Source organism: Caballeronia sp. LZ033, from assembly GCF_031451265.1.
Taxonomy (GTDB): Bacteria; Pseudomonadota; Gammaproteobacteria; order Burkholderiales; family Burkholderiaceae; genus Caballeronia.
Genome location: NZ_JARUXQ010000001.1, coordinates 2744539 through 2845576 on the forward strand (window position 1 = coordinate 2744539; position 101038 = coordinate 2845576).

83 protein-coding genes, 1 tRNA gene and 2 pseudogenes are annotated in these 101038 nt (G+C 64.7%); 30 read left to right on the top strand and 56 right to left on the bottom strand.

Annotated elements, in window-relative coordinates:
- Both QCE62_RS12825 and QCE62_RS12830 read right to left on the bottom strand, forming a co-directional pair.
- The coding region (locus tag QCE62_RS12825; RefSeq protein ID WP_309918440.1) for an ESPR-type extended signal peptide-containing protein at positions 1-3525 on the bottom strand (3525 nt) is incomplete at its 3' end.
- A gap of 434 nt (positions 3526-3959) precedes the next feature.
- Positions 3960-6254 carry an NADP-dependent malic enzyme gene (locus QCE62_RS12830; protein ID WP_309918442.1) on the bottom strand — a complete coding sequence of 765 codons (2295 nt, stop codon included), beginning with the start codon at positions 6252-6254 and terminating at the stop codon, positions 3960-3962.
- A 253-nt stretch (positions 6255-6507) separates the two neighbouring features.
- Between QCE62_RS12830 and thiL the strand changes: the two genes are divergently transcribed.
- Genes thiL through QCE62_RS12850 form a run of 4 tightly spaced genes read left to right on the top strand, consistent with a single transcriptional unit; the run spans position 6508 to position 11904 of the window.
- A complete protein-coding gene (gene thiL / locus QCE62_RS12835) occupies positions 6508-7518 on the top strand; it encodes a thiamine-phosphate kinase (RefSeq protein ID WP_309918444.1) in 1011 nt (336 codons plus the stop codon).
- Positions 7508-8029 (top strand): phosphatidylglycerophosphatase A, encoded by a 522-nt coding sequence (locus tag QCE62_RS12840; protein ID WP_309918447.1) that lies wholly within the window; start codon positions 7508-7510, stop codon positions 8027-8029. Before thiL ends, QCE62_RS12840 begins: the two co-directional genes overlap by 11 nt.
- 28 nt (positions 8030-8057) lie before the next feature.
- Entirely contained in the window at positions 8058-8558 is a 501-nt protein-coding gene (locus tag QCE62_RS12845) for a CinA family protein (RefSeq protein ID WP_309918449.1), read from the top strand.
- Between the two features lie 16 nt (positions 8559-8574).
- Positions 8575-11904 carry a DEAD/DEAH box helicase gene (locus QCE62_RS12850; RefSeq protein ID WP_309918452.1) on the top strand — a complete coding sequence of 1110 codons (3330 nt, stop codon included), beginning with the start codon at positions 8575-8577 and terminating at the stop codon, positions 11902-11904.
- A gap of 9 nt (positions 11905-11913) precedes the next feature.
- On the opposite strand, the gene pyrF is transcribed toward QCE62_RS12850, so the two are convergent.
- The 16 genes from pyrF to mpl form a co-directional block, all read right to left on the bottom strand.
- Positions 11914-12726 carry an orotidine-5'-phosphate decarboxylase gene (gene pyrF / locus QCE62_RS12855; RefSeq protein WP_309918455.1) on the bottom strand — a complete coding sequence of 271 codons (813 nt, stop codon included), beginning with the start codon at positions 12724-12726 and terminating at the stop codon, positions 11914-11916.
- A gap of 78 nt (positions 12727-12804) precedes the next feature.
- On the bottom strand, positions 12805-13929 hold the full coding sequence (locus QCE62_RS12860; RefSeq protein WP_309918458.1) for an aldose 1-epimerase: 1125 nt from the start codon (positions 13927-13929) through the stop codon (positions 12805-12807).
- Between the two features lie 88 nt (positions 13930-14017).
- The gene (locus QCE62_RS12865) at positions 14018-14896 is read right to left on the bottom strand and encodes an SMP-30/gluconolactonase/LRE family protein (RefSeq protein WP_309918462.1); all 879 of its coding nucleotides are present in this window, start codon (positions 14894-14896) and stop codon (positions 14018-14020) included.
- Positions 14896-15684, bottom strand: coding sequence for an SDR family oxidoreductase (locus QCE62_RS12870; RefSeq protein ID WP_309918465.1), 789 nt, complete (start codon positions 15682-15684; stop codon positions 14896-14898). Before QCE62_RS12870 ends, QCE62_RS12865 begins: the two co-directional genes overlap by 1 nt.
- A gap of 1035 nt (positions 15685-16719) precedes the next feature.
- The gene (araH, locus tag QCE62_RS12875) at positions 16720-17736 is read right to left on the bottom strand and encodes an L-arabinose ABC transporter permease AraH (protein WP_309918468.1); all 1017 of its coding nucleotides are present in this window, start codon (positions 17734-17736) and stop codon (positions 16720-16722) included.
- A gap of 43 nt (positions 17737-17779) precedes the next feature.
- Positions 17780-19294 (bottom strand): L-arabinose ABC transporter ATP-binding protein AraG, encoded by a 1515-nt coding sequence (gene araG, locus QCE62_RS12880; protein ID WP_309918471.1) that lies wholly within the window; start codon positions 19292-19294, stop codon positions 17780-17782.
- Between the two features lie 60 nt (positions 19295-19354).
- On the bottom strand, positions 19355-20362 hold the full coding sequence (locus QCE62_RS12885) for an arabinose ABC transporter substrate-binding protein (RefSeq protein WP_309809827.1): 1008 nt from the start codon (positions 20360-20362) through the stop codon (positions 19355-19357).
- A gap of 141 nt (positions 20363-20503) precedes the next feature.
- Entirely contained in the window at positions 20504-21283 is a 780-nt protein-coding gene (locus tag QCE62_RS12890; RefSeq protein WP_309918474.1) for an SDR family oxidoreductase, read from the bottom strand.
- Complete coding sequence (locus tag QCE62_RS12895; protein WP_309918478.1) at positions 21280-21969, bottom strand: 2-dehydro-3-deoxy-6-phosphogalactonate aldolase; 690 nt, start codon at positions 21967-21969, stop codon at positions 21280-21282. The genes QCE62_RS12890 and QCE62_RS12895 overlap by 4 nt, the downstream gene beginning before the upstream one ends.
- Positions 21970-21985: 16 nt before the next feature.
- Entirely contained in the window at positions 21986-22963 is a 978-nt protein-coding gene (locus QCE62_RS12900; RefSeq protein ID WP_309918481.1) for a 2-dehydro-3-deoxygalactonokinase, read from the bottom strand.
- On the bottom strand, positions 22960-23904 hold the full coding sequence (locus QCE62_RS12905; RefSeq protein WP_309918484.1) for an IclR family transcriptional regulator: 945 nt from the start codon (positions 23902-23904) through the stop codon (positions 22960-22962). Before QCE62_RS12905 ends, QCE62_RS12900 begins: the two co-directional genes overlap by 4 nt.
- Before the next feature lie 407 nt (positions 23905-24311).
- Entirely contained in the window at positions 24312-25073 is a 762-nt protein-coding gene (gene mtgA, locus QCE62_RS12910) for a monofunctional biosynthetic peptidoglycan transglycosylase (protein WP_309918487.1), read from the bottom strand.
- A complete protein-coding gene (gene aroE, locus QCE62_RS12915) occupies positions 25073-25915 on the bottom strand; it encodes a shikimate dehydrogenase (protein ID WP_309918490.1) in 843 nt (280 codons plus the stop codon). Before aroE ends, mtgA begins: the two co-directional genes overlap by 1 nt.
- Positions 25912-27972, bottom strand: coding sequence for an RNB domain-containing ribonuclease (locus QCE62_RS12920; protein WP_309918493.1), 2061 nt, complete (start codon positions 27970-27972; stop codon positions 25912-25914). The genes aroE and QCE62_RS12920 overlap by 4 nt, the downstream gene beginning before the upstream one ends.
- A gap of 89 nt (positions 27973-28061) precedes the next feature.
- Positions 28062-28661 carry a YqiA/YcfP family alpha/beta fold hydrolase gene (locus QCE62_RS12925; RefSeq protein ID WP_309918496.1) on the bottom strand — a complete coding sequence of 200 codons (600 nt, stop codon included), beginning with the start codon at positions 28659-28661 and terminating at the stop codon, positions 28062-28064.
- Positions 28658-30052, bottom strand: coding sequence for a UDP-N-acetylmuramate:L-alanyl-gamma-D-glutamyl-meso-diaminopimelate ligase (mpl, locus tag QCE62_RS12930; protein WP_309918498.1), 1395 nt, complete (start codon positions 30050-30052; stop codon positions 28658-28660). The genes QCE62_RS12925 and mpl overlap by 4 nt, the downstream gene beginning before the upstream one ends.
- 188 nt (positions 30053-30240) lie before the next feature.
- Between mpl and QCE62_RS12935 the strand changes: the two genes are divergently transcribed.
- The 9 genes from QCE62_RS12935 to QCE62_RS12975 all read left to right on the top strand — a co-directional run bounded on the left by QCE62_RS12935 (position 30241) and on the right by QCE62_RS12975 (position 38413).
- On the top strand, positions 30241-30888 hold the full coding sequence (locus tag QCE62_RS12935) for a UDP-N-acetylmuramate--alanine ligase (protein WP_309918501.1): 648 nt from the start codon (positions 30241-30243) through the stop codon (positions 30886-30888).
- Between the two features lie 17 nt (positions 30889-30905).
- Entirely contained in the window at positions 30906-31460 is a 555-nt protein-coding gene (locus tag QCE62_RS12940; protein WP_309918502.1) for a TlpA disulfide reductase family protein, read from the top strand.
- Between the two features lie 393 nt (positions 31461-31853).
- The gene (gene accB / locus QCE62_RS12945; RefSeq protein WP_309918504.1) at positions 31854-32327 is read left to right on the top strand and encodes an acetyl-CoA carboxylase biotin carboxyl carrier protein; all 474 of its coding nucleotides are present in this window, start codon (positions 31854-31856) and stop codon (positions 32325-32327) included.
- Positions 32328-32551: 224 nt separating this feature from the next.
- Positions 32552-33919 (top strand): acetyl-CoA carboxylase biotin carboxylase subunit, encoded by a 1368-nt coding sequence (accC, locus tag QCE62_RS12950; RefSeq protein WP_309918506.1) that lies wholly within the window; start codon positions 32552-32554, stop codon positions 33917-33919.
- 34 nt (positions 33920-33953) lie between these two features.
- Complete coding sequence (gene prmA, locus QCE62_RS12955; protein WP_309918509.1) at positions 33954-34856, top strand: 50S ribosomal protein L11 methyltransferase; 903 nt, start codon at positions 33954-33956, stop codon at positions 34854-34856.
- 50 nt (positions 34857-34906) lie between these two features.
- Positions 34907-36235: a DUF3426 domain-containing protein gene (locus tag QCE62_RS12960; protein ID WP_309918512.1), complete on the top strand. Its 1329-nt coding sequence runs from the start codon at positions 34907-34909 to the stop codon at positions 36233-36235.
- A 118-nt stretch (positions 36236-36353) separates the two neighbouring features.
- Positions 36354-36854 carry a thiol peroxidase gene (gene tpx, locus QCE62_RS12965; RefSeq protein WP_309809870.1) on the top strand — a complete coding sequence of 167 codons (501 nt, stop codon included), beginning with the start codon at positions 36354-36356 and terminating at the stop codon, positions 36852-36854.
- Between the two features lie 122 nt (positions 36855-36976).
- Positions 36977-37915, top strand: a complete 939-nt coding sequence (locus QCE62_RS12970) for a carbohydrate kinase family protein (protein ID WP_309918514.1) — start codon at positions 36977-36979, stop codon at positions 37913-37915.
- An 18-nt stretch (positions 37916-37933) separates the two neighbouring features.
- The gene (locus QCE62_RS12975) at positions 37934-38413 is read left to right on the top strand and encodes a hypothetical protein (RefSeq protein ID WP_309809876.1); all 480 of its coding nucleotides are present in this window, start codon (positions 37934-37936) and stop codon (positions 38411-38413) included.
- A 244-nt stretch (positions 38414-38657) separates the two neighbouring features.
- Here the strand turns inward: QCE62_RS12975 and QCE62_RS12980 are convergent, their stop codons facing one another.
- The 4 genes and pseudogenes from QCE62_RS12980 to QCE62_RS12995 all read right to left on the bottom strand — a co-directional run bounded on the left by QCE62_RS12980 (position 38658) and on the right by QCE62_RS12995 (position 42028).
- Positions 38658-39332 carry a histone H1-like DNA-binding protein gene (locus QCE62_RS12980; RefSeq protein ID WP_309918516.1) on the bottom strand — a complete coding sequence of 225 codons (675 nt, stop codon included), beginning with the start codon at positions 39330-39332 and terminating at the stop codon, positions 38658-38660.
- 30 nt (positions 39333-39362) lie between these two features.
- Positions 39363-39696: pseudogene (locus tag QCE62_RS12985) on the bottom strand (hypothetical protein).
- Between the two features lie 104 nt (positions 39697-39800).
- Entirely contained in the window at positions 39801-41054 is a 1254-nt protein-coding gene (locus tag QCE62_RS12990) for a ribonucleotide-diphosphate reductase subunit beta (RefSeq protein ID WP_309809883.1), read from the bottom strand.
- A gap of 755 nt (positions 41055-41809) precedes the next feature.
- Positions 41810-42028, bottom strand: coding sequence for a DUF3820 family protein (locus QCE62_RS12995; RefSeq protein WP_309811677.1), 219 nt, complete (start codon positions 42026-42028; stop codon positions 41810-41812).
- A gap of 122 nt (positions 42029-42150) precedes the next feature.
- Between QCE62_RS12995 and QCE62_RS13000 the strand changes: the two genes are divergently transcribed.
- On the top strand, positions 42151-43548 hold the full coding sequence (locus QCE62_RS13000) for an MFS transporter (protein ID WP_309918519.1): 1398 nt from the start codon (positions 42151-42153) through the stop codon (positions 43546-43548).
- Between the two features lie 278 nt (positions 43549-43826).
- Here the strand turns inward: QCE62_RS13000 and QCE62_RS13005 are convergent, their stop codons facing one another.
- The 4 genes from QCE62_RS13005 to QCE62_RS13020 form a co-directional block, all read right to left on the bottom strand.
- Positions 43827-46862 carry a ribonucleoside-diphosphate reductase subunit alpha gene (locus tag QCE62_RS13005; protein WP_309918522.1) on the bottom strand — a complete coding sequence of 1012 codons (3036 nt, stop codon included), beginning with the start codon at positions 46860-46862 and terminating at the stop codon, positions 43827-43829.
- A gap of 581 nt (positions 46863-47443) precedes the next feature.
- Positions 47444-48046: a 1,6-anhydro-N-acetylmuramyl-L-alanine amidase AmpD gene (gene ampD / locus QCE62_RS13010; RefSeq protein WP_309918525.1), complete on the bottom strand. Its 603-nt coding sequence runs from the start codon at positions 48044-48046 to the stop codon at positions 47444-47446.
- A complete protein-coding gene (locus QCE62_RS13015; RefSeq protein ID WP_309918528.1) occupies positions 48043-48384 on the bottom strand; it encodes a PP0621 family protein in 342 nt (113 codons plus the stop codon). Before QCE62_RS13015 ends, ampD begins: the two co-directional genes overlap by 4 nt.
- A 29-nt stretch (positions 48385-48413) precedes the next feature.
- On the bottom strand, positions 48414-49358 hold the full coding sequence (locus tag QCE62_RS13020; protein ID WP_309918530.1) for a cytochrome c biogenesis protein CcsA: 945 nt from the start codon (positions 49356-49358) through the stop codon (positions 48414-48416).
- Positions 49359-49479: 121 nt separating this feature from the next.
- Between QCE62_RS13020 and ffh the strand changes: the two genes are divergently transcribed.
- Together ffh and QCE62_RS13030 are read left to right on the top strand one after the other, a co-directional pair.
- A complete protein-coding gene (ffh, locus tag QCE62_RS13025) occupies positions 49480-50847 on the top strand; it encodes a signal recognition particle protein (protein WP_309918533.1) in 1368 nt (455 codons plus the stop codon).
- Positions 50848-50992: 145 nt separating this feature from the next.
- Positions 50993-51544, top strand: a complete 552-nt coding sequence (locus tag QCE62_RS13030; RefSeq protein ID WP_309809915.1) for a hypoxanthine-guanine phosphoribosyltransferase — start codon at positions 50993-50995, stop codon at positions 51542-51544.
- Between the two features lie 43 nt (positions 51545-51587).
- Here the strand turns inward: QCE62_RS13030 and QCE62_RS13035 are convergent, their stop codons facing one another.
- The gene (locus tag QCE62_RS13035; protein ID WP_309833395.1) at positions 51588-52187 is read right to left on the bottom strand and encodes a MarC family protein; all 600 of its coding nucleotides are present in this window, start codon (positions 52185-52187) and stop codon (positions 51588-51590) included.
- Positions 52187-53923, bottom strand: a complete 1737-nt coding sequence (locus QCE62_RS13040; RefSeq protein WP_309918536.1) for a proline--tRNA ligase — start codon at positions 53921-53923, stop codon at positions 52187-52189. Before QCE62_RS13040 ends, QCE62_RS13035 begins: the two co-directional genes overlap by 1 nt.
- A 297-nt stretch (positions 53924-54220) precedes the next feature.
- Between QCE62_RS13040 and QCE62_RS13045 the strand changes: the two are divergent.
- Together QCE62_RS13045 and QCE62_RS13050 are read left to right on the top strand one after the other, a co-directional pair.
- Positions 54221-54873 (top strand): annotated as a pseudogene (locus QCE62_RS13045) (RNA pyrophosphohydrolase).
- A 159-nt stretch (positions 54874-55032) separates the two neighbouring features.
- Positions 55033-55602, top strand: coding sequence for a CNP1-like family protein (locus QCE62_RS13050; RefSeq protein WP_309918538.1), 570 nt, complete (start codon positions 55033-55035; stop codon positions 55600-55602).
- 83 nt (positions 55603-55685) lie between these two features.
- Here QCE62_RS13050 and proB read toward each other — a convergent pair whose 3' ends face one another.
- The 4 genes from proB to rplU all read right to left on the bottom strand — a co-directional run bounded on the left by proB (position 55686) and on the right by rplU (position 58741).
- Complete coding sequence (gene proB / locus QCE62_RS13055) at positions 55686-56804, bottom strand: glutamate 5-kinase (protein ID WP_309918539.1); 1119 nt, start codon at positions 56802-56804, stop codon at positions 55686-55688.
- Between the two features lie 57 nt (positions 56805-56861).
- Complete coding sequence (gene cgtA, locus QCE62_RS13060) at positions 56862-57950, bottom strand: Obg family GTPase CgtA (protein WP_309918542.1); 1089 nt, start codon at positions 57948-57950, stop codon at positions 56862-56864.
- 193 nt (positions 57951-58143) lie between these two features.
- Entirely contained in the window at positions 58144-58404 is a 261-nt protein-coding gene (gene rpmA, locus QCE62_RS13065) for a 50S ribosomal protein L27 (RefSeq protein WP_014192314.1), read from the bottom strand.
- 25 nt (positions 58405-58429) lie between these two features.
- On the bottom strand, positions 58430-58741 hold the full coding sequence (rplU, locus tag QCE62_RS13070; RefSeq protein ID WP_008342953.1) for a 50S ribosomal protein L21: 312 nt from the start codon (positions 58739-58741) through the stop codon (positions 58430-58432).
- A gap of 292 nt (positions 58742-59033) precedes the next feature.
- On the opposite strand from rplU, the gene QCE62_RS13075 reads away from it, so the two are divergent.
- From QCE62_RS13075 to yacG, 9 genes are all read left to right on the top strand, one after another.
- Positions 59034-60026 carry a polyprenyl synthetase family protein gene (locus tag QCE62_RS13075; protein WP_309918544.1) on the top strand — a complete coding sequence of 331 codons (993 nt, stop codon included), beginning with the start codon at positions 59034-59036 and terminating at the stop codon, positions 60024-60026.
- A gap of 67 nt (positions 60027-60093) precedes the next feature.
- Positions 60094-60170: transfer RNA gene (locus tag QCE62_RS13080), tRNA-Pro, on the top strand.
- 157 nt (positions 60171-60327) lie between these two features.
- Positions 60328-61617 carry an HlyC/CorC family transporter gene (locus QCE62_RS13085; protein ID WP_309918546.1) on the top strand — a complete coding sequence of 430 codons (1290 nt, stop codon included), beginning with the start codon at positions 60328-60330 and terminating at the stop codon, positions 61615-61617.
- A 73-nt stretch (positions 61618-61690) separates the two neighbouring features.
- Positions 61691-62887 carry a GspE/PulE family protein gene (locus QCE62_RS13090; RefSeq protein WP_309918549.1) on the top strand — a complete coding sequence of 399 codons (1197 nt, stop codon included), beginning with the start codon at positions 61691-61693 and terminating at the stop codon, positions 62885-62887.
- Entirely contained in the window at positions 62884-64101 is a 1218-nt protein-coding gene (locus tag QCE62_RS13095; protein ID WP_309918551.1) for a type II secretion system F family protein, read from the top strand. Before QCE62_RS13090 ends, QCE62_RS13095 begins: the two co-directional genes overlap by 4 nt.
- Before the next feature lie 31 nt (positions 64102-64132).
- Positions 64133-65056 (top strand): A24 family peptidase, encoded by a 924-nt coding sequence (locus QCE62_RS13100; protein WP_309918554.1) that lies wholly within the window; start codon positions 64133-64135, stop codon positions 65054-65056.
- A gap of 31 nt (positions 65057-65087) precedes the next feature.
- Complete coding sequence (gene coaE, locus QCE62_RS13105; RefSeq protein ID WP_309918557.1) at positions 65088-65699, top strand: dephospho-CoA kinase; 612 nt, start codon at positions 65088-65090, stop codon at positions 65697-65699.
- Positions 65700-65851: 152 nt separating this feature from the next.
- A complete protein-coding gene (zapD, locus tag QCE62_RS13110; RefSeq protein ID WP_309809957.1) occupies positions 65852-66607 on the top strand; it encodes a cell division protein ZapD in 756 nt (251 codons plus the stop codon).
- Positions 66608-66671: 64 nt separating this feature from the next.
- On the top strand, positions 66672-66863 hold the full coding sequence (gene yacG / locus QCE62_RS13115; RefSeq protein WP_309918562.1) for a DNA gyrase inhibitor YacG: 192 nt from the start codon (positions 66672-66674) through the stop codon (positions 66861-66863).
- A gap of 25 nt (positions 66864-66888) precedes the next feature.
- Here yacG and QCE62_RS13120 read toward each other — a convergent pair whose 3' ends face one another.
- The 4 genes from QCE62_RS13120 to secA all read right to left on the bottom strand — a co-directional run bounded on the left by QCE62_RS13120 (position 66889) and on the right by secA (position 72424).
- Complete coding sequence (locus QCE62_RS13120) at positions 66889-67320, bottom strand: NUDIX domain-containing protein (RefSeq protein ID WP_309918565.1); 432 nt, start codon at positions 67318-67320, stop codon at positions 66889-66891.
- Positions 67317-68180, bottom strand: coding sequence for an ATP-binding protein (locus QCE62_RS13125; RefSeq protein WP_309918567.1), 864 nt, complete (start codon positions 68178-68180; stop codon positions 67317-67319). The genes QCE62_RS13120 and QCE62_RS13125 overlap by 4 nt, the downstream gene beginning before the upstream one ends.
- A gap of 26 nt (positions 68181-68206) precedes the next feature.
- Positions 68207-69448, bottom strand: coding sequence for a bifunctional glutamate N-acetyltransferase/amino-acid acetyltransferase ArgJ (gene argJ / locus QCE62_RS13130; RefSeq protein ID WP_309918570.1), 1242 nt, complete (start codon positions 69446-69448; stop codon positions 68207-68209).
- A gap of 156 nt (positions 69449-69604) precedes the next feature.
- On the bottom strand, positions 69605-72424 hold the full coding sequence (gene secA / locus QCE62_RS13135) for a preprotein translocase subunit SecA (RefSeq protein WP_309809975.1): 2820 nt from the start codon (positions 72422-72424) through the stop codon (positions 69605-69607).
- A gap of 297 nt (positions 72425-72721) precedes the next feature.
- Here secA and QCE62_RS13140 point away from each other — a divergent pair, with 297 nt between their 5' ends.
- Positions 72722-73213: a DUF721 domain-containing protein gene (locus tag QCE62_RS13140; protein ID WP_309918573.1), complete on the top strand. Its 492-nt coding sequence runs from the start codon at positions 72722-72724 to the stop codon at positions 73211-73213.
- A gap of 53 nt (positions 73214-73266) precedes the next feature.
- On the opposite strand, the gene lpxC is transcribed toward QCE62_RS13140, so the two are convergent.
- The 18 genes from lpxC to coq7 all read right to left on the bottom strand — a co-directional run bounded on the left by lpxC (position 73267) and on the right by coq7 (position 93840).
- Positions 73267-74184, bottom strand: a complete 918-nt coding sequence (gene lpxC, locus QCE62_RS13145) for a UDP-3-O-acyl-N-acetylglucosamine deacetylase (RefSeq protein ID WP_309918576.1) — start codon at positions 74182-74184, stop codon at positions 73267-73269.
- 263 nt (positions 74185-74447) lie between these two features.
- Positions 74448-74951, bottom strand: coding sequence for a peroxiredoxin (locus tag QCE62_RS13150; RefSeq protein WP_309918579.1), 504 nt, complete (start codon positions 74949-74951; stop codon positions 74448-74450).
- Positions 74952-75241: 290 nt separating this feature from the next.
- The gene (ftsZ, locus tag QCE62_RS13155) at positions 75242-76450 is read right to left on the bottom strand and encodes a cell division protein FtsZ (protein WP_309809990.1); all 1209 of its coding nucleotides are present in this window, start codon (positions 76448-76450) and stop codon (positions 75242-75244) included.
- A 109-nt stretch (positions 76451-76559) separates the two neighbouring features.
- A complete protein-coding gene (ftsA, locus tag QCE62_RS13160) occupies positions 76560-77792 on the bottom strand; it encodes a cell division protein FtsA (RefSeq protein WP_309809993.1) in 1233 nt (410 codons plus the stop codon).
- 26 nt (positions 77793-77818) lie between these two features.
- A complete protein-coding gene (locus QCE62_RS13165) occupies positions 77819-78571 on the bottom strand; it encodes a cell division protein FtsQ/DivIB (protein WP_309809994.1) in 753 nt (250 codons plus the stop codon).
- A gap of 50 nt (positions 78572-78621) precedes the next feature.
- The gene (locus QCE62_RS13170; RefSeq protein ID WP_309918582.1) at positions 78622-79563 is read right to left on the bottom strand and encodes a D-alanine--D-alanine ligase; all 942 of its coding nucleotides are present in this window, start codon (positions 79561-79563) and stop codon (positions 78622-78624) included.
- A 25-nt stretch (positions 79564-79588) separates the two neighbouring features.
- Positions 79589-80998 carry a UDP-N-acetylmuramate--L-alanine ligase gene (gene murC, locus QCE62_RS13175; RefSeq protein ID WP_309918585.1) on the bottom strand — a complete coding sequence of 470 codons (1410 nt, stop codon included), beginning with the start codon at positions 80996-80998 and terminating at the stop codon, positions 79589-79591.
- Complete coding sequence (gene murG, locus QCE62_RS13180; RefSeq protein WP_309918587.1) at positions 80999-82117, bottom strand: undecaprenyldiphospho-muramoylpentapeptide beta-N-acetylglucosaminyltransferase; 1119 nt, start codon at positions 82115-82117, stop codon at positions 80999-81001.
- Complete coding sequence (gene ftsW, locus QCE62_RS13185) at positions 82114-83409, bottom strand: putative lipid II flippase FtsW (protein WP_309918590.1); 1296 nt, start codon at positions 83407-83409, stop codon at positions 82114-82116. The genes murG and ftsW overlap by 4 nt, the downstream gene beginning before the upstream one ends.
- Positions 83406-84917: a UDP-N-acetylmuramoyl-L-alanine--D-glutamate ligase gene (gene murD, locus QCE62_RS13190; protein ID WP_309918593.1), complete on the bottom strand. Its 1512-nt coding sequence runs from the start codon at positions 84915-84917 to the stop codon at positions 83406-83408. The genes ftsW and murD overlap by 4 nt, the downstream gene beginning before the upstream one ends.
- A 71-nt stretch (positions 84918-84988) precedes the next feature.
- Positions 84989-86158 (bottom strand): phospho-N-acetylmuramoyl-pentapeptide-transferase, encoded by a 1170-nt coding sequence (mraY, locus tag QCE62_RS13195; RefSeq protein ID WP_309810012.1) that lies wholly within the window; start codon positions 86156-86158, stop codon positions 84989-84991.
- 17 nt (positions 86159-86175) lie between these two features.
- On the bottom strand, positions 86176-87606 hold the full coding sequence (gene murF / locus QCE62_RS13200; RefSeq protein WP_309918595.1) for a UDP-N-acetylmuramoyl-tripeptide--D-alanyl-D-alanine ligase: 1431 nt from the start codon (positions 87604-87606) through the stop codon (positions 86176-86178).
- The gene (locus QCE62_RS13205) at positions 87603-89147 is read right to left on the bottom strand and encodes a UDP-N-acetylmuramoyl-L-alanyl-D-glutamate--2,6-diaminopimelate ligase (RefSeq protein WP_309918597.1); all 1545 of its coding nucleotides are present in this window, start codon (positions 89145-89147) and stop codon (positions 87603-87605) included. The genes murF and QCE62_RS13205 overlap by 4 nt, the downstream gene beginning before the upstream one ends.
- Entirely contained in the window at positions 89144-91000 is a 1857-nt protein-coding gene (locus tag QCE62_RS13210; protein ID WP_309918600.1) for a penicillin-binding protein 2, read from the bottom strand. Before QCE62_RS13210 ends, QCE62_RS13205 begins: the two co-directional genes overlap by 4 nt.
- On the bottom strand, positions 90997-91341 hold the full coding sequence (ftsL, locus tag QCE62_RS13215) for a cell division protein FtsL (protein ID WP_309810025.1): 345 nt from the start codon (positions 91339-91341) through the stop codon (positions 90997-90999). Before ftsL ends, QCE62_RS13210 begins: the two co-directional genes overlap by 4 nt.
- Complete coding sequence (gene rsmH, locus QCE62_RS13220; RefSeq protein ID WP_309918603.1) at positions 91338-92279, bottom strand: 16S rRNA (cytosine(1402)-N(4))-methyltransferase RsmH; 942 nt, start codon at positions 92277-92279, stop codon at positions 91338-91340. Before rsmH ends, ftsL begins: the two co-directional genes overlap by 4 nt.
- A 28-nt stretch (positions 92280-92307) precedes the next feature.
- Entirely contained in the window at positions 92308-92736 is a 429-nt protein-coding gene (gene mraZ / locus QCE62_RS13225; protein WP_309810034.1) for a division/cell wall cluster transcriptional repressor MraZ, read from the bottom strand.
- A 450-nt stretch (positions 92737-93186) separates the two neighbouring features.
- Positions 93187-93840 carry a 2-polyprenyl-3-methyl-6-methoxy-1,4-benzoquinone monooxygenase gene (coq7, locus tag QCE62_RS13230; protein ID WP_309811680.1) on the bottom strand — a complete coding sequence of 218 codons (654 nt, stop codon included), beginning with the start codon at positions 93838-93840 and terminating at the stop codon, positions 93187-93189.
- 492 nt (positions 93841-94332) lie between these two features.
- On the opposite strand from coq7, the gene QCE62_RS13235 reads away from it, so the two are divergent.
- Complete coding sequence (locus QCE62_RS13235; RefSeq protein ID WP_309918606.1) at positions 94333-95496, top strand: porin; 1164 nt, start codon at positions 94333-94335, stop codon at positions 95494-95496.
- Positions 95497-95651: 155 nt separating this feature from the next.
- On the opposite strand, the gene QCE62_RS13240 is transcribed toward QCE62_RS13235, so the two are convergent.
- The gene (locus QCE62_RS13240) at positions 95652-97325 is read right to left on the bottom strand and encodes a long-chain fatty acid--CoA ligase (protein ID WP_309918609.1); all 1674 of its coding nucleotides are present in this window, start codon (positions 97323-97325) and stop codon (positions 95652-95654) included.
- A 125-nt stretch (positions 97326-97450) separates the two neighbouring features.
- The gene (locus QCE62_RS13245) at positions 97451-99532 is read right to left on the bottom strand and encodes a molybdopterin oxidoreductase family protein (protein ID WP_309918611.1); all 2082 of its coding nucleotides are present in this window, start codon (positions 99530-99532) and stop codon (positions 97451-97453) included.
- A 164-nt stretch (positions 99533-99696) separates the two neighbouring features.
- Here QCE62_RS13245 and QCE62_RS13250 point away from each other — a divergent pair, with 164 nt between their 5' ends.
- Positions 99697-100887, top strand: a complete 1191-nt coding sequence (locus QCE62_RS13250; protein WP_309918614.1) for a M20 aminoacylase family protein — start codon at positions 99697-99699, stop codon at positions 100885-100887.
- Positions 100888-101038: the final 151 nt, after the last annotated feature.

Genomic DNA, 101038 nt, shown 5'->3' on the forward strand with positions numbered 1-101038 from the left:
CCCGATGGCGACCGAGTCGAGACCGAGGGCTGTCGAATCCTCTCCGCTGCTGTTCGCGTGGAAGTACTTCGTGCCCGTGGCGACGATCGTGTTGATCGAATTGACCGCATTGTTGATGTCAGCGGCGTTCTGGTTGATTGCCTGATCGGCCGCGAAGAGTTGCGAGCCGTTGACGGCATCGGTCGAGCTGGCGGACAGGCGGCCCGCGGCGACATTCGTCACCGTGCGTTCCGCGCCCGACGAACCCACGGATAGCGTGCTCCCCGCGTTGCTGCCCGCGAACACGTAGTCCTTGCCGCCGAGCGTCGCGCCGGCGGTGTTCACCACGTTCGCCGTCGTCGAGTTGGCGCCGAGCGCGATGTCGTTCGCGTTGCTTGCCTTGGCGCCCGACCCCAGCGCGACCGACTTCGCACCGGCCGCGTTGCTGTTGCCGCCGAGCGCCGTCGCGCCGCTGGTCGCCAAGGCGCCATAGCCCATTGCCACCGCGAACTGTCCGGTGGTGCCTCCGCCCGTCGCACTGGCATAGCCGCCCACGGCGGTATCGCCGATATTTCCGGACCTGGAGTGGTTGCCGAGCGCCGACGAGAAGCTGCCATTGGCGCTTGCATTCACGCCGACCGCCGTGGCGCCGTCGCCGCCGCTTCCGGTCGCCTGCGCCATGCCGCCAATCGCCAGATCGCCATTGACCGACGTGGTGGCCTGGTATCCGATCGCCACGTTATTACCGCCCAGGGCCGTGGCGCTGGATCCGATCGCGATGGCTTCAAAACCCGAGGCCGTCGAATCCGCTCCCGTGCTGTTCGCGTGGAAGTACTTCGTGCCCGTGGCGACGATCGTGTTGATCGAATTGACTGCGTTGCTGATGTCGGCGGTGTTCTGGTCGATGGCCTGATCCGCCGCGTAGAGTTGCGAGCCGTTGACGGCATCGGTCGAGTTCGACGATACGCGGCCTGCCGCGACGTTCGTCACCGTGCGCTCCGAGCCTGCAGAGCCTACGGATACCGTGCTCCCCGCGTTACTGCCGGCAAACGTGTAGGCCTTGCCGCCGATCGTCGCACCAGTGGTGTTTGTGACTGCGCCCGTGGTGGAGAAGGATCCGAGCGCCACCGAGTTGTTCGTTGACGCGGTGGCTCCGTAGCCAAGCGCCTCCGAAAAGCTTCCAGACGAATTCGCATGTTCTCCGATTGCCACGCCGCCATTGTCAGCGGACACTCGCGAATCGACACCGATTGCCACGCCATTCATCCCGCTCGCCGTGGCCACCGCGCCGATCACGGTGTTGTTGCCATACGCAGCGCTGTTTGCATTGGCCGACATACCGATGGCAATGCTGCGGCCGGTTTGAAAGTCGCCGGCGGACGTTGCAGTCAGCGCCTGCGCGCCCGCGCCGATGGCGATGTTGCTGGGACCGGACGCCCCTCCCGCGCTCGCGCCATTGCCCATCGCTATTGCGTCCTTCGCGTCCGACGATGCGCCCTGCCCGACGGCGATGGCATTCGAGCCTGACGCCACCGAATCCGCGCCCGTGCTGTTCGCGTGGAAGTACATCGAACCCGTGCTCTTGACGTTGTTGATCGCGGTGAATGCGTTGGCGATATCCGTCGTGTTCTGGTTCACGGCCTGATCGGTGGCGAAGATCTGGGAGCCATTCACGGCATCCGTCGAAGTCGCCGACAACTGGCCGGCCGCGACGTTTGTCACCGTGCGCTCGCCGCCCGCCGAACCCACGGATACCGTGCTTCCTGCGTTGCTGCCGGCGAATGTATAGGCTTTGCCGCCGATCGTTGCACCCGTGGTGTTCACCACGGCCGCCGTGGTGGAGTTGGCACCCAATGCGACGCTATTCGTCTCGCTTGCTTTGGCACCGTAGCCCACTGCGGTTGCGCTGCTTGCGCTTGCCGTCGAACGTCCCCCGACCGATGACGCAGCGGTGGCCGAAGAGAGGGTGTTCGCCCCGAGCGCGAGTGCGTTATCGGCCGACGAAGTGGAGTCATAACCCAATACGATTGCTGCATTGACGTTGGCCAGTGCATTCACGCCCAGCGCCATCGTGCCCATCGCAGTGGCTTGCGCATTTCTCCCGATCGCCATGGCGGGATAACCGTACGCGCCACTCGTGGTCGCGTTCAAGCCGATCGCAATGTCCCCGGCGTATCCCGCTGTCGCCGCCTGCCCGATGGCAATCGCATTCGCACCCGCAGCCGTCGAATCCGCGCCTGTGCTGTTGGCATGGAAGTACATCGTGCCCGTGCTCTTGACGTTGTTGATCGCGGTGAATGCGTTGGCGATGTCCGTCGTGTTCTGGTTCACCGCCTGATCGGTGGCGAAGACCTGGGAGCCGTTCACGGCATCCGTCGAAGTCGCCGACAACTGGCCGGCCGCGACGTTTGTCACCGTGCGCTCGCCGCCCGCCGAACCCACGGATACCGTGCTTCCTGCGTTGCTGCCGGCGAATGTATAGGCCTTGCCGCCGATGGTCGCGCCGGTGGAGTTGACGACCGCAGCCGTCGATGAGTTCGCGCCCAGTGCTACGTCGTTCGCATTTCTGGCGTTTGCTCCGAAGCCCAAGGCCGTACCATTGGCTCCCGAAGCGGTGGTCCACGATCCGACTGCCACGCCATCGTTCGCCGACGTCAGAGCCTCGACACCAACAGCGGTCGAGTTAAAGCCGCCGGCGGTCGCTGTGGCGCCGATGGCCGTGTTGTTTCCCCACGAACTGCTTCCCGTGGCGTTCGCCTGATAGCCGATGGCCGTGCTTCGTCCGGTACCGTTGTTGTTGCCGCCGTTGCTTGCCGTTTGCGCCTGCGCTCCACCGCCGATGGCGATGTTGCCCCAGCCGGACGAGCCGCCTGCAACCGCGCCATTACCCATCGCGATGCCGTTCGAAGAGGATGCCGTCGCCGCCTGCCCGATCGCAATTGCATCTGAACCCGATGCCACCGAATCCGCGCCCGTGCTGTTGGCATGGAAATACGTGGTCCCGGCCGACTTCAGGTTATTGATCGACTGGTTCGTCGCGAACAGCTGCGAGCCATTCACCGCGTCCTGACTCGACGTCGTGACGTCGCCCGCTGCCAGGCCCTTGATCTTGTGCGCCGTGCCCGTGCCGCCCAGCACGTTGTTCGCGCCGTTCATGTAAAGGTCGCTCCACGAGTACACGCCGTTCTGGCCATACATCGTCACATAACCCTGCATCACACCGGTGATGAACGCGGGTTCGCTGGTGGTAAAGCCCGCGCCGTTATTGGTGAACAGCCCCCAGCCATTCTGCACACCGCCGGAACTCGGAATCGCGCAAACACCGCTGTTGATGCCGGTGTCCGTGCCGTTCTCGCAAATCTCGATGCCCGCCGCGCCAACAGTTGCCTCCGCCGGCAGACTGCCGCCGCCCAGCGCCATCGCCAGCGAACTCACCGCTGCCGAGATCGCCTTCTGACTGCGCCTGGTTTTTCCCTTGGTGGTTTCGGGAGCCGCCACCCAGTTCCCGGTAGCCTCCGACCAAACAGTGCGGTGCGCCTTATTCATTTTCTGATCCTTATTAATTTGCCCATGGACACGACACGGAGAAAGCGACATGAATCACATCGCCCGGACGACGAAGGACCTTTGCTTCGTTTGATTCCGCTCGCGTGCGGGAACTCGTGTCAGCCGGATCGCATTCCGTCTGGAGTTCGTGCTGGAACATTAAGGTTCAGGACTAATCCCTGAAATGGCACGACTCTTAAAACCTCGGCGTGCCTCGGAGGCGTCTCATGGTGTACCGGGAATGCGCTCAATCCCGCGAAGGCGCTTCGGCGGGACTGTCAAGGACTGTACTGAAAAACTGCGCAGAGATGGGACAAGGAATCGAACAGACGCCGCAGCGCTCAGAAACCCCGCAGCTAAAAAAAAACGCGGCGGAAAAATCCGCCGCGCTCTACACCGCCATCTTGCGCCCGAAGCGCTCAGCTCGGCTTACCTCACCGCGCCGCCGACGCATCCGCCACCAGCAGCGCCGTCATGTTGACGATCCGCCGCACCGTCGCCGACGATGTCAGCACATGCACCGGCTGGGCCGCGCCGAGCAGGATCGGCCCGATCGCGATGCCGCTGCCCGCCGCCGTCTTCAGCAGATTGTAGGAGATGTTCGCGGCATCGATGTTCGGCAGCACCAGCAAGTTGGCATCGCCTTCGAGCGTCGATTCCGGCAGCACTTCCTTGCGCAGACGCGCATCCAGCGCGACGTCGCCATGCATTTCGCCGTCCACTTCCAGATCCGGCGCGCGTTCCTTCAGCAGGGCCAGCACGTCGCGCATCTTCTGCGCGGTCGGCGCGTTGCTCGTGCCGAAGTTCGAGTGCGACAGCAGCGCGATCTTCGGCACGATGCCGAAGCGCCGCACTTCTTCCGCCGCCATGATCGTGATTTCAGCGAGCTGCTCCGGCGTCGGGTCCACATTGACGTGGGTATCCACCAGGAAAATCTGCCGGCCCGGCAGCACCAGCGCATTCATCGCCGCATAGACGTTCGCGCCTTCCTTGCGGCCGATCACCTGATCGATGAAGTGCAGATGCCGGTGCGTCGTGCTCACCGTGCCGCAGATCATGCCGTCGGCTTCGCCTTTCTTGACGAGCATCGAACCGATCAGCGTCGTGCGCCGGCGCATTTCCAGTTTGGCCATCTGCTCGCTGATGCCCTTGCGCGCCATCATCTTCGCGTAGGTCTGCCAGAAGTCGCGATAGCGCTCGTCGTGATCCGTATCGACCACCGTGAAATCCACGCCCGGTGTCAGGCGCAGGCCGAACTTCTGGATGCGCTGCTCGATCACCGCCGGCCGGCCGATCAGAATCGGCTTGGCGATCTTCTCGTCCACCGCGATCTGCACCGCGCGCAGCACGCGCTCTTCCTCGCCCTCGGCGAATACGATGCGCTTCTTCTCCGGCTCCACGCTGCGCGCCAGCTGGAACACCGGCTTCATGGTCGTACCGCTGTGATACACGAACTGCTGCAAGTGCTGTTCGTAGGCGTCCATGTCCTCGATCGGACGCGTCGCCACGCCGCATTCCATCGCGGCCTTCGCCACCGCCGGCGCGATCTTCACGATCAGGCGCGGGTCGAACGGCTTCGGAATCAGATACTCCGGACCGAACGACAGATCCTGGATGCCGTAAGCGGTCGCGACGATATCGCTCTGCTCCTGACGCGCCAGTTCCGCGATCGCGTTCACCGCTGCGACTTCCATCTCCTTCGTGATGACGGTCGCGCCGACATCCAGCGCGCCGCGGAAGATGAACGGGAAGCACAGCACGTTGTTGACCTGGTTCGGGTAATCGGTGCGGCCCGTGGCCAGTACCGCGTCCGGACGCACTTCGAGCGCGAGTTCCGGCAGGATCTCGGGCGTCGGGTTGGCGAGCGCGAGAATCAGCGGCTTTGCGGCCATCCCCTTGACCATGTCCTGCTTGAGCACGCCGCCTGCCGAAAGGCCGAGGAACACGTCGGCGCCTTCCATCACTTCGGCCAGCGTGCGCGCGCTGGTTTCGCGGGCAAACAGTTCCTTGTCCGGGTCCATCAGTTCCGTGCGGCCCTTGTAGACCACGCCGGCCAGGTCCGTCACGAAAATGTTCTCGCGCTTCATGCCGAGATCGACGAGCAGGTTCAGGCAGGCCAGCGCCGCCGCGCCCGCGCCGGACGCCACCAGCTTCACTTCGCCGATGTCCTTGCCGACCACTTTCAGGCCGTTGGTGATCGCCGCCGCGACGACGATGGCCGTGCCGTGCTGGTCGTCGTGGAAGACCGGGATCTTCATGCGCTTGCGGCACTCGCGCTCGACGATGAAGCAGTCCGGCGCCTTGATGTCTTCGAGATTGATGCCGCCGAAGGTCGGCTCGAGCGCGGCGATCACGTCAACGAGCTTGTGCGGATCGCTTTCGTTCAGCTCGATATCGAACACGTCGATGCCGGCGAACTTCTTGAACAGCACGGCCTTGCCTTCCATCACCGGCTTGGACGCGAGCGGTCCGATGTTGCCGAGGCCGAGCACGGCCGTGCCGTTCGACACGACGCCGACGAGGTTGCTGCGCGCGGTGAAGCGCGCGGCGTTCAGCGGATCCTCGACGATGGCCTCACACGCGAACGCGACGCCCGGCGAGTACGCGAGCGCGAGGTCGCGCTGGTTGATCATCTGCTTGGTCGGGGCGATGGCGATCTTCCCCGGGACGGGAAATTCGTGATAGTCGAGCGCTGCTTCGCGCAACTTGGTATTGGCGGGAGTCGTCATAAGGCGGGCCAGTGGTGCGGGATTTAGAATGGAAGTTCGAACGCATTGTAGCGCCAATCAGCGGGCGTTTCGGGCAGCGGCCCGTGCATTTCGGCTACAACTGCCATGACCGGAAAAGGTCTGATCGCCCGGCCAGGCAAGGCTCGCCGCCTGTCGTTCGATTTTTTTGAGATGTGCCGCGGGTGCCCGAGGGCGACGGCGGGCGCGCCTCGTTCCGTTCTTGCAGCGCACAAAAAACCCTTCACGGCAGACCATGCTTTCCGAGTTTTCACTGATCGACCGATACTTTGCCCGCCGCGCGACGGCGCCCGCACCGCGTCATGACGATGCCGCCGCGACGCCGCTCGGCATCGGCGACGACTGTGCGCTGATCGCGCCGCCCGCCGGCAGCCAGCTGGCCATTTCGACGGACATGCTGGTGGAAGGCCGCCATTTCTTCGCCGATGTCGATCCGGCCGCGCTCGGGCACAAGGCGCTCGCCGTGAACCTCTCCGACCTGGCCGCGATGGGCGCGCAGCCGCATGCGTTCACGCTGGCGCTGGCCTTGCCGCGCGCCGACGAAGCGTGGCTCGCCGCGTTCAGCGACGGGCTGTTCGCGCTGGCGTCACGGCACGGTTGCGCGCTGGTCGGCGGCGACACCACGAGCGGGCCGCTCAATCTCTGCATCACCGTATTCGGCGACGTGCCGCACGGCATGGCCCTGCGCCGCGATGCCGCACGTCCCGGCGATGACATCTGGGTGTCGGGCACGCTCGGCGACGGGCGCGCCGGTCTCGGCCTGCTGCGCGGCGAGTGGCAGGCGCCCGATGCCGCCGCGGCCGCTGACTGGCGCCGCGCGCTGGAGCGGCCCGAGCCGCGCATCGCGCTGGGGCTGGCGCTGCGCGGCGTGGCGCATGCGGCGCTCGACATCTCCGACGGTCTCGCCGGCGACCTGATGCACATCCTGAGACGCTCGCGGGTGCGCGCCGTCGTCGATGCCGATGCCGTGCCGTGCTCCGACGCGCTGCGTACGATGCCCGATGCCGTGCGCCGCCAGTGCGCGCTCGCCGGCGGCGACGATTATGAACTCTGCTTCACCGCGCCGCAGTCGGCGCGCGACACGCTCGCCGCGATCGCGCAGCGCGTGCAGGTGCCGCTGACGCGCATCGGTACAATCGAATCTCCGGATGAATCCGGGGATGCGCCCGCCCTCGCCTGGCGCGATGCCTCCGGCGCCCCGCTCTCCCTGACGTTGCAAGGCTTCGATCATTTCCATGCAGACTGACCCGACCCTCGCGGGCGAAACCGCGGCGCCGCGCCGCGCAAGCGCGCGCTTCATGCTCACGCATCCGCTGCACATCCTGTCGCTTGGCTTCGGCAGCGGGCTGTCGCCGGTCGCGCCCGGCACCGTCGGCACGCTGTTCGCGTGGCTGTCGTTCGTCGTGCTCAATCCGTACCTGACGGTGGCGGAATGGGGCGCGCTGATCGTCGTGGGCTTTATCGCCGGATGCGGGTTCACCGGCTTTACTGCTATCAAAATGGGCATCGCGGATCCGTCGCCGGTCGTGTGGGACGAGATCGTCGCGTTCTGGCTCGTGCTGCTGCTCGTCACGCCCGCCACCTTCACCGGGCAGATGTGGGCGTTCGTCGTGTTCCGCTTTTTCGACATGGTGAAGCCGCCGCCCATCCGCTATTTCGATCGCCATCTGAAAGGCGGATTCGGCATCATGTTCGATGACCTCGTCGCGGCGTTCTTCACGCTGCTCGTGATCGCGCTGTGGCGCATGACCGTCTGACTTCCACCTTCACCTTCGGATCTCTGCCATGCCAACCGACACCGTCGTACACCAACTTGCGATCCGCGTCGGCAACGCCCTGCGCGACGAGCGGCTGATGCTCGCCACCGCCGAATCCTGCACCGGCGGCATGGTCGCGGCCGCGATCACGGACATCTCGGGCAGCAGCGCATGGTTCGAGCGCGGTTTCGTCACCTATTCGAATCTGGCGAAGACGGAAATGATCGGCGTGCCCGCTGCGCTGATCGAGCAGCACGGCGCGGTGAGCGAGCCGGTCGCGAAGGCCATGGCCGAAGGCGCGCTGCGCAACAGCCGCGCGCAGGTTTCGGTGTCGATCACGGGGGTGGCGGGCCCGGCGGGCGGCAGCGAGGCGAAGCCGGTGGGCACGGTGTGCTTCGGCTGGAGCAACCGGCTGCACACGACGGTCGAAACGGTGTTGTTCAAGGGCGACCGCGATCAGGTGCGCACCCAGGCGGCGGCGCACGCGCTGCGTACGCTGCTGGAGTTCATCGATCAGCGCGAGCGTTGAGACACACGTTCATCGTATGAGCAAAGCACGCAGCGACGCGCCCCGTCCCGTCCGTTTCACGCGCGACCAGGTGGCCCGCTGGATGGGCCCGAAGACATTCGACAAGGCGCTCGGCTACGTCCGCGCCGTCGCCGACATCAGTTGGGAGGGAAACATTCTGCGCGCGCAGGTCAAGGGCACGCAGGCGCGGCCCTACGCAGTCGAAATCTCGCTTCACGAGGAGCGTCCGCACGGCTATTGCTCGTGTCCCGTCGGCCATGAATGCAAGCATGTCGCGGCGACGCTCCTCGCCTGCCTGGAGCGTGAGGACGAAGCCGCGCGGAACGGCGTGAGCGTTGAAGTCGGGCAATGGCTCACGCGCTTTCGCGCGAGCGTTCAGGCGGTCCAACTGGCGCAGGCGAAAGCGTCGAAACCCGCGACGGGTGCGAAACACCAGATTCTCTATGTGCTCACGCTGCCGTTTTCCACCGCGGCAAGCCTCGAACTGACCCTGCTGAAAGCGCGACTCGGCGTCGACGGCGACATTCGCGCAGTCGAACCGTGGTACCCGAACTACGCCGCGTGGAACAGCCCGCCCCGCTTCGTGACCCCTGAAGACGACGCCATCGCTCGCACGCTGCGGTCGGAGCGTCAAGCGGCGAACCATGGTTACGCGTTGTGGGCTGCGCGCGGAGCGAAGATCTGGCACATGATGCTGACGACCGGCCGCCTCTACTTCGAAGCGAATCCCGGCGCCATGCGACTGCTCGAGCCGCTGCGAGAGGGCGCGAGCCGCCGCGCGAACATCGAATGGAATCCGCACGGCGACGACATGATCCTCGCGTCGCTCGAAACCGAGCCCGAATCCAACGTCGTGCTGCCGACCGAGCCGGCCTGGTACATCGACCTCGTCACGAGCGAAACCGGCGTCATCGACGCGCCGATGCCCGACGCGCTGCTCGCCGATTACTTGTCCATGCCCGCGCTGACCCCGCGGGAAGCGAACCTGGTACGCGCTGCGCTCGCCGAATGCGCGCCTGAACTGCCCGCCCCGCCAGAGGACGGCGACATGGGTATGCGCACAATCGAGGCCGAGCCGGTTCCGGTGCTGACGCTCGACACGCTTCTGCTCGATGCGCCCGGCAGGCTCGACATGCCTCCGACCGAACTCGACCTCGCGCGCCTCGAATTCGACTACGACGGCGTCAAGATCGCGGCGAACAGTCCGCACATGCTCGTGCGGCTCGCGGGCGGTGAACTGGCTCGCGTCGCGCGCCGGCGCGTTGCGGAAAACAGCTGCGCCCAACGCCTGCTCGACAGCGGTCTGAAGCCGGTCTCCGGTGCGCCCGTCAGCCACGATGATTCACCCTGTGCGGGCGCCTTCTTCATGCCGGACCGGGACGCGTGGCCGGGCTTCGTCGAACAGGACGTGCCCGCGCTGCATGCAGCGGGCTGGCGCGTGGTGATCGCGCCCAATTCGCGCTTCGACCGTGTCGAGATCGACGAAATCGATGCCACCGCGCGCGCCTCCGAAGACGGCTGGTTCGATCTCGAACTTGGCATCATGGTGGAGGCGGAGCGCGTGCGTCTCGAACCGCTGCTCGCCGAACTCTTCGCACGCGACCGTCGCTGGCTCAACGGCTCGATCGACATGATCGACGACCGCCATGCCATCGAATTCCGCACGCAGACGGGCCGTCGTTTCGAGTTGCGCGCAGCCCGAATCAAGCCGCTCGTGCATGACCTGCTCGACCTGTTCGACCGCACCGGGCCCGGCGCTGCGGCGCCCCTGCGGCTGTCGGCGCTGGAGGCCGGCCGCCTTTCCGGAACGAACCTCGCCGGAACGAATGACAAACAGCGCTGGCAGTTCGATGGCGACGCGTTGCTCGTCAAGCTGGCGCAACGGCTGGGCAGCGCCGCCAGACCGCGACGCATCGAGGCCCCGCGCGGCCTGCACACCACGCTGCGCGACTACCAGCGCGATGGACTCGACTGGATGCAGTTTCTGCGCGAGCACGACCTCGCCGGCGTGCTCGCCGACGACATGGGCCTGGGCAAGACCGTTCAGACGCTCGCGCACATACTCGTCGAGAAGGAAGCGGGCCGGCTCGCGCAGCCGGCACTGATCGTGGTGCCGACGACGCTTGTCAGCAACTGGATCGAAGAAGCGCGGCGTTTCGCGCCCGCGCTGAAAGTGCTGGATCTGCATGGGCCGCGACGCCATGAGCGTTTTGCGGAAATCGCCGCACACGATTTCGTCGTGACGACGTATCCGCTCGTCTGGCGCGATCAAGACACATTGGCGCAGCACGACTTTCATCTGCTGATCCTCGACGAAGCCCAGCAGGTCAAGAACGCGTCGAGCAAGGCGGCGGGCGCGCTGCGCACCTTGCGCTCGCGGCATCGGCTGTGCGTCACCGGCACGCCGCTCGAGAATCATCTGGGCGAACTCTGGTCGCAATTCGATTTTCTCTTGCCCGGGTTTCTCGGCACGCAGAAGGAGTTCTCCTCCCGCTGGCGCAGGCCGATCGAAAAGCTGAACGACACCACGCGCCGCGCTCTGCTTGCCCGCCGGATCCGACCGTTCATGCTTCGTCGCCGCAAGGACGAAGTCGCGACCGAACTGCCGTCCAAGTCGACGATCGTGCGCCGCGTCGAACTGGAAGGGCCGCAACGCGACCTCTACGAAACCGTGCGCGCCGCGATGCAGAAGAAAGTGCGCGACGCCGTTGCAAAACAGGGCGTCGCGCGCAGCCATATCCTGATGCTCGACGCGTTGCTCAAGCTGCGGCAGGTTTGCTGCGACCCGTCGCTCGTCAAAATGCCCGGCGCGAAGAAGGGACAAGGTTCGGCGAAGCTCGCCCTGCTGCTGGAGATGCTGCCGGAACTCATTGAAGAGGGACGGCGCGTGCTGGTGTTCTCGCAGTTCACGGGAATGCTCGCGATCATCGCGCATGCGCTCGATCAGGCGGGCCTCGCCTACGTGACGCTGACAGGCGAGAGCGTCGACCGGAAGACGCCGGTGCGGCGTTTCCAGGCGGGCGAGGTACCGATCTTCCTGATCAGCCTGAAGGCGGGCGGCGTGGGGCTGAATCTGACGGCGGCGGACACCGTCATTCATTACGATCCGTGGTGGAATCCGGCCGCCGAGAATCAGGCGACGGATCGCGCGCACCGCATCGGACAGGACAAGCCGGTGTTCGTGTACAAGCTCGTCGCGGCCGGAAGCATCGAAGAAAGGATTTTGGCGATGCAGGAGAGCAAGGCGGCGCTTGCGGCGGGAATCCTGTCGGCGAACACGAGCCTGACGCAGATGTTTTCCGCCGAGGATCTCGAAGCGCTGTTCGAACCTATCCCCGGCGAATGAGGCGTCGCGTTACCGATACTGATTGATGCTGTCGCGCGTCTTCTTCGCCGCATCGGCTGCGGCCTGCGCGTAGTCATCGCCCTTGCCGGCATAGATGATCGCGCGCGACGAGTTGATCAGCATGCCCGCGCCGTTCGCGGTGCGGCCGGCGCGCACGGTTGCCTCGACATCGCCGCCTTGCGCGCCGATGCCCGGAATCAGCAGCGGCATGTCCCCGACGATGCCCCGCACCGTTTCGATTTCCTTCGGGAAGGTCGCGCCGACCACGAGCCCGAGCTGCCCGCTCGCGTTCCACTTCTCCGCCGCGAGCCGGGCGACGACCTGATACAGCGGCTGGCCGCCGGTGGTGAGGAATTGCAGGTCGGAGCCGCCCGGATTCGACGTGCGGCACAGCACGATCACGCCCCGGCCCTCGTGTTCGAGATACGGCTGAATGGAATCGAAACCCATGTACGGATTGACCGTCACGGCATCGGCGCGATAGCGCTCGAAGGCTTCCTTCGCGTATTGCTCCGCGGTGCTGCCGATATCGCCGCGCTTTGCATCGAGAATCACGGGAATGCCGGGATGGCGCTCATGAATGTGCGCAATCAGCGCTTCGAGCTGGTCTTCGGCGCGATGCGCGGCGAAGTAGGCGATCTGCGGCTTGAACGACGACGCATAAGGCGCGGTGGCATCGGCGATGGACTTGCAGAACTCGAAGATCGCGTCGGAGCGGTCGTTGAGCGCGCCGGGAAACTTCGTGGGCTCGGGATCGAGGCCGACGCACAGCAGCGATTGAGTCCGCGACCACGCGGTCTGGAGGGTCTGGAGAAAGGACATGGCGGGGATTTCGTTGAACGTCGATGCGCCGCATTTTAACGTGCGGCGCAGCGCTTCCCCTTCCGCTTCATGACACGTTCAACGCGCGGCGGCCGTGCGCGTGCGTGCCTTGGCTCCGGCCCGGGTCTTCGGACGGCCGCGGCGCGTGGCCTCGCCGGTCCGTTCGACGGTGAAGCGGAAGGTCCGCGTCAGCCGTTCGCCCGGTTCGAGCGCGGTCATGCCGTGCGCTTCGGCGCCGCCGGGCAGGTTCACTGCGTTGATCGGGTGATCGACCGGTTCGAAGCAGAAGAAATCCTCGCCGGGCGGCGCATAGAGCACGTAGTAATCGGTGTCGGCGGCGATGGTCAGCGACAGCCGCCGCTTCGGCCACAGCACGCTGGTGCGCCCGCTCCAGCCGGTGAAGGCGTTGTTCACCATGGCGGTGGGCATCGGATAGGCGACGCCGAATTGCCACGCGGGCGGCGCCGGCACGTGCCGCACGGGAAGCCAGTCGTCGCCGCACAGCCACAGGCCGCCCGCCGCCGCCGAGAGTTCGGTGTCGGCCTCGCGCATCAGGAACGGATGCAGGCCGAGCCCGAAGGGCAAGACGGCGTCGCCGGCGTTCTCGATCTCGAGCGTGACGAGGAGGCTCGCTTCTTCCAGCGCAACCATCTGCGCCGCGCGAAAGGCGTACGGCTTGCCGTCGCTGCGATCGAGCGTCAGCCGCACGCGTCCGCCGTCCTCGCCGTCCGCGCGTCCCTCATTTTCCACGTCCCACGCGCCGAGCCAGCCGTCGCCGTGCAGCGGCAGCGGTTCGCCGGCACGGTTGCAGGGCACGTCGATGGCGCGGCCCGAGAACTGGAAGCGCCCGTTGCCGATGCGGTTCGAATACGGCAGGAGCGGATAGCACGCGAGCTGATTGGGATCGGTGTCGGGTCCAGGCTCGATGCATGGCCGGAAGATCGGCACGAGCGCGCCTTCGTCGCGCCAGTCGAAGCGCGTGATGCCGCCGCCCAGCGCGGGTGCGAGTTCGAGCCGGAGATGCGCATTGGAGAGCGTGATGCAGCCTTCGGTGCGCGTGCCGCCCATGGCGATGACGGCCGTGGCCGGACCCGGCCGCACTGGCGGCTCGGTGGCGGCGGCCAGACGCGAGCGGCGCGCCTGGGCTTGCAGCTGGGACGTCGATGCAGGATTCGGTCTGGGTTCTGTGCGGGCAACAGTCATGACGCGTGCTCCATCGAGAGGCGAAAAACCCGGCGCGGCCGGGACGGGTCGGGCGGCGCGTCATCGCGCGCCGCCTCGAATGCTGTTGTCAGGCGCGGCCCGCGAATGCCGTTTCCGGGAGGCCGCGCACGCCGGGCGTCGCGACGAACACGCCGCCTGCGTGGGCATCGCGACGCAGTGCGTCGTCATCGAGCCCGATGCGTGCGCTCGTCACGAACAGTGTGGCGAAATCCGGGCCGCCGAACGCGGTGCAGCTCGGCTGCGTGGTGGGCACGTCGATGCGTGCCGTCTCGCGGCCGTCGGGTCCGTAGCGGACGACGCGCGCGCCGCCCCATTGTGCGTTCCAGAGGCCGCCGTCGGCGTCGACGATGGAACCGTCCGGCACGCCGGTCATGTCGGTCAGTTCGACGAACACGCGGTCGCCGGTGAAGTCAGGATAGTGGCACGCGCGGATCTGGCGCGTCGGTGAATCGCAGTAGTACATGGTCTTGCCGTCGGGCGCGAAGCCGATGCTGTTCGAGATCGCGCACGCGCCGAGCGGCAGTCGCTCCAGCGCAAGATCCGGGTTGAGCCGATAGAACCCGCCCACGGCTTGCGCGTCTTCGACGTCGTGCTTGGTGCCGAACACGAAGCGTCCGTCGCGGTCGCAGCGGCCGTCATTGAGACGGGTGGGCAGACCGGCTTCGACTTCCATGATGGTGTCGATGCGGCCGGTTGCGATCTCGTAGAACGCGAGCCGCGACGCGAGGCCGAGCAGCAGAAAGCGTGTGTCGGCGCAGGGCGTGAAGCACGCGAGCCGCTCGGGCATGTCGAACGACTCGCTCGAACCGTCGAGCGGATTGCAGCGCCATAGCCGGGCGCCTTCGATGTCGGTCCACCAGAGGCGGTGGCTGGCCGCGCACCAGGTTGCGCCTTCGCCGAGGGCGCATTGGCTGTCGATCAGGAGCCGGGCATGGGAGGTGTCCATCAGGCCCAGCCTCCGTCCACGATGATGTCCTGTGCGGTGATCATGGCGCTGTCGTCGGAGGCGAGGAAGAGCGCGGCGCGCGCGAGGTGTTCCGGCAGCAGTTCCCCGCCGATGCATTGGCCTTGCTTGATGGCTTCGCGGCCGGCGTCGTCGAGCCAGAGGCGCTTTTGTTTTTCGGTCATGACCCAGCCTGGCACGAGCGTATTGACGCGGATGCCGAACTTGCCGAGATCGCGGGCGAGGCCGCGTGTCATGCCTTGTACCGCCGACTTGGCGGTGGTGTAGACGGGGAAGTTGCCTTGCTTGAGCATCCAGCTGATGGAGCCCAGGTTGATGATGGAGCCGCCGCCGAGTTGCTTCATGTCGTCGATGACCGCCTGTGCGGCGAAGAACTGATGACGGATGTTGACGGCGATGCCTGCGTCGTAGGATTCGGGGGTGACGTCCTCGATGGCGTGACGTTTGTCGTTGGCGGCGTTGTTGACGAGCACGCCGATGGGGCCGAGGGTGCTGCGGACATCGGCAATGCCTTTGCGCAAGGCGTCAATATCGGTGAGGTCGACGTTCAGGAACGTCGGGCGGGTTTGGTGTTGCTGCAGTGCCGCGCCGAGGCGGTCGGCGAGTGCTTCTCCCGCTTCTGTGTTGATGTCGAAGAAGGCGACTTTCGCGCCTTGGGCGAAGAAGTGTTCGACGAAACCCTCGCCGATGCCGGTCGCGCCGCCGGTGATCAGGATTGTTTTGCCTGACAGGCTGGGGTAGGTGGCAAGTTTGGGTTCGGGTTGGGGCATGGTTTTGAGGTCAGTGGATGGGTTGGTTTGCCCCTCGCCGGGGCGGGGGTCTTCGCTTGCGGCCCTTCGCGTGGTCTGTTTCTCTCGCCTGCGCTTCTATGGACTTCCCGGTTTCGCGTCGGTTTATCAGCACTGCCCCTCCCCAGGGCGAGGTTCTGCGCTTGGCCCTTCGCGTGGTCTGTTTCTCTCGCCTGCGCTCCTATGGACTTCCCGCTTTCGCGTCGGTCTATTAGCACTGCCCCTCCCCGGGGCGAGGTTCTGCGCTTGGCCCTTCGCGTGGTCTGTTTCTCTCGCCTGCGCTTCTATGGACTTCCCGCTTTCGCGTCGGTCTATTAGCACTGCCCCTCCCCGGGGCGGGGGTAACTTTCTTTGCTGCTGCAAAGAAAGTCACCAAAGAAAGCAGCTTTTTTCTCGCCCAGCGTCATTTAGCGGCACGACACAGAACCATGTTTCTGGCACTGCAGTAGAGAGTGCCCTCATAGGCCACACCGGGCGCGGATCGCGGACCCACTATGCAACCGCGCCCTCAATCAAACTGGTACAGCCCCTCAAAGCTCCGGCGCTGCGCTACGCGCCGCCGACCGGTCAATCAGGGATGCCAGTGCACTCTTGCTAACGCGTCCATCTCATTGCTCCTGCGTCCCCTGCCACCCGCCGGTTTCCCTTGCATACCTTACGGCAGCGCGTAGCGCTGGGCCGGAATTTTCAGGTGCTGCACCAGTTCGTTAAACGGCAGTTTGTCCCAGTGGGTCCGCGATCCACGCCCGGTGTGGCCTGTGAGGGCACTCTCTAGTGCCGGCCAGTGAGGCATTTCTGTGTCGTGCTGCTGGTGGACCTTGGGCGGTAAGAAAGCTGCTTTCTTTGGTGACTTTCTTTGCAGCGGCAAAGAAAGTTACCCCCGCCCCGGGGAGGGGCAGTGCCAATAGACCGACGCGAACACAGGTATTCCATAGAAGCGCGAGCAGAGAACCAAGCGCAAGCAGAGAACCAAGCGCAAGCAGAGAACCAAGCGCAAGCAGAAGCAGAAGCAAAACATCAATCCCGCGAACCGCGATTCTTCAACTGATCGAGCAAGACTGCAGCAAGCAAAATCGCCCCTCTCACAAGATACTGATAAAACGCATCGATATTGAGAAGATTCATCACATTCTCAACCGTGCCCATAATGAGCACGCCAATCACCACGCCAGAGATCGTCGCCCGTCCGCCGAGCAGCGACACACCCCCCAACACACAAGCCGAGATCACATTGAGCTCGAATCCTTGAGCAGCATTCGGCTGCCCCGACGTAATCCGCGATGCAAGAATCACCCCCGCCAGCGCCGTCACCGCGCCTTGAATCAAAAAGATCCAAACCCGCGTCCGCTCGACATTAATCCCCGCAAGCCGCGATGCCTCCGGATTACCGCCAATCGCCAGCGTGTTACGCCCATACACAGTCTGGTTGAGCAATACGCCAAAAACGATGAAACACGCAAGCGTGACCCAGATCGGCAGGGAAATCCCGAACATCGCAAGCCCGCCAAGCGCAATGAATGTATCCGACGACACACCCACCGCCTGCCCGTGCGACACGATAAAACCCAGTCCACGCACGATCTCCATCGTGGCCAGCGTCGTAATCAGCGCGTTGATCCGCAAGTACGCAATCACCGCCCCATTGACGAAGCCGATCACCGCACCCGCCGCCACCGCCGCAACAATCGCAATGGCCGTGTTATCCGTCGCGTTCAACACCATCGCGCACAACACACCCGCAAACGCGATCGTCGAACCCACCGAAAGGTCAAAGTCCCGCGACGCAAGACAGAACATCATCGTGCACGCGACCATGCCGATCTGCGAAATCGACAGCGCCAGACCCAGCATGTTCTCGATCGAAAAGAAGTGATCGACCGTCAGCGACATCGTCACGAACATCACGACGAAGATCACGATCAAACTGTATTCCGTAATCTGCTGCCACCACTTCTGCTTGTCACTCTTCTGCGGGATCAGCGTGCTCGCCACCGTCTCGGCCGCCTGCCCCACGATGTTTTCTCTGGCTTCCATGTTTGACTCCTCTCTTGTCCTGTTCCGTCGCCGTCCGCCCGGCTCACGCCGCCTGCGCGACGCTGTCCGACTGCGGCAGCGCCAGACTCAGCACCGCCTGTTCATTCGCCTTCTCACGCGGCAGTTCGCCCGCAATGCGCCCCTGCCGCATCACCACGATGCGATCCGACACACCCAGCACCTCCGGCAACTCCGACGAAATCATCACGATCGCGCAGCCACGCTCCGCAAGCTGATAGATGACGTTGTAGATCTCATGCTTCGCGCCGACATCGATGCCGCGCGTCGGCTCATCGAGAATCACCACCTTGAGATCCGGCTCCGCCAGCCAGCGCGACAGAATCGCCTTCTGCTGGTTGCCGCCCGACAAAAAGCGGATGCGCTGCCGGCGGCTCGGCGTCTTGATCTTCAGCAAGTCGATAAACCGGTCCGCCGTCTGCGCTTCCTTCTTCCGGTCGAGAAACAAACCGCCGCGCAGATAATGCCGCCGGCACGAAATGTTGATGTTCTCGGCAACCGTCGCCATCGCGACAATGCCCTCCTCCTTGCGGTCCTCCGGACACAGCACGATGCCGTGACGAATCGCCTCGCCGGTGCTGCGCACCTTGATCGGCTGGCCGTCGAGCGCAATCGCGCCGTCCTTCTTCTTGTCCGCGCCGTAGACGAGATGCATCAGTTCGCTCCGGCCCGCACCCACCAGCCCGAAGAACCCGACAATCTCGCCACGCTTCACCTCGAAGCTCGCCGGCGCGCTCAAGGCAGCGCCCTGCACGTTCTTCACCGAGAAACGCACGTCGCCGAGCGGCCGCGCGCGGTAGTTGTAGATATCGCTGATCTCGCGGCCGACCATCTCCTGCACCAGCGTGTCGCGCGGCACGTCGGCGAGCGACAGATGCGAGGCGATCTTGCGGCCATCGCGGAAAATGGTGCACGCGTTGCACAGCTCGTAGATCTCGTCCATGCGGTGCGAGATGTAGATCAGCGCACGGTTGTCGGCCTGGAGATCGCGCACCAGCTTGAACAGCACCTCGGTCTCGCGATGCGAAAGCGAGCTGGTCGGCTCATCCAGCGCAATCACGCGCGCATTGCGCAGCAGCGCCTTGCAGATCTCCACCATCTGCCGCTGCGCGATGGAAAGCTTGCGCAGCTTCGCGTTCGGATCGAGATCGACGCCCATCGCCGCGAGCCGTTCGGCCACGTGCTTCCGCGCCGCGCGCTTGTTGACCCAGCCGAGCCGGTTCGGCAGCGCGCCGAGCAGCAGGTTCTCGGACACCGTCAGGTCCGGCACGTACTGCAATTCCTGGTGAATCACCGCGATGCCCGAGGCGATCGACGCCGCCGCGCTAGCGAAATGCACTTCCTTTTCATCGATGAGCACGCGCCCCGAATCGGGCTGGTACTCGCCGCCGAGAATCTTGAGCAAGGTCGATTTGCCCGCGCCGTTCTCGCCCATCAAACCGTGAACTTCGCCGGCGTTGACGTCGAACGACACGCCGTCGAGCGCGCGCACACCTGGAAACACCTTGCCGATATTGTCAAACCGCAGCGTCGCTGACACATCGCCTCCTGATTTCATCGGCGGGCCACGCATGCGCGGCCCGCTTGCTGCACGAAAGTCTTAGTTCGATGCCAGACCCATTTGCTGACGCACCGACGCAACGTTGTCACGCGTCGCCAGCATGCCGGTCGTGAGCGTCAGCGGCGGCGGCGCCTTGCCGTCCTTGATCCATGCGTACATCAGTTCGGAGGTCTCTTCGCCGTGACGCTTCGGGCTGATGATGACGGTGCCGAAGAAGCCGGTCGGGTTCGGCTTCTTGAACTCGTTCAACGCCGAGTCCGAACCGCCAATGCCGATGCCGATCATGTTGTCCGCCTTGAAGCCCCGGCCTTCCGCCGCGCGCACCGCGCCCAGCACGCCTTCGTCGTTCAGCGCATAGGCCACCCAGTGCTTGAACTGCGGGTTCTTCGTCAGCGCGATGTTGGCCGCGTTGAAGGCGTTCTCGGTGTCGGTCTTCGCCTGCGGCGCCATCACGATGTTCGCCTTCGGGAAGCCGGCGGCGACCAGCGCGTCGGTGGCGCCGGAGGTGCGGTCATGCGCGGTCGGCAGCTGTTCGTAAGTCACGTCGATCGCGCCGACATCCTTCATGTCCCAGCCGCGCTTCTTGATCTCGGCGGCGATGCCGTCGCCCACCTGCTTGCCGATGTTGTAAGCCGAAATGCCCATGTGTGGCACGGATTCAATCGGCTTGCCCGAGCCGTCGACGAGACGGTCGTCCACGGTCATCATCTTGAGCTTGTCGGCCTTCGCCTTTGCGACGATGCCCGGCCCGAGCTTCACATCGGGCGTGCAGATGATGAAGCCCTGCGCCTTCTGCGCAGCGAGGTTGTCGATGGCGCTCATCACCTTCTCACCCGACGGCGCGCCGATCTTCACGAGCGTGAAGCCCTTCTCCTTCGCGGCCATTTCGGCGAACTTCCACTCGTCCTGGAACCACGGCTCTTCCGGCTGCTTCACGAGGAAGCCGATCTTGACGTCGTCGGCGGCCTGCGCAACCGGCGCCGCGATCATGGAGGCGCTTGTGGCCGTGGCGGCAGCGATCAGCGTGAGGAACAGTCTGCGTTTCATCTTGTGTCTCCTGACTTTTTCCGTTATTTCAAAGATGCCCGCGTGCGGGCGCTACGAAGCTACGAAGGTGTGCGGCCGCTTTTTTCATGTGTGATGTCGCACAGCGGCCAGTGCGTCATTCGTCCGGATCTGTCTTCTGCATCAGTCGTGATACAGCGCGCTGCGCCCGCCATCCACCGTGATGCAACTCGCGTTGATGAACGGCGCCTCGTCGGACGCCAGGAACACCGCCGTCATCGCCACTTCGCGCGGCTGGCCGATGCGCTTCATCGGCTGCAGGTCGAGCGTCGCCTGGCGCGCGGCCCGCGGATCGTCCTGCGCATCCCACCAGTCCAGCGTCAGCTGCGTCTCGATGTAACCCGGCGCAATCGCATTCACGCGCACGTTGTTCGGCGCGTACTCGATGCCGAGCGCACGCGTCAGGCCGATCACGCCGTGCTTCGCCACCGGATACGGAAAGCAGCCCGGAATGATCTTGAAACTGTGCGTCGACGCAATGTTCACGATGCTCCCGCGCCCGCGTTCCACCATGCCCGGCAGCACCGCGCGGCAGCCGTTCCACACGCCGTCGAGATCGACGGCGAAGCAGCGGCGCCAGTCGTCGTCGGTCATGGTGAGCGGATCGCAGAACACGTTGATGCCCGCGTTGTTCACCAGCACGTCGAGCGGGCCGAGCCGCGCTTGCGCCTGCTCAACCGTGTCCTGCACCGACGCGCTCTGCGTCACGTCCGTGCGCAGCGCGATCACGCGCGCATGGTTCGTTTCCGCCGCAATGCGTTCGGCTGTGGCCTGCGCGGTGTCGATGTCGAGTTCCGCCAGCACCACCGCGGCGCCCTCGCGCGCGAAGGCCAGCGCGATCGCCGCGCCGATGCCGCGTCCCGCGCCGGTGACCATCGCCACCTTGCCGGCGAGGCGGCTCATTTCTTTTCGCCTCCATGTTCACGTCGCGCCAGCGCCAGCCCGTCGATGAAGGCCTTCGCGTGATGCGCGGTCACTTCGGCGCTCTGGCCCGGCTTGTACAGCGCCGAGCCCAGACCGAAACCGTTCGCGCCGGCCGTCAGGAACGGCCCCATGTTGTCCGGCGCAATGCCGCCAACCGGCACCAGCGGCACCTCTTTCGAAATCACCGCGCGCCAGGCCTTCGTCACGGTCGGATCGAGCTGCTCGGCGGGAAACATCTTCAGCACGTCCGCGCCCGCTTTCAGCGCGAGAAACGCTTCGTTCGGCGTCGCGACGCCCGGCGCGCACGCCATGCCCTGCGCCTTCGCGGCACGGATCACGTCGGCGTCGCTGTGCGGCATCACGATCAGCTCGCCGCCCGCCCCTTTCACGTTGTCGACGTAGCTCGGATGCAGCACGGTGCCCGCGCCGACAATCGCGTCGTCCGGCAGCGCCTGGCGGATGGCCGCGATGCTGTCGAACGGCTGCGGCGAATTGAGCGGCACCTCGATGATGCGAAAGCCCGCCGCATAAAGGGCGCGGCCGTGATCGGCGGCTTCGGCCGGCGTGATGCCGCGCAGGATCGCGATCAGCGGACAGGCGGCGAACGCCTTGGCCAGGCCGCCGTGCATGCCGTACGGCGCGGGCAGATTGATGGGAGGCTGCATGTCTCGTGACTCCATCTCAGGCCGCGCGCGACGGCGCGGACACCAGCCCGGCCTGCGCGGCAATTCGGTAAAGGCCGTGCTCGGTGGCGTGCGCGACCGTTCGTGCCTCGTGGCAACCGTAGCGCGCCAGTGCGGCGCGATACCGGTCGCACAGCGCGTCGTTGCCGATCAGGCGCAATGTCTTTCCCGCCAGCGCGCCCTGTTCGCGCACGAGCACTTCGTTGAGGCCGCGCAGCTCGTGTCCGATCAGCAAGCCCGACAGATAGTCCGACTGCTGTTCCGCCGTCAACTGGCCGGTGAGGCCGAGCGTGCGCGTGCTGAAGATCGTCGCGAGCACGCCCGGATGACCGGCGTCGCGCGCCGTATCGACGCCGCGCAGGAACGCCGCTTCGTCGTGCGTCGCGCTCGGATGCATGGTGCGGCCGAGGATCGTGTGGTCGCGCAGTGCGCCGAAGGTCTCGCCGGTCATGAAGGTATAGAAACGCTCGATGCGGTCCTGCCCGACGAACGCCCATTTGGCGTGCGTGCCCGGCAGGCCGATCAGCGCGCCGCCGGCGGCGCCCAGCGACGGTTCGCTCGCCAGCGCGCCGAAGATCTGGGTTTCCTCGCCGCGCATCACGTTGGGCAGCGTGCCGCGTTCGAGCACGCCGGGCACGACATGCAGCGCGACGCCGCGCGCCGTCTGCACCGTCACGATGCCGCCGACGAGCGCATCCGCGCCGGCCGGTGTTTCGACGTAAGGCGCCTCGACCCAGCCTTGCGCGCTGCCGACCATGCCCGCCGCGATCACCGGCAGCTTCGGATGCGCATCGAGCCACGCGCCGCAGGTGTCCTCGAAGGCCTGATCGAAGCCGCCTTCGGGCAGTTTCATGATGCCCGCCGACGAGGCGCGCGTGTCGAGCGCGCCGGCATCGCCGCCGAGCAGATAAGCGCGCAGCGAGGTCGTGCCCCAGTCGAGCGCGATGAGTGCGGGTCCGGACGCGGTTGCGCTCATCGCTTGATCCTGCGCGACGGCTGCGGCGCGCGCCAGCCGAGTTCCTCGGAGATCGCGCGCGCCTCGCGCTGCACGACCGGAATCAGTTCTTCCATGCGTTCGTGCGGCATGTACGGAATCGTGCTCGCCACCGACAGGGCCGCGACAATCGACCCGGACGCGTCCCGCACCGGCGCCGCGACGCAGCGGATCGACGCTTCGTTCTCTTCGAGATCGAAGGTGAAGCCGCCTTGCGCATAGCGCGTCATGCGTTGCAGGAAGGTGTCGAAGTCGGGGCGGTTGTCGGGCTTGAAGCTGGTTTTCGCCAGCACGCGATGCGACGCGTCGAGCAGCCGCTTCCAGGCGTTCGCCTCGAGGTCGAGCATCATCGCCTTGCCGATCCCCGTCGATGCCAGCGGCATGCGGTGCCCGACGCGCGAACGCATTTCCAGCCCGCGCGTGCCCGGAATCTTGTCGATGTAGAGGACGTCGTCGCCGTCGCGCACGCCGAGGTGAATGGTGTCGTGCGTATGGTCGGCGAGCGCCTGGAGATGCGGACGCGCGACCGCGGTCAGCGGCATCTGTTCCAGCGCGATCGTGCCCAGTTCGATCAGCTTCGGCCCGAGCAGATAGCCGCCCTGCACCTGGCGCAGATAGCGCGCCTGCACCAGCGAACTCACCAGCCGGTGCGTCGTGCTGCGCGTGGTGCCGAGCGCGGCGCCGAACGAGCGCAGATCGCGCGCGCCGTTGGCGGCAGCTTCTAGGATCGCGAGGCCGCGCAGCAGAGTTTGCGTACCGGCCTGCTGCGGCGTGATGTCGACGAGCGCGCTCGGCAGCGCGATCGCGTCCGGATCGGGCGCGTGGCGCGCGGCGCCGCTGCCGTTGCGTTTCAGGTCCGGAGCGCTCGCGGGAGCGGCTTGCACGTCGGCGGCGTCGGTTTCGGGATTCTGGAACTGAGTCATGGCGCGGATCTCCTGTCGAATCACGAAGCGCGGCGAGCGGCGAATGACGGCGTCATCGCGTGCAACGCCGAAACCGCATGGCCCGACCAGGAAGTGTGCGCTGCCTGCTTGCCGGACGAAGGTGTCCGGTGCGAAGGTGCCCGCGAACGCGGGCAGGCGATCGATTGCATGACGTGTCTCCGTTGTTCTTGTCGCGTGCCGGGCGCCGCTTGGGCGGTCGATCCGGCGGCACGCGAAGTGCCGTTTGCCAGCTTTGGTCGGATTGTAGTTCTGCCCGTTTGATTTATTCAATATGTGATCGAACGACTCACATAATGGGAGTCGAGTGTGTGACGGGCCGCTTTCCAGAAACAAAAAAGCCCTGATGAATCAGGGCTTTATCATGTTTATCGAGCTTCAGCTAAAACTCATTGCGGCAGTTCTGCGGCGCCCATCCGGCGTGCGATCACGCCTGCTCGCTGGGACAGATACGGCGCGTTGCGATGGTCGTCGAAATACTTCGGGCGCGGCAGCATGACGGCAAGCCGGGCGCTCTGCCAGGCGGTGAGCTTCGCCGCCGAGATCTTGTAATAGTGCTGGGCCGCCGCTTCCGCGCCGTACACGCCGTTGCCCCACTCGACCGAATTCAGATAGATCTCGAAGATGCGTTCCTTGTCCATCCAGAATTCGAGCATCCAGGTGATGACCAGCTCCTGCGCCTTGCGCACATAACTCTTCTCACGCGACAACAACAGGTTGCGGGCCAGCTGCTGCGAGATGGTCGAACCGCCCGCGACGATCTTGCCGCGCGTCTTGTTCTTCTCCCACGCCTGCAGGATGGCGTCGGTTTCGTAGCCGTTGTTGTTGACGAAGTTGGCGTCCTCGGACGCGATGATCGCGCGCTTCAGATTGCGCGAAATCTGGTCGTAGGGAACCCAGGTGCGCTGCAGCGTCACGCCCGGATGCGTTTTGGCGAGCGTCCATGCGTCGCTGCGCATGAAGGCTGTCGGTCCGGGATTCACCACCGTCCAGATGCCAACCTGCGCGAAGAACCAGACTTGCGTGGCGAAGAATGCGATACCCAGCACCGAGACGCCGTAGACAATCCAGCGCGCCGGCCCGAGCCGCACCTCGCGGCGGCTCCGGGTGCTGCCCGATGGCGTACGGCCGCCGACCGGCGCGGTGGTCATCAGGCTTTCGCGGCCAGCGACTGGCGCAGCTCGCGCAGCACCGCGCCGCCGTCGGGACGCACGCCCCGCCAGACGAAGAACGATTCGGCGGCCTGCTCGACCAGCATGCCGAGCCCGTCCGCCGCGCGCGCGCCGAGCTGCGACGCGTGCTGCATGAAGACGGTGGGCTGCGCGCCGTACATCATGTCGTAGGCCAGCGTGGCCGTGCCGAAGGCGCTGTCGTCGCACTCGGGCAGCGCGGCATCGAGACTGCCGGCCGTCGCGTTGACGATCACGTCATAGGCGCCGCCCTCGACACTCGCCGCGCCGCCGCCCGAGAAGCGCACGCCGCAATCGGCCGCATTCTGCGCGAACTGGTCGACGAGCTGATGCGCCTTCGACGCCGTGCGATTGACGATGGTGAGCACAGCCGGCGCGCGTTCGAAGATCGGCAGCACGACGCCGCGCGCCGCGCCGCCCGCGCCGAGCAGCAGGATGCGCGCGCCCTTCAGGCTCACGCCGAGATTCACTTCGATGTCGCGCACGAGCCCGACGCCGTCAGTGTTGTCGCCGCGCACGCCATCGGGCCCGAACGCCAGCGTGTTCACCGCGCCCGCCGCGGCGGCGCGCGGCGACAGCGAATCGGCCAGCGCGTGCGCTTCGAGCTTGAACGGCACCGTGACGTTCAGGCCACGCCCGCCCGACGCGATGAAGCGCCGCACTTCAGGTTCGAAGCCGCCGAGCGGCCCGAGCATGCGGCCGTATTCGACCGGCTCGCCCGTCTGCGCGGCGAAGCGTGCATGGATCCACGGCGACTTGCTGTGCTCGACCGGATTGCCGATCACCGCGTAACGATCTTTCATGATCCGCTCGGCTCCGAGGGTTGCGGCGCATCGTCAGGGGCAACCGGCGGTTCCGTCGACGCCTCCGCCGACGCCTCCGCCTCGCTTTGCGCCGAGAGATCGTCGGCTTCGATGATCTCCTCTTCGGCCTCGTCTTCCTCGGCCGGTGCGCTGACGGACGGCGCATCGATCACGTGCAGCAGGCGGCACGACGCCTCGACCGTCAGCTCATCGGTCGAGACGACTTCCAGCATCACGCGCGTGCCGCGCGCATGCACGCCGAGGCCCGGCACGTGCAGCATCAGCGGAATTTCTTCGAGACGCACGAGATCGTCCTTGATCACCGACGCCGGCACCTGCTTTTTATTCTCCTGCCTGAGCCAGCGCAGGCACCAGAAATACTCCATGCGGCGCTGATGATCCGCGTAGGCGCTGTAGGTGTCGTCGAAACCCTGCACGACAGCGAACAGATCCGCGTCCTTCGGCTTGAACGGCGCGGCCAGCTTGGCCATCACGCCGTGCTGCACGCAGGCGAGCAGCTGCCATTGATTGACGAGGTCGACATAGCGGCGCAGCGGCGACGTGCTCCATGCATATTGCGCGACGCCCAGCCCTTCGTGCGGCGCGGGCGTCGTCTGCATGCGCGTGCGCTTCGGACCGGGACCGCCGAAGCCGCGCTGCGAACGGTAGATGCCCGGCACGCCGTGGTCGTTGAGAAACGCGCCCCACGACGAATTCGCGAGAATCGCCAGTTCCGCGACGATCAGGTCGAGCGGCGAACCCCGGCGGCGCGGCGTGATCGTGATGTGCTCGCCGTCGACATAAAAGTTGAAGTCGTTGTTGCGCTGCACTTCACGACGCAGGCCATAGCCGGCGCGCGCTTCCTGGCGCTTCTCGAACAGCGCCTGCGCGAGCGGCCACAGCACCGCGATATCGTCCTTGTGCGGATACTCGCCCGTACCGGCGGCGAGACTTTCCTCGGTGACGTGCTCATCGAGATGGTTGTGGCGCAGGTTGCTCTTCACGAACACGCGCTCGGCGCGCGTCTCGGTGGCGACGATCTCCTGCGTCTCGCGATTCACGATGATGTACAGCGACAGCGCCGGACGCAGCCCGCCCTCGCCGAGCGTGAAGACCTCGACGACGTTGTCCGGCAGCATCGTGATCTTGTCGCCCGGCATGTAGACGGTGGACAGGCGCCCGCGCGCGATCGCGTCGATGGCGTCGTCGCGCGTGATGCCGAGCGCCGGCGCCGCGATGTGGATGCCCACGCGCACGCGACCATCGGCGAGATGTTCAACGGAGAAGGCATCGTCGATTTCAGTCGTGGTGACGTCGTCGATGGAGAACGCCTGGACGTTCGCTTCCGGCAGATCCTCGGGCAGCGGCGCCGGCTGCACCGCCGGAAAGCCGATGCCATGCGGGAAGTGCTCCGACAGGAAACGCGCCTCGTGCAGCGCGCGCGGCGACGCGATGCCGCCGCATTCGAGCATCAGCCGCGCCTGCGAAATGCCGCGCGCGGCGGCGGCCGCCTCGAGCGCCTTGTACTCGCTGGAATTCTTGTCCGGCTTCGTCAGGAGCCCGATGGCCTTGCCCTTCAGCGCGTCGGGCAGTTTGCCGGCCTTGAGTTCCTCTTCCCAGCCCTGCTGCACGAGCGCCTGCTGCCGCTTGCGCTCGAGCGAGGCGAGCGCCATCTGCAACTGCTCCTGCGGCGCGCGCTGATACTGGCCGCGCCCCTTGCGCCGGAAGTAGACCGGCGAGCCGTGCATCCGCAGCACGAGCGCGGCGCGTTCGGCGGGACCGAACTTGTCGCCGAAATAATCCGCGCCGAGCGTGGCGAACGGAAATTCCTCGTCGGGCGCGCATTCCCACAGGAAATCGAGATCGATCTCCTGCGCGATCGCGTCGGCCTCCTGCATCAGGTCGCCGGCGGCGGGCTTGTCGAATTCGATCAGCACGTCCTTCGCCCGCACCTTGGCGCGGCGTCCGCCCGGCAACTCGACCTGGAACGCGTCGCCCTGCTTGGACAGCACCGATCCGGCCTTGAAACTACCCGATTCCTCGAAGAAAACGTTCACTCAATACTCTCGTCAGACAGTGGACCGGAACGCAGACCGATTAGGTTTTGCCCGCGCGCCGGTGGTTGAATGGGTTCGACCGCCCGGATTCACGCCGCGGCGGGCGTGACCAGCGGCGGCGGCGCCTGATCGCAGAACGCGAGCACGTCGGCGAGATGCGCCGGAAAGTCGCTGATCGCATGATCGCCGCCCTGAATCAGCGTGGTGCGCACGCCGGGATAGTGGTCGAGCATCGTACGGTAATCGAGCACTTCGTCGCCCGTCGCCGCGATCAGGAAATAGCGTTCGGGCCGCGTGATCCGGTCGACCGCGAGCGCGCGCAGTTCGTCGAGATGACGCGGCAGCACGGTGATGCTGCCGCCACCGTGCCACAGCGGCTGTTCGCCGAGGAAATGGCTCAGGTCGCGCTGCGGCACGACGGCCGGATTCAGCAGCACGGCGCGCCAGCCATGTTTCTCCGCGAGATACGTAGCGTAGTAGCCGCCGAGCGAACTGCCGACCACCGTCACGTCACGAGCCGCTTCGTCCGCCACGAGCGACTCCGCCAGTTCGACGGCATCGGACGGTGAGACCGGCAGCGTCGGGCACCGCCATTCGCCGAGCCGCCCGAGTTCCGCGAGGCGCGCATGCATGACGCGCGCCTTGAAGGACTGGGGAGACGAGCGAAAGCCGTGCAGGTAGAGAATCACGCCCGTCCTCCGGCGCCGCGCGCCGAAAGCGCGTCGAGCAATTTCTGATGGACGCCGCCGAAGCCGCCGTTGCTCATGACGAGCACGTGGTCACCGGGACGCGCGGCGGCCGCGACCGCCTTCACCAACGGTTCGATTTCGTTGAACGCCCGCGCCTTGTCGCCGAGCGGCGCGAGCGCGTCGGCCAGATCCCAGCCAAGCTTGTCGCGGCCTTCGCGTGCGCCGTAGCCGAATACCAGGTCTGCACCGGCAAGGCTGGCGGGAAGCTGCGCCTTCATCGTGCCGAGCTTCATCGTGTTGGAACGCGGTTCGAGCACGGCCAAGATGCGCGACTCGCCGATGCGCGTGCGCAGTCCGGCGACGGTCGTGTCGATGGCGGTGGGATGATGCGCGAAGTCGTCGTACACGGTGACGCCGTCGACGCTGCCCTTCACTTCCATGCGCCGCTTGACGTTGCGGAAGCTGCCGAGCGACTTCACGGACTGCGCCGCCGGCACGCCCACCGAGCGCGCCGCCGCGATAGCCGCGAGCGCATTCATGCGGTTGTGCTCGCCCTGCACCTGCCAGTTGACCACGCCCTGACGCTCGCCTTCCCAATACACGGCGAACTGCTCGTCGACGGCCACGCCGTCTTCAGCGGGCAACGCCTCCCAGCCGCCTTGCACGCCGAAGCGCTCCACGCCCGACCAGCAGCCGCGCGTCAACACGCGTTCGAGCGCCGCTTCGCGCCCGTTCGTCACGATGCGCCCAATCCCGGGCACGGTCCGCACGAGATGATGGAATTGCGTTTCGATGGCGGCGAGATCCGGGAAGATGTCGGCGTGATCGAACTCGAGATTGTTGAGCACGGCGGTACGCGGACGGTAGTGGACGAACTTCGAGCGCTTGTCGAAGAACGCCGTGTCGTATTCGTCCGCTTCGATGACGAAGAAGCTCGCATCGGTCAACCGCGCCGAAATGCCGAAATTGAGCGGCACGCCGCCGATCAGGAAGCCCGGGTTCATGCCCGCGTCTTCCAGCAGCCAGGCGAGCATCGAGCTCGTGGTGGTCTTGCCGTGCGTGCCGGCCACCGCCAGTACCCACTTGCCGTTCAGCACATGCTCGCCGAGCCATTGCGGGCCGGACGTGTACGGCAGTCCGCGATCGAGGATGGCCTCCATCAGCGGATTGCCGCGCGTCACCACGTTGCCGATCACGAACAAGTCCGGCTCCAGCGCCAGCTGCTCGACCCCATATCCCTCGATCAACTCGATGCCCTGCGCTTCGAGCTGCGTGCTCATCGGCGGATAGACGCCCGCGTCGCAGCCAGTGACCTTGTGGCCCGCTTCGCGCGCCAGGACGGCGAGTCCGCCCATGAAGGTGCCGCAGATGCCGAGGATGTGGATATGCATAAAGCGTGTCGCGCCGCGCGGGCGATTCAGTGCGGAAAACAGGGAATGGCGCCTGGTTCGAGGCCCTTGCGGGAGCGCGCCGGAGAGAGGCTATTGTAACCGAGCGAACTCCGCCGCCCGGCGTCCGCGGCGGTGGTGTTCGCAGCCGGCCAAAATGGCTGCCTGCTGTTATCTAGTATCATTTCGGCATGGTTCGCAAATCACATTTCGATCCGCAGCGCGTGCGCGAGGAAATCGCGATCGCCGCCGCGAGAATGATCGCCGAAGACGGTCTCGACTACGCCACCGCCAAGCGCAAGGCCGCGAAGCAGGTGGTCGGCGAGACGAAGATCGGCGGCGAATTCCTGCCTGATAACGACCAGATCGAAGAGGAAATCCGCGAGTACCAGGCGATTTTCCAGAGCGACAGTCAGCCGGCGGTGCTCCGCCGCATGCGTGAAACCGCGCTCGACTGGATGGAGCGGCTCAAGCCCTTCGATCCCTATCTGACCGGCGCGGTGCTGAACGGCACGGCAGGCGAACATTCGGATGTCCATCTGCAATGCTTCTGCGACAACCCGAAGGAAGTCGCCATCTACCTGCTGAACAACAACGTGCAATACGACGTTTCGGAGACGCGGCATTTTGCCGGGCGCGGCTACGTCGAGACGCTCAGCTTCCTGCAGCGCACGCCGGGCGAGGAACCGGTCGGCGTGCACATCGCGCTGTATGATCCGGACGACCTGCGCGGCGCCGTGCGCGCGGACGGCCGCGGGCGGCTCGCGCGCGCCAATGCCGCCACGGTCCGCTCGCTGCTCGATTCTCCCGATGCGCCGCCGCTCGAAATCGGCGGCTGACACTTTTCCGGACGCTCATGAACACCACACGCATTCTCGCGGCCCTCGTCGTCGCGGTCGCCGCAACGGCCGGCGGCTTGTACGCGAGTCACGTTTTCCACGGCAATGACAGCGAGGCCGCGACACCTGCCAACAGCAGCGCGAGCGCCGGCAGCCCCGTCGAACAACTCTGGAAGACGGCGCCGCCGGGCGCGGCGGGCACGTCGCAACCCTTGTCGGCATTCAAGGGCAAGCCGGTGGTCGTCAACTTCTGGGCCTCGTGGTGCGGGCCGTGCGTCAAGGAAATGCCGGAACTGTCCGCGCTTCAGCGCGAGTACGAGAAGAAGGGCATCACCTTCATCGGCCTGGGCGTCGACAGCGAAAAGAACGTCAACGACTTCCTCAAGAAAGTTCCGGTGGCCTATCCGGTCTATGTCACCGGTTTTGGCGGCGCTGATCTGGCGCGCAGCTTCGGCAACAGTGCCGGCGCTCTGCCTTTTACCGTCGTGATCGATGCAAAAGGCACCGTTCGTTCAACAAAATTAGGCGAAGTGGACAGCGCTGAACTTAAACGCACTCTCGACAGCCTGTAAAATTTGACTCTATGCTGCGCGCGGGTTGCATTAAGTAAGCCGCGAGTTAGGGTACATTACGGCGATCTTGAGCCAAATTCGAGATGAACCGTTGGCGCACGCGGTAATTTGTCCCGCGCCGGAGAGTTGGCCCAAACGGTAAAACTAGACAAAATTCTCTAAACGGCGCTAAAGTGCGCCCAATTCCGCACAACCCGAAGCGACCATGACGACTCTGCCGGTGCCGCGCGCTTACCTCGACGTCAGAGCCATCATGCACGTTCCCTTCGGGCAGGCGCGCCGGAACAGCGACGCCGCTGTTGCACCGGCTCGCGGCTGAAGCAGTCAGAGCACCCACAAATCAAGTCAAGCACCGGGCAGCCCGGTCTCCAAGTATTGAAAGGGGATTTTTCGATGGACCTTCGTAAACTCAAAACGCTGATCGACCTCGTCTCGGAATCCGGCATCTCGGAGCTGGAAGTGACGGAAGGCGAAGGCAAGGTTCGCATCGTCAAGAATGCCGCGCCCGTGTACATGCAGGCGCCGCAACAGTACGCGCCGCAAGCGCCGATGCAGTCGGGCCAGCACATGGGTGCGGTCAGCGAAGCCGGCGCCCCGGTTGCCGCCGGCGCACCGGCCGCAGCCGTGCAGGGCCACGTCGTGACCTCGCCGATGGTCGGTTCGTTCTACCGCGCACCCTCGCCGGGCGCAGACCCGTTCGTGCAGGTCGGCGATACGGTGAAGGAAGGCCAGACGCTGTGCATCATCGAAGCCATGAAGCTCCTGAACGAGATCGAGTCCGACAAGGCCGGCGTCGTGAAGGAAATCCTCGTCGAGAACGGCCAGGCGGTGGAATACGGCCAGCCGCTCTTCGTCATCGGCGACTGACGCGCCGCCGCGCCGGATGCGCCGCTTCTTCGTCGAACGCAGCCTGAACGCGCGCACTTTGCCCATGCCGTCGCCATTGCTGTCCGGCATTGCGTCCAGCGCGCAGACTCGCTCGCGAACCCGCTTGCGAACCCGTTCGCAGACCTCGTTCGCCCGAGCCGCGCGCGCCGCCGATTGGATCCCCGAGGGCCGCTCGCGCGTGCCCATTGATGAGCCGACCCACCATGTTTGAAAAAATTCTTATTGCGAACCGCGGCGAAATCGCGCTTCGCATCCAGCGCGCGTGCCGCGAGCTGGGCGTCAAAACCGTTGTCGTCTATTCCGAAGCCGACAAGGAAGCCAAGTACGTCAAGCTCGCCGACGAAGCCGTGTGCATCGGACCGGCGCCGTCGAATCTCTCCTACCTGAACATGCCTGCGCTCATCAGCGCGGCGGAAGTCACCGACGCCGAAGCGATCCACCCCGGCTACGGCTTCCTGTCGGAGAACGCGGATTTTGCCGAGCGCGTCGAGCAGTCGGGCTTCACCTTCATTGGCCCGCGCCCGGAAACGATCCGCATGATGGGCGACAAGGTCACGGCGAAGCAGACCATGATCAAGACCGGCGTGCCGTGCGTGCCGGGTTCGGAAGGCGCATTGCCGGACGATCCGCGCGAAATCGTGAAGATTGCCCGCGTCATCGGCTATCCGGTGATCATCAAGGCGGCCGGCGGCGGCGGCGGACGCGGCATGCGCGTGGTGCATACCGAAGCGGCGCTGGTCAACGCCGTCAACATGACGCGCGAGGAAGCCGGCCGGGCCTTCGGTAATCCGCAGGTCTACATGGAGAAATTCCTCGAGAACCCGCGGCACATCGAGATCCAGGTGCTGTCGGATTCGTTCCGCAACGCCATCTGGCTGGGCGAGCGCGACTGCTCGATGCAGCGCCGTCACCAGAAGGTAATCGAGGAAGCGCCGGCGCCGGGCATCGCGCGGCGTCTGATCGAACGCATCGGCGACCGCTGCGCCGACGCCTGCAAGAAGATGGGCTATCTCGGCGCGGGTACCTTCGAGTTCCTTTACGAGAACAACGAGTTCTACTTCATCGAGATGAACACGCGCGTGCAGGTCGAGCATCCGGTGACGGAGCTCATCACGGGCGTCGACATCGTGCAGGAGCAGATCCGCATCGCCGCGGGCGAAAAGCTCACGATCCGCCAGAAGGACATCCAGTTCCGCGGTCATGCGATCGAATGCCGGATCAACGCGGAAGATCCCTTCAAGTTCACGCCGTCGCCAGGACGCATCACGTCGTGGCATACGGCGGGCGGCCCCGGCATCCGCGTCGACTCGCACGCCTACGCGAACTACTTCGTGCCGCCGAACTACGATTCGATGATCGGCAAGCTCATCGCCTACGGCGCGACCCGCGAGCAAGCCATCAACCGCATGCGCATCGCGCTGTCGGAGATGGTCGTGGAAGGCATCCAGACCAACATCCCGCTGCATCGCGAGATGATGATCGACGCGAAGTTCGTCGAGGGCGGCACGAGCATCCATTACCTCGAGAACAAGCTCGCCGCGCGTCAGGCGGCCGTGGCCGAAGAATCCTGAAGCCCGCAGCAAGAAAACCCGCAAGAGAGTCAGCATGAGTTATCGGGAACTGATCGCCGAACTGGACCGCGAGCACGCGGAAGCGCTGTCGGATGCGCTGCTCGACGTGGGCGCGCTGTCGGTTTCCGTCGAGGACGCCGACGCCGACACGCCCGACGAACAGCCGCTCTTCGGCGAGCCCGGTCTCGTGCCGGAAAAGAGTGCGTGGAAGCGTTCGCGCGTGGTGGCGCTGCTCGCCGAGGACGCCGAACCCGCCGTGTTGCTGGCGGCGGCCGCGAATGAAATCGGGCTGGACGCGACGCCGTCGTTCAGCGTGCGCGATGTCGCCGAGCAGGACTGGGTGCGATTGACGCAGGCGCAGTTCGATCCGATCTCCATCGGCGAGCGCATCTGGGTCGTGCCGTCGTGGCACGACGCACCGGACCCGGACGCGCTCGTGCTCGAACTCGATCCGGGTCTCGCGTTCGGCACCGGCAGCCATCCGACCACGCGCCTGTGCATGGAATGGCTCGAGCAATCGGTCAAGCCCGGACAGTCATTGCTCGACTACGGCTGCGGCTCCGGCATCCTCGCCATTCTTGCGAAGAAATGCGGCGCGGATCCGGTCACCGGCATCGATATCGATCCGCAGGCTGTCGAGTCCGCCCGCCACAACAGCGAGCGCAACCACGCGGCCGTGGCCTACGGCCTGCCCGATGAATGTCCGTCCGGCGAATTCGATATCGTCGTCGCGAACATTCTTTCGAACCCGCTCAAGCTGATGGCGTCGATGCTCTCGTCGAAGGTCAAGCCGGGCGGCCGGATCGCGTTGTCGGGCGTGCTCGCGCGCCAGGCCGACGAGGTTGCGGCGGCCTATGCGAAGTGGATCGACATCGGCGTCTGGCGTGAGCACGAAGGGTGGGTATGTCTGGCCGGAACGCGGCGCGAAAGTCATTAAAATAGCGCCATCGTCCACGAACCGGCCGCAAGGCCAACGGCACTTCTTATATGGCGCTGGCAACCCGCTGCCCCCACTGCGAAACCGTCTTCAAGCTCGACCCTCACCTGCTCGCGCCGCATGACGGCCGCGTGCGCTGCGGCCACTGCCAGGAAGTCTTCGACGCCGCGCATCATCGCTTCGAACTGCCCGACGAAACCGCCGCGTCCGCCATCCCGCAGCACGCCGCGATCATCGACGACGACGCCGCGATCGGCCCGTCCACGCACACGGCTCCCGCCGACCCGCCGCCCGTAGCGGACGCGCCGCCGAGGCCGCGGCCGTTCACGCCGCCGCCTGCCGCACCTGCTGCACCTGCTGCACCCGTTTCAGCGCCGGAGGAAGACGAAGACCGCACGGCCTACGCACACGCTCCGGCGTCGCCACAGACGCCGTCACCGGCGCCGCAAGACGACGCCACGCAGACCGCATCGAGCGACGCCGCCAACGAACCGTCCGCCGAACCGCAAGCGCCGCCGCGCGTGAAGCAGTTCGTTCGCGCGGGCGCGCCGCAGACGCGGCCCGATGCGCCGTTTGCTTCGCCGGTCGAACCGCCTCCGCCGCCGTTCAGGCCGGCCTCTTCGTCGTTCGATCCGGTCGACGATCGCGCCGAGCCGTTCATCGGTCCGGTGGACAAGGCGCCGGAGACGCCGCCTCAGCGTCCCGCGCCGGAACCCGCCTCAACCCCGGCCGCGCCCGCCTGGGCCGACGATCCCGAACCGGGTTTCGGCGATAGACGCGCCGGCAATGCGCGCGCGGCCAGCGCCAACGAAGCCTTTCCCGCGATGCGCGAAACGATGCATGACCCGATGCGCGACGCGCCCCGCCCGCCGGCCGCTGCGGAAGGCAACGCGCGCAAGGGCAAAGGCGGCCGTATCGCCGGGATCGTGCTGGCGGTGCTGCTGGTGCTGCTGCTCGTCGCGCAGCTTGCCTGGTGGGAGCGCGAGACCGTCATGGTGAACGTGCCCGGCGCGCATGCCATTTACGCCGATGTCTGCGATCAGCTCGGCTGCAAGGTTTCGCCGCCGCGCGACATCGACGGACTCCAGATCGAAAGTTCGGGACTGCGCCAGGTGGACGGCCCGCACAAGCTCGAACTGAAACTCTCGCTGCGCAACCGGATGGATGTCGCGCTCGCCTATCCCGCGCTCGAACTCACGCTGCTCGACGACAAGAACAATGTCGCCATCCGCCGCGTGCTCTGGCCGCAGGATTACGCGCGACCGGGTACGATATTCGCCATCGGCCTTCCGCCGCAGAGCGCGCAGCCGGTCGTCGTCCGGCTCGATACCGGCGACGCCGTCGCCGCGAACTACCGGGTTCAGGTCTTTTATCCGTAATGGCGGGCCGGCGCGCGAGCGTCAGGCCTCCCTGTTCCACATGACGCGCGTCACGGCCTTCGCGGTTCGTGCACGCGCGGTTTTCCCGTCAGCATCTGACAATTCTCTGGAGCGCAACATGAGTCAAGTTACCCTCGGCGGCAATCCCATCGACGTAGGCGGCACGTTCCCGGGCAAGGGCCAGCCGGCCAGCGAGTTCACGCTCGTCGGCACGGATCTCGGCGACGTCAAGCTCGCCAGCTTCGCCGGCAAGCGCAAAGTGCTGAACATCGTGCCGAGCCTCGACACGCCGACCTGCGCCACCTCCACGCGCAAGTTCAACGAAGCCGCCAGCAAGCTGGACAACACGGTGGTCGTGGTGGTGTCGGGCGACCTGCCCTTCGCGATGAAGCGCTTCTGCACGACCGAAGGGCTCGAGAACGTCGTGTCGGCATCGACGTTCCGCGGCCACGAGTTCGCGCAGTCCTACGGCGTCGACATCACGAGCGGCCCGCTGCGCGGCCTGACGGCGCGCGCGGTCGTCGTGCTCGACGAAAACAACACGGTGCTGCATTCGCAACTCGTCCCTGAGATCAAGGACGAGCCGAACTACGACGCCGCACTCGCCGCACTGAAGTAACGCTGAAACGCGGGCCGCACTGAGCGGCCCGCGCGCATGCGGGGCGCGATGCCAGGCGCCGTCGCGCCCCGCATGCGCATGCGCTTTCCCTCTTCCGGCTTCCAACAATAAGGACGTTCGCCTTGGCTACGCTCATCTGCGGCTCGCTCGCCTACGACAACATCATGACCTTCCAGGGCCGCTTCGGCGACCATATCCTGCCGGACCAGGTGCACATGCTGAACATCAGCTTCCTGGTGCCGACGATGCGCCGCAACTTCGGCGGCTGCGCGGGCAATATCGCGTACGCGCTGAAGCTGCTGGGCGGCGACGCGAAGATCATGGCCACGCTCGGCGAAGCGGATGCGCAGCTGTATATCGACCGGCTCGACGCGCTCGGTTTGTCGAAGGAATACGTGCGCGTGCTGCCCGACCAGCATTCGGCGCAATGCTTCATCACCACCGACCTCGCGAACAACCAGATCACCGCGTTCCATCCGGGCGCGATGATGGAATCGCACCTCAACCGCACCGAGGAAGCACGCGGCGTCTCGCTCGGCATCGTCGCCCCGGACGGGGCACAAGGTATGCGGGAGCATGCCGAAGGGTTTGCCAAAGCGGGCGTGCCGTTCGTCTTCGATCCGGGTCAGGGATTGCCTATCCTTGAAGGTGTAGAGCTTTGTCGCATGATTGAACTTGCCACCTACGTGGCGGTCAACGATTACGAAGCCAAGCTGTTGAGCAACAAGACGGGATGGTCAATTGAAGACATCATGAGCCGCGTCAAGGCGCTCGTGATTACGCGCGGCGAACACGGCGCGCAGATCCATCACGCGGACGGCGTGCTCGAGGTGCCGGCGGTGCAGGCGCGGCAAGTGGTGGATCCCACCGGTTGCGGCGACGCGTTCCGCGGCGGCTTGCTCTACGGCATCGAGAATGCGCTTGGCTGGGAAAAGACCGGGCGCCTGGCAAGCCTGATGGGCGCGCTGAAGATCGAGCATCAGGGGCCGCAGACTTACGCGCCCACGCGCGCCGAGATTGAAGAACGCTATCAGCAGGCTTTTGGAAGCAGCCTGTCGTAACTGATTTGGAGCAAGGGTATGAAAACGGTAAGTCGTGTCGTGCTGGCGGCGGCGCTCATCGGCTCAGTAGCGATGACCGGCTGTGCCTATAACAGCAGTTCGCCGGACGTCTACACGTCCTCGCAGGCGCAGCGCGAGGAGACGGTCCGCATGGCCACCGTCGAAAGCGTGCGGGGCGTGAAGATCAGCTCGAACAACGGCCAGCCGAGCGGCCTGGGCGCCATCGGTGGCGGCGCGCTGGGCGGCGTCGCGGCGGCGAGCGCGATCGGCGGCGGCAACGGTTCGATCATCGCGGGCATCATCGGCGGCCTGGCGGGCGCAGTCGCGGGCAACGCGGTGGAGAACAACGTGGCCACGAAGAACGGCCTCGAGATCACCGTGCGCCTCGACAACGGCGACCTCCGCGCCATCACGCAGACCGCCAACGGCGAAGTCTTCCAGGCAGGCGAGCGGGTGCGCCTGCTGTCGAGCGGTGGCGTGACGCGCGTGACGCACTGAACGTCCAAAACACTTCAACAGGACTGACCGGGCGCATGCATCGAACGATGCATGCGCTTTTTCTTTGCCCGCGCACAGCGAGCTTGCCGATGCGACTGGCTTGGCGCAATCACGCCTGCGCGTTCCCGCCATACGAATGAAAAACCCGCCGCCGGGTTGCCCCGGACGGCGGGTTCAGTCCGGGTAGCATTACCCGGACTCAAGGCACATCGCAATGTGCCGGTTTGCTGCCTGCTACGCGAACTTACGGACGGCTGCCCGTCGGGAACGGCCATGCTGCTGCCGGGTTCAACGCCGTCTTGACCGCTGCGGCCGGAGCCGGAGCAGGCGCCGAAACGGTCGTTGCCGTCGTGGCAGGAGCGGCAGCCGTGGTCTTCTTCGCAGCAGCGGCTTTCTTGGCCGGAGCTTTTTTCGCAGGGGCCTTTTTCGCAGCGGGTGCAGCAGCAGGCGCAGGGGCTGCGGTCTTCGCAGCAGCCTTTTTCGCGGGAGCCTTTTTCGCAGCGGCCTTCTTCGCTGCGGCCTTCTTCGCCGGCGCCTTCTTCGCGGCAGCCTTCTTCGCAGGCGCCTTCTTGGCGGCTACTTTCTTGGCTGCGACCTTCTTCGCTGCGGCCTTTTTCGCGGGCGCCTTCTTGGCTGCGACCTTCTTCGCTGCAACCTTCTTCGCCGCGGCCTTCTTCGCCGGCGCCTTCTTGACTGCGACCTTCTTCGCTGCAACCTTCTTCGCCGCGACCTTCTTCGTTGCAACCTTCTTCGCCGCTACTTTCTTGGTTGCGACTTTCTTGGCTGCGACTTTCTTTGCCGCGACCTTCTTCACAGCGACCTTCTTGGCTGCGACCTTCTTCGCCGGAGCGGCCTTCTTGGCGGTGACTTTCTTTGCTGCAGCCTTTTTAACGGCGGTTTTTTTCTTGGCAAGTGCCATGGTTTACTCCTTCAGGTTTTCAGATGAGAGTCAGTTCAAACAACACCCTTCGTCAAAACCCGCTTCCCACGTGTCGCCTTTCTCGACAGCGCACGCTACGAAGCGGATTATTCATCGGCGTACGCTGATCCCACCTGCTTACGCTAATGAATACGGCAAGGCGCGCCGTGCCCCGAGGCACCGCGCGCCAAATTGAGTCAGCACCACGTCTTCGTGGCGCCGGCCATCGCTTGATCGAGCCAGCGGGCCTGCCGCTGGCATATTCCGGGGGGAAGTTTGCCCATCCCTTTGCAGGGAATGCACAACGCCTGTCTTCTGTTCGAGCCGATAATCGGCGCGTTGAATTGCTAGGCGCACATTGCATCAGGCGACCGTTCTCCTAAACCTTGTTGGTCCGGGCGCGCGTGAGCGACACGCTGCTGCCCGGCCATCCCATCGATTTCGTCTGCAACACGTCCTGGATTTTTATTATTCCCAGGTCAGCGCGCCGCCGGTTTGATACTCAATCACGCGTGTCTCGAAGAAGTTGCGTTCCTTCTTCAAGTCGATCATCTCGCTCATCCACGGGAACGGGTTTTCCTCGTTCGGGAAGAGCGGGTCCAGTCCGATCTGCTGGCAACGCCGGTTGCAGATGAACCGCAGGTAGCTTTTGAACATCGACGCATTCAGGCCGAGCACCCCGCGCGGCATGGTGTCTTCCGCGTAGCGATATTCAAGTTCCACCGCCTGCTTGAAGAGTTCGCGGATCTCGGCCTTGAATTCGGCGGTCCACAGTTGCGGCTCTTCCAGCTTGATCTGGTTGATGAGGTCGATGCCGAAGTTGCAGTGCATCGACTCGTCGCGAAGGATGTACTGATACTGCTCCGCCGCGCCCGTCATCTTGTTCTGGCGACCCAGCGCCAGAATCTGCGTGAAGCCCACATAGAAGAACAGTCCTTCCATGATGCAGGCGAACACGATCAACGACTTCAGCAATTTCTGGTCCGCTTCCAGCGTGCCGGTCGTGAAGGCCGGATCGGTCAGCGTCTGGATGAACGGAATGAGGAACTCGTCCTTGTCTCGGATCGACTTCACTTCGTGATACGCGTTGAAGATCTCGCTTTCGTCGAGGCCCAGCGATTCGACGATGTACTGGTACGCGTGCGTGTGGATCGCCTCTTCGAATGCCTGGCGCAGCAGGAACTGGCGGCACTCCGGAGCGGTGATGTGACGGTACGTGCCCAGCACGATGTTGTTCGCTGCAAGCGAATCCGCGGTTACGAAGAATCCGAGATTGCGCTTGACGATGCGGCGCTCGTCGTCCGACAGACCGTTCGGGTCTTTCCACAGGGCGATGTCGCGCGACATGTTCACTTCCTGCGGCATCCAGTGGTTCGCGCAGCCGGCGAGATACTTTTCCCACGCCCACTTGTACTTGAACGGCACGAGTTGGTTGACGTCGGTCTGGCCGTTGATGATGCGCTTGTCGGCGACATTGACGCGGGCCTCGCTCTGCGCGGCGATGGCGCCGGCGGAAGGCGTGGCGGCTGCGGGCGGAACGAAGCCATCGGAGAAGATGTTGGTCGTGTTCGCTTGCGCAGCTTGATGAGTGGCTTGATGAGCATGCGCAACTTGCGTTGCAGCTTGCGTACCGAAAGTCGTGCCTTGAGCGTTACGCAACGCGTTCGGTTGCGGAGCGCTCGAGGGAGCTACGGCAGTGGTCTCGTCATCCCAGTTGAGCATAAATTCTCACCATCAATTTAGATCGGTTTGTACCATCTTTTTCTGAGCGTTAAAAGAGTTTGCTCATGAAAAATCTCGTTTTCTTGCGATTTGGATTCCACGTTGCTACTTGCAAACAACACTCGACAGAGCGTGATGTGTTTGAAGCCTGATGCGATATCCGTTCAAACGTGTGTGAAGCGATCCTGATCGAGTGACTTCGACGACCTCGCGAGGTCAGTGCAGCGTGCTTCATGCAGCTTGTCTCGCTGCCTTGAGAGCCTCGCCGTACAAGGCTTTGCGGCTTGGGTACTCAACACGGCAGTGTCATGCGGACCGTTGTGCCGCGAGCATCGCGTCATGCAGCGCGCCCGATGATCGATGCAGCGAAGCGTCGCTCGCTTCATGCATCGACGATGTCGCTCGACGACACTCGATGCGAAACGAAAGATGCGTGAAGAGCGACTGCTTGCGAGGTGCCCGAACGATGACTCGCATCACGTGTTCTTGCCACTCACTCGCGCGCTTCGATGACCTCCGTTGCGCGTCATCGCACACCCTTCGCTCCACACCTTCGCTTCGCTCGCAACACGCTCGCGGCAGCCTGCTCATATGCCCTGCAAGACCGCTTGAAGACCGCTCGCGCGCTTCGGATTCGTTGCCGAAGTTTAGCATTCGATGCCTCGCTTTTCCACAATATCTTGTGCTTGCAAAATCCTTCAACACAACCTATAGCGCGTTAACACCACGACCCGAAACCCCGCGAAACCGCGCTGTCAGGCCTTCCCGCCACGCAAGGGATCGAGCAGCGAGCGCAGGTTGTTGTGGTCGATCTCATGCATCAACGCGAGCAGCCTGCCGAGCTTGCCCTCTGGAAAACCCTCACGCGCGAACCATGCGAGATAGTGCGCGGGCAGATCGGCGATGACGCGATCCTTGTACTTGCCATACGGCATCTTCATCGTGATGAGTCGTTGCAGGTCTTCCGGTTCCATCTTGTCCTCACGCATTGAGCAATGTTCTTCGCGCCACGTTGCGCACAGCAATCCTTCAGCGACTGCTCCATATCGGTGCCATAATCGCCGCTCTCGCTGCCAAGAGTTGATCGCGATTCGCCATGCCGCTTGCCGTCAAAGCTTTCGTTGCCCCTCTCATCGTCGCGTGTGCGATGTTCATGGAAAGCGTCGACGCCAACGTCATCGTCACCGCGATCCCCGAGATGGCTCGCGCCTTCGGCCGCGATCCCGTCACGCTCAAGGTTGCCGTCACGAGCTACGTGCTCGGCCTCGGCGTCTTCATCCCGATCTGCGGCTGGGTCGCCGACCGCTTCGGCGCGCGAGTCGTGTTCCGCACCGCCATCGGCATCTTCGTCGTGGGCTCGCTGCTGTGCGCGGCGTCCACCTCGCTCGGACCGTTCACGGTGGCGCGGTTCATCCAGGGCGTAGGCGGCGCGATGATGGTTCCGGTCGGCCGCATCATCATCTTCCGTTCGGTGCGCCGTTCCGAGTTCATCCGCGCGATGAACTACCTCTCGCTGCCCGCCATGCTCGGGCCCGCCATCGGACCGCTGCTCGGCGGCTTCATCACGACCTACCTGCACTGGCGCCTGATCTTCTTCATCAACATCCCGATCGGCATCCTCGGCATCTGGCTCACGAATCGTCATATCGCCAACTCGCGCGAGGAGCATCCGGGACGGCTCGACTGGTTCGGCTTCTTCCTCTCGGGAAGCGCCGGCGTGCTGCTGCTGCTCGGGCTCTCGCTCGTCGGCGGCGAACTGATTCCGCAAGGCACCGCCTGGGCGATGTGCGCCGCCGGCGCGCTGCTGGTCGTGCTGTACTGCATCCACGCGCGCCGCGCCGACAAACCGCTGCTCGACCTGCGCTTCTTCCGCGTGCCGACCTTCCAGGCCAGCGTGCTAGGCGGCTCGATGTTCCGCATCGGTCTCGGCGCCGTGCCGTTCCTGCTGCCGCTCGCGTTGCAGGAAGGCCTCGGCATGACCGCGTTCAAGTCCGGCGCGATCACCTGTGCGTCGGCGTTCGGCGGCATGTTCATGCGCTCGCTCGCCTCGCGCGTGCTGCATCGCTTCGGCTTCCGGCAGACGCTGTTCTATAACGCGGCGCTGTCGGGCATCGCGATTGCAGCATGCGGTGCGTTCTTCCCCGGCACGCCCGCGTGGTTGATCTGGGCAGTCGTGCTGCTCGGCGGCTTCTTCCCCGCGTTGCAGTTCACGAGCCTCAACTCGCTCGCCTACGCGGAGATCGAGACGCGCGACGTCGGCCGTGCGACCAGCCTCGCGAGCTTCGTGCAGCAGGTGTCGCTGGGCCTCGGCGTGACGGTCGCGGGCATCACGCTGGAGTTGTCGCAGTATCTGAACGGCCATGCCACCGTGCAGTGGTCCGATTTCTGGCCGGCGTTCCTCGTCGTCGGCCTGTTCTCGTTCTTCTCGATGCCGATCACCGCGCGCCTCGCGCACGATGCGGGTACCGAGATCTCGCGGGGTACGCGCGGCTGAGCGTTCGGGAGTTCGACCGGGCGGCGTTTGCCTGCATGGTGCTCGTCGGCGTGGCGTTGAGCTTTGCGTCGTCTGGCTCCTTCGGCTGCGTGCCTTGAGCCGTTGCGGTTCGCCTGCCTGGCCTGCTTCGCTTTCGCCCTCACGCCCTTCGCCGTCACACCCTTCGCAACCGTCCCACCGCGCCCGCGACAATCCAGCCCGCACCGCAAAACAAACGGGCCGGCACCGGAGCGAAACGCTGCTCCGATGCCGGCCCGCCCGACCGGCTCAACCTGCGCTTACTGGCAGGCTTCGCACTCGTCGAAGCCCGGATCGCCCGGACGCATCATGCACACGGGACCATCCGCTTCCGGGGCCGTCTCGACCGCCTGCGCGCTCGCTGCCGCCGCGTTGAAGCCGCCGTTGCCCGCCGCCGATGCACCATTCGCACCGCCATTCACGCCGCCGCCGAAGCCGCCGTTCGCACCCGAGGCACCATGGCCGCCGTTGCCGCCGTTGCCCGACGGCACCGCGTTCAGCGCGCCGTGCGCGACCGTCGACTTCTCGACGTGCGTCGCGGCCATCGTGCGGAGGTAGTACGTGGTCTTGAGGCCGCGAAGCCACGCGAGCTTGTAGACCTCGTCGAGCTTCTTGCCTGACGCGCCTGCCATGTAGATGTTGAGCGACTGCGCCTGGTCGATCCACTTCTGACGACGCGACGCCGCCTCGACCAGCCATTTCGGATCGACTTCGAAGGCCGTTGCGTAGATGGCGCGCAGGTCAGCCGGAACGCGGTCGATGCGCGACAGCGTGCCGTCGAAGTACTTCAGATCCGACACCATCACTTCGTCCCACAGGCCGCGCGTCTTCAGGTCGCGGACGAGGTAGTCGTTCACCACCGTGAATTCGCCCGACAGGTTCGACTTCACGTACAGGTTCTGGAAGGTCGGCTCGATGCACGCCGACACGCCGATGATGTTCGAGATCGTCGCCGTCGGCGCAATCGCCACGCAGTTGGAGTTGCGCATGCCGTGGGTGGAAATGCGCGAGCGCAGTTCCGGCCAGTCCATCGATTCCGACGCATCCACTTCCACGTAGCCGCCACGCGCTTCGGCCAGCAGCTTCAGCGAATCCTGCGGGAGGATGCCGCGATCCCACAGCGAGCCGCGATACGTCGCGTAACGGCCGCGCTCTTCCGCCAGCTCTGTCGACGCGTAGTAGGCGTAGTAGCAGACGGCTTCCATCGAGCGATCGGCGAACTCCACGGCTTCGTCCGACGCGTACGGCGTGCGCAGCAGGTGCAGGCAGTCCTGGAAGCCCATGATGCCCATGCCGACCGGACGATGCTTCAGGTTCGAGTTACGCGCCTTCGGCACCGCGTAGTAGTTGATGTCGATCACGTTGTCGAGCATGCGCATCGCGACGCTGATGGTGCGCTTGAGTTTCGCCTGATCGAGCGCGTAGCTGCCGTCGGCCTGCTTGACCATGTGCGCGACGAGGTTCACCGAGCCCAGGTTGCAGACGGCGATTTCCGTGTCGCTGGTGTTCAGCGTGATTTCCGTGCACAGGTTCGACGAATGCACGACGCCGACGTGCTGTTGCGGCGAGCGCACATTGCACGGATCCTTGAACGTGATCCACGGATGGCCGGTCTCGAACAGCATGCCCAGCATCTTGCGCCACAGTTGCGCCGCCGGAATCTTCTTGAACAGCTTGAGTTCGCCGCGCGCGGCTTTCTCTTCGTAAGCCGTGTACGCCTTCTCGAAGTCCGCGCCGAACAGGTCATGCAGGTCCGGGCAGGTGGACGGCGAGAACAGCGTCCAGTCGCCGCCTTCCATGACCCGCTTCATGAACAGGTCGGGAATCCAGTTCGCCGTGTTCATGTCGTGCGTGCGGCGGCGGTCGTCGCCGGTGTTCTTGCGCAGCTCGAGGAATTCCTCGATGTCCAGGTGCCACGTCTCCAGGTACGCGCACACCGCGCCCTTACGCTTGCCGCCCTGGTTCACGGCCACGGCCGTGTCGTTCACCACCTTGAGGAACGGCACGACGCCCTGCGACTTGCCGTTCGTGCCCTTGATGTGCGAACCGAGCGCGCGCACGCGCGTCCAGTCGTTGCCCAGGCCGCCCGCGAACTTCGAGAGCAGCGCGTTTTCCTTGAGCGCCTCGTAGATGCCGTCGAGGTCGTCGGCGACCGTCGTCAGGTAGCACGACGACAGCTGCGAGCGGTGCGTGCCCGAGTTGAACAGCGTGGGCGTGGACGACATGAAGTCGAACGACGACAGCACGTTGTAGAACTCGATGGCGCGCGCTTCGCGGTCAATCTCGTTGAGCGACAGGCCCATCGCGACGCGCATGAAGAATGCCTGCGGCAGTTCGATGCGCGTGCCTTCGACGTGCAGGAAGTAGCGGTCGTACAGCGTCTGCAGGCCGAGGTAGCCGAACTGCAGGTCGCGGTTCTGGTCGAGCGCGGCGCCGAGGCGCTTCAGGTCGAACTGTTGCAGCTTGTCGTCCAGCAGCCCGGCTTCGATGCCGCGCTTGATGAACTGCGGGAAGTATTCGGCGTAACGCTCGCCCATGTCGGCCTGCGTCACTTCCTCTTGAAGAATTTCGCGGCGGATCGTGTGCAGCAGGATGCGGGCGGTGACCTGGCTGTAGGCCGGGTCCTTCTCGATCATCGTGCGCGCGGCGAGGATCGCGGAGTCGTAGACCTGCGACATCGGCACGCCGTCGTACAGGTTCTTCACCGTTTCCGCGAGGATCGGGTCGGCCGACACGGCGTCGCCCAGGTTCGCGCAGGCGGAGGCGATCAGCGCCTTCAGTGCGTCGAGGTCCAGCGGGCGCGTGACGCCGTTGTCGGTCACGTTGATGACGCCGCCTTCATGCGACTGCGCGTTGGGGTTCGCCGAACGTTCCTGCGACCGCTGTTGCGTGCGCTTCTCGCGATACAGCACGTAGGCACGCGCGACGTTGTGCTCGCCGCCGCGCATCAGCGCGAGTTCGACCTGATCCTGGATGTCTTCGATATGGAACGTGCCGCCGTGCGGACGGCTGCGCACGAGCGCGCGCACGACCGCCTGGGTCAGTTGCTCGACGAGCTCGCGCACGCGCGCGGAGGCGGCGCCCTGGCCGCCGTTCACGGCGATGAACGCCTTGGTCACCGCGATCGCGATCTTCGACGGCTCGAACGACACCACGCTTCCGTTGCGACGAATGACCTTGTAGTCGGCGAACGTCGTGTTCGGCGCGAGCGCCTGGGCGCTCACGGGCTGCGCGCCGCCCATCGGCTGGGTGGAGGCGCCTTCGAAGGAAGTCGTGGCGGTGTCGGTGGTTTGCATGTGCAAAACTCCTGGTGTTCGAATGGTGCGGATGGTCCGCGGATTTATCACTTATGCCGCGCGTGCGTCATGAGTCGTCATGCGGCGCGCGGTGTTTTGGCGGTAAAGCCGGGCTGTGAATGCAGCAGGCTCTGGAACGCGATTCGCGGCGATGGCGGCCCGCATCGTTCTTGGCGTCCATGCGGTGCCCGCGTTGGCGCGCGGTGTCGGTCGACGCAACTCGCCCCCTTGCATGCTTCTTCACGGTGCTGCTTGCTGGCGCTCGATGCCCGCGCAGCCTCTTTCGCATCGAAACCTGCATCGAAAGAAACCGCCTCGCGCACCGCCCCGGGCCAGCCAAACTTCTTCTACGCCGGAAAGCCAACGGCGCCGGCTCAAGGAGCGGGCGCCGCTTCAACAACACAAGATCTAGTGCAAATTACGTCTGTCGGCACCAAGTATAGTGGGCATCCGCGCAGTCTCAAAAACTTTTTTCTGCTTCATTGGGATTGACTTTTTCCGCCTCAAGCGCGGTAAAGGTATCGCGCGTCTCCGTGCTGCGTCGCAACGAGAAAAATCTTGCTCGGTGTCAGCAACCCGGCTCAGTCGCGCGGCAGGAACGGGAAGAACGAGGGCGGCAACGCGCTGTCGTGACGCAGGCGCGGCCAGTCGAAGTGAGTGCCGGGATCGGTCTTGCGTCCCGGCGCGATGTCGGCGTGCCCGGCGAGCGCGTCGATGGGATAGCGCTTCACGAGCAGGCGCACGAGCGGGCCGAGCGCGCCGTACTGCGCGTCCTCGAAGGGCAGGCGGTCGCTGCCCTCCAGCTCGATGCCGATGGAAAAGTCATTGCAGCGCTCGCGTCCCCGAAACGACGAGACGCCCGCATGCCACGCGCGTTCGTCGCAGGAAACGAATTGCTGGATCTCACCGTTGCGGCGAATGACGAAGTGAGCGGACACGCGCAACCCGCGCAGCTGATCGAAGTACGGATGCGCGTCGTGATCGAGCCGGTTGAGGAAGAAGTCGGCGATGGCGTTCGTCGTGAAGTCGTCGGGCGGCAGGCTGATGTTGTGTACGACGATGAGCGTCGGCGCCGCGTTGCCCGGACGCGCCTCGAAGTTGGGCGACGGCAGGCGCTGCGCGTTCGTGAGCCAGCCCTGCCCGTCGATGTGCGCCGGGTCCGTGCTGCCGCCGCCTGTGTTCATCGCGCGTCGCGGCCAGTCGGACGGTTGGCGTGGGCGCGCGCGTGATCGGTACAGCAGAAGCGCTCGCCCGCGACGACGATCGCTTCGCTGCGCGGCGTGTGCACGCCGCATTGCGCGCATTGGATCAAAGGATCGGCGAGTTGCGGCGGCTGGGCTGCCGAGGCGCCCGAGCCGTTGCCATTGCGCGCACGGCCCGCGCCGGCGCCGCTGAAGCCACCTGCGCTCGCGCCGCCGGCCGCGGTGTCGCCTTGTTGCGCGCGCTCGTTCGCGCGGCGCAGCTTCTTCAAAAGCCACTGGCTCAGGAAGAACAGGACGATCAGAAAGAGGAAATTTCGCATGAGTACGGTCAGAAAGAAGAGCGCGCCGCTCAGACCACCGCGCGATGCAGCAGCACTTCGAACACGAAGCGGCTGCCGACATAAGCGAGCAGCAGCGCGGCGAACGACGCCAGCACCCAGCGCAACGCAGCGCGTCCGCGCCAGCCGGAGATGCGACGCGCGGTCAGCAGCGCGCCGAACATCAGCCACGAGAGAAACGCGAACACGGTCTTGTGATCGAGGCGCAGCGCGCGATCGACCAGTTGCTCATTGAACGCGATGCCCGAGACGAGTGTCAGCGTGAGCAGCACGAAGCCTGCCGCGATCAGCCGGAACAACAGCTTCTCGAGCGTGAGAAGCGGCGGCAATGTGTCGAGCCAGCTGGCGAGCCAGCCATTGCCGGTGTGACGCGTGGCCATTCCGCGCATGCGCTGCAGGCGGCGTTCGAGCATCAGCATCAGCACGGCGTGCAGCGCGGCGATGGCGAACAGCCCGTAGGCGATGTTCGCGATCAGGAAATGCACCTTGAACATCGGCGCGGCGGAATACGACAACACGCGCACGCCGCCGAACAGCAAGGGCATCAGCGACGCGATGCACGCGAGCGGCAGCACGAGCAGACGCAGGCCGTCGAGCGGGAAGAAAAAGCTTTCGATCCAGTAAATGCCCGCGCCGAGCCAGAACATCGCGGAGAGTGCGAACGCGAAGCCGAAGATCATCGCGTTCTGGGGAAAGATGGTGGTGTGCAGCAAGACGCCATGCACCAGCAACGCCACTAATAATAGTGAGCGTCCGACGCCGCTCATGCCGGACGCCTTCGACTGAGGCGCAGCCGGGACGGAAGACGGCACCGGAGACCGCACCGCCGCCCCGAATCCCGCCGGCGGCATGCCCGCCAGCGCCGGCTCCACGGCCGGGTGGCGATGCGCGCGCCAGCCCGCCACGGCAAGGCCGCCGTAGAGAAGCGCAGTGAGGGCATACAGTACAATATCCATGTTCGAAGTTTACACTAGGCCCCTGAGTCACGACGTTTTGCCCCTTGCGCCAGCGCGGGGCGAAACCTGAGCCGGCGTACGACACCGCGCCGAAAAGGGCCCCCTTTCCTACCGTTTCCCCATGCTCGATAACCTCACTCAACGGATGGCGCGCGTCGTCAAGACGCTGCGCGGCGAGGCCCGCCTCACTGAAGCCAACACCCAGGAGATGCTGCGCGAGGTGCGCCTCGCATTGCTCGAAGCGGACGTGGCGCTGCCGGTGGTGCGCGAGTTCATCGCGAAGGTGAAGGAGAAGGCGCTCGGCGAGGAAGTGCTGTCGAGCCTGTCGCCGGGCCAGGCGCTCGTCGGCGTCGTCCAGAAGGAACTGACGGCCGTGATCGGCGGCGATTACGAAGGCAAGGCCGCCGAACTGAATCTCGCCGTCACGCCGCCCGCCGTGATCCTGATGGCCGGCCTGCAGGGCGCCGGCAAGACCACCACCACCGGCAAGCTCGCCAAGCTGCTGCGCGAGAAGCAGAAGAAGAAGGTCCTGACCGTTTCCGTCGACGTGTACCGTCCCGCCGCCATCCGTCAGTTGCAGACGGTGACGGAGCAGGTCGGCGCGGACTTCTTCCCGTCCGAACCCGACCAGAAGCCCGCGGATATCGCGCGCGCGGCCATCGACTGGGCGAAGCGTCACTTTCATGATGTGGTGATCGTCGATACGGCCGGCCGTCTCGGCATCGACGAAGCCATGATGAAGGAGATCAGCGAACTGCACGGGCTGCTCAAGCCCGCCGAGACGCTGTTCGTCGTCGACGCCATGCTGGGTCAGGATGCCGTCAACACCGCAAAGGCCTTCAATGACGCGCTGCCGCTGACCGGCGTCGTGCTCACCAAGCTCGACGGCGATTCGCGCGGCGGCGCGGCGCTCTCCGTGCGTCACGTCACCGGCAAGCCGATCAAGTTCGTCGGCGTCGCGGAAAAGCTCGACGGCCTCGAAGTCTTTCATCCGGACCGCATGGCGAACCGGATCCTCGGCATGGGCGACATCCTCGCGCTGGTCGAGGAAGCACAGCGCGGCGTCGATACCGCCGCCGCGCAGAAGCTCGCCGACAAGGTCAAGAAAGGCGGCGACTTCGACCTGAACGACTTCAAGGCGCAGCTTTCGCAGATGAAGAAGATGGGCGGGCTGTCGTCGCTGATGGACAAGCTGCCGGCGCAGTTCCAGCAGGCCGCGCAGGGCGCGGACATGAACAACGCCGAGAAGCAGATGCGCCGCATGGAAGGCATCATCAATTCGATGACGCGCCAGGAACGCGCCAAGCCCGAGCTCATCAAGGCCGCGCGCAAGCGCCGGATCGCGGCGGGCGCGGGCGTGCACGTGCAGGAAGTCAACCGCATGCTCAATCAGTACGAGCAGATGCGCGGGATGATGAAGAAGCTGAAGGGCGGCAACCTGCAGAAGATGATGCGTGGCATGAAGGGCATGATGCCGGGCATGCGCTGAGCTTCGCTTCCTTGAACCCGCGCTGCGCTCGTCCGACGCGACACAAGGAGCGACATAAGGCGCGGCACAGGGCGCGGGTTTATCATGTGGCGCACGCCGCCGTTTTTTTCCACACTAAGAAGTCTGCCTTTCTCCCGCTTGCCCTATGAATCGCGAAGAAGCCCTGCATATTTTCAGCCATTCCGAAGAGATCGTGACGGCCGCTGAAGTCAACGCCTCGATCGGCAAGATGGCCACGGCCATCAAGGCGGCGACGCAAGACGACTTTCCGCTGGTGCTCTCGGTCATGGGCGGCGCGGCCGTGTTCACCGGCATGCTGCTGCCGCATCTGGATTTCCCGCTCGAGTTCGATTACATCCACCTGACGCGCTATCGCAATGCCATCAAGGGCGGCAGCGAGATGCAGTGGCGCGTGGCGCCGGCGGAATCGGTGAAGGATCGCACGGTGCTCGTGCTCGACGACATCCTCGACGAAGGCGAGACCATGGCCGCCATCCGCGACCGCATCATGGCGATGGGCGCGAAGACGTTTCTCTCGGCGGTGCTGTGCGAGAAGATCATTCCGAAGGCCAAGCCGCTGCGTCCGGATTTCTGCGGCTTCGAAGTGCCGGACCGCTATGTGTTCGGCTGCGGCATGGACGCCAAGGGCTACTGGCGCAATCTGCCGACCATCCGCGCGCTGACCGAAGGCGCATGAGGCTTGTGCGCCTCCAATAAAAAAGCGGCCTCGGCCGCTTTTTTTACAGCTGATGCACGAAAGTGCGTATGCCGGTGAGCATCATCTCGACGGAAATCGCCACCAGCACGAGCCCCATCAGCCGCTCGAACGCCGTCACCACGCGCTCGCCGAGCCATTGCTGGATCTTCTCCGCGAGGATCAGCACGACGGCGCAGACGAGCATCGTCACCGTCAGCGCGCCGATCCACTCGAACATCTTGCCGGGCGCCTGCGAGGTCAGCAGCATCACCGTTGCAAGGGCCGACGGCCCCGCCAGCGCCGGAATGGCGAGCGGCACGATGAGCGGCTCGCCGCCGCGCGAGTCGCCGCCCATGGCGCCGTCCGGATGCGGAAAGATCATCCGCAGCGCGATCAGGAACAGCACGATGCCCCCGGCGATGCGCAATGAAACATCCGTGAGGTTCATTGCGCGCAGGAACCGGTCGCCGGCCAGCATGAATACCAGCAGGATCACGAACGCAATCGCCACTTCCCGCAGCACGACCACGCGACGCCGCTCCTTCGCGACGCCGCGCAGCGCGTTGATGAAGATCGGGATGTTGCCAAGCGGATCGGTGATCAGCAGCAACAGGATCGTCGCCGACAGGAAGTTGTATTGCATTACTTCCCGAGCGCGGCCCGGACCTTGCCCGTCACGACAGCGGCCGCTTCCTCGACCGGCAGCAGCGTGGCTTCGGTATCGCGACGGCCCTGGTACTCGAGCTTGCCTTCCTTGAGCCCGCGATCGCCGATCACGATGCGATGCGGCACGCCGATCAGTTCCCAGTCGGCGAACATCACGCCCGGACGCTCGCCGCGATCGTCGAGAATCACGTCGATGCCGGCTTCCTGCAGCGCGGAGTAAAGCGCATCGGCCTGCTCGCGGACGGCGTCGCTGCGGTCATAGCCCATCGGGCAGATCACCACTTCGAACGGCGCGATAGCTTCCGGCCAGATGATGCCGCGCTCGTCGAAGTTCTGTTCGATCGCCGCGCCCAGCACGCGCGTCACGCCGATGCCGTAGCAGCCCATCTGCATCGGCGCGGGCTTGCCGTTTTCATCGAGGATCGTGGCGCCCATCGCTTCCGAATACTTCGTGCCGAGCTGGAACACGTGGCCCACTTCAATGCCGCGGCAGATTTCGAGCGTGCCCTTGCCATCCGGCGACGGATCGCCCGCGACGACATTGCGGATATCCGCCACTTCGGGTTCCGGCAGATCGCGGCCCCAGTTCACGCCGGTGGTATGGAAATCCACTTCGTTGGTGCCGACGACAAAGTCGCTCATGTTCGCGACCGTGCGGTCGGCGATCACGCGCACCGGCTTCTTCGTGTTGAGCGGACCGAGGTAGCCCGGCGGCGTGCCGAACCACTCGACGATCTCGGCTTCGGTCGCGAAGCGGTATTCCTTCAGGCCCGGCAGCTTGTTGGTCTTGATGTCGTTGAGCGAGTGATCGCCGCGCAGCATCAGCAGCCAGATGGTGGGCTCGGCGCCGTCGTTTTCCGTCGCGAGAATGATCGACTTGATGGTCTTTTCGAGCGGAATGTTCAGCAGTTGCGCGACGGCTTCGCACTTGGCGGCGCCCGGCGTCGGCGTCTTCTTCAGTTCTTCCGTGGGCGCAGCGCGCTGCGCGATGAGCGGCAGCGCTTCCGCGGCCTCGACGTTCGCCGCGAACTCGGAAGCCGGGTTATAGGCGATGTCGTCCTCGCCCGTTTCGGCGATCACGTGGAACTCGTGCGAACCGCTGCCGCCGATGGAACCGTTGTCCGCCGCCACCGCGCGGAACTCCAGGCCGATGCGCGTGAAGATGCGCACGTACGCGTCGTACATCTTGCGATACGACTCGGCAAGGCCGTCGAGGTCCTTATCGAAGGAATACGCGTCCTTCATGATGAACTCGCGGCCGCGCATCACGCCGAAGCGCGGACGGATCTCGTCGCGGAACTTGGTCTGGATCTGATAGAAGTTCACCGGCAACTGGCGATAGCTCTTGATATCGCGGCGCGCGATGTCGGTCACGACTTCCTCGTGCGTCGGGCCCATCACGAAGTCGCGTTCGTGACGATCCTTGAAGCGCAGCAGTTCCGGACCGTATTGTTCCCAGCGCTTCGATTCCTGCCAGAGTTCGGCGGGCTGCACGGCGGGCATCAGCAATTCGAGCGCGCCCGCGCGGTTCATCTCCTCACGCACGATGGCTTCGACCTTGCGGATCGAACGCAGGCCGATCGGCATGTAGTCGTAGATACCGCCCGCGACGCGGCGGATCATGCCGGCGCGCATCATCAGCTTGTGGCTGACGATCTCGGCGTCGGCGGGAGCTTCCTTGAGAGTGCCGATGAAGAAACGGGATGCTTTCATTCAATTTTTCCAAGAGCGGCGCGTGCTGCGCTGCGGGTGAGCGCCGAAGCAGGCGAAACGAGGGTGAACAACGGAAACGGTCGACGGCGTTGCATGGAGCGGAGCTGTGTCTTGCGCCGGCCACTCGCCTGTCTGAAGCGAAGATTTTGCCGCCTTCCGGGTGGTCTGGCAAAGCGTCTGGCGCAGCGTTGCAGACGCGGCGCCGGATTCGTGCCCCGGATTGGGGTTCCTGCCGGTGCGCCAGGCCCGTTAACTGTTTATAATCAAAGCAATTTTAAAGGATTCGAAGGTGGTTGTATGCTGGATCGTGAAGGCTTTCGCCCGAACGTCGGCATCATCCTCTTGAACGCGCGCAACGAAGTGTTTTGGGGTAAGCGACTGCGTGAACATTCCTGGCAGTTTCCGCAAGGGGGTATCAAATACGGCGAGACCCCCGTGCAAGCGATGTATCGGGAGTTACACGAAGAAACCGGTTTGCTTCCTGAACACGTGAAGGTCATGGGTCGCACCCGTGACTGGCTGCGTTATGAGGTGCCGGACAAGTTCATCAAGCGCGAGGTGCGCGGACATTATCGCGGTCAGAAACAGATCTGGTTTCTGCTGCGCATGGTGGGCCGCGATTGCGACATCTGCCTGCGTGCGACGGACCATCCGGAATTCGATGCCTGGCGCTGGAACGAGTATTGGGTACCGCTGGATGCGGTCATCGAGTTCAAGCGCGACGTTTATCAACTGGCTCTCAACGAGCTGTCCCGCTTCCTGCGGCGCACCAACTCCCGCGGTGAACGCGGCGAGCGAGCCGCGCATCATGGGCGCGCTATCCGCGCGTGCTCCAGACGATAACGATCGAAGCACCTGCGGTAACTGCCTCCGGCGCGGCAGTTCAGGCAGAATGCACGGTCAGCGAAGAAGTGACGGTGATCGTGCAGCAGCGTTCACCGTGCGACTGAGTTCCCTTGTTTCAGGTTCTCGGTTCTTCGCACACTTTGACACTCGGCATGACTTGAAGCGGCAGCCCGGCGATACACTCGCCGGGCTGTTGTTTCCATTTCGCCTTTAGCGCCGGGCGGGGTGCCCGAAGCCCGCGCGCATGTTTCCGGGAAATCCAATTGAAAGTCACAGCTTCACTCGCGTTGCTCGCGGCATCCACGGCCGCACTCGCCGTGCTCGCCGGCTGCTCAAGCTCCAAGACGCCGTCGAATCAGGATGACGGCGTCTTCACCTATCTGCTCGACCGCAAGAGCACCTGGGCCGAAGACAAGATCGACACGATGCCGCCGCTGCCGAAGGAAGCGAATCTGCTGCCCTTCAACGTGTCGCAGAACACGCCGCTCAACTTCGCCGTCGACAAATCCACGCTGACGGTCGGCAATGATGGCGTCGTGCGCTATGTGGTCGTCGTCACGAGTCCGGCCGGGGCGCGCAACGTCAACTATGAAGGCATCCGTTGCGACACGTATGAGTGGCGCCGCTATGCCAGCATCAATGACGATCAGAACGGCTGGGACCAGGGCGCCGCGTTCGACTTCAAACGCATCGAGAACGGCGAACTGAACGCCTACCAGGCCGCGCTCTATCAAGACTACTTCTGCACGAGCAAGCTGGTGGTCGGCACGGCCAAGCAGATTGTCGAGAACATCCAGTACAAGCGCACCCAGCGTTCGATCAACACGCGCTGATCACGGCCGCCACGCATGCAAAAAGCCCGCGGACCTTGCGGTCTGGCGGGCTTTTTTACGGCTGCGGTCTTGATGAACCGGCGTCAGACGAGCACCAGGTTGTCGCGGTGGATCAGCTCGGGCTCCAGCATGTAACCCAGCACGCTCTCGATCTCGCCGCTCGGCCGCCGATGAATCAGCCGCGCTTCCGAACTGCTGTAGTTCGTGATGCCGCGCGCCACTTCGCGGCCCTGATCGTCGATGCACGCAATCACCTCGCCACGGCCGAACGCGCCCTTCACGTCGATCACGCCGATCGGCAACAGGCTCTTGCCGTCGGCGGTGAGCTTGTTCACGGCGCCCGCATCGATCACGACGTGCCCGCGCACCTGAAGGTGATCCGCCATCCACTGCTTGCGCGCCGCCATGCGCGCCGTGCGTGCGATAAGCTGCGTGCCGATCAGTTCGCCCGACGCAAGCCGCGTCAGCACGTCGGCCTCGCGGCCGCTCGCGATCACCGTGTTCGCGCCACTGTGCGCCGCGCGCTTCGCCGCGAGGATCTTGGTCAGCATGCCGCCGCGGCCGAGGCTCGAACCGGCGCCGCCAGCCATTTGCTCGAGCTCGGGCGTGCCGGCATCGGCCTGCTCGACGAGCGTCGCGCTGGCATCCTTGCGCGGATCCGCCGTGAACAGGCCGCGTTGATCCGTGAGAATCACGAGCGCGTCGCCTTCGATCAGATTGGCCACCAGCGCGCCGAGCGTGTCGTTGTCGCCGAACTTGATTTCGTCGGTGATGACGGTGTCGTTCTCGTTGATGATCGGCACCGCGCCCAGCCGCAGCAGCGTGAGCAGCGTCGAACGGGCGTTGAGATAGCGTTCGCGGTCGGCCAGGTCGGCGTGTGTCAGCAGGATCTGCGCGGTGCGGATGCCGTGCGCGCCGAAGCTGCTCTCGTACACCTGCGCCAGCCCCATCTGTCCGACGGCCGCCGCCGCCTGCAATTCGTCGATCTCGCGCGGCCGCTTGCTCCAGCCGAGCCGGTGAATGCCTTCCGCGATCGCGCCCGAACTCACGAGCACGACTTCCTTGCCCTGTTCGCGCAGCGCCGCGATCTGCGCCGCCCAGCGGCCGATGGCCGCATGATCGAGCCCGCGCCCGTCGTTGGTGACGAGGCTGGACCCGACTTTCACTACGATTCGCTTCGCTGCGGCGATGACTGAACGCATCGTGCGCTTTCTCCCTCGGAAGGCGTGTTCTTGAAGCTCGTTCTTTGATGCTCGTCGTTACTCTTTGCTGGCCTGGTCGTCGCGGAAACGCACGTCGGCGGCGAGATCTTCCTCTTCCGCCGCGCGCGACGCATCCGAGTGCTGCGAGATGTAGTCGAACACCGCGTAGGTCAGCGCTTCGCAGCCCTGGCCCGTCAGCGCCGAAATCTCGAACACCGGACCGTCCCACTCGAAGCGCTCGACGAAGTCCTTCACGCGCGCTTCGCGCTCGTCTTCCGGCACCATGTCGAGCTTGTTCAGCACGAGCCAGCGCGGCTTTTCATAGAGCTGCTCGTCGTACTTGCGCAGTTCGTTGACAATTGCCTTGGCCTCGGCCACCGGATCGACGTTTTCATCGAATGGCGCCATGTCGACCAGATGCAGCAGCACGCCGGTGCGCTGCAGATGGCGCAGGAAGCGATGGCCGAGCCCCGCGCCTTCCGCCGCGCCTTCGATCAGGCCCGGAATGTCGGCGATCACGAAGCTCTTGCTCGGCCCGACGCGCACCACGCCGAGGTTCGGCGCGAGCGTCGTGAACGGATAGTCGGCGATCTTCGGCCGCGCGTTCGACACCGACGAAATGAACGTGGACTTGCCCGCGTTCGGCATGCCGAGCAGGCCGACGTCGGCGAGCACTTTCAGTTCGAGCTTGAGCATGCGGCGCTCGCCCGGCTTGCCTTCGGTCTTCTGCCGCGGCGCGCGGTTCGTGCTCGACTTGAAATGCAGGTTGCCGAGGCCGCCCGCGCCGCCCTGGCCGACGAGCACTTGCTGATTGTGTTCGGTCAGGTCGGCGATCAGCTCGCCGGTTTCCTGATCCGTGATGATGGTGCCGACCGGCATGCGCAGCGTGATGTCGTCGCCGCCCTTGCCGTAGCAGTCGGCGCCGCGGCCGTTCTCGCCGTTGCGCGCCTGGTGTTTCTTCGCGAACCGGTAGTCGATCAGCGTGTTGATGTTGCGGTCCGCGACCGCGTAGACGCTGCCGCCGCGGCCGCCGTCGCCGCCGTCCGGCCCGCCGAACGGAACGAACTTCTCGCGGCGCATCGACGCGCTGCCATCTCCTCCGTCGCCGGCGATGACTTCGATCCTCGCTTCGTCAATGAACTTCATGCGTTGCTCCGTCCCGTGTAATTCGAGCTATTGTGCCGCGACCCGGCGCTGCCGGTCACTGGCCTTGATGAATCCTGCCGATGCGCAATTGCTGCGCATCAAATGAAAAAGGCCCCGCGAACTTCGCGGGGCCCTGGATTTTCGACCTTGCGGCCTTGATCCTTTTTTCGGTCCTGAAGCCCGTGCGTAAAATTTACGCTGCCGGGACGACGACGACCGTATGCTTGCGGGCAGCGCCCTTGGTCACGAACTTCACGTGACCGTCGGCCAGTGCGAACAGGGTGTGATCCTTGCCGATGCCGACATTTTCACCCGGGTGCATGCGCGTGCCGCGCTGGCGAACGATGATGCCGCCTGCGTTGATTGCCTGGCCGCCGTACACCTTCACGCCGAGACGCTTCGACTCGGAGTCGCGGCCGTTGCGGGAAGACCCGCCTGCTTTTTTGTGTGCCATTTGCTTAGCTCCTTAACCGGTGCGCTTACGCGTTGATCGCGTCGATGCGCAGTTCGGTGTAGTTCTGGCGATGGCCAGCGTGCTTTTGGTAGTGCTTCCGGCGACGCATCTTGAAGATGGTCACTTTCTTGTGACGACCTTGAGACACGACAGTAGCCTTGACGGAAGCCCCACTGACCAGCGGCGTACCGAACTGAATCGATTCACCTTCGCCTACTGCGAGAACCTGGTCGAGCGTGATTTCAGCGTCAATGTCTGCCGGTATCTGTTCTACTTTCAATTTTTCGCCGACAGCAACCTTATACTGCTTGCCGCCGGTTTTTATGACCGCGTACATTGAGAACCTCACTCTGAATTCAAACTTGTTTCTCCGGATTTCCTGTAGCTTCCTGGAGATCACGAAGACTTTCCACGCACCACGCGCGGAAAACACGCGATTATACATGGGGTTACGCCCGAGGTCAAAGCGCTTTGCCTGTCGCCGCGCTGAGCCGGACCCCATGCGAACCCCGGTCAAATGCCGTCGAACGGCGTCCGAAATTCCCTCATACCCGCGGATGCGTGACGGCGTGCCCCCGTCGTCCGGCCGATTCGCCTTATAATCCGCCGGATTACCTTAACCGCCCATCATGTCGTCCACCGCCACTTCCTCCCCCAACGCCGCCGCGCTGCTCGCCCCGATTGCCGAGGACATGCAGCAGGTCAATCGCGTCATCCGGCAGCGCCTGGCATCAGAAGTGATGCTCATCAACCAGATTTCGGAGTACATCATCGGCGCGGGCGGCAAGCGGCTGCGTCCGGCGCTCTTGCTGCTGGTTTCGGGCGCGCTGGGGGACACCACCGGACATCGCCATGAACTCGCCGCCGTGGTCGAGTTCATCCACACGGCAACGCTCCTGCACGACGACGTAGTCGACGAATCCGACCTGCGGCGCGGCCGCCAGACGGCCAATGCGCTGTTCGGCAACGCGGCGAGCGTGCTGGTGGGCGATTTCCTGTACTCGCGCTCGTTCGAAATGATGGTGAGCGTCGGCAAGATGCGCGTGATGGAAATCCTGTCGGTGGCGACAAACATCATTTCCGAAGGCGAAGTGCTGCAGTTGCTCAACATGCACGATCCGGACGTCGACGAAGCGCGCTACATGCAGGTGATCCGCTACAAGACGGCAAAGCTGTTCGAAGCGGCGGCGCAGCTCGGCGCGGTGCTGTCGGGCGCGGATGCGCGCACCGAAGCGGCGGCGGCGGAATTCGGCCGGCGCATCGGCACGGCGTTCCAGATCATGGACGACTGGCTGGACTACACCGGCACGCCCGAGTCGATGGGCAAGAACGCCGGCGACGACCTGCGCGAAGGCAAGCCCACGCTGCCGCTCATCTACCTGATGGAGCACGGCACGCCGGAACAGGCGGCGCTCGCGCGCGAGGCAATCGAACAAGGCGGCACGGACCGCTTCGACACGATATTCCATGCCATCACCACGTCCGGCGCGCTCGATCACACGCTGGAGTGCGCGCGCAAGGAAGCAGAAGCGGCGGCGAACGCGATTTCTTCGTTCCCCCCTTCCATCTACAAAGAGAGCCTGCTAGAATTATGTTCTTACTCGACATCGCGGCAGTCTTGAAAGAGACTAAAGCGGCGCAAGAGTCTGAGTCGAGTAGGTCCGCAGTAGTCAGTCAGCAGTAAAAATTCGGGGTGTAGCTTAGCCTGGTAGAGCGCTACGTTCGGGACGTAGAGGCCGGAGGTTCGAATCCTCTCACCCCGACCAAAATTTCCGAAACCCGCATGGTCCGCCATGCGGGTTTTTTGTTTCCGGCGACCGTGTTTCAGCTTGCTTATCCTGTATCAGCCAGAAGGGCTGGCGGCAAGGTCGGAAACCCCGTCTGCTATATTTCCTTCCATCTCCGCCCCTACCGACCAATCGCGTGGACAGCCTCCCCTTATGGGCGCAAATTTGCGCCATCTTTCTGCTGCTCTTCCTGTCCGGTTTTTTCTCCATTTCCGAAACATCGATGATGGCGCTCAACCGTCATCGGCTGAAGTATCTCGCGAGCCAGGGTTCGCTGCGGGCCCGCACTACCCAAGGCCTCCTCGCCAAGACTGACCAGTTGCTGTCCGTGATCCTGATCGGCAACAACCTGATCAACACGATCATCCCGGTGCTGACCACGTCGATCGCGCTGCGCACCTTCGGCCACAACAACATGGTGCTGTCGATCACGACCGGCGTCATCGCGTTCCTCATCATCGTGTTCGCGGAAATTGCGCCGAAGATCGTCGGCGCGACTTATCCCGAGAAGGTTGCGCTGCCCGCGAGCCTGATTCTCGCGCCGCTGATGCGCATCGCGCGGCCGCTCATCTGGTTCGTGAACCTGTTCGCCAACGCGATCCTCGCGGCGCTGCACATCAACACGAAGAACAAGCGCGACCAGCGCATCTCGCCGGAGGAATTGCGCACCATCGTGCTCGAAACCGGCAGCTTCATGCCGACCAAGCACCGCAGCATCCTGCTGAACCTGTTCGATCTCGAGAACATTTCCGTCGATGACGTGATGATTCCGCGCCGTCGCATCGAGGCGCTGGACTTCGATGCGCCGTTCGAACAGATCCTGCATCAGCTCGAAACCTGCTATCACAACAAGCTGCTGGTGTATCAGGGCGACATCGACCGCGTGATGGGCATCCTGCACGTGCGCAAGACGCTTTCGGCGCTGCATAACCAGGAGCTGGAGCGCGAGACGCTGCGCGAACTGCTTGCCGAGCCCTATTTCGTCCCGACAGGAACGCCCGTCTTCCAGCAATTGCAGTATTTCCAGGAAAGCGGCCAGCGGATTGCCATCGTGGTCGACGAGTACGGCGAACTGCAGGGACTCGTGACGCCCGAGGACATCATCGAGGAACTGATCGGCGAATTCACCACGACCATTCCACGCGGCGCCGGCTCACGCGGCGGCTGGGATGCCAAAGGCGAATGCATCGTGGCGGGCAGCATGCCGTTGCGCGAACTGAACCGCTGGCTGCACCTGACCCTGCCAACCGACGGCCCGAAGACGCTCAACGGACTGATCCTCGAAACGCTTGAGGACATTCCGGACGGCGACGTCTCGGTGCGCATCGCGGGCGTGACGTTCGAAGTGATGCGCAGCGACGATCAAGCCATCCGCACGGTGAAGATTTTCCAGCCGACACCGCCGGCCCGGCGCAGCACGCGCTAGCCATTCGGACGACTGGGCGTGCCGGCGTGCACGCGGGATGATCGTTTCATTCCGACTGCGACGACCCCACGCCATGACCCACCCTTCACGCGAAGCATTCGCGCGCCCGTCTCACCTCGCCGACCCCGCTCCGGACAACGAGGCGCCTGCCGTCTCGCTGCTTGCCGAAACGCTGCGCGAGGCGGCGGCGCGCGGCGCGTCCGATATCCACGTCGAACCTGCCGAGCATGACTGGCGCATCCGTGTGCGCGTCGACGGCGTGCTGCACGTGCTCAGGCGTCCGCCGCCGCATCTGCGCGACGCCTTCGTCACGCGCATCAAGGTGCTGGCGCGCATGGACATCGCCGAGCGGCGCGTGCCGCAGGACGGCCGGCTGCGTCTGCATCTGGCGGGCGGGCAGGTCGGCGACTATCGCGTGAATTCGCTGCCTACGCTGTTCGGGGAAAAGCTGGTGCTCCGGAGGCTCGACGCGCTGCCGCCCGATCTGTCGCTCGGCGCGCTCGGGCTCGACGAAGCGCAGAGCCGCGTCGTCGAAGGAGCGATCCGCGCGCCGCACGGGCTCGTGCTCGTGACGGGGCCCACCGGCAGCGGCAAGACGCTGTCGCTCTATTGCTTCCTGCAACTGCTGAACGCCGAGGCGCGCAACGTATGTTCGGTGGAGGATCCGGTCGAGATCCAGCTCGCCGGCATCAATCAGGTGAGCGTGCGCGAAAAGGCCGGGCTGACCTTCGCTGTCGCGCTGCGGGCGTTCATGCGGCAGGATCCGGACGTCATCATGGTGGGCGAAATCCGCGACGCCGAAACCGCCGATGTCGCCGTGAAGGCCGCGCAGACCGGCCATCTCGTGCTCTCCACGCTGCACACCAACGACGCGCCCGCCGCTATCGCGCGGCTCATCGACATCGGCATCGCGCCTTATAACCTCGCGTCGGCGCTGCGGCTCGTCACGGCGCAGCGGCTGGTGCGCAAGCTTTGCACGGCGTGCCGCGCAGCCTCGGCGCTGGCGCTGGACGGCGGCTTCCATCCCTTCGAGCCGCGCGGGTGCCCGGCGTGCCATGGCATCGGCTATCGCGGGCGGATCGGTGTGCATCAACTGATGCCCGTGTCGGATCAACTGCGCGAACTGATCGTCGCGCGTGCCGCCACGCATGCCATCGCGCGCGCCGCTCAGGCGCAGGGCATGCCGGCGCTGCGGGAGGCGGCCTTCGCCCGCGTGCGCGAAGGCGTGACGAGCGTTGCCGAGGCCGCCGAAGCAACGGAGCTCGAATGATGCGCGCCGCCATGCAGGAAGGATCGGAGCTGCGCTACGCCTGGCGCGGGCTGGATGCGGACGGCCGCGAACAGCGCGGGCGGATCATCGCCGTCGATGCGCCGTCGGCCCGCGCGGCGCTGCGGCGCAACGGCGTCATCGTCACCGTGCTCGATATGACGGGCGTCGCGCCGCCGCCGAAAGCCACCGCCGCCGAGATCACCCTTTTCACGCGCCAGCTGGCCAGCCTGCTGCGCGCGGGACTGCCGCTCGCCGGCGCCCTCGATCTGATCGGAAACAGCACGACGCGCAGCGGACTGCCGCGCATCGTGCGCGCGCTATCCCGTGGCATCACGCGCGGCCTGCCGTTTTCGGCCGCGCTCGCGCATCATCCGGACGCGTTCGGCACGCTCTACTGCCAGCTGGTCTCGGTGGGCGAAGTGGCCGGCGCACTGCCCGCGGTACTCGCGCGTCTCGCCGACGATCGCGAGCGCGCCGCGTCGCAACGCGCCCGGCTGCGTGCCGCGCTGGCCTATCCGGTGATGGTGCTGCTGCTGTCGCTGGCGATCACGGCGGGACTGCTGATCGGCGTCGTGCCCACCTTCAAGACGATCTTCGACGGCTTCGGCGCCGCGCTGCCCGCGCCCACGCGCTTCGTGCTTGCGCTCTCCGACGGCGTCGCTCGCTTCGGTGTGCCGTTCTTCGCTGCGTCGGGCTGCCTCGCGCTGGCCGCGTGGCGCTGGCTGAAGCGCTCGCCGGATGCGCGCGAAGCGGCGGATCGACTGAGCTTGCGCCTGCCGCTGATCGGCTCGCTGTTGCGCGCGCTGGCCGTGGCGCGCTGGAGCCGTGCGCTCGGCACCTTGCTGTCTGCCGGCACGCCGCTGTCCGATGCCTTCGATTCGCTCACCCACGCTACCGGCAACCGCGTCTTCGACCGCGCGACTGTCGAGATCGCCGCGCGCCTGCGCAACGGCGAGCGGCTCGCGGTCGCCATGCGCGCGCCAGGTTGCTTCCCGCCGGACGTGGTGCAGCCTATCGCCGTCGCTGAGGAATCCGGTTCGCTCGACGCCATGCTGCTCGACCTCGCCGCCTTGGCCGATCGTCAGGTCGACGAGCGCATCGGCGGCTTTGCCAGCCTGTGCGAACCCATCGTCATTGCCGTGCTGGGCGCGCTCGTGGGCGGTCTCGTCATAGCGATGTATCTTCCCATCATTCAGCTCGGCAACGTGGTGTAGCATCGCGGGCCAAAGCCATCCATCGTTCATCATGCAACCCTCGTTCGATCCGTCCGCCGCGCATGTCGCCAGCCGCTACGCGGAAGCCTTCGCGATGCTGCCCGTCGCCGCGCAGTACGGGTTCGCCATCGTGTTCGGTCTCGTGATCGGCAGCTTTCTGACGGTGGTCGTGCATCGCCTCCCGGTCATGCTGGAGCGCGCCTGGCGGGCGGAAGTCGCCGCCGCCGCCGCGGATGGTCCGAACACGTCGAGCCCCGCCGAAACCGACTCCTACCCCGCGCGTTACAACCTCGCCGTGCCGCGCAGCGCGTGTCCGCACTGCGGGCATGTGTTGCGCGCCTGGGAGAACATTCCCGTGGTGAGCTATCTCGCACAACGCGGACGTTGCTCGGCATGCGGCGCGCGCGTGAGCCCGCGCTATCCGCTGACGGAACTGGCAACCGGCGCGCTCGCCGCGCTCGCGCTGTCCGCGTACGGTCCGGGATGGGACGCGCTCGCCGCCTTCGGACTGTGCGCGACGCTGCTCGTCGCGGCCCTCATCGACTACGACACGCGCTATCTCCCCGACGTATTGACGCTGCCGCTGCTGTGGGCGGGCCTCATCGTCAATCTGGGCGACACAGGCTTCACCAGCTTGCAGAACGCGGTGAGCGGCGCGATCGCCGGGTATCTGTTCCTGTGGTCCGTGTACTGGCTCTTCAAGCTCGCGCGCGGCGTGGAAGGCATGGGCTACGGCGACTTCAAGCTGTTCGCCGCCATCGGCGCCTGGCTTGGCTGGGCGCCGCTCGCGCAGGTGGTCCTGATCGCGGCCATCGCGGGCGCGGCATTCGGCATCGTCGCGACGATGCGCAAGCGCATGCGCTTCGAAGAGCCCCTGCCGTTCGGACCGTTTCTTGCGGCCGGCGGAGCAATCACGCTGTTCGTCGGCACCCCGCTGTACGCCATGTTCGGATGAACGCATCGGCATCTTAGGAGAACCTGCGCGCATGTTCAGCATCGGACTTACCGGAGGAATCGGCAGCGGCAAGAGCACGGTCGCGGATCTGTTCGCCGCACGCGGCGTACCGCTGATTGACACCGATCTCATCGCACACCAGATCACGGCGCCGGGCGGCGTCGCCATGCCGCTGATCGCCGCGGAGTTCGGCCAGGACTTCGTGGCGGCGGACGGCTCGCTGGACCGCGCGAAAATGCGCACGCTCGTCTTCTCCGACGACACCGCGAAAGCACGCCTCGAAGCCATCGTGCATCCGCTCATCCGCGCCGAGACAGAACGGCAACGTCATAGTGCAGCGGGTCCGTATCACATCGTGGTCGTGCCTCTGCTGGTGGAATCCGGCTCGTGGTCGGAGCGCGTGTCGCGCGTCCTCGTGGTCGACTGTCCGGTCGAAACGCAGATCGCGCGTGTCATGCGCCGCAACGGCTTTGCGCGCGAACAGGTGCTCGCGATCATGGCGAAGCAGGCAGCACGCGAGACCCGGCTCGCCGCCGCCGACGACATCGTCCTCAACGACAATTCCGCCACGCTCGATCACCTCGCCGAACAGGTGAACACGCTTCACGCGCGCTATCTGACACTCGCGAACGGCAGCGCCTGAGTTGCCCGAACGTCTCGAAAGTTCCCGCTTTTGCTTCGAAAGACGCAACGAGAGGCCCGATTTTGCCCTGATTTGCTAGGGTGAGGATGCGGCATTAGAATGTGCTCACTTCCGCTCAAGGAAGCAACCGACCCACGCCGAGGCGAGCGCGCTTGATCCTTTACGAGTACCCCTTCAACGAGCGCATCCGGACGCTGTTGCGGCTCGAAGACCTGTTCGAGCGCTTCACGTTCTTTCTGACTCAGGAAGACGCGCGCGAACATCACGTCGCGCTCACGACGCTCTTCGAAATCGCCGAAGTGGCGGGCCGTACGGATCTGAAAGCCGACCTCATGAAGGAACTCGAGCGGCAGCGGCAAACGCTCGCACCGTTCCGCGGCAATCCGGGCATCGAACAGGAAGCGCTGGAAGCGGTGCTCGGTGAAATCGAGCAGACGCTCGCCGGCCTCACCGACATGCACGGCAAGACGGGCCAGCACCTCGCCGACAACGAATGGCTCGCGAGCATTCGCAGCCGTACGATCATTCCCGGCGGCACCTGCAAGTTCGATCTTCCGTCGTACTACGCGTGGCAGCAGTTGCCCGTGGAGGAACGTCGCCAGGACATCGCCAAATGGGTCATGCCGATGCTCGCACTGCGCGACGCGGCCGCCATCGTGCTGCGCCTCGCCCGTGAATCCGGTCAGGCGTCGAAAGTAATGGCGATGCAGGGCAGCTATCAGCAGATGTTGTCCGGGCGCACTTATCAGCTGATGCAGGTGCGCGTCTCGCCCGATACGCGCGTCATTCCTGAAGCGAGCGCGAACAAGTACATGCTGTGGGTGCGCTTCACGGTGCAGGACGGCGACCTCAAGCCGCGCGCAGTGGACGTCGACGTGCCCTTTCATCTGACGCTTTGCAGCCTTTGAATCCGGAGCGGTCTGGCCTCATATGGTCAAATACCGTCTGTAACCGGCTCGAATCGCACCCGTCATGACCACTGTCGTCAAATGCCCGACCTGCAGCAAGGATGTCCGCTGGGTCCCTGAAAACCGCTTTCGCCCGTTCTGCTCGGAGCGCTGCAAGCAGATCGATCTCGGCGCGTGGGCGGCCGAGAAATACAAGATCGCGGGGAATGCGCAGGAAACGCCGCCGGACGACGACCAGCACGGCGGCCTGAACTAAAGCTCGATCAGAGCCTCGAAAAGTCTTATTCCCGCTCTTCTTCTTCGAGCCATTCCAGAATGGGAATGGCCGCCGGAAGCAGCGGCGCCACTTCGACAGGCAGCGTCTGCCACGCAATCGCCTGTCCCTCGCGGCCGAGCGGCGTGCCCTTCCACTCCGTCACCTTGCAGAAGAACAAGCGCACGTAGGCATGCGGGTAATCGTGCTCGAGCGTGCGCCACAGCTGGCACGCGGTGACATCGATGCCCAGTTCCTCGTGCAGTTCGCGCCCGAGCGCCGCCTCGATGCTCTCGCCCGCCTCCAGCTTGCCGCCCGGAAACTCCCAGTAACCCTCATACGGCTTGCCGGCGGGGCGTTGCGCGAGCAAATAGCGGCCGTCGTGCTGCACCATCACGCCGACGGCCACTTCCGTCACCTTGCGGCCGTCGGGCGCGAGATCGCTCTGTGCGCCGCTCACTGCTTGCGTCCCGACCAGTCGCGCGCGAACTGCCACGCCACGCGTCCCGAGCGCGAGCCGCGTTCGAGCGCCCACACCAGCGCATCGCCGCGCGCGCCTTCGATCTCTGCGTCAGCGCAGCCGAAATGCTTCAGCCAGTGGCCGACGATCGCCAGGTAATCATCCTGCTTGAACGGGTAGAAGCTGACCCACAGGCCGAAGCGCTCGGACAGCGAGATCTTCTCTTCGACGACTTCGCCCGGATGAATCTCGCCGTCGGACGTGTGCTTGTAGGTCTCGTTGTCGCTCATGTACTCGGGCAGCAGATGGCGGCGGTTCGAGGTCGCGTAGATCAGCACGTTGTCGGACTGCGCGGCTACCGAGCCGTCGAGCGCCACCTTCAGCGCCTTGTAGCCCGACTCGCCTTCCTCGAACGAGAGGTCGTCGCAGAACACGATGAAGCGCTCGGGCCGCGCCGAAATCAGATCGACGATATCGCCGAGATCGTGCAGATCGTCCTTGTCCACTTCGATCAGACGCAGGCCGTCCTTCGCGTAGGCATTGAGGCACGCCTTGATCAGCGACGACTTGCCCGTACCCCGTGCGCCCGTCAGCAACACATTGTTCGCAGGCAGCTTCTTCACGAATTGCAGCGTGTTCTGCTGGATCAGCCCTTTCTGGCGATCGATGTTCTGCAGGTCGTCGAGCGAGATGAGCGAAATGGCCGGCACCGGCTGCAGGAAGCCGCGGCCCTGACGCTTGCGCCAGCGGAACGCGACCGCGGCTTCCCAGTCGATGTCCGGCGCCGCGGGCGGCAACATGCCTTCGATGCGCGCGAGCACTGCTTCGGCGCGCGTGAGAAATTGTTCGAGCTTGTCCATTGTCGGTATCGTTGCGCGCCGCCCGATCAGGAGCGATAGTCGGCGTTGATGCTCACGTAATCGTGCGAGAGATCGCACGTCCAGATGGTGGCCTGCGCGTTGCCGCGACCAAGCAGCACGCGAATCGCGATTTCGCTCTTCTTCATCACGCGCTGGCCGTCTTCTTCCTTGTAATCCGGATTGCGCCCGCCCGCTTTCGCGACCAGCACGTCGTCGAGATAGAGATCGACCTTGCCGACATCGAGGTCCGTCACGCCGGCATAGCCGATCGCCGCGAGAATGCGGCCGAGGTTCGGATCCGATGCGTAGAACGCCGTCTTCACGAGCGGCGAATGACCGATCGCGTAGGCAATCTGACGGCATTCCGCTGCATCGCGGCCGCCTTCGACGGTCACGGTCATGAACTTGGTCGCGCCTTCGCCGTCGCGCACGATGAGTTGCGCCAGTTCCTGCGCCACTTCGGTCACGGCATCGCGCAGCGCGGCGTAGGCCGGGGAATCGGTGGACGTGATGGCGGGCAGGCTCGACTTGCCCGACGCGATCAGGATGAACGAATCGTTCGTCGAGGTATCGCCGTCGATCGTGATGCAGTTGAATGAGCGATCCGCCACATGCTTCACCAGCGCGTCGAGCACCGGCTGCGCGACGTTGGCGTCGAAGGCGAGGAAGCCGAGCATCGTCGCCATGTTCGGCTTGATCATGCCCGCGCCCTTGCTGATGCCCGACAACGTGACCACGTGCCCGTCGATGGTGACCTGACGCGACGCGGCCTTCGGCAGCGTGTCGGTCGTCATGATGGCCTGTGCGGCGTCGAACCAGTGCGCCGGCTGCTGGTTCGCGAGCGCGGCAGGCAGGCCGGCCTTCAGGCGGTCGAGCGGCAGCGGCTCCAGAATCACGCCGGTCGAGAACGGCAGGATCTGTTGTGCGTCGAGGCCGGCCAGGCGCGCCAGTTCCGCGCAGGTCTCGCGCGCGATCACCATGCCCGGCTCGCCCGTGCCCGCGTTCGCATTGCCGGTATTCACGACGAGCGCGCGAATGCCCTTGCTGCCCTGACCCGCCGCCGCGAGATGCTCGCGGCACACGATGACCGGCGCGGCGCAGAAGCGGTTCGTGGTGAACACGCCGGCGACGCTCGCGCCTTCATCGACGCGGATGACGAGCACATCCTTGCGATTGGGCTTGCGGATATTCGCCTCGGCCCAGCCTAGCGTGACGCCGGCGACGGGATGAAGCGCTGCGGGATCGATCGAGGGAAAGTTGACGGCCATGTTCGCGTCTCGCTGAGGATGGCGCGTGCCGGCGGATGCACCGGCACGGGATGAAAGACTGACGCGGACCGGCTGAGCCGGACCGGCGCCGTGAAAAAGGGAATCTGCAAAAACAAACGACGCATCGCTGCGTCGCTTGTTCTGTGTCAGCAGCGATTAAGCCAGCTTGCCGTGACAGTTTTTGTACTTCTTCCCGCTGCCGCACGGGCAGGGATCGTTGCGGCCGACCTTCGGCACGTCGTCGACACCGCGCGTCACGACGCTGACGTCCTCGCTGCCCGCGCCCGCCATGGCCTGGCTGACCATCTGCGCGGCGGCGTTCGCGGCGCTGGCGGCCGGGGTGGGTTCGGCGGCGGGCGCGTTGAAGTCCGCGTGCTGGAACGACACGTTCTCCAGATGGCTGCCCTTCTCTTCGTACTGCTCGGCCGCTTCTTCCAGTTGTTCCGGCGACTGGATCTGCACGTTCATCACGACCCGCGTCACTTCCTGCTTCACGGAATCGAGCATCGCGGCGAAGAGTTCAAACGCCTCGCGCTTGTATTCCTGCTTCGGATTCTTCTGCGCATAGCCGCGCAGATGGATGCCCTGACGCAGGTGATCGAGCGCGGCCAGATGCTCGCGCCAGCGGCTGTCGAGCGTCTGCAGCATGATCGAACGCTCGAACGCGCTGAACGATTCGCGGCCCACCAGCGTCACCTTCGCTTCATACGCTTCGTCGGCGGCGGCGAGCACGGCTTCGGAGATTTCCTCGGCATCGATCGAATTCGACTCGTTGATCATCTCCTGCACCGCGAGATCCAGCGACCACTCGTTGCGCAGCACCTCTTCCAGCTCGGGCGCTTCCCACTGCTCCTCGATGCTGCCCGCCGGCACGAACGTGCGCACCACGTCGCCGATCACGCTCTGGCGCATCGCCGCGATGGTTTCCTGCACGTCGTTGGCTTCGAGCAGTTCGTTGCGCTGCTGGTAGATCACCTTGCGCTGGTCGTTGGAGACGTCGTCGTATTCGAGCAGCTGCTTGCGGATGTCGAAGTTGCGCGCTTCGACCTTGCGCTGCGCGCCCTCGATGGAACGCGTGACCATGCCCGCTTCGATCGGCTCGCCTTCCGGCATCTTCAGACGATCCATGATGGCGCGCACGCGGTCGCCCGCGAAGATGCGCAGCAGCGGATCGTCCAGCGACAGATAGAAGCGCGACGAACCCGGATCGCCCTGACGGCCGGCACGGCCGCGCAGCTGGTTGTCGATACGGCGCGACTCGTGACGCTCGGTGCCGATGATGTGAAGGCCGCCCGCGGCCTTCACATTGTCGTGCAGCGTCTGCCATTCGTCGTGCAGCTTCTGGATGCGCGCGGCTTTCTCGTCTTCGGGAATCGAGAGATCGGCCTCGATGAACGACGCCTGCTTCTCGACGTTGCCGCCCAGCACGATGTCGGTGCCGCGGCCGGCCATGTTCGTCGCGATGGTGACGACGCCCGGACGCCCCGCTTCCGCGACGATGGCCGCTTCACGTGCGTGCTGCTTCGCGTTGAGGACTTCGTGACGCACGCCGGCCTTGCCGAGCAGGTCCGACAGCAGTTCGGACGCTTCGATCGACGTCGTGCCGACCAGCGTAGGCTGACCGCGCTCGACACAGTCCTGGATGTCGCGGATCACCGCGTCGTAGCGCTCTTTTGAGGTCTTGTAGATCTGATCCTGCTTGTCGACGCGCTTCGGCGGCCGGTTGGTCGGGATCACGACCGTTTCGAGACCGTAGATCTCGTTGAATTCGTAGGCTTCCGTGTCCGCCGTGCCGGTCATGCCGGACAGCTTCGCGTACATGCGGAAGTAGTTCTGCAGCGTGATGGAGGCGAGCGTCTGGTTCTCGGCCTGGATCTGCACATGCTCTTTCGCTTCCACAGCCTGATGCAGGCCGTCCGACCAGCGGCGGCCGGTCATCATGCGGCCGGTGAATTCGTCGACGATCACGACTTCGCCGTTCTGCACCACGTAGTGCTGGTCGCGATGGAACAGCGTGTGCGCGCGCAGTGCGGCGTACACGTGGTGCATCAGCGTGATGTTCTGCGGCGCGTAGAGGCTTTCGCCCTCGCCGATCAGGCCCCACTCGGCCAGCAGGCGTTCGGCCTTCTCGTGGCCGGATTCGGTCAGGAACACCTGACGCGCCTTTTCGTCCAGCGTGTAGTCGCCCGGCTTCTCGACGCCGGTGCCGTCGGCCTTTTCCTCGCCGATCTGCTGTTCGAGCAGCGGCGGCAGCGCGTTCATGCGGACGTACAGGTCCGTATGGTCTTCCGCCTGGCCGGAGATGATGAGCGGCGTACGCGCTTCGTCGATCAGGATGGAGTCCACTTCGTCGACGATCGCGAAGTTGAGCGGACGCTGCACCCGCGCGTTCGGCTCGTAGACCATGTTGTCGCGCAGGTAGTCGAAGCCGAATTCGTTGTTGGTGCCGTACGTGATGTCCGCGGCGTAGGCTTCCTGCTTCTGCTCGTGCGCCATCTGCGAGAGATTCACGCCGCAGGACAGGCCGAGGAAGTTGTAGAGGCGCGCCATCCATTCGGCATCACGCTGCGCGAGGTAGTCGTTCACCGTGACGACGTGCACGCCGCGGCCCGACAGCGCATTCAGATACGCCGCGAGCGTGGCGACGAGCGTCTTGCCTTCGCCGGTGCGCATTTCCGCGATCTTGCCGTAGTGCAGGACCATGCCGCCGATCAGCTGGACGTCGAAGTGACGCATCTTCAGCACGCGCCGGCTGGCTTCGCGGCACACCGCGAACGCCTCGGGCAAGATCACGTCCAGCGACTCTCCGCCCGCGACACGTTGACGGAATTCGTCGGTCTTGGCGCGCAGTTGATCGTCCGAATACTTCTCGACGGTCGGCTCGAGCGCATTGATCGCCGCAACGGTCTTTTGGTACTGCTTGACCAGCCGCTGATTGCGGCTGCCAAAAATCTTTTGAAGGAAACCGGTCGTCATCGGATCAGTGTCTGCGTCGCGGCTTCGGACGGGCGACAGCACCAAGCTGCGTCCGGGCTCGGAGAACCTCGGCGACTTAAGTCCATAGGGTGAAATTCGAATCGGGAATTTTAGCACGCGACTATGGCAGACCTTGCGTCGGCTTGCCTGAGCGCGCGTCGGCGCAATGCGACAGTCAACCCGCCGAAAGCTTGCCGCGCCATGCGTTTTCCTGCGGCCTCGTCCAGCGCTGCCGTCTGCCTCACGTACAATCGAACGTGTCTTTGAACGGTCCTGTCAGGGTCCGCACCCATCAAAATGAGCCGCTTTTCTACAAATTCAAGGCAGGGCACCCGGAAGGTCGATCCGCGACGCCCGCAGGCTGTCGCCGACGTGCTCGGCCGCACCGAAGCGTTCCAGGCGTTGCGCGCGGGCGTCGAGCAGGTTGCCGCCCTGCAGCGCGATCTGGGCGCGCTGCTGCCGGATTATCTTGCTTCGAACGTAGAGCCGGGCTTCATCAAGGACGGCGTGCTGGCGCTGTTCGCCGCGCACAATGCGCTCGCCGCGCGCCTGCGGCATCTCGAACCCCGTCTGCTCTCGGACCTCCAGGCGCGCGGCTGGGCCGTGAATGCGTTGCGCATTCGCGTGCGTCCGCAGCCGATGAAAGAGCCCGCGCAGCCGAAGCAGGCGCGCATGTCGCAAGCGGGCGCGTCTGCGCTGCAGGACCTGGCCGAGGCGCTCGAACCGTCGCCGCTTCAGGAAGCGCTGGCGCGAATGGCGTCACGTCATCGCACCACGCAAAAAAAATGAGCGGCGCTTGCGCGTCGCTCATCTCATGTTGCCGCCGGCTGCTGCCGCTTTGATCAGGCAAATGCCGTTTGCGTGTCGAAGCCGAAACCGCGCGGCGCCTGCTTGCTGTCCTCGAACGTGACGATCTCGTAGGCGTCCTCGTGTGCGAGCAACTCGCGCAGCAGCATGTTGTTCATCGCGTGGCCGCCCTTATACGCGTTGTACGAAGCCAGCAGCGGATGTCCCACCACGTAGAGGTCGCCGATCGCGTCGAGCATCTTGTGCTTGACGAACTCGTCGTCGTAACGCAAGCCGTCGTTGTTCAGGATGCGGTATTCGTCCAGCACGATCGCGTTGTCCATGCTGCCGCCGCGCGCCAGACCCAGCTCGCGCATCATCTCGACTTCATGCGCAAAGCCGAACGTGCGGGCCCGGGCGATCTCGCGGACATACGACGTGGTCGCGAAATCCACTTCCAGCGCCTGACCGGTCTTGTCGACGGCCGGATGACGGAAGTCGATGGTGAAGCTCAGCTTGAAGCCGAAGTACGGCTCGAGACGGGCGAACTTGTCACCGTCGCGGACCTCGACGGGCTTCGTCACCTTGATGAATTTCTTCGGCGAATTCTGCTCTTCGATACCCGCCGACTGGATCAGGAACACGAAGGAAGCCGCGCTGCCGTCCATGATCGGGATTTCCTCGGCGGTGACATCGACGTACAGATTGTCGATGCCGAGGCCCGCGCACGCCGACATCAAGTGCTCGATGGTGGACACGCGCGCCCCGTCCTTCTGCAACACGGACGCGAGCCGGGTATCGCCGATCGACATCGCGGACGCGGGGATATCGACTGCCTGGGGCAAATCGATACGCGAAAACACGATGCCCGTGTCAGCCGGCGCGGGCTTCAGGGTCAGCTCGACCTTGCGGCCGGAATGGAGCCCGATTCCCACGGTCTTGACGACGGTCTTGATTGTTCGCTGCTTCAACATGATGTTCTTTTCCGATTTACATTCCCTATAAAGAGAATCAATCACTCACTTTATTCCAATAGGCCGAATTATACTCTATTCGCCAGGCGCCGTCGTGCTTCGGGACGTATCAACTGTTTCCCTGTGTTACTCGCGCACGGCATTTTTGAAAGTAGAACGGGCCGATGCCCGGAATGGAGGCATTTCCGGTCATCGGCCCCAAGTTGCGGCGGATTACGAGGGCGCCATCAGCGTTGCGCTACGGCAACGCGGCGCCGCTGGAATCAGCGCAACGTCGCGAGGATGCTTCGAGCGTCGCTGACTTCGAACTTGCCGGGCGCTTCGACGTGCAGCGTCTTGACCACGCCGTCGTCGACCACCATCGCGTAACGCTGGGAACGGATTCCCATGCCACGCTCGGTCAAATCCTGATCCAGTCCGAGTGCCTGGGCGAAACGCGCACTGCCGTCCGCGATCATCTTCACCTTGCCCGCGGTTTGAAGATCGCGTCCCCACGCGCTCATGACGAACGCGTCGTTGACGGAAACGCACCAGACTTCGTCGATGCCGGCAGCGGACAACTCCGCCGCCGCCTCGACATAGCCGGGCACGTGCCTGGCGGAGCACGTCGGCGTGAACGCGCCCGGCAATCCGAAGATCACCACGCGTTTGCCTGCGCACCGCTCGCGCGCCTGGAACCCGTTCGGTCCCACGGCGCAGCCTTCCGTCGCCTCCTCGATGAACTCGAAGAGACGCACATCCGGCAGCGTGTCACCCACTTTGATCATGCTCGGTCCTTCCCTTGTCAGTGCTCGTGAACCTGCTCGCGATCGCATCGTCCCGCGAATCCTGCCCGACGGCGTGACGGTCATGCGGCTTCCATCCGGATTCCCCAGCCTCGGGGAGCGAAAGCGTGGGGGTCGGCTGGCCACGGCCCGGCGTCCGTCTGTGAATCAGGACGCGGCCTTGGACAGTCGCCCCACGTGATGCCTGCATGAACCGCGCAAGACGTCCGGCGCGGCAACGCGGTGAGCTGCTTCGTCAGACTTCGTTCAGCAGCAAATCACGTGCGCGACGCTCAGTCGGCCTGCTTGCGCAGGAACGCCGGAATGTCATACGTATCGACACCCTTTTCCTGCAAAGCCTGCACATGCGATGCCGCCGTCTCGCGCGTCGAACGCCACACCGCCGGGGTGTCGAGCTGACCATAATCCGTGGTCGACTGGCCGTGCTGCGAACCGTACGAATTGTGCGCCGTTTGCGGACCGTGTGCGATCGGCTGGTTGTCGGTGCCGGTACGGAGCAGGGTCATCGGCGCTTGCTGCTGCTTCTTCGCCGCGCGGCCCAGACCCGTCGCCACCACCGTCACGCGCAGGGCGTCGCCCATCGCGTCGTCATACACTGCACCGAAGATCACGGTGGCATCGTCAGCCGCGTAGGACTTGATGGTGTTCATCACTTCACGCGTTTCCGACAGACGCAGCGAACGGCTCGACGTGATATTCACCAGCACGCCGCGCGCACCCGACAGATCCACACCTTCCAGCAGCGGGCTGGCAACAGCCTGCTCGGCAGCCAGACGCGCGCGATCGACGCCGGCAACCGTCGCCGTGCCCATCATCGCCTTGCCCTGCTCGCCCATCACGGTCTTCACGTCTTCGAAGTCGACGTTGACCAGGCCATCGACATTGATTATTTCAGCGATACCCGCGACAGCGTTGTTCAGCACGTCATCCGCGCACTGGAAGCACTTGTCCATCTCGGCGTCATCGCCCATCACCTCGAACAGCTTGTCGTTCAGCACGACGATCAGCGAGTCGACGTGATCCTCCAGTTGCTGCGAACCAGCTTCTGCAACACGCATGCGGCGGCCGCCTTCGAACTCGAACGGCTTGCTCACGACGCCAACGGTCAGAATGCCCATTTCCTTGGCGATCTGCGCGACCACCGGCGCCGCGCCCGTGCCCGTGCCGCCGCCCATGCCTGCCGTGATGAACACCATGTGCGCGCCGCGCAGTGCATCGGCGACACGCTCGCGTGCATCTTCCGCCGCTTCCTTGCCCTTCTCAGGCTTTGCGCCTGCGCCGAGACCGGTCATGCCCAGTTGCAGCACCGTCGGCGCGCGCGAACGGGCCAGCGCTTGCGCGTCGGTGTTCATCACGATGAAGTCGACGCCCTGCACACCGCGGTTGATCATGTGCTGAACTGCATTACCGCCCGCACCACCAACACCCACGACCTTGATGATCGTGCCGTTGGTTTCCGTTTCCAGCATTTCGAAATCCATGTTGCCTCCGTCAAGAATGAAGATCGGCGTTATTCGATGAGAGATCGGGCAACCTCACATCGCGCGCCAGCCGCCGGTACCAGCGCGTAATTCGTTTGCTGCGTATTCGTCAGAAATTCCCGAGGAACCAGTCCTTCATCCTCGTAAAAACTTGTCCCATCGATCCGTTCTGCACCGCGACCTTGCGGCCGCGCATGCGTTGCGAGCGTCCTTCGGCGAGCAGGCCCATCGCGGTGGAGTAGCGCGGATTGCGCACCACGTCCGCGAGACCGCCCGCGTATTCCGGCACGCCGATGCGCACCGGCTTCAGGAAGATGTCTTCGCCGAGTTCGACCATGCCGGGCATCATCGCGGCGCCGCCGGTCAGCACGACGCCGCTCGACAGCAGCTCTTCGTAGCCCGACTCGCGCACCACCTGCTGCACCAGCGAGAACAGCTCCTCGACGCGCGGCTCGACCACCGCCGCCAGCGCCTGGCGCGACAGCGTGCGCGGGCCGCGTTCGCCGAGTCCCGGCACTTCGATCATTTCGTCCGGATCGGCGAGCGCCTGCTTCGCGATGCCGTAGCTCACCTTGATGTCTTCCGCGTCGGGCGTCGGCGTGCGCAGCGCCATGGCGACGTCGCTCGTGATCTGGTCGCCGGCGATGGGGATCACGGCTGTGTGGCGGATCGCGCCTTCGCTGAAGATGGCGATGTCAGTCGTGCCGCCGCCGATATCGACGAGCACCACGCCCAGTTCCTTCTCGTCCTCGGTCAGCACCGCCAGCGACGACGCCAGCGGCTGCAGCACGAGGTCGTTCACTTCGAGGCCGCAGCGGCGCACGCACTTGACGATGTTCTGCGCCGCGCTCACCGCGCCCGTGACGATGTGCACCTTCACTTCCAGCCGGATGCCGCTCATGCCGATCGGCTCGCGCACGTCTTCCTGGCCGTCGATGATGAATTCCTGCGTCAGGATGTGCAGCACCTGCTGGTCGGTCGGGATGTTGATCGCCTTGGCCGTTTCGATCACGCGCGCGACGTCCGCCTGCGTGACTTCCTTGTCCTTGATCGCCACCATGCCGCTCGAATTGAAGCTGCGGATATGGCTGCCCGCGATGCCGGTGAAGACGTTCGTGATCTTGCAGTCGGCCATCAGCTCGGCTTCCTCCAGCGCGCGCTGGATGGACTGCACCGTGGCCTCGATATTGACCACGACGCCCTTCTTCAACCCCTTCGAGTCGGCCTGACCGAGTCCGATCACCTCATAGTGGCCTTCGCCCTTCAGTTCGGCGACGATCGCGACCACCTTCGACGTTCCGATGTCGAGGGAAACCAGCAGGTCTTTGTAGTCTTTGCTCATAGCGTGCTCATGCCCGTGATGTCTGCTTACTTCTTGGCCTTGTCGGTGTCATTGATGAAGCGCATGTTCGCTGCTCGTATCGCGAAGCCGTTCGGGTAACGCAAATCCGCATATTCGATCTCCTTGCCCCAGCGCCCCGTGACCGCCGGCCACGACGCGACGAAGCGCTTGCTGCGCTCGAGCAGCGTGTCCTGATTGCGCTCACGCCCGAGTTCGACCTGCATGCCGTTCGAGAGCTTCACCGTCCACGCGAAACGCGGCGACAGCGTCACTTCGTCCGGCTTCGCATCCAGCGGCGCGAACCACTTCTCGAAGTCGTGATAGCGCGCGACCACTTCCTTCGCGGTGCCTTCCGGTCCGTCGAACGCGGGCAGGTCGTCGTCCAGCTCGCCCTGGTTCGCGGTGAACAACTCGCCGTCCGTGCTCACCAGCTGATCCGTGCCCCACGTGCCGAGCGGCTTGTATTCCTCGAGCGTCACTGCAAGCGCGTTCGGCCAGACCCGGCGCACGCTCGCATGCCGCACCCACGGCACCTGTTCGAACGCGGTCCGCGCCGAATCCAGGTCCACCGTGAAGAAATTGCCCTTCACGCGCCCGACCACGCTCGCACGGATCACCGGCGAACTGATGTGGGTCGTGTCGCCGTCGATCTGGATTTCGCGCAGCCTGAACTCGGGACGCTGGATCGCCCAGTAACCCGCGGCGCCCAGCAGCAGCAGCACGAGTACGACGTGCAGCGCATTGGCGGCGAGGTTGAGTTGGCGAACGTTGTTCCACATAGTTTCGCTGCTACAGGTCCGGTGAGTGATCGCTTTATTGCTTTGCTGCTTTATTGCTTCAAGGTCAGGGACAGCACCTGCACGACGAGATCGCTGTAGCTGATGCCGACCGCACGCGCGGCTTTCGGCGGCAGCGAGTGATCCGTCATGCCGGGCGCCGTGTTCACTTCCAGGAAATACGGATTGCCGTCGGCGTCGAGCATGAAGTCGGCGCGGCCCCAGTCGGTGCAGCCGAGGATGTCGAACGCGCGCTTCGTCAACTGCTTCATGCGCGTTTCCTCGGCTTCCGTCAGGCCGCACGGAATCAGGTACTGCGTGTCGTCGGCGACGTACTTCGCGTGATAGTCGTAGAACTCGCCGGCCGGCACGATCTTGATGACCGGCAAATCCAGGTCGCCCGCGATGCAGCAGGTGTATTCGCCGCCGCCCTCGATGCTCTGCTCGACGATCACGATCTTGTCGAAACGCGCGGCTTCCGCCAGCGCCGCGCCGAGCGTTTCGGCGCTCTTCACCTTGATGACCGCGACGCTCGACCCTTCGCTCGCCGGCTTCACGAAGAGCGGCAAGCCGAGCTTCGCGATGATGTCCTGCGCGCGCGCTTCATAGTCTTCGTCGCGGAAGACGGTTTCGAACGGCGGCGTCGGGATGCCGGTCTGCTGCCACACGAGCTTGGTGCGCAGCTTGTCCATGCCGAGCGCGGAACCCAGCACGCCGCTGCCCGTATAACGGATGCCGTAGAAATCCAGCGCGCCCTGCAACTGTCCGTTCTCGCCGTAACCGCCGTGCAGCGCGATGAACGCGCGCTCGAAGCCTTCGCTCTTCAGTTCCGCCAGCGGACGCTCGGCCGGGTCGAACGGATGCGCATCCACGCCGGCGGCGCGCAGACCTTCGAGCACGAGCCGCCCGGAGTTGAGCGACACCTCGCGCTCGGCGGAATGACCGCCCAGCAGCACCGCGACTTTGCCGAAGAGTTTCGGATCGATTCGATTCACTTGATTGCTCGTTACGTCTGTCATGTCAGTTCTGACCGCTCGTCGTGCTTGTGGCATTGGCGAGCTTGCCGCACACCCCGCCGATGGAACCCGCGCCCATCGTGATCACCACATCGCCGTTGCGCGCGAGCGTCGTGATCGCATCCGGCATCTCGTCCACCGTGTCGACGAAGACCGGCTCGACCTTGCCTGCCACCCGAATGGCCCGCGCGAGCGCCCGGCCGTCGGCGGCGACGATCGGCGCTTCGCCCGCGGAGTACACCTCGGTGAGCACGAGGGCATCGACCGTCGACAGCACCTTCACGAAGTCTTCGAAGCAGTCGCGCGTGCGCGTGAAGCGATGCGGCTGGAACGCCAGCACCAGACGGCGCCCCGGAAACGCGCCGCGCGCCGCCGCAATGGTCGCGGCCATTTCCACCGGGTGATGACCGTAGTCGTCGATCAGCGTGTACGCGCCTTCGCCTGCGTTCGCGTTCACTTCGCCGTAGCGCTGGAAGCGCCGGCCCACGCCGTTGAATTCGGCGAGCGCACGCTGGATATCGGCATCCGGCACTTCGAGTTCAGTCGCAATCGCAATGGCCGCGAGCGCGTTCTGCACGTTGTGCGTACCCGGCAGGTTCAGCACGATGTCGAGCGACGGCGCGTCGGTGCGCAGCGTCGTGAAATGCATGCGGCCATTGCGCGCCTCGACGTTCACCGCGCGCACTTCGGCTTCCGCGCCGAGGCCATAGCGGATGATCGGCTTCGATACGAACGGCAGGATCTCGCGCACGTTCGGATCGTCGACGCACAGCACCGCGATGCCGTAGAACGGCAGCCGGTGCGTGAACTCGATGAACGCCTGCTTGAGCCGCGCGAAGTCGTGGCCGTAGGTGTCCATGTGATCGGCGTCGATGTTCGTGATGACTTCGATCACCGGGAACAGATTCAGGAACGACGCATCCGACTCGTCCGCTTCGGCCACGATGAAGTCGCCGGTGCCGAGCCGCGCGTTCGCGCCCGCGCTGTTGAGACGCCCGCCGATCACGAAGGTCGGATCGAGCCCGCCCGCCGCCAGCACGCTCGCGACGAGCGAGGTGGTCGTGGTCTTGCCGTGCGTGCCGGCAATCGCGATGCCCTGCTTCAGGCGCATCAGCTCCGCGAGCATCACGGCGCGCGGCACGATGGGCACGCGGCGATGGCGCGCGGCCAGCACTTCGGGATTGTCGGAACGCACGGCCGTCGACACGACGACCGCGTTCGCGCCTTCGATGTTGTGCTCGTGATGGCCGATCTCGACACGCGCGCCGAGTGCGCGCAGGCGTTCGGTCACCGGGCCGTTCGAGAGATCCGAGCCGCTGACGTGGTAGCCGAGATTGAGCAGCACTTCGGCGATGCCGCTCATGCCCGCGCCGCCGATCCCGACGAAATGAATATGCTTGACGATATGTTTCATTCAGTGTGCCTCCCGAGCTTGCGCGTCGAAACGCGCGCCCGCCACGTCGGCGCAAATACTCGCGACCTTCTCGGTCGCGTCCGGCTTCGCCAGCTCGCGTGAACGCACGGCCATTCCGGCCAGCGTGTCGCGGGTCTGTACGCGCAACCAGTCGGCGAGCTTTTGCGCCGACAAATCATGTTGTTGTATCAGCTCGGCCGCGCCGTTCTTCGCGAGGAACGCGCCGTTGGTCGTCTGGTGATCGTCGACGGCGAACGGGAACGGCACGAACAACGCAGCCACGCCCACGGCCGCAATTTCGGAAACGGTCATGGCGCCCGAGCGGCAGATCACGAGATCCGCCGCCGCATAGGCGCTGGCCATGTCTTCGATGAACGGCACGAGTTGCAGGTCTTCGTCCTGCACGAGGCCCACCGCCGCGTAATGTGCTTCGAGCGCCGCAATATGCTTCGCGCCCGCCTGATGCACGATGCGCGGACGCTGGTCCGATGCGAGCAGCGCGAGCGCCTTCGGCACGGTTTCGTTCAGCGCCGCAGCACCAAGACTGCCGCCGACGACGAGCACATTCAGGCGTCCGGAACGCGCGGCGTAGCGTTCTTTGGGTGGCAAAGCGCTGGTTAGTTCCGCACGGATCGGATTACCCGTCCATTCCGCATTCGGCAGAGCATTGGGGAACGCCACCAGCACGCGCTTCGCGAGATGCGCGAGCAGCTTGTTCGCGAGTCCGGCGATCGAATTCTGTTCGTGCAGCACGAGCGGGCAGCCCGCGAGCTTCGTCATGATGCCCGCCGGAAACGTGATGTAGCCGCCCATGCCGAGCACCACATCCGGCTTCACGCGGCGCAGCGCAGCGAGACTCTGCGTGCAGGCGCGCAGCAGGTTCACCGGCAGCATCAGCTTGGTCTTGAGACCCTTGCCGCGCACGCCGCCGAAGCGCACGTATTCCATCGGAATGCCGTGCTTCGGCACGAGCGTCGCCTCCATGCCGGACGCGTTGCCGAGCCATACCACGCGCCAGCCGCGCGACTGCATCCAGTGCGCGACCGCGAGCCCCGGGAACACATGGCCCCCGGTGCCGCCCGCCATCACCATCAAGGTGCGGTCGCGTCGCGCGCTCATACTTTTCCTCCGCGCATCAGCACCCGGTTTTCATAGTCGACGCGCAGCAGCACCGCCAGCGCGACGCAGTTCAGCAGAATGCCCGAGCCGCCGTAGCTGACGAGCGGCAGCGTGAGACCCTTGGTCGGCAGGAGGCCGAGGTTCACCCCCATGTTGATGAAGGTCTGCGCGCCAAACCAGATGCCCACGCCCTTGGCCATCAGGCCGGCGAAGGTGCGGTCGAGCGCGAGCGCCTGGCGACCGATCTCGAACGCACGGCGCACGATCCAGTAGAACAGCAGGATCACGCAGATCACGCCGACGAAACCAAGCTCCTCGCCGATCACAGCCAGGATGAAGTCGGTATGCGCTTCCGGCAGGTAGTTGAGCTTCTCGACACTGCCGCCGAGTCCGACGCCGAACCACTCGCCGCGTCCGAACGCGATCAGCGAGTGCGTCAGCTGATAAGCCTTGCCTTGCGCGTAACGGTCGTCCCACGGATCGAGGTAGGCGAAGATCCGTTCGCGACGCCACGGCGACGCCCACACCAGCAGCGCGAAGGTGCCGACGGCCGTTGCCACCAGGCCGCCGAACAGCTTGCCGTTCACGCCGCCGAGGAACAGCACGCCCATCGCGATGGCCGCGATCACCATGAACGCGCCCATGTCCGGTTCGAGCAGCAGCAGCGCGCCGACGAAACCGACCGCGACGGCCATCGGCAGGAAGCCCTTGCCGAAGCTGTGCATGAACTCCTGCTTGCGCACGGTGTAGTTCGCGGCGTAGATGGTCACCGCGAGCTTCATGATTTCCGACGGCTGCATGTTCGTGATGCCGAGCGGAATCCAGCGGCGCGCGCCGTTCACGCCCTTGCCGATGTGCGGGATCAGCACGATGATCAGCAGCACCAGCGAGATGAGGAAGAACTTCGGCGCGTACTTTTCCCAGACCTTGATCGGAATCTTGAAGGCGATCACCGCGCCGACGAGCGCTGTCGCAATCGAGATCAGGTGGCGCACGAGGAAGTGCCAGTCGCGGTAGCTCGAATACTTCGGCGAATCCGGCATCGCGATGGACGCCGAATACACCATCACCACGCCCAGGCCGAGCAGCGCGATCGTCACCCACAACAGCGAATAGTCATAGTCGAGCATGCGCGAGCGCGCGGGACGCACGCCGTTCACCGCGCTCGAAATGCCGCCCGCGCTTTCGCGGCGCGAACGCATGCCGGAGTCCGTGCGGCCCGCGAGCGAGTCGTGCGAGACCACGTTGCGCTGGCCCGTCAGTTTCGATCCGAAGCGTTCCGTCCAGCTCATAGCATCACTCCCCGCGCGGCGGCGATTTCTTCGACCGCGCCGCGAAACACGTCGGCGCGATGTGCATAGTTCTTGAACATGTCGAGGCTCGCGCACGCGGGCGAGAGCAGCACGGCGTCGCCGGCTTCCGCGATGCGCGCGGCGGCGTTCGTCGCCGCTTCGAGCGTGGCGTGGTCTTCCAGCGCGACGCCGGTGGCGGCGAGCGTCTCGCGCAGGCGCGGCGCGTCGCGGCCGATCAGCATCACCGCGCGCGCCCAGCGGCCGACCGGCGCTTCGAGCGGCGAGAAGTCCTGGCCCTTGCCGTCGCCGCCGGCGATCAGCACGACGCGTTGCGCGAGGCCGTCGAGCGCCGCGACCGTGGCGCCGACATTGGTGCCCTTGCTGTCGTCGACGTAATCGACGCCGTCGATCTGCGCGATCACTTCCACGCGATGCGGCTCGCCACGATATTCACGCAGCCCGTGCAGCAGCGCCGCGAGCGGCAGGTCGATCGCGCGCGCGAGCGCCAGCGCGGCCAGCGCGTTCGCCGCGTTGTGCAGGCCGCGGATGCGCAGCGCGTCGGCGGGCATCAGACGCTTCGACACGAGGTTCGGCTCGGCGGCTTCCTGCTTGCGGCGACGCGACGGCGCGGGCTCGCCCGAGGCGTCCTGATCGATGCCTGCCACCAGCCACAGCATGCCGTTGTCACGCAGCAGCCCGTAGTCGCCGACGAACGACGGCTCGTTCAGGCCGAAGCTCACCACGCGGTCCTGCGCGATGTTCTTCGCGAGCGCCATGGTGCGCGAGTCGTCGCGGTTCAGCACGCGCACCGTGCGCGGCCCGAAGATGCGGCCCTTCGCGGCGGCGTAGGCATCGAGGCCGCCGTGCCAGTCGAGGTGATCCTGCGTGATGTTGAGCACCGCGGCGGCATCCGGCGCGAATGTGTGCGCGGTTTCCAGCTGGAAGCTCGACAGTTCGAGCACCCACACGTCAGGCAGCGCGGTCTGGTCGATGGCTTCGGTCAGCTTGTCGAGCATGGCCGGGCTGATGTTGCCCGCCACCGCCACCGTCTTGCCCGCGCGCTCGCACAAGAGGCCGGTGAGCGCGGTGGTCGTGGTCTTGCCGTTGGTGCCGGTGATCGCCAGCACCTTCGGCGCATAGCCATTCGCGCCGAGCCCGGCAAGCGCCTGCGCGAACAGTTCGAGTTCGCCCCACACCGGAATGCCGCGCTCGTTGGCAGCGGCGATCAGCGGCGCGAGGTCTTCCGCGAGCGGCGACAGCCCCGGGCTGATCGCGACCAGCTCGATGCCGCCGTCCAGCAATTCGGGCGTGAAGGCGCCGCCGACGAAGTCCGCATCGATCTTGTGGACGGCCAATTCGGAGAGATTGGGCGGCGTCTCGCGCGTGTCGGCGATACGCAGGCGGCAGCCGTGCCTGGCGCACCAGCGCGCCATCGCCAGACCGGATTCACCCAGTCCTAGCACGAGCACCATCGGACTTTGCCGACCCACGAACTTCTCGCCAAACATCGCTTTACCTTTCCCGGAGAACTACAAAAAGACCTGAACAGCTTTGGGTGCTGCAAACGCTCAGCAAACGCTCAACGCAGCTTCAGCGTCGAGAGGCCAAACAGGCACAACATCAACGTGATGATCCAGAAGCGCACCACCACTTGCGTTTCGGTCCAGCCGGACAGCTCGTAGTGGTGATGCAGCGGCGCCATCTTGAAGAAACGGCGGCCTTCGCCGTAACGGCGCTTCGTGAACTTGAACCAGAACACCTGCAGCATCACCGACAGCGTTTCCGCCACGAAGATGCCGCCCATGATGAACAGCACGATCTCCTGACGCACGATCACCGCCACCGTGCCGAGCGCGCCGCCGAGCGCGAGCGCGCCGACATCGCCCATGAAGACCTGCGCGGGGTGCGTGTTGTACCAGAGGAAGGCGAGGCCCGCGCCGCCCATCGCCGAGCAGAAGATCAGCAGTTCGCCCGCGCCGGGAATGTGCGGGAACAGCAGATACTTCGAGTACACCGAGCTGCCCATCACGTATGCGAACGCGCCCAGCGACGCACCCACGAGCACGACGGGCATGATGACGAGGCCGTCGAGGCCGTCGGTGAGATTCACGGCATTGCTCGAACCGACGATCACGAAATACGTCAGCGCGATGAAGCCCCACACGCCGAGCGGATAGCTGATGGCCTTCACGAACGGCAGCATCAGGTCGGCGCGCGCGGGCAGGCCCATGGAAAGACCGCTGCGCACCCACGCCATGAAGAGATCGAATACGCGCGTGTTGCTCGCTTCGGACACGCTGAACGCGAGATACACGGCGGCGAACAGGCCGATCACCGATTGCCAGAAATACTTCTCGCGCGACGACATGCCGCGCGGGTCCTTGTGCACGACCTTGCGGTAGTCATCCACCCAGCCGATCACGCCATAGCCGAAGGTGACGAGCATCACGATCCACACGAAGCGGTTCGTGAGGTCGGCCCACAGCAGCGTGGACACCGCGATGCCGATGAGGATCAGCACGCCGCCCATGGTCGGCGTGCCGGACTTGACGAGGTGCGACTGCGGACCGTCCTTGCGCACGGCCTGGCCGACCTTCAGCGCGGTCAGCTTGCGGATCACCCAGGGGCCGCAGACGAGGCCGATCAACATGGCCGTCGCCGTGGCGCCCACGGCGCGAAACGTGAGGTAGTTGAACACGCGCATGAAGCTGGCGTCATTCTGGAGCCATTGCGCGAGTGCGAGTAGCATGCTGGTCCTTCAGTGAATCAATGTGCCGCGGGCGCTTGGCCCGCTGCGGGTTGATGTGGACTCGTCAAGGCGTCCACCACGCGCTCCATCTTCATGAAGCGCGAGCCTTTCGCGAGATACGTGGCGTGCTCGCCGTAGCCGGCGTGTTCGAGCGCGTCGATCAGGCTGGCCGCGTCATCGAAATGCGCGCCGGTCTGCTTCGATGCCTGCGCGTTGAATGCGTTCACCGCATCGCGGCTGGCTGCGCCCAGCGCGAACAGCGCATCGATGCCGCGCTGCGCCGCATACGCGCCGACTTCGCGATGAAACGCCGGGCCTTCCTCGCCGACTTCACCCATGTCGCCCATCACGAGCACGCGCGGCGCGGCCTGCGAGGCCAGCACGTCGATGGCGGCGCGCATCGAATCCGGATTCGAGTTGTAGGTGTCGTCGATCACCGTGGCGCCGGCCAGCGCGCCGAGCTGCGCGCGCTTCACTTGCAGGCGGCCCTTTACCGGCTGAAAGGCTTCGAGGCCGCGCTTCACGGCATCCAGCGCAACGCCTGCGGCCAGCGCCGCCGCCGCGGCGGCCAGCGCGTTGCGCGCGTTGTGCTCGCCGAGCACGGCCAGCGCGACATCGCACGCGCCCTGCGGCGTGTGCAGATGGACCGTCGTGCCGTCGAGCGTGCCGGTGACGGCGGCTTTCGAGGTGTCGTCGGTGAGCGCGAAATCCATGATCGGATTGCCCGTCGCCGCGACGCGCCAGATGCTGGCGTAGTGATCGTCCGCCGGGAACACGGCCGTGCCGGTTTCGCCGAGCGCATGGATCACGGACGCATGTTCGAGCGCGACGGCTTCGACCGTCGCCATGAATTCCTGATGCTCGCGCTGCGCGTTGTTGACCACGGCGACAGTGGGCGCCGCGATCTTGCCCAGCAGTTCGGTTTCGCCCGGATGATTCATCCCGAGCTCGACCACGGCCAGCTTGTGCGACGCGTTCAGGCGGAACAGCGTGAGCGGCAGGCCGATGTCGTTGTTGAAGTTGCCCGCGGTCGCGAGACGCGCCTCTTCGCCGACGGCCGCAGCGAAGATCGAGGCGATCATTTCCTTGACCGTGGTCTTGCCGTTGCTGCCCGTGACGGCGACGAGCGGCATCGTGAAGCGCATGCGCCAGCCGTGTGCCAACGCACCGAGGCCCGCGCGCGTGTCCTTTACCTTGATGGCAGGAAGCGGCCAGGCACTGCCGTTGCTTGATTCGCGTGACACGAGCGCGGCGGCCGCGCCGCTTTTCGCCACCTGATCGAGGAAATCATGCGCATCGAAACGATCGCCCTTCACCGCGATGAACAAGTCGCCGGCCTGCACGCCGCGACTGTCGGTGACGATGCGTTCGATCGCAATGTCGTTCTCGCCGTGGAGCGTGGCGCCCGGGATCAGCGCGGCGGCGTCGCGCAAGGTGAACATCGTCATTCGCCACCTCCGCGCGGTTGCGTGGCGCGCGATGCCAAGGCGAGGCGCGCGTGATCCTGGTCCGAGAACGCGCGCTTCTTGCCCATGATTTCCTGCGTGGCCTCATGCCCCTTGCCGGCGAGCACGACGACGTCCTCGCGCGCGGCTGCACGGATAGCCTGCAGGATGGCGCTCGCGCGATCCTCGATGCGGCGCGTCCGCGCCGCGTCCTTCATGCCGGCGGCGATCTGCTCGATAATCGACATCGGGTCTTCGCTGCGCGGGTTGTCGCTCGTGATGACGACCTGATCGGCAAGACGCTCGGCGATGGCGCCCATCAACGGACGCTTGGTCGCGTCGCGGTCGCCGCCGCAGCCGAACATGCAGATCAGTTCGCCGCCGCGCGCCGCCGCCATCGGGCGCAGCGCTGCCAGGGTCTTGTCCAGTGCGTCCGGCGTGTGCGCGTAATCGATCACGACGAGCGGCTCGTCGTTCTGCAGGCGGCCGCCCAGCCGTTCCATGCGTCCGTTCACCGATTCGAGCTTCGCGATGCGCGTGATCGCGGCATCGAAGGGCACGCCCACTTCCAGCAGCACGCCGAGGACCGCGAGCAGATTGCTCACATTGAAGTCGCCGAGCGTGCCGACTTCGACATCGGCCTCGCCCCAATCCGACGACAGGTGGAACGCCGTGCCCGTCGCGGTGGCGCGCACCTGCGTGGCGAGCAGCAGCGCGTCGGCGCCGGGCGTGGCGCTGACGGGCATCTCGACGCCATAGGCAATCGTGCGGACCTTGCCGCGCAGGGATTCGATCAGGCGCTGGCCCGCCGCGTCGTCGCGGTTGACAATGGCCGTCTTGAGCGTCGGCCACGCGAACAGGCGCGCCTTCGCGGCTTCATAGGCCGTGAACGTGCCGTGATAGTCGAGATGATCCTGCGTGAGATTCGTGAAGATGCCGATGTCGAAATCCACGCCGTTCACGCGCCCCTGATGCAGCGCGTGCGAGGACACTTCCATCGCGATGCCTTCGACACCCTGCGCCTTCAGCTGCGCGAGATTGCGTTGCAATTGCGGCGCGTCAGGCGTGGTGAAACCGGTATGCGTGAGCTTGCCCGGCATGCCGATGCCGAGCGTGCCGATGATCGCGCACGGGCGGCCGAGCGCCGTCAGCGCGGTGGCGATCCACTGGCTGCACGAGGTCTTGCCATTCGTGCCGGTCACGCCGACGGTCAGCATCGACGCCGTGGGCTCGCCGTACCACGCAGCAGCAATGGGACCGGCGAGCTCGTTGAGCGCCTTCACGGCGAGCGTCTTCGCTGCGTCCGGCTTGCCCGCGAAATGCTCGGGCTGATAGAGCGCGCAGGCGGCGCCCGCGGCGAGCGCTGCATCGAGGTACGGACGGTTGTCGGCGCCATCGACGGCATACGCCAGGAACACGTCGCCGCTCTTCAGCGAACGCGTGTCCGCATGCAGGTGCGCGTCCGGGCGAGCATGCGCGCGCAGCCAGTCGACGGCGTGCGACATGTCCTTCTGCATGCGCGTCTGACGGGCTTGCGCGCTCATCGCACGACTCCCGGATGCGTCTTCGCATTGCTCGACACCGCGACCTTCTTCGCGGTGTTCGGATTCGACGGCTGGGCGCCCACGGAAGCATTCACGGCATTCGCCGGATTCGACTCGTCGTTCACGACCATCTGCTTGACCGGCATGTCGGGCGGCACGTTGAGCGCGCGCAGCGTGTCGCCGACCACGCCCGAAAACACCGGACCCGACACCTGGCCGCCGAAGTGGCTGCCGGCCGTCGGCTCGTCGACCGACACGGCCACGACGATGCGCGGATTGGGCATCGGCGCCATGCCGACGAACGACGCGCGGTACTTCGAATGATCGTAGCCGTGGCCGCCGTGCTTGTAGGCCGTGCCCGACTTGCCGCCGACGCGATAGCCCGGCACCGCCGCATCCGGCGACGTGCCGCCCTTCGACACCACGGTTTCCAGCATCGCGCGCACTTCACGCGCGGTGGTCGGCGCGAAGACACGCTGGCCGAGCGGCGGCTGGTCGGCCGGCGTGCGGAAGATGGAGACCGGCAGAATGGTGCCGTCGTTGGCGATGGCCGTATAGGCGCGCGCCAGCTGGAACAGCGAGGCGGACAGGCCGTAGCCGTAGGACATGGTCGCCTGCTCGATGCGGCGCCAGCTCTTCCACGGCCGCAGGCGTCCGGTCACCGCGCCGGGGAAGCCGACCTTCGGCGCCTGACCGAGCCCGATGCTCGTGTACATGTTCCACATTTCTTCGGGACGCAGCTGCATCGCGATCTTGGTCGCGCCGATGTTGCTCGACTTCTGGATCACGCCGCCCACCGTGAGCGTGCCGAAGCCGGCGTCGTCCGTGATGCGCGCGCCGTCCAGCACGAAGGAGCCGCCGCCGGTTTCGACGAGCGTGTTCGGCGTCACCCGGTGCAGATCCAGTGCGAGCGAAACGGTGAACGGCTTCATGATCGAGCCCGGCTCGAAGGTGTCCGTGAGAATGCGGTTGCGCAACTGCTCGCCGGTCATGTGCGAGCGGTCGTTCGGGTTGTAGGTGGGATAGTTGACGAGCGCGAGCACCTCGCCCGTCTTCACGTCGATCACGATCGCCGCGCCCGCCTTCGCCTTCGACTTCTCGACGGCCGCCTTCAGGTTCGTGTACGCGATGTACTGGATCTTGCTGTCGATCGACAGTTCGACATCCTTGCCGTTGTGCGGCACCACCTGCTCGTCGACGTCCTCGACGATGTGCCCCATGCGGTCCTTGATCACGCGGCGCATGCCCGGCGTGCCGGCGAGCACGCCCTGGTCGCCGAGTTCGACCCCTTCCTGGCCCTTGTCTTCAATATTAGTAAAGCCGATCAGGTGTGCCGTGATTTCGCCTTCCGGATAGAAGCGCTTGTATTCGCCGCGCGAATAAATCCCGGGGATGTCGAGCGCCGCGACTTTCTGCGCGACTTCGAGCGGCACCTGGCGCTTCACGTAGACGAAGGTCTTGTCCATCGAGAGCTTCGTGCGCAACTCTTTCTGCGACATGTCGAGCAGCTTCGACAGCTCCGCGAGCTTGTCCGCGCCGAGATCGTTCGGCACGGCTTCGGGAATCGCCCAGATGGCCTTCACCGGCAGGCTCGTGGCAAGCACGAGACCGTTGCGGTCGCGAATCTGCCCGCGCGTGGCCGGCATTTCGAGCGTGCGCTGATAGCGGCTCTCGCCCTGCTTCTTGAAGAAGGCGTTGCCCGGGCCCTGGATCCAGAACGCTCGCCCGGCCAGCGCGACGAACGCCATGAACAGCAGGAACACGACGAACTTCGAACGCCACATCGGCAGGCGCACGGCGAGGAGCGGGTTCGGCGTATGAGCGATGTCTCTCTGCTTCGCGGCTTTTTTCATCGCTTGGCTCCGCGGGCAGGCGGCGCCGACGCCGGCAGCGGCGGCGGCATGGGGGCGTCGGCGGCCTTGTTGGCGGCCGCGTCATAGGTGAGATATTGGGTACGTCCGGTCGTCACGGGCTGCATCTTGAGGGACGTGTTGGCCAATTGCTCGATGCGCGAAGTCTTCGACAGCGCGCTCTGCTGATACTGCAGTTGCGAATAATCCTGCTGCAGCTGACGCTCCTGCGATTGCGCCCGCTGCAGTTCGATGAACACCTGCCGCTGCTTGTTGGTGGCGCTGACGACCGACAGCGCGCACCCGAGCACGACGATCAGCAGCAGGATGTTGAGACGGTTCATGGCGCGATCCGCTCCGCGATACGCATCACCGCGGACCGTGCCCGGGGGTTGTCGGCCACTTCAGCCTCGCTCGGAAACACGCGGCCCACCACCCGCAACGGCGGGCTGGGAAGATCGACCGCACGGATCGGCAAGCGCCGGTCCACGGCGGGCGCGCTTGCGTGCGCCTGCATGAACCGCTTGACGATCCGGTCTTCGAGCGAATGAAAGCTGATCACGACCAGCCGCCCCCCTTGCTCCAACAATGCCAGTGCCGATTCGAGAACTACCTGCAGCTCCGCAAGCTCTTGATTGACGTAAATCCGTATAGCTTGAAAGGTGCGAGTTGCCGGGTCCTTGCCCTTTTCACGGGTTTTGACGACGTGACCCACGATTTCGGCAAGCTCGCGCGTGGTGTCGAGAGGCCCAAGACGGTCGGACTCTGCCCGGCGAGCAACAAGCGCCTTTGCAATCTGAAAAGCAAACCGTTCTTCCCCATAATCTCTTATCACCTCCGTCAGTTCCTGCACCGTGGCTCGCGCGAGCCACTCAGCTGCCGACTCCCCTCGAGTCGGATCCATCCTCATGTCGAGCGGACCTTGTGCGCGGAAGCTGAAGCCGCGCTCCGGATCGTCCACTTGCGGCGACGACACGCCCAGGTCCAGCAGCACACCCGACACTTTCTGCACGCCGCGCTCGCTGGCCGCTTCACGCATGACCGCGAAGCTGTCGTGAACGATCGCAAAGCGCGAATCCTGAATCTTTTCCGCCGCGGCGATGGCCTGCGGGTCTTTATCGAAAGCGATCAGCCGCCCCGCTTCGCCCAGCCGCTGCAAGATTGCTCCGCTGTGTCCGCCGCGCCCGAACGTGCCATCCATGTAGATGCCGTCGGTCCGCGTGATCAGCCCGTCTACCGCTTCCTTCAGCAGCACCGTGCGATGCTGCAGTTCATTTCCCATCGCAGGTGCCATGTTCTTCAGCGCCGCGTCAGAAGGTGAAGTTCTTCAGCGCGTCGGGCATGCCCTGCGCCATGGCCGCGGCTTCCTTCGCGGCGTAGGTTTCGGCATCCCATAATTCGAAGTGCGCGCCCATGCCGAGCAGCGTCACGTCTTTTTCAAGCGACGCAGCCGAGCGCAACTCGGGCGAAACCAGCACGCGCCCGCTGCCGTCCAGTTCGACGTCCATTGCATTACCGAGAAAGATGCGCCGCCACCACATCGCTTCCATCGGAAGCGCGGCGACCTTGGCGCGAAAGACTTCCCATTCGGGGCGTGGAAACAGCAACAGGCATCCATCCGGGCTCTTCGTGAGCGTCACCCGGCTTTCTGCCTGCCCTTGCAGCGCTTCCCGATAGCGGGACGGAATCGACATCCGCCCTTTCGCATCGAGCGTCAGCGCCGACGCCCCTTGGAACACTCGCCCCTCTCCCCTGTGCCTTCTGCCTTGTGCCGTCCGGGTGCGCGCCTTGGCGTGCGTCCGGACCTTCTGGCCGGCTCCGGCGCCACGATGGCGCCCCTCCCGCCGCTGTTTTGCTCAAAAATGGCCTGTGAATCACACAAAAGACCACTTTCTCACACTGTCTCCCACTTTAGAGGAAGGCATTTCCTCGGTCAAGACGCGTAACTTTTTTTCGAGACGTTTTTTTCCGCTAGAACAAGGACTTAGCGCACGAGCTTGAAGTGACGGGAAAACAGAAAAGCGTTATGAATTAGAGAGCTAGTGACGGATCTGAAGGTGATACGTGAAATCAGCGCGTGAAATGAGGGAAATGTAACGGTTCTTGCGGGCGTTTCTCAGGCGAAAAGTGGAATTTCGCCGAGAAGCGGCCCGATCGGCCATCCATGGGCGACCGGGACCGTGGTCATACTATATATAGTAGGCGGTAGTGGTCATGACTTTCGATGCCGCGCGCATCAGCGCGCGCACGGGAAAGGGCATCTCGCTGCCGCCGGCGCTGGTTGCCGCGGCGGCGTGCGCACTTTCGTCGAGTCGCATCTGCTCGACAATGGCACGCGACGCGCGGTCATTGGCCGGCAACGTCTTCATGTGGCCGTCGAGATGCTGCTCGACCTGACGTTCGGTCTCGGCCATGAAGCCGAGGCTCGCGCGATCGCCGAACCGTCCCGCGACAAAACCGAGTGCCAGCGCACCGGCATACCAGAACGGATTGAGGAGGCTCGGACGCGACTCGAGATCCTTGAGCCGTTGCGACGTCCACGCCAGGTGATCTTCTTCCTCGCGTGCCGCGTGCTCGAAACTGGATTTCAGTTCAGGCGAAGTTGTCGCGAGCTTCTGCGCCTGATAAAGCGCCTGTGCGCAGACTTCGCCGACATGATTCACGCGCATCAGGCCGGCCGAGTGCGCGCGCTCCTTGTCGGTGAGTTGCAGTTCCTCAGGGAAGAGATCGTCTTCGGCACTCGTGCCCGGCGCCGCCTCGGGAAGCGGCCGCGACATGCGGCTCACACCGGTCATGGAGCGCAGCCCCCGATCGAACTCGCTGATGACTTCATCGAGCGTCATGTTCTCACCTCTCTTCGTTATCCGCCGACGGTGGCTGGAACCACCCGATCCAGCAATCCGCGTTCTTCACTCCAGCGTATCGCGGCGGCAAAACGCGGATTCTAGCGTACCTCGAATGCGTCCGATGGCTCGCTCCGCTGCGTCTGTAGCTCCGCAACGGCCCTCGAAAATGGCAGCGACATGACAAGAATCTGGCTGTTGCCAGTGCGCCGGCGTGGCCAAAAAGCACGGAACCGACCGCTCGAATCAGCCACAATTTGGAATTAGGGCAAACACGGGTCGCAAAAATCCTGCAAAACCAACATTTTAGCGCCTGTTGCGTAAACGTCACATGAGTCTCAAGGACGGGCCCCTTTTCCTTTGTCCGTAAAAGTCTCTTTGTTACATTACGTGTCAACTTCGTTAAGAAGCCCGGCAGGGACCGTCAACACACTGGCGCCAAGAACAGTGACCTTGCCAAAAAGTCGCAATCACTCCCTGGAGATCTATTCAATGAAAAAGTCGCTTCTCGCTCTCGCAGCTTTGGGCCTTTTCGCTGGTGCTGCCCATGCGCAGAGCAGCGTGACGCTGTACGGCATCATCGACGCAGGCTTCGTGTACACGAATAACGCCAACGGCCAAAAGCAGTACCAGATGAACAGCGGCAACCTGCAAGGCAGCCGTTGGGGCCTGCGTGGTACGGAAGATCTGGGTGGCGGTCTGAAGGCCATCTTCGTGTTGGAAAACGGCTTCAACGTGTTCAACGGCCGTCTGGGCCAAGGTGGTGCTGAATTCGGCCGTCAGGCATATGTCGGCCTGGGTTCGACGCAATTCGGTACGGTCACGCTGGGTCGCCAGTACGACTCCGTGGTTGACTACACGGGCGCATTCGAAGTCGGTAGCCAGTGGGCCTCGTACTTCGGCGCACACCCGGGCGACCTCGACAACCTGAACAACTCGAATCGCGTGAACAACGCGGTCAAGTACACGAGCGCGAACTACGCTGGCTTCACGTTCGGCGGTCTGTACAGCCTGGGCGGCAACGCTGGCCAGTTCAACCGCAACCAGATCTGGTCGGTTGGCGCAGGCTACGCACAAGGCCCGCTGCAATTGGGCGCCGGCTACCTGAACGTCAAGGATCCGAACTACTCGTTCTTCGGCAACACGCCGTCGTCGAGCGCTACGGCCTCGAACATGGCTGCCAGCCGCGTGTACTCGGGCTTTGCTTCGGCGAAGACGCAGCAAGTCATCTCGGCAGGCGGTGCTTACACGTTCGGCGCAGCGACCGTTGGCGCAACGTATAGCAACACGCAGTTCAAGGATGTCGCTTCGGAAGCCGGCACGGGCCTGAACCCGGCAGGTTACACGGGCGGTTCGGGCAAGTTCCACAACGCCGAAATCAACTTCAAGTATCAGCTGACCCCGGCTCTGCTGCTCGGCGTCGCTTACGATTACACGAAGGGCTACGGCCTGGGCGATGCCAAGTACCATCAGGCAATGCTCGGCGCGGACTACTTCCTGTCGAAGCGTACCGACGTGTACCTCGACGGTGTGTACCAGCACGCAAGCGGCACGGATTCGACTGGCCGCAGCGCAGTTGCCAGCATCAACGGCCTGTCGCCGTCGTCGACGACGAACCAGGTCGCTGCTATCGTCGGCATCCGCCACAAGTTCTAATAAGAACAAAGCAGCATGCTCTGAAAGGCGCCTTCGGGCGCCTTTTTTTCGTCTGCGTTCCGGTCCGGCATTGTCTGCGGCGGCTGTCGCTCGCAGCCAACAAAAAAGCCTTCATGTCTCACGACACGAAGGCTTTTTCTCGACTGGCCGATTTTTCAGACTCGTCCGTCGCGCAGTTCGCGCCGCAGGATCTTGCCGACATTGCTCTTCGGCAGTTCGGTGCGAAATTCGATCATGCGCGGACGCTTGTAGCCCGTGAGCCGCTCCTTGCAATAGGCGATCACGTCCGCTTCGGTCAGGCTCGGGTCCCGGCGCACGATGAACAGCTTTACCGCCTCGCCGGAATTCTGATCCTTGACGCCGACCGCCGCCACTTCGAACACGCCGGGCAGCATCGCGACGACATCCTCGATCTCGTTCGGATAAACGTTGAAGCCGGACACCAGGATCATGTCCTTCTTGCGATCGACGATCTTCACATAGCCCCGCTCGTCCAGCACGCCGACATCGCCGGAACGGAAAAAGCCGTCGGGCGTCATCACCTTGGCGGTTTCATCCGGACGATTCCAGTAGCCCGCCATCACCTGCGGCCCGCGAATGCAGATCTCGCCGGGCTGACCGAGCGGCACGTCGCGATTGTCGTCGTCGCGGATGGCGACTTCCGTCGAAGGCAGCGGCAGGCCGATCGTGCCGGTGTATTCGGTGGCCGTCGACGGATTGCAGGTTACGCACGGCGACGTTTCCGACAACCCGTACCCTTCGACAATCGGCACGCCCGTGCTCGCGAACCAGCGCTTGGCCACCGCTTCCTGCACGGCCATGCCGCCGCCGTTCGCGGCGATGAGCTTCGAGAAATCCAGCTTGCCGAAATCGGGATGATTCAACAGCGCGTTGTAGAGCGTGTTGACAGCCGGGAACGTGTTGATCTGCACGCCCTTCAGTTCCTTGATGGTGCCCGCGATGTCGCGCGGATTCGGAATCAGCATGCCGACGCCGCCGCAGCGGATCGTCAGGAAGCCGCAGACCGTCAACGCGAAGATGTGATACAGCGGCAACGCAACCACGCACACGAACTGGTCGATGTCCGGCCGACGCTTGCGCGCCGGATCGAACCACGCCTGGGATTGCAGCGTGTTCGCCACCACGTTGCCGTGCGTGAGCGTCGCGCCTTTCGCGACGCCCGTGGTGCCGCCGGTATATTGCAGGAACGCGACGTCGTCGGGGCCCTGCGTCACCGCTCGAAGCGTCGCGCGGCCGCCTTCGGCTAGTGCGTCATTGAAGCGGATGCTTCCGGGCAAACTCCATTCGGGCACCAGCTTTTTCACGCGGCGCACGACGAAATTGACGAGCAGGCCCTTCACGCCCATCAGGTCGCCCATCGCAGCGACGATCACGTGTTTGATCGCAGTGTTCCGGACCACGGCCTGCAAGGTGCCCGCGAAGTTTTCCAGAATGACGATCGCTTCCGCGCCGCTGTCCTTGAGCTGATGCTCCAGTTCGCGCGGCGTGTACAACGGATTCACGTTGACGACGATATATCCCGCGCGCAACACGGCCGCGATCGCCACCGGGTATTGCAGGACGTTCGGCATCATCAGCGCGACGCGCGCACCGCGCGCCAGGCCCTTCTGCTGGAAAAACGCGGCGAGGTTGCGCGACATCGTGTCGAGCTCGCCGTAGGTGATGGCCTGCCCCATGCACACGAACGCGCGACGGTCGCGATTGGCGCGGAAGCTGTCCTCGAGCAACTCGGAAACCGACCGATACGCCGATACATCGATTTCCGCTGGCACGCCGGCCGGGTACGACTTCAGCCACGGTTTCTCCACGGCGTCTCCTTTATCAGCTTTTAGAATGGTCGTGCGGAAATGAAATCCTAGCTGCTTGGATTACGTCCGACAACTGGGTTAGACGCCATGCTGCACACTTGTTTCGTCCCTCGTGAACGAACTCATCAATGCATGGGTTCCACTTCCACCAGGCAATCGTAGAAGGTTGCCGATCGGCCGAGGTCCGTCAGCGCCTGGCTGGTCACTTCGTTCGCGTTGCGGCCGTCCGGCGACAGCTTCTTCCACCAGATCGACAGACCGACGACGACGCCCTCGCGCGCCCGCTCCGTCACGCGCGCACGGGCCTGCATCGAACCGCGGTCGTTGAAGATGCGCACCAGGGCACCGTTTGCAATACCGCGAGCCGCAGCGTCGGCGGGATGGAGGTCAAGATGAGGCTCGCGCTCCGCGGCGCGCAGACTCTCGATATTCACGAAACTGCTGTTCAGGAAGTTGCGCGCGGGCGGCGAGATCATCGAGAGCGGATAGCGCGCGTGCAGTTCCGGCGAGCCGTCGGCCGATTCATAGGGCGGCAGATAGTCCGGCAGCGGGTCGAGTCCTTCCTGTTTCAGGCGTTCGCTGTAGAACTCGCACTTGCCGGAGGGCGTGCGAAACCCGCCATTCGCCAGCGGCGCGTCGTCCAGTCGGAGCTTCAGCCAGCCCGCTTCCTTCAGGCTGTCCCAGCCTTCGCCTTCGAGCGTCGAATCGTTCCAGTGAAACGCCTTCGATGCAATCGCCTCGTCGGTCTCGTATAACGCCGGCTCGTCCAGGCCCATCGCGCGGGCGATGCCACGAAAGATGTCGGTATTCGGCCGCGATCCGCCAACGGGCTCGATTGCCGGCATGTTCGCCATGATGTGCGTATGGCCGTATGACTTATGGACGTCGAGATGTTCCAGTTGCGTCGTCGCCGGGAAAATCAGGTCGGCGTAGTCGGCGGTATCGGTCTGGAAATGCTCGAGCACGATCGTGAACAAGTCCTCACGCGCGAAACCCGCGGCGACCTTCGCCGAGTCCGGCGCAACCGCGACCGGATTGGAGTTGTACACGATCAGCGCCTCGACCTTCGGGCCGAAGGTCTCGTCGCCCGGATGCAGCAGCGCATCGCCGATCGCATTCATGCTGATCGCGCGGGGAAGCTTAGTGGGCCAGCCGGGCAGGAGATCGGGACGCTCGAGCGCGGCGCCATCGATGGGCGCCCAACCCGATGACGACAGCAGCAGCCCGCCCGAACGTTCACGCCATGCGCCCGTGAGCGACGGCAGACAGGCAATCGCGCGCACCGCGTTACCGCCGCCGCGCACCCGCTGCATCCCGTAGTTGAGACGGATCGACGCTTTCTTCGTCGAGCCGAAGGCGCGCGCCAGTTCGACCACGACGCCCTCTTCGATGCCGCAGATCTGCGCGACGCGCGAAGGCGGAAACTGCGCTGCTCGCGCGGCGAGCGCGTCGAAACCGAGCGTATGCGCGCGGATGTAGTCGGGATCGATGAGATGCTCGCGGATCAGCACGTCGATCATGCCGAGCGCGAGCGCTGCGTCAGTGCCGGGCCGCAGCGCGATGTGCTGATGACACTTCTCGGCCGTCAGCGATCGATAGGGATCGATGGCAATCAGCTTCGCGCCTCGGCGCTTGGCTTCCTGGGCAAGGGTCCAGAAATGCAGGCTCGATGCGATCGGATTGGCGCCCCAGATCAGAATGATTTCGCTCTCGGCATAGAACTCGGTGTGCATGCCGAGACTGGCGCCGTAGGTATAGCGGAGGCCGGCAGCGCCCGCGGCGGCGCAGATCGTGCGCTCGAGCCGCGACGCGCCGAGTACGTTGAAGAAGCGCGCCGCGATGCTTTCGCCCTGAACGAGTCCCATGGTGCCGGCATAGCTATACGGCAGGATGGCTTCGGGGGCGCGTTTCGCGATTGGCTTAAGCCGTTCGGCTGCGAGCTTGAGCGCTTCATCCCAGCCGATCGCCTCGAATCGTCCTTCGCCCTTTCGGCCAATACGCCGCAATGGCGTGAGCAGGCGATCCTTGTGATGCGTGCGTTCGGCGTAGCGCGTTACCTTTGTGCAGAGCACGCCTTGGGTGGGCGTATGGTCGGGATCGCCGCTGACTTTGATCGCCTTGCCGTCCTTGACGGTCACGCGCAAGGCGCACGTGTCGGGACAATCATGCGGGCAAACGGCGCGGGCGAACTCGGCTGGGGCGTTCATTGGAAAGTCCGAAAAAACATGAAAAACGGCGGCAGATAACGGAATTCTATTACGCCCGCTATGCGACCGTCCGCCCGATCCGGCAAATAGTGGCGGCGTAGAATGGGAGAACACCATACGTAGTCAATACGCGCATTCCGAATTCAAATCCAAGAGTAGTTCAAATGAACCTGATCCCTGAAATCGAAGCATCACACGACGAAATCCAGACCCTTCGACGAACCATTCATGCTCATCCCGAACTGCGTTATGAGGAGGTCGGCACGGCTCGGCTGGTAGCCGAAAGCCTCGAACGATGGGGCATTGAAGTTCATCGCGGGGTGGGCAAGACGGGTGTGGTCGGCGTGTTGAAACGCGGCGACGGTCATGCTTCGATTGGCCTGCGTGCCGACATGGACGCCTTGCCCATCCAGGAACTGAACACCTTTGGTCACCGGTCGACTTACGATGGGCGCATGCACGCCTGCGGTCACGATGGCCATACGGCCATGTTGCTCGGGGCCGCGAAGCATTTGTCGCAACACGGTCAATTCGATGGCACTGTCGTCTTCATATTTCAGCCGGCGGAGGAAGGCGGCGCGGGCGCGAAAGCGATGATCGAGGATGGACTCTTCGAGCGCTTTCCCGTCGATGCCGTGTTTGGCATTCACAACTGGCCCGGCATGCCGGCTGGCCACTTCGGTGTGACTGCAGGGCCGATCATGGCGTCGAGCAACGAGTTTCGCGTGACGATCCGCGGAACGGGTTCGCACGCGGCAATGCCTCATAACGGACGCGATCCGGTTTTCACGGCAGTGCAGATCGCGAACGGGCTTCAGGGCATCATCACGCGCAACAAGAAGCCCATGGATACCGCGGTGCTCTCGATCACGCAGATTCATGCCGGCGATGCCGTCAATGTCGTCCCGGATCAGGCCTGGCTGGGTGGGACTGTGCGGACTTTTACGGTCGAGACGCTCGATTTGATCGAGGCGCGCATGAGGAAGATCGTCGAAGCGACTGCGTCCGCTTACGACTGCGAAGCTGACGTGCACTTCTTGCGCAACTATCCCCCTACGATCAACGCACCCGAGGAAGCACGGTTCGCAGCCGCGGTCATGGCAGAGGTTGTCGGGGAAGACAAGGTGGACAGTTCCGTCGAACCGACGATGGGCGCGGAAGATTTTTCGTTCATGCTGCTTGCGAAGCCGGGCTGTTATGCGTTTCTCGGCAACGGCGACGGTGGACATCGCGATCACGGACACGGCGCCGGACCGTGCATGTTGCATAACGCCAGCTACGACTTCAACGATGACCTGCTATCGATCGGCTCATCGTATTGGGTCCGTTTGGCTGAGCGATTTTTGGCGCGTTGAACTTGGTTTAGCGTGAGTCACTGCGCGAGGCTGCTGCGCGCGCTGTGGCGGTCTGAAACGCAAAAACCCCACCTTTGTGGGGTGGGGTTTTTGTTTGGAGCATGAGGAGCCTGACGATTACCTACTTTCACACGGGTGATCCGCACTATCA

Coding starts and splice junctions, on each gene's coding strand:
- QCE62_RS12900 (WP_309918481.1), bottom strand. CDS start 22,963: ATGAGCGCAACCGCGTCCGGACCCGCACTCATCGCGCTCGACTGGGGC.
- QCE62_RS12975 (WP_309809876.1), top strand. CDS start 37,934: ATGAAAACGGTAAGTCGTGTCGTGCTGGCGGCGGCGCTCATCGGCTCA.
- accB (WP_309918504.1), top strand. CDS start 31,854: ATGGACCTTCGTAAACTCAAAACGCTGATCGACCTCGTCTCGGAATCC.
- QCE62_RS13235 (WP_309918606.1), top strand. CDS start 94,333: ATGAAAAAGTCGCTTCTCGCTCTCGCAGCTTTGGGCCTTTTCGCTGGT.
- QCE62_RS13015 (WP_309918528.1), bottom strand. CDS start 48,384: ATGCGAAATTTCCTCTTTCTGATCGTCCTGTTCTTCCTGAGCCAGTGG.
- QCE62_RS12845 (WP_309918449.1), top strand. CDS start 8,058: ATGCCAACCGACACCGTCGTACACCAACTTGCGATCCGCGTCGGCAAC.
- murF (WP_309918595.1), bottom strand. CDS start 87,606: ATGACGATGTTCACCTTGCGCGACGCCGCCGCGCTGATCCCGGGCGCC.
- QCE62_RS12870 (WP_309918465.1), bottom strand. CDS start 15,684: ATGCCCCAACCCGAACCCAAACTTGCCACCTACCCCAGCCTGTCAGGC.
- cgtA (WP_309918542.1), bottom strand. CDS start 57,950: ATGAAGTTCATTGACGAAGCGAGGATCGAAGTCATCGCCGGCGACGGA.
- QCE62_RS12960 (WP_309918512.1), top strand. CDS start 34,907: ATGGCGCTGGCAACCCGCTGCCCCCACTGCGAAACCGTCTTCAAGCTC.
- QCE62_RS12990 (WP_309809883.1), bottom strand. CDS start 41,054: ATGCTCAACTGGGATGACGAGACCACTGCCGTAGCTCCCTCGAGCGCT.
- QCE62_RS13150 (WP_309918579.1), bottom strand. CDS start 74,951: ATGATCAAAGTGGGTGACACGCTGCCGGATGTGCGTCTCTTCGAGTTC.
- coq7 (WP_309811680.1), bottom strand. CDS start 93,840: ATGACGCTCGATGAAGTCATCAGCGAGTTCGATCGGGGGCTGCGCTCC.
- QCE62_RS12865 (WP_309918462.1), bottom strand. CDS start 14,896: ATGGACACCTCCCATGCCCGGCTCCTGATCGACAGCCAATGCGCCCTC.
- rpmA (WP_014192314.1), bottom strand. CDS start 58,404: ATGGCACACAAAAAAGCAGGCGGGTCTTCCCGCAACGGCCGCGACTCC.
- QCE62_RS12850 (WP_309918452.1), top strand. CDS start 8,575: ATGAGCAAAGCACGCAGCGACGCGCCCCGTCCCGTCCGTTTCACGCGC.
- QCE62_RS12905 (WP_309918484.1), bottom strand. CDS start 23,904: ATGACTCAGTTCCAGAATCCCGAAACCGACGCCGCCGACGTGCAAGCC.
- proB (WP_309918539.1), bottom strand. CDS start 56,804: ATGCGTTCAGTCATCGCCGCAGCGAAGCGAATCGTAGTGAAAGTCGGG.
- QCE62_RS12995 (WP_309811677.1), bottom strand. CDS start 42,028: ATGGAACCGGAAGACCTGCAACGACTCATCACGATGAAGATGCCGTAT.
- QCE62_RS12860 (WP_309918458.1), bottom strand. CDS start 13,929: ATGACTGTTGCCCGCACAGAACCCAGACCGAATCCTGCATCGACGTCC.
- QCE62_RS12830 (WP_309918442.1), bottom strand. CDS start 6,254: ATGACGACTCCCGCCAATACCAAGTTGCGCGAAGCAGCGCTCGACTAT.
- QCE62_RS12885 (WP_309809827.1), bottom strand. CDS start 20,362: ATGAAACGCAGACTGTTCCTCACGCTGATCGCTGCCGCCACGGCCACA.
- yacG (WP_309918562.1), top strand. CDS start 66,672: ATGACCACTGTCGTCAAATGCCCGACCTGCAGCAAGGATGTCCGCTGG.
- QCE62_RS13100 (WP_309918554.1), top strand. CDS start 64,133: ATGCAACCCTCGTTCGATCCGTCCGCCGCGCATGTCGCCAGCCGCTAC.
- secA (WP_309809975.1), bottom strand. CDS start 72,424: ATGACGACCGGTTTCCTTCAAAAGATTTTTGGCAGCCGCAATCAGCGG.
- QCE62_RS13030 (WP_309809915.1), top strand. CDS start 50,993: ATGAATCGCGAAGAAGCCCTGCATATTTTCAGCCATTCCGAAGAGATC.
- QCE62_RS13210 (WP_309918600.1), bottom strand. CDS start 91,000: ATGAAAAAAGCCGCGAAGCAGAGAGACATCGCTCATACGCCGAACCCG.
- QCE62_RS12980 (WP_309918516.1), bottom strand. CDS start 39,332: ATGGCACTTGCCAAGAAAAAAACCGCCGTTAAAAAGGCTGCAGCAAAG.
- araH (WP_309918468.1), bottom strand. CDS start 17,736: ATGGAAGCCAGAGAAAACATCGTGGGGCAGGCGGCCGAGACGGTGGCG.
- QCE62_RS13005 (WP_309918522.1), bottom strand. CDS start 46,862: ATGCAAACCACCGACACCGCCACGACTTCCTTCGAAGGCGCCTCCACC.
- coaE (WP_309918557.1), top strand. CDS start 65,088: ATGTTCAGCATCGGACTTACCGGAGGAATCGGCAGCGGCAAGAGCACG.
- QCE62_RS13165 (WP_309809994.1), bottom strand. CDS start 78,571: ATGTGGAACAACGTTCGCCAACTCAACCTCGCCGCCAATGCGCTGCAC.
- QCE62_RS13035 (WP_309833395.1), bottom strand. CDS start 52,187: ATGCAATACAACTTCCTGTCGGCGACGATCCTGTTGCTGCTGATCACC.
- pyrF (WP_309918455.1), bottom strand. CDS start 12,726: ATGTCCTTTCTCCAGACCCTCCAGACCGCGTGGTCGCGGACTCAATCG.
- argJ (WP_309918570.1), bottom strand. CDS start 69,448: ATGGCCGTCAACTTTCCCTCGATCGATCCCGCAGCGCTTCATCCCGTC.
- QCE62_RS13000 (WP_309918519.1), top strand. CDS start 42,151: ATGCCGCTTGCCGTCAAAGCTTTCGTTGCCCCTCTCATCGTCGCGTGT.
- murC (WP_309918585.1), bottom strand. CDS start 80,998: ATGAAACATATCGTCAAGCATATTCATTTCGTCGGGATCGGCGGCGCG.
- QCE62_RS13140 (WP_309918573.1), top strand. CDS start 72,722: ATGAGCCGCTTTTCTACAAATTCAAGGCAGGGCACCCGGAAGGTCGAT.
- ftsL (WP_309810025.1), bottom strand. CDS start 91,341: ATGAACCGTCTCAACATCCTGCTGCTGATCGTCGTGCTCGGGTGCGCG.
- QCE62_RS12935 (WP_309918501.1), top strand. CDS start 30,241: ATGGTTCGCAAATCACATTTCGATCCGCAGCGCGTGCGCGAGGAAATC.
- lpxC (WP_309918576.1), bottom strand. CDS start 74,184: ATGTTGAAGCAGCGAACAATCAAGACCGTCGTCAAGACCGTGGGAATC.
- accC (WP_309918506.1), top strand. CDS start 32,552: ATGTTTGAAAAAATTCTTATTGCGAACCGCGGCGAAATCGCGCTTCGC.
- mraY (WP_309810012.1), bottom strand. CDS start 86,158: ATGCTACTCGCACTCGCGCAATGGCTCCAGAATGACGCCAGCTTCATG.
- ampD (WP_309918525.1), bottom strand. CDS start 48,046: ATGAACACAGGCGGCGGCAGCACGGACCCGGCGCACATCGACGGGCAG.
- QCE62_RS13020 (WP_309918530.1), bottom strand. CDS start 49,358: ATGGATATTGTACTGTATGCCCTCACTGCGCTTCTCTACGGCGGCCTT.
- ftsW (WP_309918590.1), bottom strand. CDS start 83,409: ATGAGCTGGACGGAACGCTTCGGATCGAAACTGACGGGCCAGCGCAAC.
- QCE62_RS12890 (WP_309918474.1), bottom strand. CDS start 21,283: ATGAGCCGCCTCGCCGGCAAGGTGGCGATGGTCACCGGCGCGGGACGC.
- murD (WP_309918593.1), bottom strand. CDS start 84,917: ATGTTTGGCGAGAAGTTCGTGGGTCGGCAAAGTCCGATGGTGCTCGTG.
- thiL (WP_309918444.1), top strand. CDS start 6,508: ATGCTTTCCGAGTTTTCACTGATCGACCGATACTTTGCCCGCCGCGCG.
- ftsZ (WP_309809990.1), bottom strand. CDS start 76,450: ATGGATTTCGAAATGCTGGAAACGGAAACCAACGGCACGATCATCAAG.
- QCE62_RS13245 (WP_309918611.1), bottom strand. CDS start 99,532: ATGAACGCCCCAGCCGAGTTCGCCCGCGCCGTTTGCCCGCATGATTGT.
- aroE (WP_309918490.1), bottom strand. CDS start 25,915: ATGAAAGATCGTTACGCGGTGATCGGCAATCCGGTCGAGCACAGCAAG.
- rplU (WP_008342953.1), bottom strand. CDS start 58,741: ATGTACGCGGTCATAAAAACCGGCGGCAAGCAGTATAAGGTTGCTGTC.
- rsmH (WP_309918603.1), bottom strand. CDS start 92,279: ATGGGAAATGAACTGCAGCATCGCACGGTGCTGCTGAAGGAAGCGGTA.
- QCE62_RS13040 (WP_309918536.1), bottom strand. CDS start 53,923: ATGAAAGCATCCCGTTTCTTCATCGGCACTCTCAAGGAAGCTCCCGCC.
- mtgA (WP_309918487.1), bottom strand. CDS start 25,073: ATGACCACCGCGCCGGTCGGCGGCCGTACGCCATCGGGCAGCACCCGG.
- QCE62_RS12940 (WP_309918502.1), top strand. CDS start 30,906: ATGAACACCACACGCATTCTCGCGGCCCTCGTCGTCGCGGTCGCCGCA.
- QCE62_RS13205 (WP_309918597.1), bottom strand. CDS start 89,147: ATGAGCGCGCAAGCCCGTCAGACGCGCATGCAGAAGGACATGTCGCAC.
- murG (WP_309918587.1), bottom strand. CDS start 82,117: ATGAGCGCGCGACGCGACCGCACCTTGATGGTGATGGCGGGCGGCACC.
- QCE62_RS12840 (WP_309918447.1), top strand. CDS start 7,508: ATGCAGACTGACCCGACCCTCGCGGGCGAAACCGCGGCGCCGCGCCGC.
- ftsA (WP_309809993.1), bottom strand. CDS start 77,792: ATGAGCAAAGACTACAAAGACCTGCTGGTTTCCCTCGACATCGGAACG.
- QCE62_RS12895 (WP_309918478.1), bottom strand. CDS start 21,969: ATGCAGCCTCCCATCAATCTGCCCGCGCCGTACGGCATGCACGGCGGC.
- mpl (WP_309918498.1), bottom strand. CDS start 30,052: ATGCATATCCACATCCTCGGCATCTGCGGCACCTTCATGGGCGGACTC.
- tpx (WP_309809870.1), top strand. CDS start 36,354: ATGAGTCAAGTTACCCTCGGCGGCAATCCCATCGACGTAGGCGGCACG.
- prmA (WP_309918509.1), top strand. CDS start 33,954: ATGAGTTATCGGGAACTGATCGCCGAACTGGACCGCGAGCACGCGGAA.
- QCE62_RS13095 (WP_309918551.1), top strand. CDS start 62,884: ATGATGCGCGCCGCCATGCAGGAAGGATCGGAGCTGCGCTACGCCTGG.
- ffh (WP_309918533.1), top strand. CDS start 49,480: ATGCTCGATAACCTCACTCAACGGATGGCGCGCGTCGTCAAGACGCTG.
- QCE62_RS13250 (WP_309918614.1), top strand. CDS start 99,697: ATGAACCTGATCCCTGAAATCGAAGCATCACACGACGAAATCCAGACC.
- QCE62_RS13125 (WP_309918567.1), bottom strand. CDS start 68,180: ATGGACAAGCTCGAACAATTTCTCACGCGCGCCGAAGCAGTGCTCGCG.
- QCE62_RS13075 (WP_309918544.1), top strand. CDS start 59,034: ATGTCGTCCACCGCCACTTCCTCCCCCAACGCCGCCGCGCTGCTCGCC.
- QCE62_RS13090 (WP_309918549.1), top strand. CDS start 61,691: ATGACCCACCCTTCACGCGAAGCATTCGCGCGCCCGTCTCACCTCGCC.